We start from the raw sequence: 112,372 nt of genomic DNA on the forward strand, positions 1-112,372 counted from the left end.
GGCCTGGAGCTGGCCTGGGCCGCGTACACCGCGCAGGAGCCGAAGGCCAAGCCGGCACAGCAGCAGGGCTTCTTCCGCGCCTGGGCTTCGCTGTGGCCGCAGCAGCTGTCGCCGAACGAGGCCGCACGCCGCCTGACCGCCGACATCCGTGCACCGGGCCGCTGGCGCACCAACGGCCCGCTGTCGAACCTGCCGGCGTTCGGCGCCAGCTTCAGCTGCAAGCCGGGCCAGCCGATGCAGCGCACCGACGGCGAGCAGATCAAGGTCTGGCGCTGAGGTTCATGCAACAGCGGTAACGGAAAGGGCGCCTTCGTGGCGCCCTTTTTCGTCGGTGGACATCACGCGGGCTTCAACGTTCCCCGGTAATGCACGATGCGCCCCACCACCGGCGCGCCGATCTCCACGTCGAAGACGAAGCGTCCATCCTCATCACCCTCGAAACTGTTCTCCCCGGGCAACAGCCACTGCGGCAACGGCAGGCCCAGGATCGACCAGCGTCGCGGCACCAGTTGCAGCCGCCCGTTGTCGACCAGAAGTGCCAACGCTACCGATACCGCACCGAACCGTTCGACCAGCAGCGCTTCGTTGCGCCCCTGCCCCAGCGTCTGCAACGAAGAGAAACGACGGCCGGCGAAGGTCCGCGTCCAGCGCTCGCCACCCGCCTCTGCGGTGAACTCCACGCTGACCGGCACTGCCTCGCCCGCTGCCGGAAAACCGAACACGTTCCCCAGCAACCGCGACAACAACCCACCACCGCGTTCGACCGATGCCGTGCCGCTCCAGCGCTTGGCGGCAGACGGTGCATGCAACGCCTGCACGCTGGCCGGCAGCTGCGCGTACGCGCTGCCCAGCAGGCGCTGGTACAGGCTGGCACCGGGCATGTCGCGGCGGAAACCGGTATGGATCGTGCGTCCGTCGAACAGCCGGTCGTAGTCGGACAGTTCCAGCGCATGCGTGGCCGGGCGTGCACCCGGTGACGGCCGATCACCGGCCAGCTGCTTGCGGATCACCGCTTCGATCGCCATCGACGGAATGTACGGGCCGTCATCAGCCTCGGCCAGCAGGTGCCAGCTCTGTTCCACACGCGCACCATCGCGGGTGCCCACGGCGCGCACGATCATGCCGCCGCGATGCTCGCCGAACTTCATCAGGTTCAACACGGTATAGAACAACCGCGAGCATGGCTCCAGCGATGGCAGTTTCAGGTGCAGGCGCGCCTTGGCCAGAAGATTGAGCACGCGATGCAGGATCTCCGGCACCGGGCCAGCCCCCATCCAGATGTCGGTCATCGTCGGATGTTCGGGTGGCAGCACCTGCAGATCGGGCACATCCACCAGCGAGAAATGCAGGTTGCGCAGCGGCAGCCGCCCCGGCACCGCGACGGTGAAGCGGCGACTCTCGGCCAGGCCGATGCCGTGCCCATCGCGACCGTTGCGGCGCAGCTTCACCGGCGCACCGGCATAGCCGACCACCGCCCGCATCACGTTCAGGCCGATGCCGGCATACGGCGATGGCGCGATGCCGCCTTCCACGCTGACGATGTCCATGTGCGTGGCCATCTCGCGCAGCACTGCCGCGGTCAATACCGGGAAACTGCTGACGCCTGACAGTGCGTAGATGCCAGCCGCCCTGGCCTGCGCGTCGTACTGCGAAACGCCGAATACGAAGTCTGCCGCGTCGGCGAAGTCCAGATAATCAATGCCGGCGGCGATGCAGGCTTCGATCGCGCCATAGCGGTGTTCGCCATAGTCCTGGAAAGGACCGGAGGCATCCACCACCAGGTCCGGTCGCTCGGCCTGCAGGGCCGTGGCCAGCCGTTGCCGGTCGACCTGCAGTGGACGCAGCGTCGATTGCCCCACATAGCTTGCGCAGAAGGCCTGTGCCGCCGCCAGGTTGCGGCCACCGATCAGCAGTTCCAGCATCGGCAGGTCGGCCAGCAAGCGGACCAGACGCCCCCCGAACACCCCATATCCACCCAGAATCAGGATCTTCACGCATCATCCCTGTCGTGTCGTCCGGCCATGGTAGCGCGGCGCCGGCAGCTCCCGCAGTGCAGCACGATCCGGCATTAACACCGCCCATGCTATCGCTGCGCCTTCGTCCACTGCGGAGCCCCGCCATGGCTCACAAGAACACGATCTGCGTCTGGTATGACAACGGCGCGCTCGAGGCCGCCACGTTCTATGCGAAGACCTTTCCCGACAGCGAAGTAACCGCTGTGCATCACGCGCCCGGCGACTTCCCCGACGGCAAGCAGGGGGACGTGCTCACCGTCGAATTCACGGTCTGCGGCATTCCCTGCGTCGGCCTCAATGGTGGCCCGACCTTCAAGCACAGCGAAGCGTTCTCGTTCCAGATTTCCATCGAGGACCAGGCCGAGACCGATCACCTGTGGAATGCCATCGTCGGCAACGGTGGCCAGGAAAGCCAATGCGGCTGGTGCAAGGACCGCTGGGGCGTGTCCTGGCAGATCAGCCCGCGCATGCTGATCGAAGCGGTGACCAGCAAGGACAAGGCCCTGGCCAAGCGCGCCTTCAACGCGATGATGCCGATGAAGAAGATCGACATCGCCACCATCGAAGCGGCGATCCGCAACGCATGACGACGTTGGACACGATCATCGTTGGTGGCGGCCACAACGGGCTGGTGTGCGCGGCGTATCTGGCGCGCGCGGGGCAACGGGTGCTGGTGCTGGAGCGTCGCGGCATCCTTGGCGGTGCGGCTGTCACCGAGGAGTTCCACCCGGGCTTCCGCAACTCGGTGGCCTCGTACACGGTGTCGCTGCTGCAGCCGAAGGTGATCGAGGAGCTGCAGTTGCATGCGCACGGGCTGCGCATCGTCGCGCGGCCGGCCAACAACTTCCTGCCATTGCCTGATGGCCGCTACCTGCTGTCCGCGCCTGGCCGCACCCAAGCCGAGGTGGCGAAGTTCTCCGAACGCGATGCGCAGGCGCTGCCCGCCTATGAAGCGCGCCTGGAGGTATTTGCCGATGTGCTGCGCGACTGGGCGCTGCGTCCGCCGCCCGACCTCGGGGTGATGGCTGGCTGGCGTGCGTTGCCGGCGTTGTGGCAGATGGGCCGGTTGGGACGGGAGCTGGCCGCACTCGACCCTGCACTGCGCCAGGAACTGCTGGACCTGTTCACGCTGTCGGCCGCCGAGTACCTGGATCGCTGGTTCGAAAGCGAGCCGATCAAGGCCCTGTTTGGTTTCGATGGCATTGTTGGCAACTACGCTAGCCCATACACGCCAGGCAGCGCCTACGTACTGCTGCATCACGTGTTCGGCCAGTGCAACGGGGTCAAAGGTGCCTGGGGCCACGCCATCGGTGGCATGGGCGCGATCAGCCAGGCCATCGCCGCCTCCGCGCGTGCGGCCGGCGCCGAGCTGCGCGTTGATGCCGGCGTGCAGCACCTGCTGGTGGAAGACGGGCGCGTGGTCGGCGTCGCGCTGTCCGGCGGCGAGAGCCTGCGCGCACGTGCCGTGGTGGCCAACGTCAACCCGAAGCTGCTGTACGAACAACTGCTGCAGCCCGCCCAGGTTCCCGTCACCACCCGTGAACGCATGGCGAACTGGCGCTGCGGCTCGGGCACGTTCCGGATGAACGTGGCGCTGTCGCGTCTGCCGGATTTCCGTGCCCTGCCCGGCCCCGGTGATCACCTCAGTGCCGGCATCATCATGGCGCCCAGCCTGGATTACATGGACCGCGCCTGGCTGGACGCACGTCGCGAGGGCTGGTCGCGCGAGCCGATCGTGGAGATGCTGATTCCGAGCACGCTGGATGATTCGCTGGCGCCACCCGGGCAGCATGTGGCCAGCCTGTTCTGCCAGCACGTGGCGCCGGAATTGCCCGATGGCCGACACTGGGATGATCACCGCGACACCGTCGCCGACCTGATGATCGCCACCGTCGATCACTACGCCCCCGGCTTCGCCGGCAGCGTGCTTGGTCGACAGGCACTGTCACCCTTGGATCTGGAGCGGACGTTCGGGCTGATCGGTGGCGACATCTTCCACGGTGCGCTCAGCGCCAACCAGCTGTTCTCGGCGCGGCCGATGGTCGGCCAGGCAGGCTATCGCGGCGCCCTGCCCGGCCTGTACCTGTGCGGTGCGGGTACGCATCCGGGCGGCGGGGTCACCGGCGCGCCCGGGCACAACGCGGCGCAGGTGGTGCTGGCCGATGCATGAAATGCGTGCCAATCAAGATTGGCATCTACCGGCGTCAAGGTGTGCCAACCAAGGTTGGCACCTACCGGCGTCACGGCGTGTCAACCAAGGTCGGCACCCACCTGCGCCTCACTTCACGCTGCGCAGGTGGTTCGGGCGCTTCGGCGGGCCCGGAGGACGACGCTTGTTGAACGGCGGTTGGCCACGCCAGTAGCGGATCAGCAGCCAGCCGAACAGCATGCCGCCCAGGTGCGCGAAATGGGCCACGCCCGGCTGCCAGCCGGTCATGCCCAGCACCAGCTCGCCCACGCCGAACAGGATCACGAACGTACGCGCCTTCATCGGAATCGGCGGGAACAGCAGCATCACCCGCTGGTTGGGGAACAGCATGCCGTAAGCCAGCAGCAGGCCGAACACACCACCGGACGCGCCCAGCACCGTGGCCGGATTGTCGAGCATCGTGCCGACCAGCAACTGGCACAGGCCGGCGCCGACCACGCACACCAGGTAGTAGGTCAGGAAGCGCTTCTCACCCCAGGTCTGTTCCAGCGGCGCGCCGAACATGAAGACGGCCAGCATGTTGAAGAACAGATGGAAAAAACTGCCATGCAGGAAGCCGTAGGTCAGCAGCTGCCAGGGCTGGAAATTGCCGCCCGGTGAGAACGCATCGAACCCCTGCTGCAGCGGCTGCAGCATGAACGGCTCGAAGGTCTGCATGCCGAGCAGGAACGGCTGCTGCAGCAGGAACAGGATCGCGTTGGCGATCAACAGGGCCTTGGTGACGGTTGGCAGTCGCGGGAACATGGGGACACCGGCATGGAACGGCCTCCATCATAGCCGCAGCACCGGCCCTTTTTGACCAGAGCGGACGGCCGCCCGTTCAGTCGCAGGCAGCGATCAGCCCGGCCCCCATACGGCCGCATCCAGCGCCGCCGCCGGGTCGGTCGCGGGCATCCGCACCCGGCCGTTTTCGACGATGACACCCTCGGCACGCAGCCGCTGCGATTGTTCGCGCCAGCCGGCCGAACCTTCAGCCATGGCGATGCGCCCATCCGAGCGCAGCACCCGGTGCCAGGGTAGCGAGGGATCGTCATTCTGACCGAGGATGCGTGCGGTCAGCCGGGCGCGTCCGGGCAGGCCGGCACGCATCGCGACCTGCCCGTAGCCCATCACCTGCCCTGGCGGGATCGCATGGATCACCGCCAGGATGCGGGCACGCGCCTGCTCCGGCGTCAGCGGCGCAGCCGCGTCACCAGCAGCACGCCGATCAGGACCAGCACGGTGCCGGCGATCTGCGCCGGCCCCATCGGTTCGTCGAGCAGCCATAGGCTCATCACGATGGTGGAAACCGGGCCCAGCATACCCACCTGCGCAGCCAGCGACGAGCCGACGCGCTGCACCGCCAGCATGATCGCCAGCACCGGCAGCACGGTGCAGACCGTCGCATTGATCAGCGACAGCCACTGCACGGCAGCGGGGGCCTGCCACAGCAACGGCAGCGGATGGGTAATGGTGAAATGCAGCAGCACCAGCACGCTGGCCACGCAGCTGGCGTAGGCGGTCAGACGCACCGCACCGATACGGGCGACCACCTGGCCGCTGCCGAACAGATACAGCGCATAGCTGAGCGCACTGCCCAGCACCAGCAGGCTGCCGAGGATGATCTGCCCCCCCTCGCGCTGCAGGTCATGGCCGAACGCGATCAGCACGCCGAGATAGCTGAGCACCAGCGCGCCGACCTGCCACCGACCCGGCCGCTGCCGCGCCAGCAGCACGTTGATCAGCAGCACCAGGGTCGGGTTCAAGTACAGGATCAACCGTTCCAGGGTCACGCTGATGTACTGCAGGCCCTGGAAATCCAGCAGGCTGGACAGGTAGTAACCGGTGAAGCCAAGCCACAGCACGCGTGCGCGGTCGGCCCACGACAACGGCGCCGCGCGGTGCGAGGCCCACACCGCCATCAACGCGAACAGCGGCAGCGCCATCAGCATGCGCAGCGCCAGCAGCGTGGTCGCGTCCACGCCATGGCGCAGCCCCAGCTTGACGATGATCGCCTTGCCAGAGGCGGCGATGGCGCCGATCGCAGCCAGGCCGATGCCGCCCAGAGCGATGCGCGGGGACGTGGTGGCGATACGGGGGGAAGAAGTGGACATCAGAAAAAAAACGGGCCGCATGGGCGGCTGGAAGCAGCCGGATTGCTTCCAATTGTCTCATGGCACTTCCGGGCGAACGATCCGATGTCCGTTCATGCTCACTGCAACTCCTGATCCACGCATGGCGTGGATCTACGTGTCGACCAAGGTCGACACCCACCAACAGCAACACAAAACGCAGTTCGGACAGATCGCAGGAGTCTGTCGAAGGCGGGGTGGGTCCGGTTGCGGGGGCGTGAGCCACATGGGCCCGAGGCAAGCCTCGGGCGGGTTGGGCAGGACGCCCAACCCCGGTCGTGCCGTGTACGCAGGACAGCGCACACGAGCAAGCGGCGACCGAGCCCCCAAGGATGGCTTCACGGCGTCCCCCGCAACCGGACCCACCCCGCCATTCCACGGAATGCACGCTGTTGCTGTTGCTGTTGCTTCGGCCGTTGCTGTCGAGGTTGCCGGCCAGCGGCCGGCACTACCGTGAGTGTCGGCTCAGCGCATCAACACCACTTCTTCAGCAGACGTCGGGTGAATCGCCACCGTGTCGTCGAACTGGGCCTTGGTCGCACCCATCTTCACCGCCACCGCGAAACCCTGCAGGATCTCGTCGGCCGCTTCGCCGAGCAGGTGCACACCCACCACACGCTCCTCCGGGCCGGCGCAGACCATCTTGAACAGGCTGCGCTGGGTGCCGTTGGCCAGCGCCTGCAGCATCGGCCGGAACCGGCTGTGGTACACGGTCACCTGCTCGAAGCGCGCACGTGCATCTTCCTCGCTCATGCCTACCGCGCCCAGCGGCGGGTGCGAGAACACCACGCTGGCCACGTTGTCGTAATCCATCTTCGCATCCGGGCGACCACCAAACAGACGATCCATCAGGCGTCGCGCTGCAGCCACGGCGACCGGCGTCAGGCCGACCTTGCCTGCGATGTCACCGACCGCATGCACGCTTGGCACCGCCGTGGTCTGCCACGCGTCCACCTCCACCTGCTGGTGTTCGCCGATGCCGATGCCCAGTGCTTCCAGGCCGAGATCCTTGCTGTTGCCGCGCCGGCCGGTAGCGAAGAACACGGCGTCGAACACACTGTCGATCGGGCCGTCATGGCCGAACGCGCGCACGCGTTCGCCGTCGCGCTTCAACTCACGCAGACGGTAATCGAAGTGGATGCGCACGCCCTGCTGGCGCAGGTTCTCGGCCAACTGCGCGGTCAGCTCGTAGTCGAAGCGCTCCAGCAGGCGGCTGCCACGTACCAGCAGGCTCACCTTGCTGCCCAGCGCCTGCAACAGCCCGGCAAGTTCCACCGCGATGTAGCCGCCGCCGATGATGGCGACCTCGGCCGGTGCCGCGCGCAGGTCGAAGAAATCGTCGGATACCAGGCCCAGTTCGGCGCCGGGAATGTCCGGCCGCTGCGGATGGGCGCCGGTGGCGATGAGGATCTGCGCAGCGCTGTAACGCACGCCATCGCTGCACGCCACGGTGTGCGCGTCCAGCAGATGGCCGCGGGCCGGGATGCGCACCACGCCGGTTTCATCCAGGCGCTTGTGATAGCTGGTGTGGATGTTGCTGATGTAGGCCTGGCGATGGATCACCAGTTCCTTCCACGACAGCGCCGGACGCGGCGCCACGTCGAAGCCCATCGCGCTGGCCAGACCGATGCGCTCGGCCAGATCGGCGGCCAGCCACATCGCCTTCTTCGGCACGCACCCGACATTCACGCAGGTGCCTCCCAGTTCACCCGGCTCCAGCAGGGCAACCCGCTTGCCATGCTGCGCAGCGCGGATGGCACCGGCCAAGCCAGCGGAACCGCCGCCAAGGACGATCAGATCGTAATCATAAGAGGGAGTATTCATCGCAATCGCTCGAGTCGACAGGGAAGATGGCGGGCGAGCGCCCGCAACGAAGATCGGCAGGCAGCGGGTTGGCGCCGTCACCCATGCTGCTGCGAGCATGCCACGGCCCGCTGCAGGCCAGACGTGAGGGCATGCAGCCACGCAGGTCGAAACGCGCGCGGCCGGCATCGATCACGCCTGCCCGGCCCCACGGCGCAGTGCTGGCCACTGCCGGTACGTCATCGCACGCCACAGCCATTCCATCGGACCAAAGCGGAAACAGCGCAGCCACAGATGGCTGAAGATCACCTGCGCTGCAAACAGCAGCAGTGCCAACAGCAGCTGCCAGGCACGCGGCAGCACGTCGAACCATCCCAGCCCGTAGTGATAGAACAGCAGCGTGCAGACCACCGATTGGGCAAGGTAGTGGGTCAACGCCATCCGACCGACCGGCGCCAGCCAGCCCATGCGCGCGCGCCAGTGCACGATCCAGGCCAGGTAGCCCAGGCACATCGGCACACCGCCCACGGCCACCAGTGCCATTGCCGCAGTGGTCGGCAGGTCATAGACACCCGGCGCCAGATACGGCTTCCACAACACACCTGCCAGGGTGGCCAGCAGGCCCAGCGGCAATGCGATCCAGCGCAGGCCGGCGTACAACCGCGGGAAACGCTCCGGCGCTGTCAATGCGCCGCTGCCGGCGAACCAGGCACCCAGCAGGAACATGCCCAGCACTTCGGGCCCGGAAATGAACATGCCACCCAGCGACGCGCCGAACTCATGCAGGCGCTGCACGTTGGCCTGCATCCAGTCACCCTGGCCGTACACCAGGCGTTGCTGGTCGATGCCTTGCTGCGCGTCGACCAGCATCTTCTGCAGGTCCTGCGGGGTGGCCATCGACACCATCGCGCCGACCAGCAGCATCAGCGCAACACCCAGCGCATACACCAGCAACCCCATCCAGGGCAGCCAGCTGCGCGGTGCCTCACGGCAGGCCAGCAATGGCAGCGAGGCCAGCGCATACAGCACCAGGATGTCGCCCGACCAGACCAGCAGTGCATGGCACAGGCCGATCAGCAGCAGCCCGGCGCTGCGGCGCAGGTAGAACGGAGTGAACTGGCGGCCCGCTGCCTCGGCGCGCTGGGCCATCACCGCAAAGCCCGCCCCGAACAGCAGCGAGAACAGGGTGAAGAATTTTCCCTGCACGAACACATAGACGAAGGCATCGGCCCAGTAGTCGATGCCCTGCCAATGCGCGTCGATGCCCGTAAAGGCCAGGTCCAGCGGCCCACTGAGGGCCTCGATGTTCATCAGCAGGATGCCCAGCAGGGCGAAGCCACGCAGTATGTCCAGCACGGCGATGCGTTCGCCGGAAGCCACCGGTTGCAGGGAAGGGGAAGCGGTGTTCACGGGGCATCCGGCGTGCAGGTCCGTCATTATGCCGCCGGCCTGCGGGCCATGGATGGCCCCGCCCTGTTCCAGATACGCAACGGCCCGCCGAAGCGGGCCGTTGCTGCATCACGATCGCGGTGCGATCAGTGCTGGTGACCACCGTCGCCGTGGACGTGGCCGTGTTCGAGCTCTTCCTTGCCGGCTTCGCGCACGTCGACGATCTCGACGTCGAAATGCAGGTCCTTGCCGGCCATCGGATGGTTCAGGTCGACGTCGACCACGCTCATGCCGACCTTCTGCACGGTCACGGCACGCGGGCCGAAGTTGGTCTGCAGCACGACCTGCTGGCCCGGGACCAGCTTGGCGGTACCGAAGTGCTTCTTCGGCACGCGCTGGGACAGGCCATCACGGCGCTCGCCGTAGGCATCGGCCGCCTTGACGTCGACGTCGAAGGTCGCGCCGGCTTCCTTGTCCATCATGGCGTTTTCCAGGCCCGGAATGATGTTGCCGTGGCCGATCAGGATCGCCAGCGGCTCGCCGCGGTCCTTGGACGATTCGATCGGCTCCTGGCCGGCCTCGGAGACGGTGTAGTGGAAGCGGACAACGCGGTCTTTTTCGATCTTCATGCGCAACTCTGTCTGGATCTGCCGGAGGCAGGCGGGTTGGGGCGGGTTGTCGCCCGGCGGGGACGCCGCCATCATGACGGCCAATCCAAGGTCGCGCATTATCCGGAGAACATGCACATCACGCCAGTTTCGTCCGGCACGCGCCGGCTCCTCGCGCCCGCCCTGCTGCTGGCCCTGCCCCTGCTGCTGACCGCCTGCGGCGGCGGCAAGGCCGTCCGTTCCGCACCGCCGCCGCCTGCGGCAAGCTGGCCCAGCACCACGCCGGACAACCCGGAGGCCGCCAATTCAGTGCTGATGCGCGCCATCAGCCTGGTCGGCACGCCCTATCGCTACGGCGGCAACACGCCCGAATCCGGCTTCGACTGCAGCGGCCTGGTCGCTTACGTCTACCGTGAAATGCTGGACCTGAAGCTGCCGCGGACCTCACGCGACCTGGCGGCGGTACAGGGGCCGAAGATCGACCCGAAGCGCCTGGCAACCGGCGATCTGGTCTTTTTTGGCAGTCGCGGCAGTGTCAGCCACGTCGGTATCTACGTGGGCGAAGGTCGATTCGTGCACGCCCCGAGCACCGGCGGAACGGTCCGCCTGGATTCCCTCAGTGGCCCCTATTGGAAGGACCACTACACAGGGGCGAAACGCGTCCTTCGCTAAAATGAACAGGCGATATGTTTAAAACTGTGACAATCATCACGGCGCAACTAACGATTTATTAACGGAATTTTTAACTTATTACTGCTTTTACAGGGCATGATGCCCCATCGTTTTTTTCCTTGTGACCGACGCGTGACGACAAACGACCCGACGTGCCAAGGCCAGACCGCCGCTTCTTCGCGTAGTGTCCGCCCGCTTCTGCTGGGCCTGGCATTGTGTCTGACCAGCCTTCCCGCTTGGTCGCAGTCCGCTCCCACCCGTACCGATGCGACCCCGGCTGCCACCGCCGAGACCGCCCCCCGCGCAGCCGCCAAGGCCGACGCCACCGCTCCGCAGCGCAGCCGCGCCGATGCCGCCGCCAGCGCCACCCTGGCCGCCCTGCTGCCGCACCTGGCCGCCAATGACACCATTCCCCTGATGGACCGCTCGGCCATGGTGGCCGGTGACCTCAGCCGCCTCCTCGCCAATTACGACACCAGCAGCGCCGCCAATGGCAGCGTCGTGGTCGGCAACGCTGCCGACAACGGCAAGGTACAGTCGTTGCTGCGCCGGGCCATGACCCTGCTCGGCACCCCGTACCGTTGGGGCGGCAGCAATCCGGACAGCGGCTTCGACTGCAGTGGCCTGGTCGGTTACGTGTTCCGCTCGGCCCTGGGCATCGAGCTGCCGCGCGTCTCGCGCGAAATGGCGCATGACGCCAATGCCGAACTGATCAACGACCGCGCCGCCCTGGCTGCAGGCGATCTGGTGTTCTTCGGCCGCAAGGGCCGGGTCGACCACGTCGGCATCTATGTGGGCGATGGCCGCTTCCTGCACGCTCCGAGCACCGGCAAGGACGTCCGCGTCGACACCCTGCTCACCGGCTACTGGGGCAACAAGTTCATGCAGGCCCGCCGGGTCGACCTCTGATCCGGGGTCATCTGCGCATTGCCTGAAAAGCCGCTGCCCTGCAGCGGCTTTTTCATTGGGCGGCTGGCCGTAACCGGGGCCGCTGGCCGCTGGCCGCCGCTTGCTGCGTTGGTCCTTGATGTCAAGGTTGCAGTGACCGCGACAGGCCGACCGTGTTCGGCCACAGCATCCCGGCGCGGGGCGGCGCGCCGGGTGCCCGGCTGGGCCGCCCGTGTTGCCTGGGGGAAAGGAATGGCGGCAAGCCTGGAGATTCCATCGCGTTGCGCAATCTGGTTCGGCCAACCGCAGGCAGCCGAGCGTGGTGCGCTGGCGGCGGCCGGTTGGCAACTGCGCTGCGTCAGCCCTGCCCCTGCCATGGCCATCGGCCTGCGCGGCCGCGACCACCTGGTGGCCATCGTCGATCTGCGTCACCTTGATGCCGACGCCGTGCAGCTGCTGCTGCCATGGATCGAGCGGCATCACCACCTGCCCTGGCTCGCCGTGCTGCCCCCTGGACTGGGCAGCGCTCCGCCCGCGTGGGGGCCGCTGCTGCGCGCGTGCCGCGACCAGTTCGCGCTGCCGCTGGAACTGCACGATCTGCTGTCGGCAATGCAGCGGCAATCCGAGGGCGACGACGCGTTGCCGCACATGGTCCGCGAGTCCGGCAACCTGCCGGCGCTGATCGGCGACAGCACCGCCCTGCTGTCGGTGCGCGCCTCCCTGCATAAATTCGCTCCGGTCGACCTGCCGGTGCTGGTCACCGGCGAGACCGGCACCGGCAAGGAGCTGGCCGCACAGGCGCTGCATGCCTTGTCCGGGCGCGCCGGCAAACCGTTCCTGGCGATCAACTGCGGCGCGATCCCTGCCAATCTGGTGCAGTCCGAACTGTTCGGCCACGAGCGTGGGGCCTTCACCGGTGCCGCCCAACGCCGCATCGGTCTGTTTGAAAGTGCCCACGGCGGCACCGTGTTCCTCGATGAAGTCGGCGACCTGCCCGCCGACGCACAGACCAGCCTGCTGCGGGTGCTGCAGGAGGGGACGCTGGAACGGGTCGGCAGCAACCAGCCGCTGCGTGTGGACGTGCGCGTACTGGCAGCCACCCACGTCGAACTCGAACAGGCGGTGGCCCAGGGCCACTTCCGCCGGGACCTTTACTACCGCCTCAATGTTCTGCGCTTGCCGATGCCCGCGCTACGCGAACGTGGCAGCGATGTCCTGCTGTTGGCCGAGCACTTCCTGCGCGGCTTCCGCCAGCGCCACCCCGGCCGCGCACGCGGGTTTGATCCCGGTGCACGCCAGGCCATGCGCGGGTTCGACTGGCCCGGCAACGTACGTGAGTTGTTGAACCGCGTGCAGCGGGCAGCGATCGTGGCCGAAGGCGAGCTGATCAACGCCGCTGACCTGGACCTGGCAGAGCCGGACGCCCCTGCGCGGCGCGCGCTGCTGCAGGATGCGCGTGGCCAGGTGGAGCGCGATGTACTGCTGCAGGCCCTGCGCCAGCATGGCTACAACGTGTCGGCGTGTGCGCGGCACATGCAGATCTCGCGGGTCACGATATACCGGTTGTGCCGCAAGCATCATCTGGAACTGCCGGCGCAGCGCTGACAACGCAGGCCCCTGCGCAGCCGGGCATGCACCGACACCGGCAAAGCGCGGCCATGCAGCGCCGCGCCATGCCGGGCTGCCGCGCTTACAACATGTACGGCACCTTGAATGCCAGCGTGAAGTCCGGCGCATCCGGGGTGAGGCCGATGCCCAGCAGCGTCACCAGCGTGGTGTGCTGGTTCAACGCGTAGGTCACGCCGAGATTGAGCGAGGCCGCATTGGCATCGCTGCCGATCACCTTCACCCATTCACCGCCCTTGAACCGGGTCGAGGCGCGCGTGCTGATCTTGTCGCTGAAGGAAATGCTCAGGCTGGTGCGCTCGTTGAACGCGAATGCCACGCCGGCACCGAAGTACACCGAACCGCCCAGTTTCACATCGCCGGGGTTGACCGTATCCGGGTTGCTGTCGATATCGCTGAAACCGCGCGGGAACGAATGGATGTAGCCGGCGTTGGCGAACAGGATCGCCGGATCGGCGGTCTTCACCATCGAGACGCCCAGGTTGGCCTGCCACACGCCGTTGCCGGTCGGCTGTTCCTGCGGCACCGCGAAGCGGATGTAGTCATCGTCATCGCGCTCGATTACTTTCCAGTCCAACCCATAGGGTGCGCGGCCCGTTGGTGCGGTAACGCCACCGGTCAGCACCGTCTCCGGGCGCCAGCCGCGTTCGGAGAACAGCCGGTAGTTGGCACTCAGGCTGACATCGCCGATGCCGCTGCCGTTGGTTTCTTCCTGCGCGATCGCCGCCGCGGCACCGCCGGCACCGCCCTTCTGGTAGACCGTGCGCCGTGCCAGGTACGGCACGTCCATGTTCAAGGTGAGGTTGGGGCTGACGCCCCAGCGCGCGGCCAGGTTGTAGGTCAACGAATCGGATTCGACGTTCTCGATCGCGATGTTGCCAAGGAAGATCGCATCGAGGGCGAGGAACCCGTTGAGCGTGAGTTGCTTGCGGTCGTAGCGTGCATAGGTGAGGCCGTTTTCGATGGTGAACCGGCGCGAGAACAATGCCGCCTGCTGCTGCTTGACGTCATCCACGCTGCGCCGGGCCTCCTGCTTGGCCTGCTGTGCCTCGGCCGCGCTGCTGGCATAGCCTTCGCTGCTGGGCGGTACCGCGGATGCCGCAGCCGGCGCCAACGGCGCAGCGGGCGTCGCACCGGGGCCTGCGCGACCACTCAGCCGCGCCTGCATCGCCTGCACCTGCATGTCCAGTTCGCGCAGGCGTCGTACCTCCTGTGCGTAATTGACCTTGAGCTGTTCCAGTTGCGCGATCAATGCCTGCATGTCGGCGCCATCACTGGGCGCAGGCTGCTGGGCGAAGGCAGTGGCCGCCAGCGCCGCCAGCGCCAGCGGAGTAAGCCGGTAGAGAGTGTGCATGTCGGTGACCTGCGTTGTACGTCGGTTCCCCCCGACCAGGCCGTGTTACTGGCCTGGGCCCATGCCGCGGTTCATCCCGATCGCCTGGGCCACGTTCTGGCTCAAGGGCAGGTTGTTGGCCGCGGTATTGCGTACCAGCTCCAGCTGCAGCCGGTTGCTGGCGGTCTGTCCATCGCCGGCCAGGGCAATGCCCTGCCCCACGCTGCCATTGCGGATCCACTGCTGTACCAGGCTCTGCCCATCAACCTGCAGCAGCAGGCGCGCCTGGTTGCCATCGAGCATGGCGGTGGCAGTAGCCCCGCCCTGCCGTGCCTGTGCCATGCGGCTGCCGTCATCGCCCAGTGCGGTCGGCACCGCGCCGTCACGCACGGTCAGGGTGGTCACGTTGCGTGCGGTGTTGCCATCGCCGGCCACCTGCACGCTCTGCACCAGTCCGCTGGCATTGGCCAGGCCGGTACTGTCGATGCTGCGCCCTGCCGTTGCCGGCAACGGTGCGTCAGCGGCGGTAACCTGCACGCTTGGCTGGAAGCTCAGCTTGGGGGTGCCGCCATTGCGGAAATCCATGCCCAGGGTCAGCGCGCCCTGCACCACTGCACCGTTGGGTCCCTGCCACTGCGAAATCATCGTCACCCCGAACCAGGCCACGTTGTTGCCGCCAACGGTGTAGCGGCCGCGCATCAGGTTCAGTTCGGGATCGGGTATTTCCTTCAGGCCTCGCCCCGGTGCACCGTCTGCCGCCATCAACGGCGACACCGGCAACATCAGCAGCAGAGCGAGTACTACACGTTGGCATTGCATGATCGTGCCTCCTTCAGAACAGGTCGGCGTGGCTGAAGCCGAAGTCGACCAGTTCGGCATCGGTGATCGGTCCCTGCCGCGCATACAACGCGCGGGCACTGGGCCGTTCGCTGGGTTGCAGCAGCACCGTATTGCGATCGAAGTCGCTGCCGATCACGACGAAAACGGCGCGTGACGGCCAGGCGGCACTGAACTCGGCCAGTGACAGGCTGCGGTTGCCCAGGATCGGATCGGCCACTTCCACCACCCCGTCGCGCACCTGCTTGAGCACGACGAAATGCCGGAAGCCGCGTACATCCATCAGCACCAGTCCAGGAACCCGCAACGTGCGCAGGCGCGATTCATCGATGCGATAACCGCGTCCACGCATGCCCAGCGATTCGACATAGCGTTTGATGTCCAGCAGTGAAAAACCGCGTTCCTTGACCAGCTGTGGATCCGATACCCCCATCATTCCCTCGATCACCGTCGCCTCGGTTGTGTCCAGGTGGTAGGCATAACGCAGGATGGTGGCCAGAGCGGCCGCCCCGCAGCTGTAGTCGGTGTGCTGCCGCACCAGGTTGCGATAACGCCGCTCCTGCATGCTTTCCACCTTCTGCTGCAGCAGCGCGCCATTGGGCAGCACCCCGCTGAACACCACCTCGCCTGCCCAGCCACATGCGCTGGTCAGCAGCAGCAGGCAGGGCAGCAGACGCAACCACCAGCGATGACCGGCCATGCCGTTCTCCACGAAAAGGAAGGAGCCCCTGCCCCAAGGGGGAGGAGGGACAGGGGCCCCCGGGGGAACCCGGCCATTGGCGGATGGCCGGGCTTGTTGCGCTCAACGCAGGTTCGCTGCGAAAGCGGTCACACCGTGGATCACTCGCCGCCGCCGGTCCCACCGCCGGTGCTCGGCTGCGCCACGGCCAATGCCAGGCTGTTGGCCTGCAGGTTGCCGGTACCCGATGCCACGTTCACGCCGATGTTGCCGGATGCGCCGGAGAACGCGCTGCCGGACAGTGCCGAGGTGTTGGTCGCATTGACGTTCACCCAGCGGGTGGTGCTGACCGTGCCGCTGAGGCTGGCATACAGGTCGGCCACGCCCAGCTCGACGAACTGGCTGGTGCCGCTTTCACGCGTATCGAAGCCCAGGCCACCCACTCCCGGCCGGTTCGGGTTCATCGTTGCATTCTGGATCTCGTTGTCCAGATCGATGTGCCCGGTCGCATTGCCACCCGGATGCGGCAGATCGCCACTCCACGAATCGAGGTAGTAGTTGGCCATCTGGTAGGCATTGCCGGTGCCGCGATAGGTACCGGCCCCCACGGCCAGGGTACCGCCTGCCACGCGACCGCTCAGGCCGACCTGCACCGTATCGGTGTAGGACTGCACGAAGCCGGCGTTGGACACGGTGTTGCCGGTGGACACCTGGTTGGAGCTGATGCTCGACTGTGCCATCGCACTGGTTGCCACCGAGGCTGCGAGCGCGTTCTTCTGCTCGTTGTTGTTGCCTGAGGCGATGTTCACGCCGATGTTGCCCGAGGCACCGCCGAAGGCATTGCCACCGAGGCCGGCGGCGTTGGTGACGCCGGAGTTCATGGTGGTGTTGCCGAAGCCGGCCTGGTTGACGAACACCTCGGCGTCGGCCATGCCGAAGCTGAAGGAAGCATCCGCAGCGGACAGCGACGCAGCATTGTCCTGCGCGTTGTTGTCGCCGGCCACCACGTTGAAGCCGAGGTTGCCGGAGGCACCCGCACCGACATCATCGGCGATCGATGCACTGTTGGTGACCAGGCTGTTGCCGGTGAGGTTGTTGCTGATCGACTGGCGGTTGTCGATCACGGCGATGGCTGCCGAATCCAGGTCGATGTCACCGGTGATGGTCGGATCGCCGGAGAAGTTGATGTCCGAGCTCAGCCGCAGATCCTTCTCCAGGTTCACGTCGACGCCGTGGTTGTTCTTTTCCTTGCGCTCGTCGGCCTGGATGTTGCTGTTCTTCTGCACCTGCTCGTTGACGTTCACCGTGCGGGTACGGCTCACGTTCGAGGTGTCGGTGTTGTTGCGTACCGTGGTGTTGGTGCGGGTCCAGTTGCGGACTTCGTTGTCGGTATGGTTGTGCGTGTCGTTGCGGGTTTCGGTCACGACATGGTTGTGGTTGATGTTCGCATTGGCATTCTGGTTGTCCCAGCCATTGGCCGCAGCAGCGGTCGAGGCAGTGGCAATTGCCATGGCGAGTACGGTCTTTTTGACAGTCGCTTTCATGGTGCCCTCTCTCTCATCAGGTGATTGGTTCGGGTGGGTGGTACTCACGGGTTGCCCTGCACGACCAGGCCCAGTACATTGGCCGTATCGTTTCGCGCTCCCGCGATCTGATTGAGTTGCAGGACACCGTCGAAGCCCCGCAGTGCCGTCGACGAAACGCCGACACTGCGGATACCCGCCGCAACACCGTCACCGGTATCGCCCTGCCCCCCTGCTGACGCGATGTCCGAGGCGGCCAACGCCGTGTCATCGGACTCGCGTATTCCTTGCCGGGCCAGCGTCGCGCTGACGACGTTGAGCGTCGTGTTGGCGATGCCGCTGGCCTGGTTGATCGATGCAATGCCGCTGGCGCCTGCCAATGCCTGTCCGGCGATGTGCGCGCTGGCTTCCAGTGGTGCCGAAAGCACGACGTCGTTGCTGTGCTGCTGGCGCGCAGCGATGGCCACGTCGGCGCGGTCGCCGCTGGCCATGCCATGCAGATTGGCCTGGATGTTGAGATCGCCCGCCGCCTGGTTGATGGCGATGGCACCACTGGCACCGGCCAGCGCGCGACCGTCGATGCGGGTTACGTCGAGGTAGGCCAGCATCCCGCTGTAGTCGTCGGCCAGCGCTGTGGCGGGCAATGCCAGCCAGGCCGCCAGCAGCATTGCGCGCTTCACTTGCCACCCGCCTGCGCCGGAGCGCCCAACGGGAACTGCGACAATGCGCCACGCACGGTATCGCCGATGCCGCGCGTGGTATTGCCGACCGCCCCCAGCGGGCCGCTCATCGCACCGCTGAGGCTGCTGCCGCTCATCATCCCCTCGCCCGAGCGTCCAAGGGTTCCGCCCAGGGCCTGCTGCGTCACCCGCTCGACAGTGGTGACGCCGTGCGCGCGCACGCTGCCGGTCTGGCCAGCGCCGAGGCCGGCGTAGTCGTCATCGCTGAGTTCATCCATGCCGCTGGCAGCGCCGCTGCTGCCGAGTGCGGCGGCGATCTCATGCTGCGGTTTCGGATCGGCGATCAACGCCACGCCGGGCGGCGCCATGCGGTAGGCCGGGCGCGTAGACACGTCGCGCAGCAGGACGATCTCACCCGGCTGCGCCTTCACCCCTTGACGGGCACCCGAGGCCGCAGCCACCAGCGGAACGGCCAGCACCAGCAGCAGCGCAAGCCGCCGGCCAGAAACAGTGAAAAGGGTGGTGCTGCCGTCCATGCCGCTCTCCCGGTGCATATGCGCAGGGAGAGAGCAGCTTTCGTGCCAACACCGGAAGTCCGTCGCAGCGGGGGTTTTACGGGTAACACCGCGGCGGCATGACGCCACAGTGTTACAACTTCGTTCGGATTCCGTTCGCCTTAACGCGCAGGAAACACCACTGCGCAAGGCGCCATCGGGGCTGTATCAGTAGTGTTACAGGTACTGATACAGCCCGTTGCAGTGCCGCTTCAGGCGCGCGGCGGACTCGGGTCGGGATCATCGATGCCGACGTTGGTGGACGGGTTGTCGTACACCGTCTGGTCGAGCAGGCCGGTTTCCTTGGCCACCAGCACCGGCACCAGCATCTGTCCGGTCACGTTGGTCATCGTGCGCATCATGTCCAGGATGCGGTCGATCGCATACAGGTAACCGATGGTTTCCAGCGGCAGGTTGGCCGCACTCAGCACCACCGTTGCCATGATCACCGCCGTACCCGGCACGCCGGCGGTACCGAAGCTGCCCAGCACCGAAGCGATCAGCACCACCACGTATTGCTCCGGCGTCAGCGGCACACCGCTGTACTGGGCGATGAACACCGCGCACAGCGCCGGATAGATCGCACCGCAGCCGTCCATCTTGATGCTCGCGCCCAGCGGCACCGCGAACGAACCGTAGTCCTTGTTCACGCCCAGGTTGTGGGTGATCGAGCGCAGCGCGACCGGCATCGCCGCGAAGCTGGAGGAACTGACGAAGGCCACCTGCATGCCCGGCGCCGCGCCACGGAAAAACTTCAGCGGGTTCAGGCCATGCGCCAGTAGCAGCGCGCTGTACACCACCACGATGTGCAGCGCGCAGGCCACGTACAGGGCCAGCACGAAGTGGCCCAGCGGCAGCAGCTTCTCGAAGCCGTAGCTGCCGACCAGGCCGGCAATCAGGCCGAAGGTGCCGATCGGGGTGACTTCCAGCACGAAGCGGGTCACCTGGATCATGATGTCGCTCATCTGCCCGACCAGCTTGCGCGCCTCGGTCACCTTCTCGCCAAGCTTGACGATGGCAAAGCCGACCAGGCCAGCGAAGAAGATCACCGGCAGGATCGAACCACGGCCCGCGGCCAGCACGGTCTCGCCGGCGGCGTTGACCTTGGTGCCGATACCGGACAGCGCGTAGAACACGTTGGATGGCACCACATCCAGCAGCACCTGCACCACGCTGGGTACTTCGCGCGGCACATAGTTGCTGGCCATCGACAACTGCAGGCCACCGGCGCCGGGCTGCAGCACCGTACCCACGCCCAGGCCCACGCATACCGCCAGCGCGGCAGTGATCACAAACCACAGGAACGTGCGCCCGCTGAGCGCGGCGACCGATTTCTGGCCGTGCAGCGAAGAGATCGCGTTGATGACCGCGAAGAACACCAGCGGCACCGCGATCATCTTGATCAGCGTGACGTACAGCTCGCCGAGCGGGCCGAACCAGGTTTCAGCAGCCGGGCCAAGCGCCCAGCCGGCCAGCGCACCGAGCACGAAGCCACCGACCACGCGCTGCCAGAATGGAATCCGCAGCCAGGCAGAGACCAGCTTCATAGGCAATCCAAGGGGGTAGGAAGGGATGCTGGCACGATAGCCCAAGGCGGCCCGCAGAACGACCGCCCGCGTGGCAAATCAGTGTGTCATCGGCGTGCCTTGCGAGGCCGGGCATAATGAACGTCCCGTTACACTTTGTGAGATCCCAGCGTCCATGCGCCGTTCCGTCTCCCTGTTGGCCGCCTGCGCCACGACCCTGCTGCTCGGCGCCTGCGCCAGCACCGCTCCCGCGTCCGCCCCGGCCGGCCTGAAGGTCACCGTTGCCCCCGTCGCCCACCCGGCCGGTGAAACCCCGCAGTGGTGGTACCGCAGCGGCGCTGCGCAGGCAGCGGCGAACGGCGCGATGGCTGGCAAGGCCAAAAACGTCATCCTGTTCCTCGGTGACGGCATGAGCCTGACCACCGTGGCCGCCTCGCGCATCTACGAAGGCCAGCAGAAGGGCAGCTCGGGCGAAGAGAACCTGCTGTCGTGGGAACGCTTCCCCGCCACCGCGTTCAGCAAGACCTACAACACCGACTCGCAGACCCCGGATTCGGCCGGCACCATGACCGCCATCACCACCGGCGTGAAGACCCACATGGGTGCGATCGGCGTCAGTGCCGGCAGCCGCACCGACTGCGCCGACAGCCTGTCCAAGGGCCTGCTGACCTGGCTGCAGCTGGCCGACAGCGCCGGCCTGGCCACTGGCGTTGTCTCCACCGCGCGCCTGACCCACGCCACGCCGGCCGCGACCTATGCGCACTCGCCTGAGCGCAACTGGGAAAACGACACCGACCTGACCGAGGCGGCCAAGGCCGCCGGCTGCAAGGACATCGCGCAGCAGTTGCTGTCGACCTCGCGTTACGGCCGCGGCCCGCTGGTCGCCCTGGGCGGTGGTCGCGGTGAGTTCACCACCGTGGAAGAGCGCGACCCCGAGTACGACGACAAGGTCGGCCAGCGCCTGGACGGCCGCAGCCTGGTGCAGGAATGGCAGCAGGCGCACCCGCAGGGCGCCTACGTCTGGAACAGCAAGCAGCTGCAGGCCGCCGCCAACGCTCCGGCGATCCTCGGCCTGTTCGAGCCCGACCACATGCGCTACGAGTACGAACGCCCGCAGGACCCGGCCGGTGAGCCGAGCCTGGCCGAGCTGACCGCTGCGGCGATCAAGAACCTGTCACGCCATCAGGAAGGCTACGTGCTGATGATCGAAGGCGCGCGCATCGACCACGCCAACCACAGCGGCAACGCCTACCGTGCGCTGACCGAAACCGTGGCCCTGTCCGATGCCGTGCGCGTGGCCAACGAGCTGACCTCGGCCGATGACACCCTGATCATCGTCACTGCCGATCATTCGCACACCCTGAACTTCGTCGGCTACCCGGCCCGCGGCAATCCGATCCTGGGCAAGGTGAAGGACAAGGGTGGCGAAGACGGCGCCGGCAAGCTCGACTATGCGCTGGATGGCAACGGCCAGCCGTACACCACCCTGAGCTACGCCAACGGCCCCGGCCATACCGGCACCAGCAACCAGCAACCGGCCGGTCCGAAGCGTTACCCGCACAACCCCAGCAGCTTCGAGCCGGCCAACGGCCGCCCGAACCTGCACGACGTCGATACCGAGCATCCCGACTACATGCAGGAAGCGCTGGTACCGATGAAGTCCGAATCGCATGGTGGCGAGGACGTCGGCATCTGGGCACGCGGCCCGGGCAGCAAGGCGATCCGCGGCACCCTGGAGCAGAACGCGATCTACCACATGATCGTGCAGGCCACCCCGGCCCTGCGCGATCGCCTGTGCCAGGCCGGCACCTGCGACGACAAGGGCGTACCGGTGGAACTGCCGGCACCGGCCACCTTCGAACGCAAGGCCGAGGCCAAGTGATGGCGCGGCCGGCACGCTCTGCGCTGGGCAGCCTCCGCCGTGCGCGCTGGCTGGCCCTGCTGGGCGTGCTGGCCAGCCCCTGGGCGTCGGCGCAGGGCCCGGCCTGCAAGGTCATGACCGAAGAACACGGGTTGTGGATGCTGCCCGGCTGCGAGGTCGTCGATGACAAGCCGCAGATCAGCGAGGACACCCTGCAGGATCTCCCCTACGACGGCGATGGCCTGGCGCTGGTCCAGACCGCCGATGGCTTCCACTACGTCGACCGTCGCGGCCGCAGCCAGGCGGTGATCGCCTGGGACAACGGCGCAGACCCCCTGCAGGAAGGCCTGTTCCGCGGCCGCATCGGCGATCGCGTGGGTTATTTCAACGCTGCCTTCGAGCAGGTGATTGCGGCCACGTTCGATTTTGCCTGGCCGTTCCAGGATGGCGTGGCCGAGGTCTGCAACGGCTGCCGCCGCGGCACGCCCGATGGCGACGGGCATACGCCGATGGAAGGCGGCGAGTGGTTCCGCATCGATCGTTCCGGTCGTCGAGTGAAGTAAGGGTTTTTCGGCAGGGCTGCGCCCTGCACCTGCCGAAGCAACAGCAACGGCCGAAGCAACAGCAACAGCGGCATTCCGTGGGATGGCGGGGCGGTGTCGGATTGCGGGGACGCCGCAAGTACGTCCTTGTAGGCTTGGCAGCCGCATCCATGCGGCTGACACCCCGCAATCCGACACCGCCCCACCTCTGACAGTTGGCCGGTGGCCAGTAGATCCACGCCATGCGTGGATGAATCTCTTTCAGATATCGAAATCAATCTGGGGTCAGATCCGTTTTCCTACGGAAAACGGATCTGACCCCAAGAGCCATTCCAACAGATCGCGGAGATCTGTCGAAGGCGGGGTGGGTCCGGTTGCGGGGGCGTGAGCGCCATGGGCCCGAGGCATGCCTCGGGCGGGTTGGGCAGGACGCCCAACCCCGGTCTTGCCGTGTGCGCAGGACTGCGCACTCGAGCAAGGCGCGACCGAGCTTACATGGACGTACTTGCAGCGCCCCCCGCAACCGGACCCACCCCGCCATCCCACGGAATGCCGGCTTTTGCTTCGGCTGTTGCTGTTGCTGTTGCTGTTGCTGCTCAGGTTGCCGGCCCGCGGCCGGCACTACCGCTTCGGCGGGTGCAGGGCGCAGCCCTGCCGACTCACCCACCCACCCTATACTTGCCGCCGTGACCGCCTTCCCCGCCCTCGTTCCGCTTGATGCACCGCTGCTGGTCGGCTACAGCGGCGGCCTGGACTCGACCGTGCTGCTGCACTGGCTGTGGCGATCGGCACAGGCCGCCGGCACGCCGCTGCGTGCGACGCACGTACACCATGGCCTGCAACCGGTTGCCGATGACTGGGTGCAGCACTGCCAGCAGCAATGCGCGGTGCTGGGCATCGAACTGGCCGTGCACCACGTGCAGGTCAGCCGTGATGACGGCCATGGCATCGAAGGGGCCGCCCGGCTGGCACGTCGCGCTGCATTCAGCGCCGAGCTGCAGGCCGGGGAAACCCTGGCGCTGGCCCAGCACCAGGACGACCAGGCCGAGACCTTCCTGCTGCGTGCGTTGCGCGGTTCGGGCATCGATGGGCTGGCGGCGATGACCGCTGACAGCCGCCTCGATGGCCATCGGCTGTGGCGGCCACTGCTCGATGTGCCGCGCAGCGCGCTGCAGGCTTACGCGACGACACACGGCCTGCAGTGGATCGAAGACCCCAGCAACGGCGAAGACCACGCCGACCGCAATTTCCTGCGCCTGCGGGTACTGCCACTGCTGCGCCAGCGCTGGCCGCATGCCACTGCCGCATTGGCCGGCAGCGCCGCGCATTGCGCGCAGACCCGTGCATTGCTCGATGAAGAAGACGCCGAACTGCTCGCTCACCTGGAAGTGGCACCCCGGGTGCTGTCGCTGGAGCTGCTGCGCCAGGTTGCACCGGAGCGTGCTGCGCGCGTGCTGCGTGCGTGGGTGCGCCGCCATGGCGCAGCCCCGTTGCCGGCGCATGTGCTGCGGCAAGTACAGAACGAATTGATGGCCGCAGGCGCCGATCGGCAGTCGCAGGTGCGTTGGCAGCAGCACGCCATCCGCCAGTGGCGCCAGCACGCCTACCTGCTGCCGGCAGCGCTGCCGGTCCTGCCGAAGGACTGGCACGCGGCCTGGGACGGCCGTGCACCGCTGCAGCTGCCCGACGGCGGCCAGCTGCGCCTGCTCGGCACGGACCGCTTCGAACATCCGCTGGACCTGCGTGCCCGCCAGGGCGGCGAGCGCATCGTGCTGCCCGGCCGTACGCATTCATCCGCGTTGAAGGATTGCCTGCAGCGCGAGCATCTGGCGCCCTGGCGACGCGCGCAGCTGCCCCTGCTGTTCGACCAGGGGCAGCTGCTGGCGGCCGCCGATGTAGTCATTGCCGCACCGCTGCAGGCCTGGCTGCAGGCACGCAATGCGCAGTTGCAGTGGCATCCGGGCGGCTGGTGAATTGACCCTTGCGCGCGCGCCGTCCACACTTGTCGCATGGCCAAGAAGTCCCCCGAAAACGCCTCCCCGGTCGCCCAGTTCGAGCAGTCGCTCGAATCGCTGGAACAGCTGGTGGAGCAGATGGAAACCGGCGAGTTGAGCCTGGAAGCCTCGCTCAGTGCTTACGAACGTGGTGTTGGTCTGTACCGCCAGTGCCAGCAGGCGCTGGAGCAGGCCGAACTGCGCGTGCGCCTGCTAAGCGATCCGGCCCAGCCCGAAACCGCCGAACCCTTCGATCCGCCCAGCCATGACGGCTGAGGCGTTGTTCGCGCGCTGGCGCGACCGTATCGAAAGCCAGCTCGACGCCGCCCTGCCCTCACCGGCCGAAGCCCCGCAACGCCTGCACCAGGCGATGCGCCATTCCGTGCTCGGTGGCGGCAAGCGCATGCGCCCCTTGCTGGTCTATGCCGCCGGCCAGGTGTTCGGCGCGCCCCTGGACAGGCTTGATGCCGCGGCGATGGCGGTGGAACTGATCCACGCATACTCGCTGGTGCACGACGACCTGCCGGCGATGGACGACGATGCCCTGCGCCGTGGCAAGCCCACCACCCACATCGCCTTCGACGAAGCCACCGCGATCCTCGCCGGCGACGCCCTGCAGACCCGTGCGTTCGGCCTGCTGGCCGATGCACCGCTGCCGGCGGCATTGCGCGTAGCGTGCCTGCAGACCCTGGCCCATGCCTCCGGCGCGGCCGGCATGTGCGGCGGCCAGGCGCTGGACATCGATGCCACCGGCCAGCAGCAGTCGCTGGCAGCCCTCACCCGCATGCATGCGCTGAAGACCGGTGCGCTGATCCGCGCTGCGGTGCGCATGGGCGCGTTGTGCGGTGATGCACCCGAACCCGCGCTGGCCCAGCTCGACGGTTTCGCCGATGCGCTCGGCCTGGCCTTCCAGGTCCGCGATGACATCCTCGATGTCGAAGCCAGTTCCGAACAGCTGGGCAAGACCGCCGGCAAGGACCAGGCCCAGGACAAGAGCACCTTCCCTGCCCTGCTCGGCATGGACGGTGCCAAGGCGCAGCTGCGCGAACTTTCCGCGCGCATGCAGCAGGCACTGGCGGGCTATCACGAAGAAGCCGATGCGCTGCGCGCGCTGGCCACGCTGGCCGTGGAACGCGATCACTGATTGCAGGCATGGATCTGCCGCGCTGCGCGTTTGCCGGGCATGGCCCGGCGCTACCCTACGCGCCATACACGGAAACGCCCGGCATTGCCGGGCGTTTCTTTTTACGTCGTTGATCGTTGCCGCTTACTTGATCAGGCGCAGTGCGAACGGGTAACGGTAGGCTTCACCATTGTTCGCCTTCACCGCAGCGATGATGCTGAAGACCAGGCTGAGCAGGCCGACGATCGGCGCCAGGAATACACCGATGACCACGAAGGTCAGGATGATGCAGACGAACATCGCGATGGCGACGGTGATCTGGAAGTTCAGCGCTTCCTTGGCCTGGTCGGTGACGAAGGCCTTGCTGGCGTCATCCTTGTTGATCAGCCAGATGACCAGGGCACCAATGAAACCGGTGAAGATGCCCAGCAGGTGCGCCACCAGGGCCATGGTGCGCTGGTCAGCGGGTACGCTGCTCGCCGCCGGGACGTTCTCGAATTCGCTCACGACAAAACTCCTTTTTTATTGGGTGGTCTTGACCGACCGGCGGCAAGCCGGTCGCGTCAGGCGGGCCTAGCTTACGCCATCAATGGCATCAATCATTGCCGGCGATCGTCATCCGTCCCACCAGGATCGAGCCGGTGCGGATATGCGAGCGCGGATCGACATCGCTGCCGACCGCCTCGATGGCCATGAACATGTCGCGCAGGTTGCCGGCGATGGTGATGCCATCCACCGGATACTGGATCTGGCCGTTCTCCACGCGGAAGCCGCCGGCGCCGCGCGAGTAGTCACCGGTCACCCCGTTCACCCCCTGCCCCATCAGCTCGGTCACCAGCAGGCCGTTGCCCATCTGCGCGGCGATGTCCTGCAGCGAACCGGCATTGGCCGCCAGCTGCAGGTTGTGCACGCCGCCGGCATTGGCGGTGGTCTGCAGGCCCAGCTTGCGCGCCGAATAGCTGCCCAGCACGTAACGCTGCAGCACACCGTCACGCACCAGGGCCGAGGCACGGGTGGCCACGCCGTCGCCGTCAAAGGCGGCCGAGCGCAGGCCACGGCGCAGGTGCGGCAGCTCTTCGATCTGCATCCAGTCGGGGAACAGCTGCTGGTCGACGCTGTCCAGCAGGAAGCTCGCCTGGCGGTACAGCGCGCCGCCGGAGACCGCCGACAGCAGGTGGCCCACCAGGCTGCGCGCCACTTCCGGCGCGTACAGCACCGGCATGCTGCCGGTCGGCAGCGAACGCGGCTGCAGGCGGGCGATCGTGCGCTCTGCGGCGCGGCGACCGACGCTGGCCGGATCTTCCAGGTCCTCGCGGGCCAGTGCGCCGGTATACCAGCCGTCGCGCTGCATGCCATCGCCGGTGCCGGCGATCAGCGCACAGCCGATCGAATGATGGGTTCCGCGCTCGCGGCCGATGAACCCATGCGAATTGGCGTAGACCGACACGCTCTGCATGCTCGATACCGAGGCGCCATCGGAATTGCGGATCTGCGCATCGGCTTGGCGGCCCGCCGCCTCGCAGGCCAGCGCCAGGTCCACCGCCTCGTCGGCCTGCAGCTCCCAGGGGTGCCAGCCATCCAGTTCGGGGAAGTCGCGGGCCATCAGGTCGGCCTCGGCGAGGCCGGCGGCCGGATCGTCCTCGGTATGGCGGGCGATCGCGCAGGCCTGCTCGACGGTGGCCAGCAGGCTGGCCTCATGCAGGTCGGCGGTGCTGGCACTGCCCTTGCGCTGGCCGAAGTAGACGGTCACGGCAATGCCGCGGTCACGGGTGGACTGCACGGTCTCGACCTCGCCGAGACGGACATTGACCTCCAGCCCACGGTCTTCGCTGCAGCTGACCTCGGCCTGGCTGGCACCCAGCGCGCGGGCACGCTGCAGCAGCTGCTGGGAGATGTCGGCCAGCCGTTCCAGCCGGGCCGGGCTGTCGTCGCCGACGGCGACTTCAGGGGCGATCACGTTCAATGCTTTATCCTGTGCGGGTTGGGCCCGGCATCACGCCGGGCGACTTTTTTTGAAATCAGGTATGGACGATGCGCGGACGCGACGAAGAAACCGGTGAATTCCACGACAAGAGCCGCAGCCAGAACCGGCGCGATGCGCTCGACGTCCTGGCCCTGGGCGAGAAGCTGGTGTCGCTGACCCCGGCCCAGCTGGCGCGCCTGCCGATCCCGGAGGACCTGCTGCCACACATTGCCGAGTGCAAGCGCATCACCGCCCATATCGCGCACAAGCGGCAGCTGGCGTTTCTGGCCAAGCACATGCGCCGCGAGGACGATGCTGCGCTGGACGCGATCCGCGATGCGCTGGATGCCAACAGCGAAACCGGGCGCCGCGAAGTGGCGATGATGCACCGTGTCGAAGACTGGCGCGAACGCCTCATGAATGAAGGCGACAAGGCGCTGGCCGCGCTGCTGGATGACCATCCGCAGGCCGACCGCCAGCAGCTGCGCACGCTGGTGCGCAACGCCCAGGCCGAAAAGGCCAAGAACAAGCCGCCACGCGCCTACCGCGAGATCTTCCAGGTGCTGCGCGCGCTGATGCTGCCGGCCGCGCTCGGCCTGAAGGCGTCCGCTGAGGACGTCGAGGCAGACGAACCGGTCGACGACGCCGACGAGGACTGAGTCCCCGTCGGGCATGGCGGTGGCTGTGGCCATCGCCGTGCTCAGGCCTGGGTACCGCCGACGGTGATGCCCTCGATCAGCAGCGACGGCTGGCCGACACCGACCGGCACACTCTGCCCGTCCTTGCCACAGATGCCCACGCCCTCGTCCAGGGCCAGGTCGTTGCCGACCATGCGCACCTTCTGCATGGTTTCCGGGCCATTGCCGATCAGGGTCGCGCCCTTCACTGGAGCGGTGATCCGGCCGTCCTCGATCAGGTAGGCCTCGGTGGCCGAGAACACGTACTTGCCGCTGGTGATGTCGACCTGGCCGCCGCCGAAATTGACCGCGTACAGGCCCTTCTTCACCGAACGGATCATTTCCTGCGGGTCATGCTGGCCGGCGCGCATGTAGGTGTTGGTCATGCGCGGCATGGTCATGTGCGCGAACGATTCGCGACGGCCGTTGCCGGTCGGCGCCACGCCCATCAGCCGCGCGTTGAGGCTGTCCTGCATGTAGCCGACCAGGATGCCGTCCTCGATCAGCGTGGTGCACTGGGTCGGGTGGCCTTCGTCGTCGATGTTGAGTGAACCACGGCGTCCGTCCAGGGTGCCGTCGTCGACGATGGTCACGCCCGGGGCAGCCACGCGCTCGCCGATTCTGCCGGCGTAGACACTGGTGCCCTTGCGGTTGAAGTCACCTTCCAGGCCATGGCCGACCGCCTCGTGCAGCAGTACGCCCGGCCAGCCCGGGCCCAGCACCACCGGCATCACCCCGGCCGGCGCCGGCACCGCTTCCAGGTTCACCAGGGCCTGCCGCAGCGCCTCGCGCGCAAAGGCTTCCGGGCGGCCATCGGCAAACAGCGCTTCATAGCCATAGCGACCGCCGCCGCCGGCATAACCCGACTCACGGCGGCCGTTCTGCTCGACGATCACCTGCACGTTCAACCGCACCAGCGGGCGCACGTCGGCGCCCAGCACACCATCGGTGCGGGCAACCAGCACGGTATCGACGCCACCGGACAGGCTGACCATCACCTGCTTCACGCGCGGGTCGGCCGCGCGCAGGTAGCCGTCCAGGCGCTTGAGCACCTCGACCTTGGCTTCGTTGCCGATGCCGTCGATCGGGTCCAGCGCCGGATACAGCACGCGCGCATCGCCGCGCAGCAGCGAGCGTCCGGTCTGTGCGCCGCCTTCGCGCGAGATCGCACGTGCCGACTGCGCTGCGGTCAGCAATGCACCGGCATGGATGTCATCGGAATAGGCAAAGCCGGTCTTCTCGCCGGCAATCGCGCGCACGCCCACGCCCTGCTCGATGGAATGGGCGCCGTCCTTGACGATGCCATCTTCCACGCTCCAGCTTTCGCGCCGGGCATGCTGGAAGTACAGGTCGCCGAAGTCGACACCGGGGCCGAGCAGTTGGCCGAAGGTGCGCTCCAGGCCAGCGGTATCCAGGCCACCGGGGCGCAACAGGCGATCTTGGGCAAGCGTCAGGGCGTTGTCAGTCATGGTCTCGATCTGGGGGTGTGAAGGCGGTCAGGCAAGGCCGCCCTGGGGAAACGGGGGCCGCGCTCAGCGCGGTGGCGGTGGTTCGGTGACGGTCGGCGGCACGGCCGGCAACGGCGGCAGGCGCGGCGGCGGTGCGGGTACTGGCGCACGTTCGCGGCTGCGCTCGATCACCTCCACCTTGGGCTCCTTCCAGGGGCCGGTCACCTTGTAGGTGCGGGCACCGATCTCGCCCAATGGCTTGGACAATACCGCATTGGTGGCTGCACCCAGCGCTGCGCCCACCGGGCCGCCGGCCACCGCGCCGACCACGGTCAGCAGATTGCCGGCGCGCGGGTTGACGTCGATGGTCTGGTCGAACTGCTGTTTCCGCAGGTCGGCCTGGCCACGGATGGTGATGTTCGCTGCCGGCCCTTCGATCAACACCTTGTCGGTACGGGCCATGCCCTCTCCGAACTGCACGCTGCCCTCGACCTGGTTGAACGCGAAGCCCTTGGAGAAGAAGTCGCGGAAGTCGAACATCAGCCGCCGCGGCAGCTGGGCGACGCTGAGCAGGCCCAGCACGCGGCCAGCACCCGGCTCCAGCTCCAGCAGCTGACCATTGCGGGCATTCACATCGAGCTGGCCCTGCAGGTTGCCAAGCTGGAAGTCCGACGGACCGCCGGGCCATGAGGCCTGCAGCTGGGCGTGGCCGGAGCCGCCGCGCAGCTGGCCGCCGTAGTCGAGGTTCTGCAGCAACCCGCCCAGGTCTTCACTGCGCACCTGCGCATCAAGCGCGGTTCGCGAACCGCCACCCTTGCCAAGCCAACGGCCACGGATGTCGATCTCCTGGCTGGGGGCGCGGAACTGCAGTTGTTCCACGCTCAGGCCATTGGCGATCGGCCGCGTACGCAGCACGGCCTGGCCCAGCACGACCTTGCCGAACTTCAGGTCGGCGATGTCCAGTGCGAACGGCGGCAGCTTGGCCGGGTCCATGTCGTCGGCACCGGCCTGCACCCGCGCCGGTGCCGCCGTGGCTCCGGGAAGGGTCGGCAGCGATTGCCAGTACACGCGCTCGAGCTGGCCGCTGATGGTGCCGCCATCGGCGTTGGGCACATTCAACTTGCCGGCCAGCGAGGGGCCATCAAGGCGCACGTCCAGCGCCTGCGGGCCAGGATGCAGCTGCAGGCGGGTCTGCTCGAACACGCCGCCGATCAGCATCAGCTGGCCGACCTGCACGTCCACGGCGCGCAGCGGCATCGGGTCGCCATCGCCACCGGCGCCACGGGCCAGGCCGATCCATTCCAGCGCATCCAGGGTCGGGCTGCGGCCATTGATGGTCAGCCCGCTGGGCGGTGGTTCGCGGTCAACGTGGTCGCTGCCCAGGGTGACCTGAACGCCGGTCTGGTTGTTGTGGCTGCGCGCGGCCAGCGCCAGACGCTGGCCGAACGCCACGTCGATGCGGCCGGCGCCCATCGGCAGCTGTGCGGCCACGGTGGTCGGCAGCGGTTCGTTGGCCGGCTTCTGCAGCGGTGCCGGCAGGTCCAGGCGGGTGCCCAGCAGATCCGAGCGCAGGCGCAGCTCGCTGGGCGGCGCTGGTGTACCCGGCGCGACCTTCGGCAGGTTCACCGCGATGGTCCACGGCGAGGTACCGTTGATGTAGGGCTTCAGCCAGGCCATTTCCGGTGCGCGGTCGATCAGCACGCCCGCATCGAGCGTGGCGGCCAGTTCCGATTCGAAGGCCAGCTTGGGGTCACGCACGAATCCACCGGCGCGCAGGCTCAGCCGGCCGTCCTGGCCGAGGTGGCGCACTGCCAGTTCCTCGGCGGCGAAGCCGGCGTTGCTGTAGCGGGCCTGCCCGCGCATGTTGTCGAATTCCAGCTGGAAGCGCTTGTCGACCAGCTTCAGCCCGGCCAGGTCCACCGTGCCCTGCAGGTGGCCGCCGCCCTGGTCATGATGCAGGGGCTGCAACAGGTCGAAATGCACGTTGGCCGGCCCGCTTGCCGCGAGGTTGTCCAGGGTGTCGCCGTATTCCTTGTGCAGCGGGCTCTGCCGCAGCATCGCCAGCAACTTGCCGGCGTCGCCCTGGCTGTCGGCGCGCACGTACAGTGGCTGCTGGCCGAAATCCTGGATGCCGGCTTCGAATGTCTGTACTGCCACGCCGGCCAGATCGCCGCTCCCCTGCATGTGGAAGCCAGGGCCGATGAAGGCGACATCGGCATCGACCTGGCCCATCAACGGCCAATCGTGCTGGAAGCGGATGTCACCGTTGCTGATGTGGCCGGTGGCCTCGAAGCGGCCATCGTTGTTGTCGAACGGCCAGTCGTCCAGGTCACCACTGACCAGGCCGATGCCGTTGCGCACCTGGCCGCCGGCCAAGGCCATGTCCAGCCAGTCGGTGGCGCCCTTGCTCATCCTGGAATGGATCCAGAAACGCTTGGCCGCGGTCATCGGTACGTCGTCCAGCTTGGCCGCCAGCTGCATCCACGGCCGGGTGCCATCGCCCTGGAACCAGAGACCACCGCGCACGTCGGCAGCGTAGTCGGTGCCTTCCACACGCATCGCCGGGGTGCCGATGCGCCAGCCACCGGCCTCGTCGCGCCAACCGACGATCTGCCCGGCAAGATGCAGGTCGTGACGCACGCCGAAACCGGTCGGCCAATCGAACTGCAGCTGGCGCTGGGGTTGCAGCTGCAGGCTGAAGCCGTTGGCATCGCCCTCGAAGCGGCCGCCCAGGCCGCGCAGGCCCGGCGAGTTGCCAACACTGGCAAAGCCCAGCGACTGCAGTTCGCCCTGCACCCACAACGGGCCATCCTGCTGGCCGCGCAACTGCAGCTGCGCCACGTCCAGCTGCGGCTTGGCCAGGTACAGCCAATGCCGCAGGCCCGCGTCCAGGCGGTCGCTGAGCGCCAGCGCGCGCAACGCGGTACCCGCCTGCGCTGCTGCGGCCTGCACCTGCATCTGCTTGCCCACCCGCAGTTGCAGCCCGTCCAGCTGCTGCTGGCTGCCATCGGCCTGCAGGCGCAGGCGCGGCACCTGCAGCGCCCAGCCTTCTGCCGTCCGCTGCCAACGCAGGCGCGCCTGCAGCCGTTGCAATTGAATTTCCGGGCGCGCCACGCCAGGCATCGGCGCGCCTTCGACACGCAGATCACGCAGGTCCGAATCGGTGGTCAGCGCCACCGGGGCGAAATCACGCAGGGTCAGCCACAGGTTGAGCTCGCCCTTGCCCTCGCGCAGGCGCATGCCGCCGGCCGCCAGCAACGGCGCCCAGGAACGGAAATCGATCGGATCGGCGCCTACCCAGGCCTCGCCGTTGCCGCGCTGGCGATCCAGGTCCAGCACCGCCGTCAGCGGCAAGGCGTCGGTCTGTGCCCAGGCACGCACGCCCACCCGCAGGCGGTCGCCATCCACGCGCAGGCGCAGGTCGATACGTGGCAGGGTGGCGTCGACACCCAGTGCTGGCGCATGCACGCCGAGGCGGCCACCAATCACCTGCAGTTCGCCCAGCCGGCGCAACGCATCCAGCGGATCGCCGCCAGCGCGGGACTGCGGCAGGCCGCGCACCGACCAGCGGCCATCGGCGGCCTGCTGCAGGTCCAGCGCCAGGTCGCGCAGGCGCAGTTCGGTCAGCGAGCGGCCCGGCAGCAGGCCGCTGTACATCGACACCAGCACCTCGGCATCGCCGATGGCCAGGCCCTGGCCCGCGCCGATGCGCAGGCCCTTCAACTGCAGCAGTGGACCACGTCGGGTCCAGGCGGTGTCCAGGCGTTCGAAGCGCACCGGTTGCCCGGCGCGCGTGCTCAGCCAGGCCGCGATCCGGTCCGGATGGCGCTCAGCCAGCGGCAACAGCTGGCTGAGGGTGCCGACCAGCAGGGCAAGCCCGACCAGGCCAACCGCGCATGCGGCGATGAAATGACGGCGGATCCTTCGCAGTCGCAGGCGCGGCGGCGCGCTCATCGGCCACCGAAGGCAGACAGTCGGCCTGGATCAGAGCAGAACAACATCGAACTGCTCCTGCAGGTACTGCTCGTCCGCCTGGAAGCGGATGCTCTTGCCGAGGAACTCCTCCAGCTCGGCCACGGCCGTGGATTCCTCATCGGTGATCCGCGCCACCACCTTGCTGGACGCGATGACCAGCAGGCGCGCGGCATCGAACTGGCGCACCGCGCGGGTGATCTCGCGGAAGATCTCGTAGGTCACCGTTTCGGTGGTCTTGATGGTGCCGCGGCCACTGCACTGCGGGCAGGTTTCCGACAGCTGGCGCTCCAGGCTTTCCACCGTGCGCTTGCGGGTCATCTCCACCAGGCCCAGCGGCGAGAAGTCGTACACCGTGGTCTTGGCATGGTCGCGGGCCAGCGCCTTTTCCAGGGTACGCAGTACCTGGCGGCGATGTTCGGCGTCATCCATGTCGATGAAGTCGATGATGATGATGCCGCCCAGGTTGCGCAGGCGCAGCTGCCTGGCCACCGCCTGCGCGGCCTCCAGGTTGGTGCGGAACACCGTCTCTTCCAGGTTGCGCTGGCCGAGGAACGAGCCGGTATTGACGTCGATGGTGGTCATCGCCTCGGTCTGGTCGATCACCAGGTAGCCACCGGATTTCAGCGGTACCTGCTTGTCCAGCGCACGGCCGATCTCGTCCTCGACCCCGAACATGTCGAAGATCGGACGATCGCCGCTGTACAGCTCGATCTTCTCCGCCAGCACCGGCATGTACTTGGCCACGAACGCCTGCAGCTGGGCGAAGGTCTCCTTCGAGTCCACCTTGACCTTGTCCACGTCCTTGCGGATCAGGTCGCGCACCGAACGCAGCGGCAGGCTCAGGTCTTCATAGATGTTGCTGCACGACGCCGCCTCGCGGCCGCGGCGCTCGACCACGTTCCACACCCGTGACAGGTAGGCGATGTCTTCGGCGATGGCCTCGGCCGGCTGGCCCTCGGCATTGGTGCGCACGATGTAGCCGTAGCCGCCGTGCTGGGCCGACAGTTCGGTCACCAGCGCTTTCAGCCGCGCGCGCTCGCCTTCGTCCTCGATGCGCGCCGACACGCCCACCACCTTCGACTGCGGCAGCAGCACCATGTAGCGCGAGGGAATGCTGATCTGGGTGGTCAGGCGTGCGCCCTTGGTCCCGATCGGATCCTTCACCACCTGCACCACGATGTCCTGGCCGTCGCGCAGCAGCTCCACGATCGGCACGCTGGACGGCGGCGGCAGGGTCGTGTTCTCGGTATCGGCGCTGGCCACCGGCGCCGGCCGCACCACGTCGTTGGCGTGCAGGAACGCGGCGCGCTCCAGGCCCACTTCGACAAATGCGGCCTGCATGCCCGGCATGACCCGCTGCACCTTGCCCTTGTAGATGTTGCCGACCACACCCCGGCGCCAACCGCGCTCGATGTGCAGTTCCTGCAGCATGCCGTTCTCGATCACCGCGACCCGGGTTTCGCGCGGGGTCACATTGACCAGGATTTCCTCAGACATCGGCAGCCTCCCTGGCGGCATCAGCAGTTGGGGCCAGCACGCCGCAGCGTGCCAGCAGACGATCGGTATGCAGCAACGGCAGCCCCATGACACCGGAGTAGCTGCCGGAAAGGTGTTCGATCCAGCGCTCGGCACCGCCCTGGATGGCATAGGCACCCGCCTTGTCCAGCGGCTCGCCGGTGGCGACGTAGGCAGCGATGTCGGCGGACTCGATGGCGGCGAAGGTGACCTCGGAAACAACCAGTTCGCTGTCCAGCCCGCGCGCGTCCACCACCACCACGGCGGTCATCACCTGATGGGTGCGCCCGGCCAGCCGTGCCAGCATCGCCCGCGCGTCGGCCGCGTTGGCCGGCTTGCCGAATACTTCGCCATCGAGCACCACTTCGGTATCCGAGCCCAGCACCCGCGCCTGCGGGTCATCGGCCAGCACCCGTGCCAGGCCGGCGCGCGCCTTGTCGGCGGCGACCCGGCAGACATAGTCCTGGGCACTTTCAGAGGCCGCGCGCTGCTCGACGACCTCCAGGTCCAACGCCTGGAAAGGGTGTCCGAGTCGGGCCAGCAGCTGGTTGCGTCGGGGGGAGCGGGAAGCAAGATAGAGCATCGACACAGCATAACCTGACGCCGGTACCTGAATCGTCGGACAATCCTTCCCCGGCGCCTGCAACCCCGAACGGACTCACAACGCGTTCATCGCTACGACACCACCCTCACCGCCACAACAAGGAGATCCCATGCGTCGCACCGCCACCCCGCTGCTGCTTGCCCTGTCCCTCGCTCTTGGAGCTTCGATGACCGCCCATGCCGACCCGTCGTCGCCGTCGATCGCCGCCGCGGCCGAAGGCACCCTGCTGAACATCTCGGCCAACGCCGAAGCCACCCGCGTGCCGGACGTGGCCACGCTGTCGGCCGGCGTGGTCACCCAGGCCGCCGACGGCAACAGCGCCATGCGCCAGAACGCCCAGCAGATGGACAAGGTCCTGGCTGCGATCAAGGCCGCCGGCATCGCCGAGCGCGACGTGCAGACCAGCGGCGTCAGCCTCAACCCGCAGTACCGCTATGCCGACAACGAAGCCCCGAAGATCACCGGCTACCAGGCCAGCAACACCGTCAGCCTGAAGGTCCGCGACATCGCCAAGCTGGGCAAGGTGCTGGACGCGCTGGCCGCGCAGGGCGCCAACCAGATCAACGGCCCGCAGTTCGAGATCGACCAGCCCGAGCCGGTCTATGACGAAGCGCGCCTGGCGGCACTGAAGAAGGCCCAGGCCCGTGCCCAGACCTATGCCAAGTCGCTTGGCCTGCAGGTGCGGCGCATTGTCAGCATTTCCGAGAACGCCGGTGGCGGTTTCCGCCCGATGCCGATGATGCGTGCGCAGGCCGCCGGCATGGCAATGGACAAGGCCACCCCGGTCGCCCCGGGCGAGTCGACCGTCTCGGTGAATCTGGACGTGGTGTTCGAACTGGGCCGCTGAGGCTCCTTCCGTTCAACCGACGGCGCCCTGCGGGGCGCCGTTTTCGTTTCCACCGCCGTCGTGCCGGCAGCGTTACATGAAGGCCAGCTCAACGCTGCCGCCCCTGCCTCTAGGCAGTGGTGGAGGCGGCGCGCTAATGATTGACTGCCAGCCGCGTGCGGCAACCCCGATGGCGGCCCTGGTGCGTTGAGGACTTCGACACTGGCATGGAGGTGGACCATGGTTCGTACGTATCCCGTAGTACCCCTGCACTTCGATCCCGCCCGCGTTGCCGCCTGGAGTGCGGCCATCGCCCTGCATCTGCTCGCGTTCCTGTTGTTGCTGATCCCGGCGACCTACCAGGCCATCACCGCGCTGCCGCGCGATCAGACCACGGTACGGTTCATTCCCAGGGAAGAGCCCAAGCCGATCGAGCCGTTGCCGGTGCCGACCGAGCCTGAAAAGGTGGAGGTGGTGCACAAGCGGCAGGCCACGCCGGTGCCCGCACCGCTGCCGACGCCCACCGCGACCGTCGAGGAGGCCCAGGGCATCATCCTGCCGGCGGCCGAGCCGACCGCGGTGCAGGCTGCGCCGACCATTGCTCCGTCCACGCCGCTGGCCGGCGCCCAGCTGCAGTACCGCAGCAACCCGCCGCCCAGCTACCCGATCCAGGCCCTGCGCAATCACGAACAGGGCACGGTGCTGCTGCGGGTGGAAGTGGACCCCAGTGGCCAGCCGGTGAACGTCAGCATCGAACGCAGCAGCGGCTCGCGCAGCCTGGACCAGGCCGCCCGCCAGCAGGTGCTGCGCCACTGGCGTTTCGAGCCGGCCGAGCGTGATGGCATGGCCGTTCCCGCCATCGGCATGGTGCCCGTGCAGTTCTCCTTGCCCGACTGAGCCACGGACCGGCCCGGCCGCACGCCGGGCCGGTCACAACGGTGAATGGGCCGGAACAGGGCCAATCTGCCCGGTTATTTGAACTTCGTTGGAAAACCGTTACGAATTTAGTAAAACTTCACACCTCCGTCACCTGCCGGAAACCTAGATTGACGCGTCCCGGGACACACCGGAGACAGCCCTCAATGCTCGAGTTTTCCAGTCAGGAGAGAAGCTGTGAAACACCCGATCCAACGGCCCGCCAGCCGCCGCCGCAACCACCTGGCAACGTCCATCACCCATATCCTTACCGGCGGCGCCCTGCTGCTCGCCGGGGCCGTGGCTTCCTCTTCTGCATTCGCGCAGGAACAGGCCACCAACCTTGACCGGATCACCGTCACCGGTTCGAACATCCCGCGCACCAACACCGAAACACCGTCGCCGGTGCAGGTGGTGACCCGCCAGGAAATCGATCGCACCGGCAAGACCACGGTGGCCGAGTACCTGCAGACCCTGACCGCTGACGGTTCCGGTTCGATCCCGAAGACCTTCGGCAACGGCTTCGCCGGTGGTGGCGCAGGCATTTCGCTGCGCGGCCTCGGTGCCGGCTCCACGCTGGTGCTGTTGAACGGCCGCCGCATGGCGACCTATGGCCTGGCCGATGACGGCCAGAAGGTATTCACCGACCTCAGCACCATTCCCCTCGACGCCGTCGAGCGCGTGGAAGTGCTGAAGGATGGCGCCTCGGCGATCTATGGCTCCGATGCCATCGCCGGCGTGGTCAACATCATCCTGCGCAGCGACTTCCAGGGCGGCATCCTGCGTGCCTCCTACGGCACCTCCGGTGATGGCGACGGCAATGCCAAAAAGGCCACCCTGACCGCCGGTACCGGCGATCTGGCCACCGATGGCTGGAATGCGTTCTTCAGTCTGGATGTCGGCAAGACCGACGCGATCAAGATCAGCGACCGCAAGAACCGCAAGTGGATCGGCACCGGCGACATCCGTCCGTGGGGCTATGGCAACAATGCCCAGTTCCTGGGTGGCGCCTACCTCAATAACCGCACCAGCGGCGGTGTCGGTCCGAACGGCTCGGTGTTCGACGACCGCGTTCCGCCGGGCACCTCCGCGCAGCTGGTTCCGCTGCCGGGCTGCCAGGGCCTGACCACCATCGGTGGCCAGACCGACGCTTCAGTGGCTGCCCAGGGCTGCCTGTGGGATCCGAACCAGCAGTACCGCGACCTCACCCCTGAAGAGAAGTACGTCAACGTGTTCGGCCGTGCCAGTTTCGCCTTCGGCGAAGGCGGCGAGGTCTACACCGAGATCGGCTACTCGAAGAAGGAAACCACCTTCAGCAACACCCCGTCCGGCGTGTCCGGCAGCTGGGGCTACCCGGAAGGTCCGCGCAATGCCAGCAGCGGTCCGGGTGCTGTGGTGCTGTCGCCGACCCACCCGGACAACCCGATCCAGGGCCAGGCCTCGCGCCTGCGCTATTCGGCATGGGATGTCGGTCCGCGCGTGACCAACAACACCAACGAGTTCAACCGCTTGCTGGTGGGCGTGAAGGGCAACTGGGGTGACTGGAGCTACGACACCGCCTACCTGCACTCGGGCACCGACCTGACCAACAAGCGCACCGGCTTCCTGCGTTACAGCGCTGTGCAGTGTGCGTTGGGCAACCCGAACTGCGCCGGCGGCGTGTGGCGCATCGGCGACAACGCCAACCTCAACTCTCAGGCGCTGTACGACTACATCTCGCCGCAGATCAGCGCACGCGCCAAGTCCAGCCTGGACATGTTCGACTTCACCATCTCGCGCAGCCTGATGGACCTGAAGGGCGGCCCGCTGGGCCTGGCCTTCGGTACCGAGTGGCGCAAGACCAGCAACAGCCTGACCCCGCAGACCTACACCGACCAGGGTGACATCATCGGCCTGGGCTATTCGGCCTATGACGGCACCCAGAACGTGTATGCCGGCTACGTCGAGCTGTCCGCGCCAGTGCTGGAGCAGTTGGAACTGTCGGCCGCCATGCGCTACGACAAGTACGAAAGCGGTGAAGGCAAGGCCACGCCGAAGCTGGGCGTGAAGTGGACCCCGGCAGACTGGATCGCCCTGCGCGCCAGCTACGCCGAAGGCTTCCGCGCGCCGAACCCGGCCGAGAACGGTGACGGTGGCCTGGCTGCCTTCTCCAACGCCCGTGATCCGGTGCGTTGCGCCGCCAGCCCGGCCGCCGATGTCGGCACCAACTGCAGCTCGCGGCCGGTGGCGATCATCACCCGTCCGAACAAGGACCTGAAGCCGGAAGAGTCCAAGAGCTACTCGGTCGGCATCGTGCTGCAGCCGACCTCCAGCACCTCGCTGACCGTCGATGCGTGGCAGATCAAGCGCACCAACGAAATCGCCCAGGGCGCCACCGCTGATGCCATCGCCGCCGGCAACGTGCTGCGTGACATCGACCTGATCAACGGCATTGCTGGCACCGGCAGCATCCTGGCGGTCAACACCGCGTACATCAACGCGGCCTCCACCCGCGTGCGCGGTATCGACACTGATATCCGCCAGACCTTCGACATCGGTCCGGGCCAGCTGGAGATGGACCTGCAGTGGAGCCACGTGCTCAAGTTCGAGCGCACCGACGCTGACGTCACCGTCGACTACGCCGGTACCCACGGCAACTGCGACGTGACCAACTGCATCGGTACGCCGAAGGACCGCATCAACTTCGGCACCACCTGGAAGCAGGGCAACTGGAGCGTCAGCGGCGTTGCCAACTACATCTCGAAGATGGACAACAAGGACTTCCGTGGTCCGGACGGCTCGTACCAGTTCTCCTATGCCGACGGTACCGACGTCACCAAGATCTCCTCGTTCACCACCTTCGACCTGTCCGGCCGCTGGAACATCACCGAAGCCTTCGAGCTGAACGCCTCGGTGGCCAACGTGTTTGATCGCATCGCTCCGCTCGATCCGACCACCTACGGTGGCGTGAACTACAACCCGCTGCACTTCAGCGGTGCCATTGGTCGCTACTTCACCGTCGGCGCCAAGTACACCTTCAAGTAATCCTGCTGCAGCGTCAGCCGCAAAGGCCCGGGCTCACGCCCGGGCCTTTGCTTTTCTACACACCCGTCAGCGTCCATCATGGGTGCACCTTCTCCTGCGACAGGCGCGATGCCCTCCTCCACTCAACGCCTTGGCCTGGCCGCACTGACCGCGCTGGTGGTTGGTTCGATGGTGGGCGCCGGCATCTTCTCGCTGCCGCAGAACGTGGCGCGCAGCGCCGGCCCGGCCGCCGCGCTGATCGGCTGGGCGGTGAGCGGTGCCGGCATGCTGATGCTTGCCTTCGTGTTCCAGGCCCTGGCCAATCGTCGCCCCGACCTGGACACCGGCATCTATGCGTACGCGCGCGAAGGCTTCGGCAACTACATCGGTTTCTCCGCCGCGTGGGGCTACTGGGTCGCTTCGGTACTCGGCAACGCCAGTTTCTTCGTACTGATCTTCAGCGGTCTCGGCCACTTCGCACCGGTGTTCGGCGAAGGCAATACACCGGCCGCCATCGCCGCATCGTCGCTGCTGCTGTGGACCGTGCACCTGCTGGTACTGCGCGGCCTGCGCACTGCGGCGATCATCAATGGCCTGGTCACCGTGGCCAAGCTGGTGCCGATCGCGCTGTTCCTGATTCTGGCAGCCGGCGCATTCCGCATGGACGTGTTCCGCGCCGACTTCTTCGGCGCTCCCGCGCTGGGCGACATGGGCCAGCAGCTGCGCGGGATGATGCTCGTCACCGTGTGGGTGTTCATCGGTATCGAAGGTGCCAGCATCTATTCGCGGCGCGCGGCACGACGCGCCGATGTCGGCCGCGCCACCGTGATCGGCTTCATCGGCGTGTGGCTGCTGCTGGTGCTGGTCAGCCTGCTGTCGATGGGTGTGCTGTCGCAGGCCGAACTGGCCGGCCTGCCCAATCCCTCGATGGCCTATGTGCTGCGCGCGATCGTTGGCGAATGGGGTGCGACGGTGATCATCATCGGCTCGATCATCTCGGTACTGGGCGCGCTGCTGGCATGGGTGCTGCTGTGCGCCGAAGTGCTGTTTGCCGCCGCTGGCGATGGCACGATGCCGGCCTTTCTCGGCCGCGAGAACGCGCGCGGCGTGCCCGCCAATGCACTGTGGTTGAGCAACGGCCTGATCCAGTTGTTCCTGCTGCTGGTGCTGTTCAATTCGGGCAGCTACACCAGCCTGATGCTGCTGGCGGCGTCGATGAGCCTGGTGCCGTACTTCCTGTCCAGCGCATTCGGCGTGAAGCTGGCCTGGCAGGGCGAGGCCTACGCCAGCGCGGCCGGCGCCCGCTGGCGCGACTTCATCGTCGCGCTGCTGGCCAGCGCCTATGCGCTGTGGCTGGTGTATGCCGGTGGCCTGGACAACCTGCTGCTGTCGGTACTGCTGTATGTGCCGGGCGTAGTGCTGTACGCGTTGACCCGGAGCCAGCGCGGCGAGCGGGTGTTCACGCGCTGGGAATGGGTGCTGTTCGGCGCGATCCTGATGGTGGCGATCGCTACGCTGGTGGCGTTCGCCCGTGGCGCGCTGACCTTGTAAGGCCGAGCCACGCCCGACGCTAGTGCTTCGTCAGCATGCCGATGTCATGCATCCAGCGCTCTGCCAGGCTGGGCCATGCCGACACCGGCGCATCTTTCAGGCGCAGGCCGAAGGCGTGGCCGCCGTGCGCGAACAGATGCATTTCAACCGGCACGCCGGCCTCGATCAGTGCGCGGTGATAGACCAGTGCATGACGGACATCGTCCGTCGGGTCATCGGCGGCCTGCACGATGAACGTCGGCGGCGCCTTTGCATCGACCACGATGTCTTTTTCCAGCGAATCATCCTTGCGTACCCAGAGATGCCCTGGATACAGCAGCATCGCGAAATCCGGCCGGCTGGACTGCACATCGGCCGCATCCAGCGGTGGATAGCTGCGCTGCGCATGCGTGCTCAGCCCGGCCACCACATGACCGCCGGCCGAGAAGCCGATCACGCCCAACCGTTGTGGATCGATCTTCCAGCGCGCGGCCTGCGCACGCAGCAGGCCCATTGCCCGCTGCGCATCCTGCAAGGCCATCGGCACGGCCGGAATGTCGCGGCAGTTGCATTCGCGGTCCCAGTTCGGCCCCGACGCCGGTACGCGATACTTCAGCAGTGCGCAGGTGACGCCCTGCGCGGTCAGCCAATCGCAGATCTCGCTGCCTTCCAGGTCGATCGCCAGCACGTTGTAGCCACCACCCGGTAACACCATCACTGCCGTGCCGTTGGGCGAGCCTTTCGCCGGGAACACGGTGAGCGTGGGCACGGCCACGTTCTGCAGCATCATCCAGCGCTCGCCACTGGCCTTGGACACGGTTTCGCTGACCTGCTCGCGGCCTTTCAGCTTCGGCGGTGCCATCACCTTCCCATCCGGCCACAGAGGGAGTTCGGTGGTACCGGCTGGCGGGTGCCAGGTGGCAGGCGCGGCGGCCGATGCGGTAAATGGCAGCAGGACCATCAGCAGGCGAAATGCAAAGCGAGCGCGCATCGTCAACATCCACGTGATGGACCTGCAGTGTAGAGTCGAGTCCGCTCGAAAGATCGCGCGCCATGCATCCACGCATGGGGTGGATCCACCGCCGCACGTGACTGCACGGCGCGACACAACAAAAAAGGCCTGCATCTTGCGATGCAGGCCTCTTGAATGTGGCGCCCGAAGTTGGACTCGAACCAACGACCCCCTGATTAACAGTCAAGTGCTCTAACCGGCTGAGCTATTCGGGCAGACCGCCAGTATAACGACTCTTCACGCGCGATGGTAGGGGTGATTGGCCAACATCGCAGCAGCGCGATACAACTGCTCGGCCACCACCAGCCGCACCAGCATGTGCGGCAGCGTCAGCGGGCCGATCGACCACTTTTCATCGGCCAGCGCAGACACTTCCGGCGAATGCCCTTCCGGGCCACCGATCAGGAACGCCAGGTCCCTGCCCTGTCCACGCCAGTGCTCCAGGCGCTGCGCCAGCTGTTCGGAACTGAGCTGGCGGCCCGGTACGTCCAGTGCAACGACATAGGCATTCTTCGGCAACGCAGCGATCACCCGCTTGCCCTCGTCCTCGGTGGCGCGACGTGCGTCGCGCCCTTTGCCACGCAGGCCGGGCTCGATCTCCACCAGCTCGAACGGCAGCCAGTGCGAGAGCCGCTTCTGGTACTCGGCAAATCCCTGCGCCACCCAACTGGGCGCGCGTTCGCCGGTGGCGATCAGGCGGGCTTTCATCAACATTCCTCCAAAACGTCGACGGCGCCATCGGCGCCGTCGAAAACTGCATCAACGAATGGCTCAGGCCACTTCGTCGTCATCGTAGGACGGCGGCTGGTCGCCAACGGTCCACAGGCGCTCGAGCGCGTAGAACTCGCGCACGCGCGGCAGCATCACGTGCACGATGACGTCGCCCAGGTCGACCAGCACCCATTCGGCTTCACGCTCGCCTTCAACACCCAGGGGCATGACGTCGATGTTCTTGGCGAAGCGCACGACTTCGTCGGCGATGGACTTCACATGGCGGGTCGAAGTACCCGATACGACCACCATGTAGTCGGCGACGCTGGACTTGCCGCGTACGTCGATCTCGACCGGGTCCTTGGCCTTCAGGTCTTCGGTGGCTTGACGGACGCTGGCCAGCAGTTCCGGCACGGAGGGCGGCGGGCTGGGCAGATCGACCTTGATGGTCTGGGGCTGGGTCTGGTTGCTCAAAGCGGGTCGACTCGATAAACGTGGGGGCGATTATACGGGCACAGCGCGGCAACCGTATTCACGAGGTGGCGGGGCGGTACAGGCCGTGGCCAGAAACGTAGTCGGCCACCGCCGGTGCCAGCATGGCCCGCCAGGGGCCGCCCGCGGCGATCTGGGCGCGCACGGCACTGGCCGATTCCACCCGCAGCGGGTGGTGCAGGCGCAGGATGCGGCCGGCCGGGCTGGTGAACAGGGCCTGTTCGTTGTCGGCCCAGCGCCCCTCGGTGGCCTGACCCAGCGCGCCGTCGACACTGGCCCGCAGCGGGCTGCCGGGCCGCTCGGCAACGATGAAATGGGCCAGACCGAACAGCGCCTGCCACTCGTGCCAGCTGGGCAGGCCCAGCAGGCTGTCGGCCCCCACCAGCCACGCCAGCGGGCGGCTGGGGCCAAGTTCGGCCCGCAGTTCGCGCAGGGTATCGACGGTATAGGAAGGTCGGCCAGGGAAGCGCTCGGCCCGATCCAGCTCATGCCGGTCCAGCAGCAGGCCCGGCTCATCGCCGATGGCCAGGCCGAGCATGGTGCAGCGTTGCTCGGCGGTCGCGCCCGGTACCGCGCGATGCGGCGGGTCGGCGGCAGGCAGCATGCGCACCGCCACCTGCAGTTCATCGCGCGCAGCGCGCGCGATCGCCAGATGGCCCAGATGCACCGGGTCGAAGGTGCCCCCGTAGTAGATCCGCAGGCTCATGGATCAGGCCCGGGCGAGCAGCCGCACCGCACGCGCTTCGGCCACCGCCACCAGCAGGCGCTCAAGTGCAAGCCAGGCATCGCCGTCTGCGCGGCCCTTGGCGATGCGGTCAACCAGCCCTGCTTCGGCCACGAAACGCTCCCAGCGCTTGCCTTCCGGGTGCCGCTGCAGCGCGCGCTTGTAGGGCGCCTGCCGCGATTCCCAGATACCCCGGGATTTCATCTCCGCCGCCAGATTGCCGCCACGTGCCTGTACCCGTGCCAGGCCGGCACCGGCCAACAGCTCGCGGATCACGATCGGCATCAGCGCGGCCACGGCCTCGCCTTCGCCGCGCAACCCGGCCAGCATCCTCAGTACCGCCTGGGGCTGGCCGGAGAAGGTGGCTTCCACCAGCCGGAACACGTCGTAGCGGGCAGCATCGGCCACCAGCGATTCCATCCGTTCCACGTCCAGGGTCTGGCCGTCGGCCAGCAATACGAGCTTGTCGATCTCCTGCGCAGCCGCCAGCAGGTTGCCTTCCACGCGTTCGGCCAAGCGCTGCACGGCCGCCGGTTCGGCGCGCAGGCCCCTGCTGCGCAGGCGCCGTTCGATCCAGTCCGACAGCTCATGCGGCTTGATGGCCCAGGCCACCGACAGCACGCCGACGCGGTTCACCGCCTCGGCCCATTTGCCCTGGTGGGCCTTGCTCCATTCGTTGGCGGTGATCATCAGGATCACGTCCGGCGCCGGGTTGGCGCAGAACCGGCTGATCACCTCACCGCCGTCCTTGCCCGGCTTGCCGCTGGGCAGGCGCACTTCCACCAGGCGGCGGGCACTGAACAGACTGGGGGCATTGAAGCTGGCGTCGAGCTGGTTCCAGTCGAAATCACGGCCATCGGCATCGAACACTTCGCGCTCGTCGATGCCGGCCGCACGTGCACGGGCACGTACGGCATCAGCTGCCTCCAGCACACGCAGCGTTTCCGGACCGGCGATCAGGTAGACCGGCGCCAGCGCCGTGTCAGCGCCCTGTCCGGCCAGCTGTTCCGGTCGCAGTTCCATCGGGCGCCCGGCTCAGTGCTGGACGGCGGGTGCGGGCTCGACCGGATCGTGCTCGACCGGCTTCGGCGCCGACAGGCTGCCGCCCTTTTCCAGTTCGGCGCGGACCACGCTGTCGATGCGGCGGATGATCGAGGCCGACATTTCCCGGCGCAGTTCGTCGGCCAGGATCTCGCGTTCGGTGGTGGTACCGGTGGCGTCGGTCGGCGGCGACACGTAGTCGCGCGACAGTTCGATCACCTGCTGCGGCACCAGCTCGCTGCCGTCTTCGCGGCGGAAGATGAAGATCACCGCATAGCGCAGGCTGTATTCCTGCGCGCGGCCCTGCGAGTCGATCGCGATGGGCAGGTCGCCCCAGCGTTCGGACAGCACCTGCAGCTGGGCATTGGGGCCCTCGCTGTCCTCATCGGCCAAGCGCGCACCGGATGCCAGCAGGCTGCGGTTCAACAGCTTGACCAGCTCGCTGTAGGGCGCGGTGGAGACCACCTTCACCGGCGCCGTGTCGGTCGGCAGCATCAGCTTGTTGCGCAGGTGGAAACCGCAGCCGGCGAGGCCGAGGACGAGAACGAGGGCAAGCAGGATTCGGGTCATGGAGACAGTCTGGCGGAGCCGGGCGATCACGGCAACAGACAGGGTGCCCGAGGCCGCGTGAACGCAGGGCCATCGGCCGGGCGTGCCCGGCGTGGCGACAACGCACCGACCGCCACGATGGCGGCCGGTGCCAGGTACATCAGGCAGCGACGATGTTCACGATCTTGCCGGGGACGATGATGATCTTGCGCACCGTCAGGCCTTCCAGGAACTTGGCCGCGTTCGGCTCGGCCAGCGCCAGCGCTTCAACCTGTTCGCGCGCGGCATCGGCGGCGACCTCGATCGTGCCGCGCAGCTTGCCATTGACCTGCACGGCCAGGGTCAGCGCGTCGCGAACCAGCGCACTGCTGTCGGCCTGCGGGAACGGCTGGTCTTCCAGCAGCGTTTCGCCATGGCCCAGCACCTGCCACAGGGCGTGGCTGGCGTGCGGGGTGATCGGGTTGAGCAGCAGCACGATGGCCTGCAGCGCTTCCTGGCGCACGGCGCGCCCCTGCTCGCTGCCGTCCTCGAACTTGGCCAACGCGTTCATCAGCTCCATCACCGCGGCAATGGCGGTGTTGAAGCTGTGACGACGGCCGTAGTCGTCACCGACCTTGCCGATGGTCTCGTGGGTCTTGCGGCGCAGGGCCTTCTGGCTGGCATCCAGTGCAGCCGCGTCGAGCGCCGGTGCGGCGCCGTCGGCAGCGTGCTTCTGCACCTGTGCCCACAGGCGGCGCAGGAAACGGGCCATGCCGTCCACGCCGGCTTCGTTCCATTCCAGCGACTGTTCCGGCGGTGCCGCGAACATCGAGAACAGGCGCACGGTGTCGGCACCGTACTTGCCGACCATCGCCTGCGGGTCCACGCCGTTGTTCTTCGACTTGGACATCTTCTCGGTACCACCGACCACCACCGGCTGACCGTCGGCGATCAGGGTGGCGCCGGTGATGCGGCCGCGCTCGTCGCGCTGCACTTCCACATCGGCCGGGTTGATCCAGTCCTTCGAGCCGTCCGGGTTCGGGCGGTAGTAGGTCTCGGCGATCACCATGCCCTGGCACAGCAGGTTCCGCGCCGGCTCGTTGCTGTCCACCATCCGCGCGTCGCGCAGCAGCTTGTGGTAGAAGCGGAAATACATCAGGTGCAGGATCGCGTGCTCGATGCCACCGATGTACTGGTCCACCGGCAGCCAGTAGTTGCCACGCTTGTCGACCGCATCGCGGGCGCCCGGCGAGGTGTAGCGGGCGTAGTACCAGCTCGACTCCATGAAGGTGTCGAAGGTGTCGGTCTCACGCTCGGCCGCGCCGCCGCAGTCCGGGCAGGTGGTCTTGCGCCATTCCGGATCGGCCTTGATCGGCGAACCGGTGCCGACGAAGTTGACGTCTTCAGGCAGCACCACCGGCAACTGGTCTTCCGGCACCGGCACCGCGCCACACTTGTCGCAGTAGATCACCGGGATCGGGCAACCCCAGTAGCGCTGGCGGCTCACGCCCCAGTCGCGCAGACGGTAGTTCACCCGGCGCTGGCCCTGGGCCTTGCGCTCGAAACGCTCGGCCAGCGCTTCGAAGGCGCCCTGGAAGTCCAGGCCGTCGAACTCGTCGGAGTTGACCAGTTCGGTCTCGCGGGTCTTGTCGCCGTACCAGTCCTGCCAGCGCGTCGCGTCGTAGGCGCTCTCGTCCTTGCGCAGCGACTTCAGCGCGATGACCTGGCGGATCGGCAGGTTGTACTTGTTGGCGAATTCATTGTCGCGCTGGTCGTGGCCCGGTACGGCCATCACCGCGCCGGTGCCATAGCCCATCAGCACGAAGTTGGCGACCCAAACCGGCACCTGGGCACCAGTAACCGGATGCACGGCGCGCAGGCCGGTATCCATGCCGCGCTTTTCCTGGGTCTCCAGCTCGGCCTCGGACACGCCGCCCTGCTTCATTTCCGACAGCAGCGCAGCCAGTTCCGGATTGTTCTTCGCAGCATGCAGCGCCAGCGGGTGTTCGCCGGCGATCGACACGAAGGTCACGCCCATCACGGTATCCGGGCGGGTGGTGAACACGCGCAGCGGATCCAGTGCGGCGCCATCAACGTCGCGCACATCGAACTGGATTTCCAGGCCTTCGGAACGACCGATCCAGTTGCGCTGCATGGTCTTGACCGAGTCCGGCCAGCCGTCCAGTTCATCCAGGCCGTCCAGCAGTTCCTGGGCGTAGTCGGTGATGCGCAGGAACCACTGCGGGATCTCACGCTTTTCCACCAACGCGCCGGAGCGCCAGCCACGGCCGTCGATGACCTGTTCGTTGGCCAGCACGGTCTGGTCGACCGGGTCCCAGTTCACCACCGCGTTGCGGCGGTAGGCCAGGCCCTTGCGCATCAGGCGGGTGAACATGCGCTGCTCGTGGACGTAATAGTCCGGGCGGCAGGTGGCGAACTCGCGCGACCAGTCGATGGCATAGCCCAGCGACTTCAGCTGGCTGCGCATGTGGTCGATGTTCTTGTAGGTCCAGGCGGCCGGCGCGGTCTTGTTCTTGATCGCGGCGTTTTCTGCTGGCAGGCCGAACGCGTCCCAGCCCATCGGCTGCAGGACGTTGTGGCCGGTCATGCGCTTGTAGCGGCTGATCACGTCGCCGATCGTGTAGTTGCGCACGTGGCCCATGTGCAGCGCACCGGACGGATACGGAAGCATCGACAGGCAGTAGTACTTCGGCTTGTCCGAGGCTTCATCGACCTCGAAGGCACGGGTAGCATCCCAGTACTGCTGGGCGGCGGATTCAACCTGCTGCGGATCGTAAACGTTGGGTTCGACGCTGGTCATGTAACACGCGGTTGCGGCGGCAAAGCGGTACAGCGTACCGCAGTGCGGCAAATGGCTCCAATCCTGCCTGCCGGACCGGCGCGCGGCGTGGCTGCGGGAAGCGTCTCAGCGCCCGCGCGACAGAGGCAGGGCCAGGGCCAGCCAGAGCGCCCAGCAGGCAAAGGCCAACCGCTGCGCCAGCGCCGCCGGCAGTACCCCCGGCAGGCCGAACGCCAGCAGACCGGCACCGATTCCGCAGGCCAGCGTCAGCAGGCCCAGCCTGCGCCCGCCGGAATGCCGCAGCCGCGCCGCGCCCAGCATCACGCTGCCGGCGACAAAGGCCAGTGCCCAGACCATCCACACGCTGGCGTGCAGCTTGCTGGCAGGGCCCTGCATGCCCATCTGGTCTTCGAAATCCAGCGGCAGCAGGCCCATCGCGATGAAGGCGAGACCGGCCAGCAGCAGCATCTGGCTGCCCACGCGTGCCGTCCAGGCGGCGTCCACCGGCAGCTGCCGGCGCAGGCGCTCGGCCACGACCACCGCCAGTGCACCCGGCAGCACCAGGCCCAGCAGGTTGAAGCCCAGCGCATGGGGGATGCCGTGCGCGCCCAGCCAGGTCACCGGATGCATCGCCTGCGAATAGTCCGGCAGGGCCGCACCGAAGCCGGCCACCGACAGCACGAACAGGGCTGCGGCGAGCATGCCTACCCAACGATCCAGCCGAACCACGGACATTGCAGCCACTCTTCAGGAGAACATCAGGCCATTGTCACGGCAGCTGGCACCTGCGCCAAGCCGTCCGCGATTTCATGGGGGGCGTGACCGCAGGGTTGAGACCGGCAAGGTTCGTCACCATAGAATCGGTCTCCAGATGCCGAACGATGCCCCATGACCGAGACGACCTACGTATTCGATGCCACCACTGCCACCTTCGAGGCGGAAGTGCTGCAGAAGTCGCTGCAGACGCCGGTCCTGGTGGATTTCTGGGCGACCTGGTGCGAGCCGTGCAAGACCCTCGGCCCGATGCTGGAGAAGCTGGCCGGCGAATACAACGGCGCGTTCGAGCTGGCCAAGGTCGACGTGGACAAGGAACAGCAGATCGCGGCGGCCTTCCAGATCCGTTCGGTGCCCACCGTGTTCCTGGTCAAGGGTGGACAGCTGGTGGACGGCTTCCCCGGCGCCCTGCCGGAAGGCCAGCTGCGTGAATTCCTGGCCCAGCATGGCGTTGTGCCGGCTGACGTCGGCGACACCATCGCCCAGGACGAAGCGCCGCTGGACCCGCAGGCACAGGTGGACGTGCTGCGCGCGCAGATTGCCGCCGAGCCGGACAAGGATGAGCTGAAGCTCGACCTGGCCCTGGCCCTGCTGCAGGTCGGCGGCGTGGACGAGGCCGGCACCCTGATCGATGCCCTGCCCGCCAACCTGGCCACCGACGACCGCGCCGTGCGTGGCCGCGCCCGGCTCTCCTTCGCCGCCGCGCTGAAGGATGCCCCGCCCGCCGAGGAGCTGGATGCGCGCATCGCCGCCGACGGCAAGGATCTGCAGGCACGCCACCTGCGGGGTGTGCAGCTGCTGCTGGCCGGCGAGGACGAAGCTGCGCTGGAACAGTTCCTGGAGATGCTGCGGATCGACCGCAGTTTCCAGGAAGGACTGCCGCGCAAGGCCCTGATCGATGCGTTCAACGTCATCGCCGATGAAGACCTGGTCGGCCGTTCGCGGCGCCGGATGGCCTCCCTGCTGTTCTGAACGGCACCGGCATCGTTCAGAATCCCTGCACTGAACGCGGGCAATAATGCCCGCGATGGTGGCCCCCAGGGCCGCCACGATCCGTTCGGGGGGATGAGGTCGGGGCCATGGGGTCTTGCTGCTGCGCCCCCGCTTTGCCGGGACAGCTATCCGTGACCGTTGGCCGCTCGTCGTCTTTCATCAAGTATTTCCTGCGCACACTGCTGTGTGCCCTCTGCCTGTGGCCGGCGCTCGCCGGCGCGCAGGACTGGAACTACCGGGTCCGCCCCGGCGATACCCTGTGGGATCTCGGCGCGGCCTACCTCAAGCCCAGCATCGGCTGGCAGCAGCTGCAGCAGCACAACCGCATCGACAACCCGTACCGGCTGCCGCCGGGTGAACTGCTGCGCTTCCCGATCGGCTGGCTGCGCGTTGAGCCCGCCCCGGCGCGGGTACTGGCCGTGCGTGGGCAGGTTGAACTGAGCGCGGCCGATGGCAGCAGCAGCCGCGCCGTGCGCGCAGGCGAACAGCTGCACATCGGCGACGCGATCCAGACCAAGGCCGATTCCAGCATCACCCTTGAGTTCGCCGATGCGTCGCGCTTGCAGCTGCGCGAATACTCACGCCTGCGCCTGGACCAGCTCAGCCGCTATGGCCGCACCGGCATGGTCGATACCCGCCTGCGCCTGCAGCAGGGGCGCGCCAGCAACCGGGTAACCCCTGCACGCGGGCCGGCCTCGCGCTACATCATCGATGCCCCCACGGCCACCAGCAGCGTGCGCGGCACCGTGTTCCGGGTCAGCGCCGGCGATGATGCCCATGCCGGTGCCACCGAAGTACTGGAAGGCAAAGTGCAGGTCGGCAACCCGCATGGCCAGCGTCTGGTGCACCCCGGCCAGGCCAGCCGCAGCGCGGGCAGCGGAACGGCGCCCGAAGCGGTTTCCGGTTTGCTGCCGGCACCGCGCCTGCGTGCCGATGCGACCCGCCTGGGAGCCCTGCCGGCCCAGCTCGCGTGGGAGCCGGTGACCGGCGCCGATCACTACCGGGTCGAAGTGGTGCAGGCCGCCACCCCGGAAATCCTGTTGTTTGCCGCCGACACCGCCGACACCCGGCTGCTGATCGGCGAGCTGCCGCCAGGAACGCTGCGCCTGCTGCTGCGCGCAGTGGATGCACAGGGTGTGGAAGGCCTGGATGCCAGCGAGGATTTCGTCCTCGACGACCAGCCGCCACCGCCGCTGACCATTTCCCCGCTGCAGGGACAGGCGGTCAACAGCAACCGTCCCCGCTTCCACTGGAGCCAGGCGCCCGGTGCCAGCAGCAGCGTGCTGCAGTTGGCCGACGAGCCGCAGTTCCTGCAGCCGCTGCGCGAGCAGAGCACCGGCGGCACCGACCTGCGCCTGGGCCAGCCGCTGCCTCCCGGCCAGTACTACTGGCGGGTCGCTTCGCGTGATGACCAGGGCCACCAGGGTCGCTATGGCCAGGCAGTGACGCTGCAACTGACCGATGAACCGGTGGACCCGGCACTGCAGCCGCCCGAAGCCGTCGATGGCGAGCTGACCCTGCGCTGGCAGGCGGGAAGCGACGGGCAGCGCTACCGCGTGCAGGTCGATCGCCGCGGCGACTTCAGCGCGCCGCTGCTCGATACCACCGTCGACCAACCGCAGGTCAGTTTCAAGCGCCCGTGGCGCGGCACGCTGCACATCCGCGTGCAGTACATTGATGACGACGGCCATGCTGGACCGTTCTCGCCCGCCCAGCAGGTCAAGCTGCCGTGTCGCCTGTGCTACGGCGCCAGCGGTGGTGCCCTGCTGCTGTGGCTGTTGCTGTGAGGCGCTCGCCGCTGCCGTGGTCGCGACGGATCCTGCTGGCCCTGCTGGCGGGTGTAGCGACGGCGGTGGTCAGCCATGGCCAGTGGCTGTGGCGGCAGGACGAAAGCGCGTACGACCTGATGGTCGGCAGCTGGGATTACCGCCCCGACCCCAGCGTGCTGATCGTGGCCATCGACGAAGGCAGCCTGCAGCGGCTGGGCCAGTGGCCGTGGCCGCGCTCGATGCATGCCCGCCTGCTGGACCGCTTGACCGACGCCGGTGCCGAGCGCGTCGCGCTGGACCTCATGCTGTCCGAGCCCGACCGTCGCGATGCGCGCCAGGATGCCGAGCTGGCAGCGGCGATCCGTCGCAACGGCCGTGTGGTACTGCCAGTGCTGGCCGCGCCGGCCGCCGGCGACCGCATGGCCGAGGAGATGCTGCCGATCCCGCTGATTGCCGCCAGCGCTGCCGCCATCGGCCACAGCGACGTTGAAGTCGACGGCGATGGTGTCGCCCGCGGGGCCTACCTGCACGCCGGCATCGGCCAGGCGCACTGGCCGGCACTCGGCCTGGCGTTGACCGGCCTGCCGCCGCAACGCGCACAGGGCCTGCCCGACCCCGACCCGGCGCTGGACTCGCCCTATCAATGGCGCCGCAATGATTACGTACGCGTGCGTTATGCCGGGCCACCGGAACGCTTGCCGCAGGTGTCCTACGCCGATGTGCTGGAAGGGCGCGTGGATGCCTCGATGCTGCGTGGCAGGCGCATCGTGGTGGGCATGACCGCCAGCGGCATCGCCCTCCGCCTGTTGACACCCACCACCCGCGAATACTGGATGAGCGGCAGCGAGTACCAGGCCAACATCGCCTCGATGCTGCTGCAGGACAAGCAGATCAACGTGTTGCCCCGCGCTTGGCAGGACGCCCTGGCCGGCCTGCTGGTGGCCATGTGCGTGCTGCTGCTCGGGCTGCGCCTGCCCTGGGTGGTTGCGCTGTGCTCGCTGCCGGCCGCGCCGCTGCTGAGCTGGCTGCTGCTGCGCACCGGCAGCCTCTGGTGGGCGCCGGCCAGCGCCCTGCTCGGCGTCGTGCTGGTGCTGACGGCGTGGGCGACCTGGCGCATCGCCTCCTGGCACCGCCAGGCCAACCGTGATGCGCTGACCGGACTGGGCAACCGCCTGCGCTTCGAACAGTCGCTGCAACAGGAATGCGATGCGGCACGCCGCAGTGGCAAGCCACTGACCCTGGCCCTGATCGACGTCGACCACTTCAAGCACCACAACGATCGTCATGGCCACCAGGTCGGCGATCGCGTGCTGTGCGAAGTGGCCCGCCTGATCCAGGCGCATGCCCGGCGCCCCCGCGACATGGCTGCCCGCTACGGCGGCGACGAGTTCGCACTGGTGTTGCCCGACACCCCGGTTGAAGGCGCGCGGCAGGTGATCGAAGACCTGATCTCCTGCATCCGCGCCCTGCCGCCGCCCGGCGATGGCAGCGACACAGGCGTCACCCTGACCATCGGCGTCTACACCCGTGTGCCTGACGGCGACCTGCAACCGCATCATTTCGTCGAAGGCGCCGACAACGCGCTGTACCGGGCCAAGGACAATGGCCGCGACGGCTACGTGATCGACGGCGGCACGCCCGGACCCTAACGCCCGGCAGGCCTGTCGGGGCGCTGCGGGCTACAACATACGCATGCGAATGGTTAGACTGGGCGCCCCGTCCCCTGCCCGGTTCCCGCATGAAAGCCAGCACGTTCCGCTTCGGCATCAACCTGTGGCCACCGTTCCTGTTCACCGGCATCCATGTCACCCGGATCACCCCGGACTACCGGCAGATCGACGTGGAACTGCGCCTGCGCCCCTGGAACCGCAACTACGTCGGCACCCACTTCGGTGGCAGCCTGTTTGCGATGACCGATCCGTTCTGGATGCTGGGCCTGATGCACACGCTGGGCCGCGACTATTACGTCTGGGATCGCGCCGGTGCGATCGATTTCCTCAAGCCCGGTCGTGGAACGGTGCGCACGTCTTTCCGCATCGACGATGCACTGCTGGATGAACTGCGCACGGCGGCGGCCGGTGGCGAAAAAGTGCTGCGCTGGTTCAGCAACGACGTGGTCGACGAAGCCGGCGAGGTGGTCGCGCAGGTACGCAAGCAGGTCTATGTGCGCCTGAAGCCACACGCACGGTAAAGCGGGCCGGCTGACGCCCGGCTATCCTCTGCAGCCCTGCCATGGAGGCTGCAATGCGCCTTTTCTTCCTTGCTGCGGCACTGACCGCCCTGCCCTTCGCCGCCACTGCACTGGACGTGCCGCCGGTGCGCTATCCCGCCGTGCCCGCGCACGCCGCCACGGCCGAGGGTTTCGTACCTGCCGGCTGGACGCTGGAATACAGGATCGAAGGCGACCTCGACCAGGACGGGCGCGCAGACCTCGCGCTGGTGCTGCGCCAGCAGGACCCGCGCAACATCATCGAACACGATGGGTTTGGCCCTTCGCCGTATGACAGCAACCCGCGCATCCTCGCCATCGCCTTCGCGCGACCGTCCGGTTACGTGCTGGCCGCGCAGAACCACACGCTCATTCCACGGCCGGACTCGCCCGTGCTCAGCGATGCGCTGGCCGAAGGCACCGGCGTGTCGATCCAGCGCGGCGCACTGCGGGTTGGGTTGTACTCGTTCTCCAGCGCGGGCAGCTGGTCGATGGGCACCACCACGTTCACGTTCCGCTGGCAGGAAGGCAACTTCGCGCTGATCGGCTACGACCGCGACACGATGATGCGCAATTCCGGGCAGACCGAGGGCCTCAGCGTGAACTACTCCACCGGCAAGGTGAAGCTGACCGAAGGCAGCATGCAGGACGACAAGGAACAGGTGCGCTGGCAGACCCTGCGTGACCGCAAGCACTGGACGCTGGACAGCGTCGGTGATGGCTGGGCGTTCAATCCGCTCGGCGACGGCGGCTGAGCGCGGGTCAATCCGCCCGCAACGGCATCGACAGATGCGGGCCTTCGCCTTCGCGCGCAGGTCCGCGCCGCAGCACCTGCAGGTAGCGGCCATCGGCAGACACCTCGGGCGTGCGGGCGTGCGAACGCCATTGCGCCGGCAACCGCGCCAGCGCCTCGTCGGCGGGCCCGGGCTGCTGCCGCAGCCAGCGCTGCGCGCCGAGCAGGCGGATCATCGCCGCCGTGTCCTGGCTGCGCGCCGCGTACGGCGCATAGGACGGCCCGGCGATGGCGCTCAATGTGCATCCCAACGGGTTGGCCATGCAGCGCACATCCCATCCGAGTGGTGGCGACACAGGGAGCGGGACGTCGGCCGCCAGCGCCGTGGCTGCAGCAGGCCGGCATGCCCAGCCGAAATTGCCGGCGATCCGGGCCAGGGTGTGGTCGCGATCCAGCAGCAGACGGCTGCCTGCTGTCTGCGTGGACGCTTCCACCGCCGCCTTGTTCATCGCAAATTCGCCCTGCATTGCCTGGCACAGGCTCTGTTCGTTCGCGTCCAGTGGCTGCAGCGCCGCCTCGCAGGGGACGGGCAGCGCGTAATCCGGCGATTGCTCGACCAGCATCTCGCCAAGCAGTGCGGCATGGGTCCGCACCACGGCGGCGCCCATCATGCTGTCCACCAGCGTGCTGCCGGTCCGCATCATCCGCCGACCAAACCGCACCGCGCTGCAGCTGCCCTCGATGGCACCGGCAACATCGCCCTGCAGATAGGCCAATGCCTGTGCACTAGCCCCATCCAGCAGCGGCGCGTAGGCCGGCAGAGGCAGCAGCTCGCTTCCGCTGGGCCTGAACGGGGAATCGAAGCGATCGTAGTCCGCCATCCGGGCCAGTCGCTCATGCAGGCCGGCATGCCCGGCGTGGGCGTCAGCGAAGCGCTGCGGATCAGCGCGTACCTGTGCCAGGCAGCCGACCGGCCCGACTGCACAACGACCTGAGCGGCCCGGATTCAATGGTGCGTGCCTGGCGGCCAGCACCGACGCTTGCGACGTGTGCGTGGGCGCCGTCTGCCAGCGCTGCAGATCTTCGGCCAATGCCGCCTCACGCTGGGCCAGGTCCAGCCCATCGAAGGGCAGCGTCCACAGCAGGGCGAAGCCGTTCCTGCCCTCGCTGCGATGCGCGGCTTCAAGCAGGCGGACATCCTCCCGCTGGGCGGCCGACAACGGCCAGAACCTCGACAGCAGCCATGCCGCGATGGCGATCACCAGCAGACCCAGCATTGCCCAGCCCAACCACCGCAGCATCCTCAACACAGCATCCCTTCCCTGCATGGCCAGCGCCGCCAACGGGCAGCGTAAACGAGCGGCCGCGACCGCTACAATGCGCGCATGTCGCTCGATGCCCCCGCCCTGGTTCCCCGTCCCTCCCTGCAGCGCCTGTTCCTGACCGGCCTGCTGACCCTGTTGCCGATCTGGCTGACCTGGGTGGTGGTCAAATTCGTGTTCGTGCTGCTGTCGGGCATCTCCAGCCCGCTGGTGGTGCCGCTGTCCGAACAGATCGCGACCAGCTTCCCGCATTACCTCGGCTGGGTCCGCGCCGAATGGATCCAGAACACCATTGCCCTGCTGGCCACCCTGCTGGTGATCCTGGCGGTGGGCGTGGCCAGCCGCCGCGTGGTCGGCCAGCGCCTGCTGCGCTGGGTCGGCGCGGTCATCAAGCGCATTCCGCTGGCCAGCATCATCTATGACAGCGCCAAGAAGCTGCTGGACATGCTGCAGACCGAACCGGGCAGTACCCAGCGCGTGGTGTTGATCGACTTCCCGCACCGCGACATGAAGTCGGTGGGCCTGGTCACCCGGGTCATCAAGGAACAGGGCACCGACCGCGAACTGGCGGCCGTCTATGTGCCGACCACGCCGAACCCGACCTCCGGCTATCTGGAGATCGTGCCTGTCGAACTGCTCACCCCGACCGACTGGACGGTGGACCAGGCGATGAGCTTCATCATTTCCGGCGGTGCAGTGGCACCAGCCAGCGTTCCGTTCACCCGCGCCGGCGATCGTTCCGAATGAGCGAGGCGTCGCACGCGCGCCCGCTGCAGGACCGCGCGGTCCTGCTGTTCATCGTGCTGGCTGCGTTCTTCTGCGGCAACGCGGTGCTGGCCGAACTGATCGGGGTGAAGATCTTCGCCCTGGAAGACACCCTCGGCATCGACCCGCTGAACTGGAACCTGTTCGGCCAGACCGGCTCGTTGAGCTTCACCGCCGGCACGCTGCTGTGGCCGGTGGTGTTCATCATGACCGACACCATCAACGAATTCTTCGGCAAGCGCGGGGTGCGTTTCATCTCGTGGCTGGCGGTGGTGCTGATCGCCTACGGTTTCCTGTTCGCCTTCGCGGCGATCTCGCTGGCACCGGCCAGCTGGTGGGTGACCTCGATGGATGCCCACGGCGTGCCCGATTACCAGGCCGCGTTCGCGGCGGTGTTCGGACAGGGCATGTGGACCATCGCCGGTTCGCTGGTGGCGTTCCTGTTCGGCCAGTTGATCGACGTGGCGGTGTTCCACCGCATCCGCCAGGCAACCGGCGAGCGCCATGTATGGCTGCGTGCCACGGGTTCCACCGCGGTCTCGCAGCTGGTGGACAGCTTCGTGGTGATCTGGATCGCCTTCGTGCTTGGCCCGCAGCACTGGCCGACATCGCTGTTCCTGGCAGTGAGCAGTGTCAACTATGTCTACAAGATGGGCTTTGCGATCGCCCTGATTCCGTTGCTGTACCTGATGCGGCGTGCAATCACCCGCTATCTGGGCGAACACCGCGCCGCCGACCTGCGCGCTGCGGCCGCGGCTGACTGAAGCCCCAGCGACGCACAAGCTGACTGCGCCCCCACGCTGGCCGTACGCGCGCGGATCGTGCAAGCTCCACGGTCTGTGTTCCACGGAAGCTTCTTGATGCCGTATTCCCCCCGCGTCCTGGCCGCCGCCATCGCCGCGTTGTTCCTGTTCAGCGCCGTTCCGCCGGCCGAAGCAGCGAAGAAGAAGGGCAGCCGCCCCGCCGCCGCGCAGACCCGCCAGGCGGCCAAGCCGAAGGCCCGCGCCGGCACACGTGCCACCACGCCCGCCCGCGGCAGTTCGGCGCGCCGCGCCGCGCCGCGCCCGGTCGCCCCTGCCCGTGCGGTGCCCAAGCAGGTGCAGCTGGAGCGGCTGTACGACGAATACTGGGATGCCTCCATGCGGTTGAACCCGCTGCAGGCCACCTTCCAGGGCGAGCCGCGCTACAACGACCAGCTGCCCAACATCCTTTCTGCCGCGTGGCGCCAGCAATCGCACGACTTCACCACCGAATGGCTGGGCAAGGTCGAGAAGATCGGCAGCGACGGCCTGCAGGGGCAGGACCTGCTCAGCTACGAGATCTTCGTGCGTGATGCCCGCGCTTCGCTGGCCGCCGAACGTTATCCGAGCTGGATGATGCCGATCAGCCAGTACTACAACGTCGGCAGCATCATGGCCATCCTCGGCGCCGGTGCTGGCGCACAGCCGTTCAATACGGCCAAGGACTACGACACCTGGTCGCGACGCTCGCTGGGCATCCCCGACCTGTTCGAGCAGGCCATCGACAACATGCGCCAGGGCGTGAAGGCCGGCGTGGTGCAGCCGCGCGACCTGATGGAAAAGGTACTGCCGCAGCTGGACGCGGTGATCAAGCCGACCGCCGAAGAGAGCATCTTCTGGTCGCCGATCCGGACCATGCCCGAGTCCATCTCCGCCGAAGACAAGGCGCGCATCAGCGCCGAGTACAAGCGCATGATCGAACTGCGCATCATGCCGGCCTACCGCGCCCTGCGTGGCTTCATCGCCACCGAATACCTGCCTGCCACGCGCAGCAGCAGCGGCCTTGGCGCACTTCCCGACGGCCAGGCCTGGTACGCCAACCTGATCGTGCAGACCACCGCCAGCCAGCAGACCGCCGCGCAGCTGCATGCGCTGGGCGAGCAGCGTGTGCAGGAGCTGCAGGCGCAGATCACCACGGTGATGCGCGACGGCAAGCTGCGCAGTTCGCAGGCCAAGCTGCTGCGCAGCATGCGCAACGACCGCCAGTTCCAGTACAGCGATGCCAACGCGCTGCTCAACCGTTACCGGCAGGTGCAGCAGCAGGTCGATGCACGCCTGCCGCAGGTACTGGACACCCTGCCGAAGGCGCCGCTGCAGATCCGTGCAGTGGAACCGGAGCGTGCCATGACCGCCGCCGCAGCCTCCTACCAGCCGTCGCCGCCGGGACAACCCGGCGTGCTGTTCGTCAACACCCGCGACCTGCCCAGCCGCAAGCGCTGGAACGTGCCGGTGCAGTACCTGCACGAAGCCATTCCCGGCCACCATGTGCAGCTGGGCCTGCAGCAGGAACTGACCAAGCTGCCGCGCTTCCGCCGCCTCGGTGGTGACCTCGCCTTCGTCGAAGGCTGGGGCCTGTACGCGGAAACCCTGGGCGACGAGCTCGGCGCGTACACCGATCCGTACGACCGCATCGGCTATCTGTATTCGCGCCTGCTGCGCGCCGCGCGCGTGGTCGCCGATACCGGCGTGCATGCGCAGGGCTGGAGCAAGCAGCAGGCCGTCACCTATCTGCAGAAAACCGTGGACATGAGCGCTGACGATGCCAACGCGGAAGTGGAACGCATCATGGCCCAGCCTGGGCAGGCGCTGTCCAACGTCGCCGGCCTGACCACGATCATCGCCCTGCGCGACAAGGCCAAGGCGCGCCAGGGCGCTGCGTTCGACCTGCGCCGCTTCCATGCCGAAGTGCTGAAGGACGGTTCGATGCCGCTGGATGTACTGGACCACAAGATCGAACGCTGGCTGGCGCAGCCGGCCGCTGCAACGCCTGCGCCCGCGCCCTGACCGCCAAGGAGCTGCCATGCGCCCTGCCGCCCTGCTGTGTGCCACGGTTCTCGCTCTGCTGCCGTCGATAGCGTTGGCAGCGGCACCGCAGGCACCGCCGGATGCAGGCATCGATGGACTGATGCAGGCCTACGACGGCCAGGTGCCGGGCGCAGCGGTGCTGGTGCTGCACGACGGGCAGCCGGTGTTCCGTCGCGGCTACGGCCTGGCCGTGGTTGAAGATGGCAGCGCAGTCACGCCGGCCAGCAACTTCCGCCTGGCCTCGGTCAGCAAGCAGTTCACCGCTGCGGCGGTGCTGTTGCTGGTCGAGGACGGTCGCCTGGCGCTGAACCAGCCCGCGCGGCACTGGCTGCCGGAACTGCCGCCCGCTGCTGCCGGCATCACCCTGCGCCAGTTGCTGTCGCACACCAGCGGCCTGCTGGACTACGAAGACCTGATGGACCCTGCCGACACCCGGCAGGTGCACGACACCGATGTGCTGGCGCTGTTGGCCCGCGAAGATCGACTCGCCTTCGCACCCGGCAGCCAGTACCGCTACAGCAACAGCGGCTACGCACTGCTGGCGCTGATCGTCGGCCGCGCCGCCGGCAGCGACTTTGCCAGCTTCCTGCAGCAGCGCATTTTCCAGCCGCTGGGCATGGCGCACACAGTGGCCCACCAGGACGGGGTCGACCAGGTCGCGCAGCGTGCCTATGGCTACAGCGAAGTTGACGGACGTTGGCAACGTACCGACCAGAGCACCACCAGCGCCGTGCTCGGCGATGGTGGCATCTACTCCTCGCTGGACGACCTCGCCCGCTGGGACGCGGCCCTGTACGACGACCGCCTGCTGTCGGCCGCATCACGCAAGGCCATGTTCAGCCCGGCCACCGCCACCACCGAAGCGGACGTACCGCACTACGGCTTCGGCTGGCGGCTGAACGGCCGCATGCACTGGCACAGCGGCGAGAGCATCGGCTTCCGCAACGTGATCCTGCGCTACCCGGACAAGCGCCTGACAGTCATCGTGCTGAGCAACCGCAACGCCCCCGAACCCTATCCGCTGGCGCTGAAGATCGCCCGGCGCTGGCTGGACACCCTGCAATGACCACCACGACCACCGGCCTGCTGGGCATCCACCATGCCGCACTGATCTGCAGCGACTACGCCCGCTCGAAAGACTTCTACGTGCGCGTGCTGGGCCTGCGCATACTGGCCGAGAACCACCGCGCGGCACGCGACTCGTGGAAACTGGACCTGGCCCTGCCCGATGGCGGCCAGCTGGAACTGTTCTCCTTCCCCTCGCCCCCCGCACGGCCCAGCCGCCCCGAAGCCCAGGGCCTGCGCCATCTCGCGTTCCGGGTAGCCGCGCTGGAACCCTTCGTCGAACGCCTGGCCCGCCACGGCGTCGAATGCGAACCGATCCGCGTGGACGAGTACACCGGCCGCCGCTTCACCTTCTTCGCCGACCCCGACGACCTACCGCTGGAGCTGTACGAGATCGGTTGAGCGATTTTCAATCGCGGAAATTCATCCACGCATGGCATGGATCTGCGTGTCGACCAAGGTCGACACCCACCAAGAGCAGGCAACGCCATTCCAACCGATCGCGGAACCTGTCGAAGGCGGGGTGGGTCCGGTTGCGGGGGTGTCCGCGGCATGGATGCCGCGGCCAAGCCCCCAAGGACGGGTTTACGGCGTCCCCCGCAACCGGACCCACCCCGCCATCCCACGGAATGCACGCCGTTGCCGTTGCCGTTGCCGTTGCCGTAGCGGGTGCCGGGCGCAGCCCGGCCAAAGCCCCCCTTCCCCATACCCCGCCGAATGGGTATACAGTCGACCCGTACCGGCATCGTGCCGGAATGAACCCTGGGAGGGGACCATGCGCAAGACCTTCAAGACCCTGCTGCTGGCGCTGCCGCTGTGCCTGGCCGCGCTTTCCGCGCAGGCCGCCGACAGTGCCGCCGGCCGCTGGAAGACCATCGACGACAAGACCGGCAAGGTGAAGTCGATCGTCGAGATCAGCCAGGCCGCCAACGGCACGCTGTCCGGCAAGGTGGTCGAGATCCTGCACTCGGACAAGGGCCCGAACCCGGTCTGCGATGGTTGCGAGGGCGCCAACAAGAACAAGCCGGTGAAGGGCATGACCATTCTCTGGAACCTGAGCCAGGACAAGGGCACCACCAGCAAGTGGTCCGGTGGCACCATCCTCGACCCGGCCAACGGCAAGACCTATCGCTCGAAGATCGAGCTGCAGCCGGGTGGCGGCAAGCTGGACGTGTCCGGCTGCATCGCCTTCATCTGCCGCGCGCAGACCTGGGTCCGCGAGTAAGCGTCACGGCCCCGGCAATGCCCTGGTGACCCGGCTCCGGCCGGGTCACCGCGTTGCGGGCATGCGATAATCCCCGGTTCCCCCTGGCTGCACCCCGTGACCATGACCCGTACCGCGCTCGTCACCACCGCCCTGCCCTACGCCAACGGCCCACTGCACCTGGGCCACCTGGTCGGCTACATCCAGGCTGACATCTGGGTGCGGGCGCGTCGAATGAGTGGCGGCAAGGCCTGGTTCGTGTGCGCCGACGACACCCACGGCACGCCGATCATGCTGGCTGCGGAAAAGGCCGGGGTCACCCCGGAAACCTTCATCGCCAACATCCAGGCCAGCCACGAGCGCGATTTCGCCGCTTTCGGCGTCGCCTTCGACCATTACGACTCGACCAATTCCGCCGCCAACAAGGCGCTGACCGAAGCGTTCTACCTGAAGCTGGAAGCGGCCGGCCACATCAGCCGCCGTTCGGTGGCGCAGTTCTACGACCCGGCCAAGGGCATGTTCCTGCCCGACCGCTACGTCAAGGGCATCTGCCCGAACTGCGGCAGCGCCGACCAGTATGGCGACAACTGCGAGGTCTGCGGCGCCACCTATGCGCCGACCGACCTGAAGGAGCCGCGCTCGGTGATCTCCGGGGCCACCCCGGAAATGCGCGATTCGGAGCACTTCTTCTTCGAGGTCGGCCACTTCGACGGCTTCCTGCGCGACTGGCTGGCCGGCGATGTCGCCCTGCCGGGCGTGAAGGCCAAGCTGGGTGAATGGCTCAACGCCGAAGGCGGCCTGCGTGCGTGGGACATCTCACGCGATGCGCCGTACTTCGGTTTCGAGATTCCCGGCCAGCCGGGCAAGTACTTCTACGTCTGGCTGGACGCGCCGATCGGCTACCTGTCCAGCTTCCAGACCCTGTGCAGCAGGATCGGCGAGGACTTCGAAGCGCACCTGCGCGCGGGCACCAGCACCGAGCTGCATCATTTCCTCGGCAAGGACATCGTCAATTTCCATGGCCTGTTCTGGCCGGCGGTGCTGCACGGCACCGGCCACCGCGCGCCGACCCGCCTGCACGTCAACGGCTACCTGACCGTCGATGGCGCGAAGATGAGCAAGTCGCGCGGCACCTTCGTGATGGCGCGTACGTTCCTCGATGCCGGCCTGGAGCCGGAGGCACTGCGTTACTACTTCGCCGCCAAATCCGGTGGCGGCGTCGACGACCTCGACCTGAACCTGGGCGACTTCATCGCGCGCGTCAACGCCGATCTGGTCGGCAAGTTCGTCAACCTCGCCAGCCGCTGCGCCGGTTTCATCAGCAAGCGCTTCGATGGCCAGTTGGCCGCGCAGCTGCCCGACGCGGCGCAGTACCAGCGCTTCGTCGATGGCCTGGCGCCGATCCGTGAGGCGTACGAGCGCAACGACCCGGCCGCGGCAATCCGCCTGACCATGACCCTGGCCGACGAAGCCAACCGCTACATCGACGACGTCAAGCCGTGGGTGATCGCCAAGCAGGAAGGCGCCGATGCGCAGCTGCAGGCGGTCTGCAGCCAGGGCCTGAACCTGTTCCGCGTACTGGTCACCGCCCTGAAGCCGGTGCTGCCGGCCACCGCGGCGCAGGCCGAGGCCTTCCTGGCCGCGCCGGTGAATGACTGGACCGAGCTGGCGCAGCCGCTGCTGGGCCACCGCATCACCGACTACACCCCGCTGTTCACCCGTATCGACCCGAAGAAGATTGACGCCATGATCGACGCCTCCAAGGACACCCTGACCGCCGCTGCCCCCGCCGCCCCCGCCGCCCCCGCTGCCAAGGTTGAAGCAAGCAAGCCTGCCGCACCGGTGGTGGCCAAGGACGAAGCAAAGAGCGCCGACGCGCCGGCCTACATCGGCATCGACGACTTCGCCAAGCTCGACCTGCGCATCGGCAAGGTGCTGGTGTGCGAGTTCGTGGAAGGCTCGGACAAGCTGCTGCGTTTCGAACTGGATGCCGGCGACCTCGGCAAGCGCCAGATCTTCTCCGGCATCCGCGCCAGCTACGGCGAGCCGGAAGCCCTGGTCGGCCGCAGCGTGGTGTTCATCGCCAACCTGGCACCGCGCAAGATGCGCTTCGGCCTGAGCGAAGGCATGATCCTGTCTGCCGGTTTCGATGGCGGCGCGCTGGCGCTGCTGGACGCCGACAGCGGCGCGCAGCCGGGCATGCCGGTTCGTTGATGCAGTACGGGCGCGGCCCTGGCCGCGCCCGGTCATGAGCACCGCGAAGGGAGGTACCGTGATGGGAGATGCTGCGTTGGAACTGGCGCTGTTCGACTTCGACCACACTGTCACCACCTGCGACACCTATGGCCGCTTCCTGCGCCGGGTCGCCACCGCCGAACAGCTGGCACAGGCCTGGTGGAAAGTCGGCCCGTGGCTGCTGGCCTACAAGCTGAAACTGATCTCCGCCGAGCGCATCCGCGCACGGGTGACCCGGTTGACCTTCAGCGAGCGCCACGCCGATGACATCGAGACGCTGGCTGCGGGCTTCTCCCGCGAGTTCCTGCCCGATGTCGTGCGCCCGGAAATGCTGGAGCAGATCCGCTGGCACAAGGAGCAGCAGCACACCGTGGTGGTGGTATCCGGTTCACTGGACCTGTACCTGCGGCCATGGTGCGAACAACTGGGCCTGCAGCTGATCTGCAATCGGCTGGAAAGCGAAAGCGGACGCCTGACCGGCCGCTACGCCGGTGGCGATTGTGGCCCACGCAAGGTCGAGCACATCCGTCGCCAGTTCGATCTGTCACGCTACACACGCATCCATGCCTACGGTGACAGCGCCGAGGATCGTCCGATGCTGGCCCTGGCGCACGAGCGCTGGTACCGCGGCAAACCCCTGAAGTAACCACACGCGCAGCCTTCGCCACGCATGAGCCTGATTCCACCCCTGACCGAACGCCTGGACCGCTTGCTGCCGCAGACCCAATGCGGGCAATGCGGCTACGACGGCTGTCGCCCGTATGCGCAGGCGATGGCACGTGGCGAGGCTGGCGTGGATCGTTGTCCGCCGGGCGGCGATGCCGGTGCGCGGGCGTTGGCGCAGGTGCTGGGTGTGCCGGCGCTGCCGTTTGATCGATCGCGGGGCGAGCACAAGGCGCCGCAGGTGGCGTTGATCGTGGAGGCTGACTGCATCGGTTGCACCAAGTGCATACAGGCGTGCCCGGTGGATGCGATCGTCGGCGGGGCGAAGTACATGCACACGGTGATTGCGGATCTGTGCACGGGGTGCGAGTTGTGTATTCCACCTTGTCCGGTGGATTGCATCGAGCTGGTGTTGGTGTAGGTTTTTTTTGCGACGCCGCGGCGTCGCGTTGCGCTGAGAGCAACGGCAACAGCTGGGAGCGTCGGCTGCCTGGGTTTGATGATCTGGGCGGGTGGGCGGGGGCAAGCGGGACACGCCGTGAACCCATCCATGGGGGCTCGATGGCGCCTTGCTCGTGTGCGCTATCCTGCGCACACGGCAAGACCTGGGTTGGGCGTCCTGCCCAACCCGCCAGGCGCATGCGCCTGGCCCATGGCGCCAACGGTCCCGCTTGCCCCCGCCCACCAGCCCCTGACAGCTGTTCGCGGCGGACGGGCGAGCAACTGCAATGCTATGGCTGGGGTGTTGGTGGGTGCGGACCTTGGTCCGCACTATCTGTCCGATGTCATGAACCGTCGTCGCAATCGACCTTGCCTGCGCACGCTGGCGACTATCGAATCACGATGCATGTCGCAGATTGCTCGGTCTATCGCGACCGTGGCGCCACCTGCGTTCGAGGCGGCTTAACAGCATGCAAAAATGCCGGAAACCTCCTGACGTTGCGGGCATTGCAACTTGTCTGATTGGCATTCCGCTACGACGGGTTTACAGATGGTGAGCCGCCGAAAAAGGGTGGCCGGGTGTCGAAAACCCGCGACGCAAGATGTTGTTTACGCTTGCCAGCCGGCGTCACCTTGCGTGGCGCCGGCTGGCAATCCGTCTGCCGGTCATGGCGGGCGGGGCGTGGGGGCTTTCGGGTCCACCGGTTTCGTCTTGCGTCCCGGTTTTCGAGCCACGTCTCCGTCCGCCACCTTTGAGTGGCGGCTACCGTCTGTCCTGCACGGAGCCTTGCCATGAACGCATCGGATTTCCCCCATCTGCACGCCTACCTCGGCCCGGCAGACGCCGACGAGGACACGGAACCGTCGCCATCGCTTGATCCCACCACGCTGGTTGCGACCCTGCGGCGCATCGGTACCGGCGCCGCCGCTGACGGTCAGCCGTGGCCGGAGCGGCATCAACTTCCCAGCCGGTGCATGGCGCTGGCCGATGCCGATTGCGCGCTGGCCGGGCTGCGCGTGGTGCAGGAGGTCCTGCTGGCCGCCGAACGCACCCGGCAGAATGGCGCGCCGGAGGAGTACGTCGGCGACCGGGTCATGGAAGGCCTGATGCTGGCCTGCCTGGCCTTGTGCACGCAGGCAAGCACACGACTGCAGCCGCAGCTGTAACGGATGTTGCAGCGTCAGCCATTCGGCAAACGGGGTCAGATCCCTTTTCCGGAGGAAACGGGATCTGACCCCTGTCCGCTCATTACGGCACTGCCGCCGTAACGATGATTTCGACCTTCCATTCGGCGTGCGCAAGCTTGGCTTCAACCGTGGCGCGGGCCGGGGTCGCGCCCTCCACCACCCACTCGTCCCACGCCTTGTTCATGCCCTCGAAATCGGCCATGTCGGCCAGGAAGATCTCCGCACGCAGCACGTGCTGGCGGTCACTGGCCACCAGCGCCAGCAGCTTGTCGATCTCGGCCAGCACCTGCCGGGTCTGGCCGGTTATGTCCTGGCTGGTGTCTTCCGGAATCTGGCCGGAAAGGTAGGCGACCTTGTTGTACACGGTCATCTCGGACATGCGCGGTCCGACGTCGTAACGCTCCATCATGGGCGTGGCTCCTGCGGGTGGTCTGGACTGCATTCTCACCCAGCCGGCGTTGGAAGTGTGTGCCCGGTGCGGCCACTGGATACCGCCACCACCAGCACAGCGGCAGTGCTGGTCAAACGGCGTGGACAGGCGCACGATGCGCCACGCCTGCGTTGACACCGCCCTCGCCCTTTCTGACGCACCCTTGCGCCGATGACCGCACCCACCGATTCCACTGCCTCCCCTTCCACACCGACCTGGAAGCGGGTCGTCACCATCGTCGTCCCGCTGTTGATCCTCGCGCTGGCCCTGCATGGGCTGGCCGGCGAATTCGACGAGCATGGCTACCGCGCCATCCGCCAGGCCTTCCGCGAGCTCAGCGCTGCGCAGATCGCGCTGACCGTGCTGCTCGGCCTGGCCAGCTACGCCTGCCTGATCGGCTTCGATGCGATCGGCCTGCGCCGCAGTGGTATCCGCGTGCACCCGGCACGGATCGGCATCACCGCCTTCCTCGCCCACACCCTGGGCCAGACCGTGGGCTTTGCCGCCCTCACCGGCGGCGCAGTGCGCCTGCGCGGCTACCGCAGTGCCGGCCTGGACCTGGCGCAGATCGGCCAGGTGGTGCTGATGAGCACGCTCGGCTTCATCTTCGGCGCGTGGCTGCTGATCGGCGTTGCGCTGTGCATGGAGCCGGCAGCTGCCGCGCTTGCGCTGCCGCTGGACCCCGGCGCGGTGCGCGTGGTCGGCATCGTCGCGCTGCTCGCCTATGCGGCCACCTTCGTCCTGGTCGGCCGCAACGGTCGCCAGTTCCGCATCTTCGGCCATGGCCTGTGGCTGCCCGACCGGCGCACCATGCTCGGGGTCACCGTGTTGAGCGTGGTCGAACTGGTCCTGGCCAGTGCCGCGTTCTATGTGCTGCTGCCCGATTCCACGCCGACCGGCCTGCCCGGTTTCGTCGGCCTGTATCTGGTCGCCGTGCTGGCCGGCCTGGTGTCGACGGTACCGGCCGGCCTTGGCGTGTTCGAGTGGAGCCTGCTGAAGCTGCTGCCGCAGGTAGCGCCGGCTGCGGTGCTGGCGGCGGCATTGATCTACCGCGTCAGCTACTACGTGCTGCCGCTGCTGCTGGCGACTGTGCTGGCCCTGGCGCCCGCGCTGCGGCAGCCGCTGCAGGCCAGCGCAGGTGCCACCCGCGCCGGCTGGTACGCGCTGCGTCCGTGGTTGCCGCAGATCATCGCGCTGGCCGCCTTCAGTGTCGGTGCCGCGCTGGTCATCGACGGCACCCTGCCCACACCGCGACGGCACCTGATCAATGCCTCGCTGCCGATCCTGGAAACCTCGCACCTGATCGGCAGCCTGGCCGGCGTCGCCCTGCTGCTGATCGGCCAGGGCCTGGCCCGCCGCAGCCACGCGGCCTGGATGCTGGCGATGGCGATCTGCGTGATCGCGCCGCTGCCGATCTGGCTGCGCGGTGGGCAACCGCTGATCGCCTTGTCGGCGTTGCTGGTGGCGATGGCGCTGTGGGCAGCACGTCGCGAGTTCTATCGCCAGGGCGCGCTGCTGGACGAAGCCTGGTCGTGGCCATGGCTGCGCAACCTCGGCCTGGTGCTGGTGGCGGTGACGTGGCTGCTGTTCTTCACTTACAGCCACGTCGAATACCAGAACGAGCTGTGGTGGCAGTTCGCCGTGTCCGGCAATGCGCCGCGCGCGCTGCGTGCACTGCTGCTGGTGGCGATGGCGCTGGTGATGTTCGGCCTGGCGCGGCTGCTGCACAGCACGCGCAGCCCGCTGCCGCCTGCCGACGACGCAACCCTGCAGGCGCTGGCACCGGTGCTGGCCGGCGCCACCGACACCCAGGCCTGCCTGGTGCTGACTGCCGACAAGGCGGTGCTGCGCGATGAGCAGCACAAGGGCTTTGTGATGATGCAGCGCTACGGCGGCTCGCTGATCGCGATGGGCGATCCGGTCGGGCCACCGGAGGTGGCGCGCGCACTGATCTGGCGCTTCCGCGAAGAAGCCGACCGGCTCGGACTGCGCCCGGTGTTCTACCAGGTGGGTGAGGCGTATTGGCAGACCTATCTCGATCTCGGCCTGGGCCTGGTCAAGCTGGGCGAAGAGGCCATGGTGCCGCTGCACGACTTCGGCCTGGAAGGCCGCGAGCGCGCCGACCTGCGGCAAGCCTGGAACCGCGGCAAGCGCGGCGGGCTGTCCTTCCGCGTAGCACCGGCGGAAGAGATCCCTGCCCTGCTGCCACGCCTGCATGCGATTTCCAACGCCTGGCTGGAGGACAAGTCAGGCGACGAGAAGGGCTTCTCGCTGGGCAGCTACGACCCGGACTATCTCGTGCGTTTCCCGATCGCCCTGGTCGAAGCTGAAGGTCGGATCGTGGCCTTTGCCAACCTGTGGCAGGCACCGGCGGGCGCCGAACTGTCGGTGGATCTGATGCGTCATGTCAGCGATGCACCGAAGGGCACGATGGATTTCCTGTTCATCGAGCTGTTCCTGTGGGGCCGCGCGCAGGGCTACGCACGGTTCTCGCTGGGCATGGCGCCGCTGTCCGGCCTGGCCCAGCACCGTCTGGCCGGTCGCTGGAACCGCCTGGCCGGCCTGCTCGCACGGCATGGCGAGCGCTTCTATGGCTTCAGCGGCCTGCGCAGGTTCAAGTCGAAGTTCGATCCGCAGTGGCGACCGCGCTACCTGGCCGCGCCCGGCGGCATGCATCTGCCCGCCGCCCTGCTGGATGCCACGCGGCTGATCTCGCTGGACCCGCGGCGCAGCTGACGCCCCAATCCGCCGGGCATGGCCCGGCGCTACCTGATGGATCGTCCGCACGGGTAGCGCCGGGCCATGCCCGGCGGTGGTCCCATGAGGCCGATTACACGCCGCCCTTGAGGATCACCTCGGCCAGGCGATCGTAGTCACCGCCGAAGTGATGGTCACCCGGCAACTTGACCTTGTGCACGCCGTCGTTGACCGGCAGATCGGGGCACAGCGCATCCTCGTCCTTGTCGCCGTACACGCACAGGGTCCTGGCCGCCGGCAGCTTCGCCACTTCCGGCGCGATCGGCAGGCCGCCGCCACCGCCGCCCAGCCAGTTGCTGACATGGAATTCAAAGTCGGCATTCCTGCCCACCGACAGCAGCACGATGCGTTCGAGGCCGGCGCGGGTGCCTGCATCAAGCTGGTTGATGGTGGCCGGCAGCACGTCGGCGCCCTGCGAGAAACCGACCAGCATCACCTTGTCGCGCTGCCATTGCTTGCGGTAGTGGCCGATGATCTTCTGCAGATCGACAGCGAATCCCTGCGGCGTACGTTCGCTCCAGAAATAACGCAGCGAATCGATGCCAACCACCGCCACGCCATGTTCGGCCAGGGCGCCGGCCACGTCCTTGTCCAGGCCGGCCCAGCCGCCATCGCCGGAAACGAACACCGCCAAGGTGTCACCGCTGCCCTGCGCCGGCACTTCCACTACCGGCAGCCCCTTCAGGGCATCCGGCGGCGGTGCCAGCGCGACCCCGGCCTGTGCGCCGATCACCCGCGCGGCGGCCACCAGCCCCGGTGTCGCATCGCCAGCGGCGGTGCGCTTGAATTCACGCGCCATTGCAACCTGCTGCACGAACGGGCCAGCGCTGTTGGTCGAACACCCCGGCGCGCCGGCCGCGTTCAACCACGGGAAATTCAGTTCGCTGGGCTGCAGGCGGTCGTGCTTCACGCCATCACCGCAGACCATGCGCTCGTGCACATGTGCCGGGCAGAATCCCGAGGTCAGCAGGCCGGCAAAGACCTGGGTGTCGGCCTGCGCTGCCAGCGCATAGGCCAGTTCGGCGCCTTCGCCGCTGCCGCCGACCAACGGCAGGTGATACCCCGGCAGATGCAGGAACGCCTGTACCCAACGCGAGAAATTCTCGACATCGCCCGCGCCGAACGCGCAGCTGCTGTTGCCTTCGCGCTTGAGCACGCCACGCAGGTGGGCCACATCCACCGATGCGACCAGTGCACCATCGGCGCGCAGCGCTTCAATCGGCATGCGGCTGTCATCGGCATCGGCGCCGTCATGGAACCAGATCACCACCCGTTGCGGTGCCCCGGCCGGAACATGCACCGGCACCTGATCGAAACGTCCATGGCTGACCTGCTGCACTGACGCCACCGCTGGCACCGCCGCCAGCGCCAACACCAGTCCCATCGCCCTGCCCAGCCCTGCACGCATCGTTTCGCATCCCGTTGGAATGCGCACACGATACGCCGCCGCTGCGTGCACGGCACGTACCGGTACAGGCGCCCTGCAATCAGGCAGGTGGTTGATTCAGCGGGTGCCGGCGGTACGCCCGCGGCGATACAGCGCCAGCGCCAACCACAGCAGCCAGCCGACGATCACCGCGATCACCAGTTTCTGCCCCAGCCCACGGGGTGGGCCACCGCGCCACAGCACGTGTACCCACAGCAGCACGAAGGCCAGCCATGCCCAGCCCCACAACAGCGCCGCACTGCTCCGCCAGCCTGGCTCGCGGCGCAGGTACCAGGCCTGCAGCAGCATGCCGACGCTGGCGCACAGGAAGGCGGTATTGGCGGCCAGGCCGTGGATCAACGGCGCCAGCAACGGCGTTGCCGCAGGCAGCCAGCTGTCACCGATGGAGACGGTGGCCAGGCCAACGGCGGCCACGCAGAACAACAACGGTGCCGCTGCGCTGCGCCGCGGCCCCACGCTGTGCCGATACAACGCGATGCCGAGCACGGCGATGGCCAGTGCCAGCAGGCAGTAGGCGCTGCGCAGCGCCAGGCCCCACGGCCCATGCAGGTACAGGCTCAAGGTGGCCTTCACCCAATCCAGATCGGCCCGCGCGAACTGCGTCCACAACGCGGTCGCCACGAACAACAGCAGTGCCACCAGCGCCAGCGTCGCGGCCGGACGGGCCCGCGTCATGGGCCAGCGTCCGGATGCCGTGCCAGCCACTCAGCCAGCGCCTTGCGGTAACGCTGCAGCTCCTCGGTGTACAGGTCGAGCACGCACAACGGGCAGCCACTGCCGCAGCACTCGTTGGGACCGGGTTCTTCCGGGGGCAGTGGACGGGGATCGGCAGGAGTATCGGAGACGGTCACGGCTGCAAACAACACCACGCAATGGCAGGTGGGTAGTGTAGCGGCGCGCTCAGGCGCCCAGTTGGCGGCGCAGGTTGGCTCGCGCGGCGGCATCAAGCTGCTGGTCGAAAAAGTCGCTGAGGAAGATCCGCGGCGCGCGCAGCAGCCCCTGCAGGAAGCGGCGGCGTCCGGCGCGGTACAGGAAGCCCGGCACCACGCCTTTGTACTCTTCGGCCACGCCGCGGTCATACGCGGCAAACACCTCCTCGGGTGCCGCCAGGATCGCCATGTCGCAGTCGAGGAACAGCGCCGCTTCGGCATCGACATCGGCCGGGCCCAGCTCGCCATGGCGGGCGGTGAGCAGGATCAACTGCTCGACCCGGCCGGCATCGACCGATGCGAGCTCGGGCCAGTCCGCGATCGCCTGCAGGGCCAGCGCGGCCGACCTGGCCTCATTGTCCTTGCGGCCGGCCTGGTAGATCGCATCGTGGTACAGCACTGCCAGATAAACCTCGGCCGGCTGCTGCCAGCCCGGACCTGCAGCCACCTCCTGGCAATGCTGCAGCACCGCGCGCACATGGCCGAAGTGGTGGTAGGCGCGCGGTGGCGTCGCATAGGCATCCTGCAGTGCCTGCCAATGCGCGGGAGCGAGAGTCAGCGGGGCGAAGTCCATGCAGGGATGATCCCGCCCTTGGCACCGCCGGGCAAGCTGGCTGTTTTTTCACCAGCCACTCACATCCCGTGCCGGGCAAGGGCGCAGGACAGTTGTCCACAGGTTTGTCGCGTGCTGGTCCACACCGGCTGTGGACGAAGCGCAGCGCTGATCGCCGGTGGATGCGGACCGCCACATGCAGGTCTACACTGGCCGCAGGCGGGAGCGCCCGCCGCTGCCGGAAACCGTCATGCGCCGTCTTGCCGCCCGATGCTTTCTCCTGTCACTGGCTGCGCTCGGCGCGCCAGCCCTGTCCGCGCAGGATGCTCCAGCCGCTGCGCCCGCCATCCCGACCATCTCCACCGTAAAGGTCACCGCCGCCAGCGTGCCGACACCCGAACAGGTGCTCGCGATCCCGCCGGCGATGCGCGAGATGCTGCAGAAGCAGGTGATCAGCCGCAGCTACTCGCGCGACCAGCGCCTGCAGGCGCTGGTGGAGATGATCTTCAGCCAGCACGGCCTGGACCTGCAGTACGACGCCGATGCGACCTACACCGTCAGCGAGATCTGGCAGCACCAGCGCGCCAACTGCCTCGCCTTCACCCTGCTGTTCGTCACCCTCGCCCGTGAGGCCGGCATCCAGGCGCGGGTGCAGGAAGTCGGCCAGGTGGTGTCGTGGTACCAGGACCAGGACCAGGGCGTTGTCTACAACGTCGGGCACGTCAACGCCGGCGTGGATGTCGGTGGCCGCTACGGTACGGTCGACCTGGATCGCAACGTGCTGTACGACCGCCATGGGCCGCAACCGATTGGCCGCGAACGGGCGCTGGCGCACTACTACAACAACCGGGGCGCGGAGCAGCTGGCCGATGGCGACCTGAGCGGAGCACGTGCCTTCTTCGATGCCGCGCTGGGGCAGGACCCGGAGTTCGCCTCGACATGGAACAACATCGGCGTGCTCGACAACCGCCTGGGCGATGACCAGGCGGCACGCACGGCGTTGGACACGGCGTTGCGCCTGGACGGACGCCAGAGTGCAGCGCTGAACAACGCCAGTGCGCTTTATCGCAAGCTGGGCATGACGGCGCAGGCGGAAGCCATGCAGAAGAAGCTGCAGTCGGTGCAGCGCGAGGACCCGTTCGCGCAGTACATGCAGGGTGCCCAGGCCGAACGCGCTGGCGACCTGGACAAGGCGATCACGTACTACCGGCGGGCGGTGCGCCTGTACGACACCGCGCACCAGTTCCACTTCGGCCTGGCGCGGGTGTATTTCTTGACGGGCCGGCTGCAGCGTGCGGACCGCGAACTGCTGCGGGCGCAGGAACTGGGCGGATCAATGCAGCAGGCACGCTACCAGGCCAAGCTGGACAGCCTGGCCCGCTGGCGGGCGCAGCAGGCCAAGCGCTGAGGCGCGATCAGGCCTTCTTGAGGAAGCAGGTCTTCAGCACCAGGCCCTTGATCTTGTCCGAGTTGCCCTCGATGTGCTCGGCATCGTCTTCGACCAGGCGGATGTTGCGGATCACGGTGCCCTGCTTGAGCGGGATTGAGGAGCCCTTGACCTTCAGGTCCTTGATCACGGTGACGGTGTCGCCGGTCTGCAGGGTATTGCCGTTGCTGTCACGCACGACCAGGGTCGAACCGGTACCTTCTTCGGCCGTCCACTCGAAGCCGCAGTCGGCGCAGATCCACAGCGCGCCATCGGCATAGGTGTTTTCCAGGGTGCACTGCGGGCAGGCGGGAACAGAAGACATTGCAAGTACCTCAAAATGAATCAACAGCGGCCATTGTAACCGCCCGGCCTTTTCGTTCATTTTCCGACGTCGGTCCGGACCGGACCTCGCCCCACCCCGCCCGAGGCAGGCACCGGAACTTGCAGCGCGCGGCAAACTCCAGCAGAGTGCGCGGCCCCTGATCGTCCCCGGACCTCCCCATGCGCCTCGGCATCGACTTCGGTACCAGCAACTCCGCCGCCGCCATCGTGCGTGATGGGAAGCTGCTGCCGATCCGCTTCGGCGAGGCCGAGCAGTTCCGCACCAGCGTGTACTTCCCCGGCGTGGTGCCCGACCCGGACGATTTCCAGCTCGACGCCGGGCAGGAACGCGAACTGCAGCAGCTGATCGACAGCGCCGCCCGTGCAGCCCGCGCCGCTGGCCAGGAGCGCACGCCGCAGGCCCTGCGCCGCGAGGCACTGCGCGCCCTGCGCCGGGAATGGATGGAGGCTCGCGCCGGAAAGGAACGCAGCGCCAGCGACCTGCTGCAGAACGCCGTCTATGGCGACGACGCGCTGGAAGCGTACTTCGAGGAGCACGAAGGCAACCTCGTGCAGAGCCCGAAGTCCATGCTCGGCTACAACCTGCACCCACGCGCGCGGCAGACCATCACCGGCATTGCCGCGCACATCCTCGAACACATCCGCTTGACCGCCAGCGCCCAGCTCGGCCAGCCGCTGCGCAGCGCCCTGCTCGGCCGCCCGGTGCAGTTCCGCAGTTCGATCGGCGAGGCCGGCAACGACCAGGCCCTGGACATCCTGCGCGAAGCGGCCGGCCAGGCCGGCTTCGACCACATCGATTTCCTTGAAGAGCCTGCCGCCGCAGCGATGCATTACCACGCTGAAAGCCGCGATCGCCATCAGGCGGTGATCGTCGATATCGGCGGCGGCACCACCGATATCGCGCACGCCGAAGTGGGCGGCAGCCAGGCCCCGCGCATCCACCGTGCCTGGGGTATTGCCCGCGGCGGCACCGATATCGACCTGGCCCTGAGCCTGTCCGGCTACATGCCGCTGTTCGGCCGCGGCATCACCCGCGTGCCCACCCACCACTACGTGGAAGCGGCCACCGTGCAGGACATGACCCGCCAGCGCGAGTTCCGCCAGCACAACTACGACAACGTCGACGCGCCGTGGGGCGCGCGCCTGCAGGCGCTGCAGGACACCGGCAACACCGCCCGCCTGTACCGCGATGTCGAGCGCGCCAAGATCGCCCTCAGCGGTGCCAGCGAACACCGCAGCACGCTGGATTACATCGCCCGCGACCTGCACGTGGACAACAGCGCCGACGGCCTGGCCGCCGCCGCCCATGGCTACCTGAGCCAGATCCGCGAACTGCTGGCCCAGGTCCGCAGCGACATCGGCGGCGACCCTGACGCGGTGTTCCTGACCGGCGGCATGTCCCGCGCCGGCTACCTGCGGCAGGCCGCTGCCGAGGCGTTCCCGGGCGCCCGGATGGTGCACGGCGAGCCTTCGCTGGGGGTCGTCCAGGGCCTCGCGCTGGCGGCAGCCAGCCGGGATTAACAAAACGTTACGCGGTCTGAGCTACCCTTGGTCGGCTAGAAAACCGCTGCACCTTCCGCTGGCCTCGCCGGTGTGTGTACCCATGGTGCAGCCTGACCCGCCCAGCGGGTCTGGCGACCATGCCCTCTGGCTCGATCATGGTCCGCGTATTACCCGAGCCGCCATCGAGACCCGCTTTGGGCACCCGCCAGGCCCCTGTGGCCGTACAACCTGACGCTGAACCAGCACCCATCGACTGCCGCCGTTGTGACGCGGTCTGTTGCCGGTTGCCGGTGCTGCTGCAGCCCGGCGACCACGTGCCCGGCCAGTTCCTGTCGCGCGACGCTCACGGCCGTGCCGTGATGGCGCGCAACGAGGAAGGCTGGTGCGCGGCGATCGATCCGTATCACCTGCGCTGCACGATCTATTCGCAGCGCCCGGCGATCTGCCGCCAGTTTTCGATGGGCGGCGACGACTGCCGCCGCGAGCGGCAGGACTACCTGCGCCAGGCTGAATCCTGCGCGCTTTCCTCCCCTTCCACCTGACAGGAGCAACCATGCCCCGCAAGGCAAAGACCCCCGCGAAGGCCAGCAACAGCATCCGCAGCGAACGCAAGGGCGCATCCGCCAGCACCGTGGTCAACAGCGACTCGATCGCCTCCGACCTGGCCGCGTTCCGCAAGAGCGGTGGCAAGATTGAAGTTCTCGGTACCACCTGGGCGCTGAAGAAAGCCAGCTGACCCTCCCCCGACCGCGGCGGCGCTGCCGCCGCGGCCTGCCGGGCCGCGCTCAGCGGTCCAGGCGCACCTGCACACTACCCGAGTGCGACTGCACGCGGATATCGCCGTCGCCGCTGCCCAGCCGCGCATCCAGGCTGCTGCCCGGCCCATAGCGCGGCCGCTCCACCTTGCCGGCGTCGCTGTTGATCGACCCGCTGAAGCTGTTCACTGACAGCTGCGCCGACACCGTGCGCGGCAGGCGCAGGCTGACCGAGGCACTGACCGACTCGACGTTGATGCGCCCGCCTGGTGCCAGTGCCGTCGCCGACAGGTCGATGCCTCCGGATACCGTCTCCACCACCAGGCGCTGGATGCGACCGGCATCGACGCCTACCCGGCCAGACACCGTCTGCGCCCCGATCTCCCCGGAAACGCCCCCGCCAGCCTCGATCCGGCCGCTGACCGTGTTCACGTCCAGCCGCGGGGTCTGCAACCGCGCAGTGACATTGCCGCTGACCGTATTGAGCACGCTGTCGCCACTACGACCGGCGGCGGCAAGGTTGCCGCTGACGGTATCTGCCTGCAGCCGCCGCACGTCCACGCCACTGATGTCCTGGTCGGCACTGACCGTGCTCAGCAGCAGCTCCACCGAGCGCGGCACGTTGAGGGTCAAGGTGGCGCCGCCATTGTTGCCGCGTCGCGGATACTCGATTTCCCAGCGCACCCGGTTGGCACTCTTTTCCTGGCGCAGCTGCAGGCCGTCGCTGAGCGTGCCGGTGAGCTGCACGTCATTGCGGTCCCAGCCGCGTACAGTCACCTTGCCAGCGACGTTGCTCAGTTCGATGCGGCCGCCTGCAGCAACATTGTGACGTTCATCGACGCGTGTATCAGCCAGCGCCATTGCGGGCACCAGCAGCAGGGCCGCGCAGATCGGGAAAAGGGTTCGCATCGGGGGGGCTCCTCAGGTTGTCAGACCGGAGGCGGCCTGGGCCGCCTGCCGGGTCAGTTCGAGCCGCAGCGCATAGGTCCGCTTGAGCTGTCCAAGCAGGTGCGGCGCACGCGGGTCCTGCGCCATCGCGGCGCGGATCTGTTCCGCACTGCGATCCAGTTCATGCAGCGCGGGCTGCCACTCCGGCGCAGTGCCATCAGGCAGCGACGCCACTGCCTGCCGGTACTGTTCGGTCATCGCATCGGCCTGCAGCTGCAGGCCGCTGGGTGCAGGCAGCGACTCGGGCGCGTGCCGCCACGGCGCCACCGCGTAGAGCGCGAGGCTGGCTGCCAACGCCGCGCCAACCGGCAGCCACCAGCGTCGACGGGTGCGCAGTGGCAAGGCCACCACGTTGTCCACCGGCGCCTGCACGGCAACCGGTTCGCGGGGTGGCAACCGCGCCGACAGGCGTTCCCAACCATCAGCCGGGGCACTGCGTTCTGCGGGAAGGGCGCGCAGGCGCGCCAGCAGGTCGTGATCGGGGTCGTGCGTACTCATGTCATGTCTCCCAGGCGCGCACGCAGCAGGCCACGCGCGCGATGCAGCTGTGCTTTGGAACTGCCGACCGCCATCTGCAGCTGGCCGGCGATTTCATGGTGTTTCCAGCCTTCGATATCGTGCAGCACCAAGACCGCACGCGCGCGCGGCGGCAGGGTCGCCAACGCGCGTTCCAGGTCGCGTTCGGTGCCGGCGCAGCCGTCATGCACCGCCATCTCCGGTAGCCCACCGTCCACGTCGTCCAGGCTGTCGTGGTCATGCCCGGCGGCACGACCGCGCAGTTCCATCAGCGCGGCGTTCACTCCCAACCGATGCAGCCAGGTCGACAGGCTGCTCTCGAAACGGAAGCCGGACAGTGCCTTCCATGCCTGCAGGAACGCTTCCTGCAGTGCATCCTCGGCACGCGCCTGCTGCCCGCCACACAGCCGCCACAGGGTGGCAAACACCCGCGGCGCATGCTGCCGATACAGCTGTTCATAGGCAGCGGTATCGCCGGCCGCCGCTGCACGTACCAAGGCGGTTTCGTCGACGACGTCGTTGGCGGCAGGCGGCGCGGGCATGGTGGTGTCGAGCATATCCGTTGGATGCGGCCTGCCGGAAAAAGGTTTAGATCTTCCGGAGCGCTTTTCGGTTGCAACCTTTTCGCGCCTGGCTGCATCCATCACAGGTCCCCCGCAGGCCTGCCCGGCCAGGAGCCTCCCATGTCCAGCCCTTCCTGCGCCGCCCTGCTGGCGATCGCGGCCTGCATGCTGCTGCAGGCGTTCGACGTTTCCCTGCACTGGCGTGCCGAAAGCGGCCGCGCCTGCGTGCAGCAGCACAAACAGGACCTTGTCTGTCTTGCCTGGGCACAGGCGGTCGAAACGTCGACACGCGCCGGGTAACATCAAGCCCCGTTTCCGTCACACGTTGTCGCCCCATGATGTTGTCGCTGAAGGACCACCTGCCCGCCTGGACCCACCCCTGGCTGCATGACATCGGGATCGCCCTGCAGATCCTGATCACCCTGCTCGCCGCTTGGCTGCTGCGGGTGCTGGCGCGGCGCCTGATCCGCCGCTTCGCCGACCACTACACGCTGCCGCAGGAAATGGTGATGGGCGCGCGCCGGATCACCAGCTTCGTGGTCTATTTCAGCGCGGTGCTGTACATCCTCAGCCTGCTCGGCGCATCGCCCTCGGTGCTGTGGACGGCCTTCACCGGTTTCGCTGCGGTGGGCGCGGTGGCGTTCTTCGCGGCCTGGAGCGTGCTGTCCAACATCTTCTGCACGCTGCTGATCTTCACCACGCGACCGTTCCGCCTGCATGACTACATCGAAGTGCTGGAGAACGGCGAAAAGCCCGGGCTGAAGGGCCGGGTAATCGACGTGAACCTGATCTACACCACGCTGCAGGAAACCGGCAACGGCCACGAGGGCACGGTGCTGCAGCTGCCGAACAACCTGTTCTTCCAGCGCACGGTGCGGCGCTGGCGCGACCCGACGCAGGCGCCCGGCGGCATCCAGGGCGACGGCTGAGGGGGTGTTCGGCAGGGCTGCGCCCTGCACCCGCAGAGGCCTTCAAACCAAGGCAACGTCAACGTCAACGTCAAAAGCCGGCATTCCGTGGGATGGCGGGGCACTGTGGGTGTGCGGGGACGCCGTGAATCCATCCCTGGAGGCTTGGTCGCGGCATCCATGCCGCTCACACCCCGCAAACCCACAGCGCCCCGCCTTCGACAATTCCCGGCTGCTGTTGGTAGGTGTCGACCTTGGTCGACACGTAGATCCACGCCATGCGTGGATGCTCTTCGATCCAATATCGAAATATTCGATTTCCATCGGAATTCATCCACGCATGGCGTGGATCCAACAGACCCCTGGAAACTGTCAGAGGCGGGGTGGTGTGGGGCTGCAGGACCGTTGGCGCCATGGATGGCGCCATCGAGCCCCCAAGGGTGAGGGCGCTTTGCTTGCGAAGCACTGCTTCGCAAGCGCCCGAACGCACAGCCGCCAGCGGCTGGGCCGGACCGCGGAGCGGGGTTTACGGCGTGTCCTGCAACCCCACACCGCCCCGCCATCCCACGGAATGCCGCTCTTGCTCTTGCTGTTGCTGTTGCTCTCAAGGTTGCCGGCCAGCGGCCGGCACTACCGCGGGTGCAGGGCCCAGCCCTGCCGAACACCCTTACCGCAGTTGGCTGTCCTTGCTGCCCCGGCGGTTGTAGCCACTCTGCGCCTGTTCCTCTTCGTCGTGCGCCTGCTGACAGTTCACGCACAGCCGTACGCCAGGCACTGCCTGACGCCGCGCCAAGGGAATCGGCGCGTCGCATTCCTCACAGTGTTCCAGACCCGGGCCCTGGCGCAGCTGGCGCCGCGCGCGGGCAATCGCATCGTCGACGGTGGCGTCGATCTGGTCCTGGACCGCGCCATCTCCGGCCCAACCGGTAGCCATGGCCATCCTCCGCAGGTGTGTCGCCTGATATGGGGACAATACACCCACGGAAAAGGCATCTGCGTCCGCAGCGCTTCAGCAACCTGAGCAGAAAAGGGGACGGAGGGGATTACGTCGTTTGTGGCAGAAACGACGTAATCCCCTCCGTCCCCATTTTCTTACCAGACCAGGTCGTCGGGGACCTGGAACTGTGCGTAGTAGGCGTCGTCCTCGGCGTTGCCGGTGGAGATCTCGGCGCTGGAGCCGGGCGTGCCATGGTCGACGATGATGGCTTCCGGGGCGCGTTCACGCACCTTCTCCGCTGCCGCGCGTGGCAGCACCGCGTAGCCATCGCCATGGGCCACAATGACCAGCACGCCCACCGACAACGCCTTGCGCAGCTTGGTATCGATCAACAGGGTGCGGATCACTGCGCCATCGCTGAAGCGGTACTCGTCCTCGCCTTTGTGCGGCACGGCGTGGGCGCTGATGATCTGCTTGGCCTGCGCCTTGCGCTCAGCCTGCCGGGCCTGCGCGTTGCGCTCGGCAGCCAGCGCACGGTCACGCTCGATCTTCTCGGCGCGCGCGCGTTCAGCTTCACGCTGGACCTCCGCCGACGTCGACTCGGCCTTGCCCTGGCGGGCCTTGGCCTGTTCACGCGCGGCGGCACTGGCCTGCGACTTCTTGGCCAGGCCGGCCTTGAGCAATTGTTCCTGCAGCGCGTTGGGCTTTGCCATGGTCGATACGTACCGCGTGTAATCTGGATGCCCCATTCTACCGACGCGCCGACGCCCCTGCATGGCTGTCCTGAAGTACCTCACCGGCTACCCCGAACCCCTGGTCGCCCAGGTCAGCGATCTGCTGGCACAGGGCAAGCTCGGCCCCTGGCTGCAGCAGCGCTACCCCGACCCGCATGAGGTGCGCAGCGACCGCCAGCTGTACGACTACACCCAGGACATGAAGGACCGCTACCTGCGCAAGTCGGTGCCGCTCAACAAGGTCTGCTACGACAACACGCTGGAGGTCATCAAGCATGCCTTGGGCACCCACACCGCCATTTCCCGTGTACACGGCGGCCGGCTCAAGGCCAGCCGCGAGATCCGCATCGCCACCGTGTTCCGGCAGGCGCCAGCCGCCTTCCTGCGCATGATCGTGGTGCACGAGCTGGCCCATCTGAGGGAGGCCGACCACAACAAGGCCTTCTACCAGCTGTGCCAGCACATGGAGCCGGATTACCTGCAGCTGGAGTTCGATACCCGCCTGTACCTGACCGAGCTGGCCAACCGCGGCCAGCGCTGAGCCGGCGTAGCGGCTACACTGCGCGCCCCCTGCCCGACCTTTCGCCATGGAACCGACCCGACTCGACAAACGCCTGTCCGCCCTGCTCGGCATCCCGCGTGGTGAAGCGCGGCGCTATATCGAGGGCGGCTGGGTCAGCGTCGATGGCGAAGTGGTGGAACAGCCGCAGCGCCCGGTGGACGAGAGCGCCAGCATCGTGGTGGCCGAGCAGGCCAGCGACAGCAAGGCCGAGCGCGCCAGCATGCTGCTTCACAAACCGGCGGGCGTGCCAGCCGATGCCCTGTGCGCGCTGATCCGTACCGAGACCCGCAGCGAACTGGATGCCAGTGACATCCGTCCGCTGCAACGGCATTTCCACGGCCTGCAGCTGGCATCCTCGCTGCCGGCCGACGACAACGGGCTGGTGGTGGTCAGCCAGGATCCGGCGGTGCTCGCGCACCTGCAGCGCAACCTGGGCCGCACCGAACAGGAGTACCTGGTCGAAGTGGCTGAAGGCGGCCCGGAACGTGGCCCGTGGCTGATGGCCCGGCTGCAGCATGAAGCAGGCGGCCCGAAGGTCAGCTGGCAGAGCGAGCAGCGCCTGCGTTTTGCAGGCAAGGGACTGACCGCAAAGGGACTGAGGACGGCGGTGACGGCTGCCGGCCTGCAGGTGGTGGCCGTACGCCGCCTGCGCATCGGCCGGGTGGCGCTGGGCCCGCTGGCCGTGGGCCAGTGGCGCTATCTGGGCAGCGACGAGCGGTTCTGAGTCACGGCGCTTCATCCACGCATGGCGTGGATCTACCGGTGGCAGTTCATCCACGCATGGCGTGGATCTACCGGTGGCAGTTCTTCCACGCATGGCGTGGATCTACCGGTGGCAGTTCATCCACGCGTGGCGTGGATCTACCGGTGACAGTTCATCCACGCATGGCGTGGATCTACCGGTGGCAGTTCTTCCACGCATGGCGTGGATCTACAGGTGGCAGTTCATCCACGCATGGCGTGGATCTACCGGTGGCAGTTCATCCACGCATGGCGTGGATCTACCGGTGGCAGTTCATCCACCCGTGGCGTGGATCTACCGGTGACAGTTCATCCACGCGTGGCGTGGGTCTACCTCCATGCGTAGCCAGGATCTACCATCGGCGTCATGAGTCTGCGCAAACCCCTATGGCGACGCCTGCTGCGCGTGGCCGCGATCATCATCGCCGCCCTGCTTCTGCTGGTGCTGTCCGGCCTGCTGCTGGCCGACCACCTGGCCCCGCAGGCGCGCGGCGAAGCGTCGCAGGTACTGCCGCTGCAACCTGCGCAGACGCCCATCGATCGGCAGATGATGCCCCTGCAGGCCGACCATCCCGGGCAGTCGGGCGTGGCCTTCCTCAGCGATGGCATGGATGCGTTCGCTGCCCGCGCGATGATCACCGAGCACGCCGGCCGCAGCCTGGACCTGCAGTACTACATCTGGCACGACGACCTGATCGGCCACTTGATGGCCAAGGCGCTGTACGACGCTGCCGAACGTGGCGTGCGCGTGCGCATCCTGCTTGATGACATGAATGCCAAGGACAAGGATGCGCTGATGATGGCGCTCGATGCGCATCCCAACATCGAGCTTCGCCTGTACAACCCGTTCCGCAACCGCAGTGGCATCGCCCGCACGCTGGAGCTGGTGCAACGCGCCTTCAGCGTGAACCACCGCATGCACAACAAGAGCTGGATCGCCGATGGCCGCATCGCGATCGTGGGTGGCCGCAACATCGGCGAGGAATATTTCAGCGCGCGCAGCGACGTGAATTTCCAGGACCTGGACCTGGTGGTGGCCGGCCCGGCCGTGCAGCAGGCCAACCAGATCTTCGACGACTACTGGAACAGCGACGCGGCGATTCCGATCTCGGCGCTGGCAACCTATACCGATGCACAGCTGCGCCAGCTGGTGCGCCAGTCCGATCTGGACGCGCTGCATGCGCAGGCCCAACCGTACCTGCAGCGCGTGGCCGAGTCGCGCCAGCGCCAGCGTGCCAGCCCGGAGCCGCTGCACTGGAGCAGGCAGGTACGGATCGTGTCCGATCCACCGATGAAGCACCACGACGATGCACACGACGACTGGCTGGTCACCGAGCTGGTCCAACAGCTGCAGTCGACGCGCTACAAGGCACTGTTGATCTCGCCGTACTTCGTCCCCGGCAGCGAAGGGCTGGACGGCCTTTCGGCGATGGCCGGCCGCGGCGCCCAGGTCGGCGTGGTGACCAACTCGCTGGCGGCCAATGATGTTGCTGCCGTGCACGGTGGCTACATGGGCTACCGGGTGCCGCTGCTGAAGGCCGGCGTACAGCTGTACGAACTGAAGGCGAACGGCCAGAGCGGTGAAGGCAGCCTGTTCGGGAGCAGCGGTGCCAGCCTGCACACCAAGGCATTGCTGGTCGACGACCGGCGCGGGTTCGTCGGATCGTTCAACCTCGATCCGCGTTCGGCCTATCTCAACACCGAGATGGGCGTGCTGTTCGACGACCCGGTGCTGGGCGCACAGCTGCGCGCGGAATACCTGCGCCTGGCCAGCCCGGAACACAGCTGGTGGCTTGCGCTCGGCGCTGATGATGAGCTGCGCTGGCTGCAGCGCGAGCCGCCGCCGCACTGGGTCGATGCCGAGCCCGGCAGCAGCCTCGGCAAACGCTGGACGGCACGGGTGATCAGCTGGTTGCCGCTGGAATCCCAGCTGTAACGATCAGGGGGCGTTCCCCTCGCCATCGCCGTGCAGGCTTTCGTCCAGGGTTTCCACATTGCGCCCATGCAGGCGCCGCCAGATCCAGCGCAGCGCGTGTGGCGGCGCTGCCGGCAATTGTTCCAGCAAGGCCAGCATGCGGCCCTGGCTGGCATGCCCGTGCCGGCACAGCAGGCTGGCCGCCGCAGCGGCGCTGGCCAGGCGCAGGCTGTCGGCCAGCGGACCGTCTGCATCAGGCGCCAGGGCCTGATGCACCGGTTCGGGCAGTTCCCACGCTGCTGCCACCCGCTGCGCCAACGGCAGTGACCACTGCTGCAGCAACTGCAGGGCCAGCGCGGGCTCCACTTCTTCGCCACGCACCTGTGCTTCCTGCAGCAGTTGACGCATGACCAGCGCCGCGCCCAGGCCCTGCACCAGGCCCAGCCATTGCGCAGCGAAGGCATCGCCGAAGGTGACCGTGCGGGCGTGGTCGGCGGCCGCGCGCGACGCCAGCAGCGCGTGCTCCCATATGATCGAACTGAACTGCGGGAACACCTCGCACTGCACCTGCATCACCGGCTGCACCAGCACGGCGCTGATGATCTGCCGCACACCTTCGGTGCCGACCAGGGTCACCGCCCGCTGCAGGCTTTCCACGGGCCGCTCGTGCACCTTGTAGGCCGGGCTGTTGGCGATCCGCAGCAGGTTGCCGGTCAGCACCGGATCCTGGCCGATGATCGCCGCCATCACCCGCGCCGATGCAACGTCGTCATTGACCGTCTGGATCAGCTGCGGCAGCAGTTGCGGGCGCCGCGGCAGCTGCCGGGTAGCCCAGTCGCGGTCCTGCAGCGCGCGGTCCACCGCTTCGGCCAGACCCGATGCGCTGACCGCCGCCGGTTCGCCTGCCAAGCGCGGATACAGGGCCAGCGCGTGCAGTCCGCGCTGCAGGTGGGCGGCGACCTCGGCCGCCGGCAAGGCGTCGCCCTGCAGGCTGGCCGCCGCGGCCGCCACGGCCTGGCGGGGGGCTGCGGCCAGGCGTGCCGGGGCCTGCCCGGTCAGCTGCGACAGCCAACGGAGCACAGATCGCCACCACGCTGCGGTCATCGCCGCCCATCCTGTCGTTGTCCTGCTGCCACTGCCTGCCCCTGCGCCTTCATCACATCCGGCGACCTGCCGTCGTCGCAGCATCGGCCGCACTTTCATCTTCTTTAACCCGGGCGCGTCCGGCGTCGACGGCATATCCCGGGCGAATGGACTAGAATGGCGCCGCGCGACCCGTCCCCCTGTACCGACGACGTCGCTTTTTTTGTTTTCGGACCCTACCGTTCATTGGCAGTTCGCCGCAGTTCACCGCAGATCGCGCCATCGGAGACCCCATGCTATTCGAAACCCTCGCAACCACCGGCCACGAACAGGTGGTGTTCTGCCACAACCAGGATGCCGGCCTGCGGGCAATCATCGCCATCCACAACACCACCCTGGGCCCCGCCCTGGGCGGGGTGCGCATGCGCCCCTACGCCAGCACCGACGATGCGCTGGCCGATGTGCTGCGGCTGAGCCGCACGATGACCTACAAGAATGCACTGGCCGGTCTCAATGTCGGTGGCGGCAAGGCGGTGATCATCGGCGACCCCAAGGTCGACAAGACCGAAGTGCTGTTCCGCGCGTTCGGCCGCTATGTCGATTCGCTGGGTGGTCGCTACATCACGGCCGAGGACGTCGGCACCGACGTCAACGACATGGAGAACATCTACCTGGAGAGCCAGTTCGTCACTGGCGTGCACCAGGTCCATGGCGGCTCGGGAGATCCGGCGCCGTTCACCGCCTATGGCGCGCTGCAGGCGTTGATGGCCTCGATGCGCTTCAAGTTCGGCCATGAGGAAGTGGGCAAGACCAGCATCGCGGTGCAGGGCCTGGGCCATATCGGCATGGAACTGGTGAAGCTGCTGCGCGACCGTGGCGCCAAGCTGTACGTGACCGATCTGGACAGCGCGCTGGTGGATCGTGCAGTCAACGATTTCGGCGCCGAGGCAGTCAAGCCGGACGAGATCCACGAAGTGAACGCCGATGTGTTCGCGCCGTGCGCGCTGGAAGGCGCGATCAACGCCGACACGCTGCCGCGGATCAAGGCGAAGATCATCTGTGGCACCGCCAATAACCAGCTGTCCAGCCTGGAGATCGGCGACGAGCTGCATGCGCGCGGCATCCTGTATGCGCCTGACTACGCGGTCAACGCTGGTGGCGTGATGAACGTGTCGCTGGAAATCGACGGTTACAACCGCGAGCGCGCGATGCGGCTGATCCGCAGCATCTACCACAACCTGACGCGCATCTTCGAACTGTCGCAGCGCGAGAACATTGCCCCGCAGCGCGCGGCTGACCGGATCGCAGAAGCGCGCATCCTGTCGATCGGCAAGCTGAAGATGCCGCTGGGCCGCAGCACACCGCGCCTGGGCGACCTGCGCGGCGGCTGAGCGCCGCCCCCGGCAACCGGACGCGTGCCGACCGTGGGTCGGCACCGCCGGATGAACGCGCCGGGCAGCACGCCCGGCGCCATGATCAGAAACCGGTGCTGTAGCGCAGCGCCGCCTGACGTGCATCATCGCCACCCACGCGCTGGTCGATGCCCAGGCTCAGGCGGCCATTGCGGCCCCACCACGATTCCAGCGCCAGGCCGAACAAGGCACTGCCACGCGGTGCGTCAACACCGGCCAACGGCGCCCAGGCATCAACGCCGACGAAACTTGCCTGCCAGGCCTGCTCACCGCCATCCAGCCGTTGCTGCCATTCGGCATGGCCGCGCAGCGTCCAGCGCCCCCACTGCCGCTCACCCCGCAGGCCCGCCAGCATCTGGCTGCGCTGTGCACGCGACGCCTCACCGCGCAGGCCGAAGCCGAAGCCGCCCTGCTCGCTGAAGCCATCGGTATCCAGGCGGGTGCTGCTTGCCCCCAGGTACGGTGTCAACGATGCACCGATGCGCCCGAAACGATAGCCGCCTTCAACGCTGGCACTGCTGAAACGTCCGCCGTAGCGCGCGGACACACCGTAGGCACCGGCACCCAGCAGCAACTGGCGATCCAGTTCCCGGGTGAACTGGCCGGTGCCGAACTGGGCCAGCGCATAGCCACGCCCAAGGCTCCAGCCGGCATACAACTGCGCCTGCGCCTGGCGGTCACGCCCACGGTCACCACTGAAGTTGCTGCCACCATTGCTGCGGGTTTCGCCAAAGGCCATGCCCAGCAGGCCGTTGCTGCCCAGTGCCACGTCCTGGCCGGCCATCCAGCCCTGGCTGTCGGCGGCGTTGCCGGCAAAGCTGCCCTGCCCGGCTTCACCCAGCGCGCTCTGCCAGGCGCCACGCAGCTTCGGCGCAGCCTGCACGCGGTCGAAGCGCTCGGCAACCGCGCGGCGCGACATGTCCACGCTGTCGAAGGTCGACGCTTCAGCGCGCGCATGTGCTTGTCCGGACAGGCTCTCCAGGCTCGCCGACAGGCCATCGGTTCCGCCAGACGTACGCTGCAGCGCGCCTGCGGCCACGCCGAACGCCGAGCCCTGCAGATCCGCATTGCGGTCCAGCGCGGTGAATGCCGACTGCACCCGCAGTGCCGATGCCTGTGCATTGGCGCCCAGGCCCGATGCGGCTGCCGAAACGTTGACCTGGGTCAGGTCCATCCACGCGTCGTTGCTGCCATAGCCGTACTGCGCCTGCAGCAGGGTCAGGCCGTTGGCGCCGGTGTTGGCCACCGGCGTGGTGAACGTGCCGTTGATACCGCCGTTGGCATGGACCAGACCCTGGCGGCTGCCGACCTGCGGCACGTAACCGGACACGATGCCATCGACCACCACGCCACCGGCCAGGCGTGCGGTGCCGGTGACCTGCAGCGCGTTTACCCCCAGCGCGACGATCAGCTGCGCATCCGGCCGCTGGCTGTAATTGCCTTCGATGGTCGCGGTGGTGTTGGCGTTGACCAGCACCACGCTGGCGCCGTTGTCGACGTTGCCGATCACCCGCGGCGTGCCGGGCATGAACTGCAGGCCGGCCATCGAGGCACCACCGGAACCGGAGACGCTCACGTTGGAACGGATCACGCCGCCACCGCGCAGGGCCAGGGTGCCGCGCTCGATGCGGGTCGCACCGCTGTAGCTGTTGTTGCCGCTCAGCTCCAGCCGGCCATCGCCGCGCTTGATCAGGCCGCCAGCGCCGGCGATGTCGTTGCTCCAGATCGAGCCCGAAGAGGCCGCGTCGACATTGACCGTGGCATCGCCCCAGTCGAAGCGGCCGGGACCGTTCACCGCCTTGCCGACGTTGAGCATGCCGTAGCCGTAGATGGGATCGACGCCCGGCGCACCGATGTCGGTGGCGGTGCCGAGCAGGGTCTGCCGCACCAGGTCGTTGTCGAAGTATGGATAGCGCTGCCAGACCAGCGCCGCAGCACCGGAGATCAGTGGCGCGGCGAAGGACGTACCGTAGTTCCACAGGTACTTGCCGGTACCCGGCTCCGGAAACACCGCGCTGCCGGGAGCGGTCAGGCAATAGCGCGCGGCGTCGCCACAGGCATTGGCCCACGGCGCACGTTCACCGGGCTTGTTCGGATCGATCGCAGTAGCTACCAGCCAGCCTTTTTCCAGATCCGCTGCCGGCAGCGATCCACCGAAGCCACGCTGGCTGGGCAGCGCGGCCACGCTGCTGGGCTGGTCGCGCCCTTCGTTGCCTGCGGCGAACACCACCAGGCCACCGTGATTGATGATGAAGGGGCGATATTCGCCCGCGACCTGCGCTGTGGTGCCGAGGTCGGTCCAGTACAGGCCGCCCCAGGAATTGTTCATCACCTTCACGCCGTAGTTGATCAGGTCCTGGTGGACCCCGGCCACGCCCAGCGTGCCGCTGAAGGAGTTGCCCCTGCCACTGCCGTCATCCTTGGGCGTGGTGTCGGAAATGATGCGTGCCGAGACGATCTCCGCACCCTGTGCGATGCCGCCGGGCCAGACCCCCACCGGTACACCGGCCGCCAGGCTGGCGACGGCCGTGCCATGGCCGAGCACGTCATCGACGTTGAGATTGTTGCGGCTCGGGTCGATGTAGTTGAGGTTGGCCACCACCCGTCCGTTCAGCGCCTCGGCACTGCGCAGCACGCCCGAATCGACGATGCCGATGCGCACGCCGCGACCGGTCGCGCCGGTGGCCTGTGCGGCACGCGCGTTGGTCTGTGCCAGATGCGCATCCACGGCCGGCTCTAGCGGTCTGGCAGCGGGAGGCGGGGTGACCGGGGGCGTGACCGGAGGCGTGGTCGGGGGCGGGTCGATGCGCACGTTGCTGCCGCCGCCTCCACCGCCACACGCCGTCAGCGCCACCGCCAGCGCCGATGCCAGGACCGACCTTCCCATCGTCTTACGTTCCATCGTTTCCTTCCCATGAACGTTGGCCTGCCGCCATCCGGGCAGGCATCCAGTACTGCCCAGCGGCAGTCTTCGCCGACCCTCTATACTGGGCCGACCCCCACGCAGTCTGCCGGGAAACGGCGCCGTATCCAACGCCCGTCGTCTCCTTTCCGAACATTGCTCACGCATCAACGAGATTGCCATGTCCAACATCGTCATCGCCGCCGCCAAGCGCACCGCCATCGGCTCCTTCCTCGGCCAGTTCAACGGCGTTCCGACCCCGACCCTCGGCGCGGCCGCCATCGCCGCCGCGCTGGAACAGTCGGGCGTGCCTGCCAGCGACGTCTCCGAAGTCCTGATGGGCTGCGTGCTGCCGGCCAATCTCGGCCAGGCCCCTGCCCGCCAGGCAGCGATCGCCGCCGGTATTCCGCTGTCGGTCGGCGCCACCACCCTCAACAAGGTCTGCGGTTCGGGCATGAAGGCCATCATGCTCGGGCATGACCTGATCAAGGCCGGTTCGGCCAAGGTCGTGGTCGCCGGCGGCATGGAGTCGATGTCCAACGCGCCGCACCTGCTGCCCAATTCGCGCACCGGCAACCGTTTCGGCAACTTCCAGGCGGTGGACCACATGGCCCACGACGGCCTGGTCAATGCCTATGACGGCAAGGCCATGGGCGAGTTCGCCGAATGCGCCGTGGACAAGTACCAGTTCACCCGCGAAGAGCAGGACGCCTACTCCATCGAATCGGTCAAGCGCGCACAGGCAGCCCAGGCCAACGGCGCCTTCGCCGACGAGATCGTTGCGGTGAAGGTCGCCACCCGCAAGGGTGAAGTCGAGGTCGCCAGCGACGAACAGCCTGGTCGTTCGGACATTGCCAAGATCCCGACCCTGCGCCCGGCCTTCAAGAAGGACGGCAGCGTGACCGCCGCCAGTTCCTCCAGCATCTCCGACGGCGCTGCCGCCGTGGTCCTGCTGACCGAAGAAGATGCTGCCGCACGCGGCCTGCAGCCGCTGGCGCGCATCGTCGGCCATGCCACCCATTCGCAGGAGCCGGAGTGGTTCACCACCGCCCCGATCGGTGCCATCCACACCCTGCTGGCGAAGACCGGCTGGTCGCTGGACCAGGTCGATCTGTTCGAAGTCAACGAGGCCTTCGCCGTGGTGGCGATGGCACCGATGCGCGAACTGGGCATCCCGCACGACAAGCTCAACGTGAATGGCGGTGCCTGCGCGCTGGGCCATCCGATCGGCGCCTCCGGCGCACGCCTGGTGGTCACCCTGGTCAACGCATTGCGCACGCGCGGCGGCAAGCGCGGCATTGCCACCCTGTGCATCGGCGGCGGCGAAGCGACGGCTATCGCCATCGAGTTGATCTGAAAGGGTTTAACGTCTATTTCGCAAAAATGAATGCGGGATCGCTTGACACCCAATCTTGGCTTGTCATCATGTTGTCGGCGCGCAGCATGCGCGTTGCCTAATTCTAACGACGAGGATTTACACAATGAGCATCAACAAGCTGCTGGTCGCGATGTCCCTGGCTCTGGCCCTGGCCGCCTGCTCGAAGCAGGAAGCTGCCCAGGACGCCGCTGCTTCGGCCAACCAGGCCGCCACCGAAGCCCAGGCTGCTGCCGACCAGGCCGCCGCTGCTGGCGCCCAGACCGCCGACGCTGCCCAGCAGGCCGCTGACACCGCCGCCACCGCTGCTGACGCTTCGGTCGACGCCGCTGCCCAGGCTGCTGGCGCTGCCACCGACGCCGCTGCTGGCGAAGCCAAGGACGCCGCCAAGGCTGCCGAAGCTACCGCTGAGCAGGCCAAGGACGCTGCTGAAGAAGCCAAGAAGTAATAACTTCTTTCTTCAAGCTGTTCTGAAGAAGCCGCTGGTTCGCCAGCGGCTTTTTCTTTGCGCGCAGTTCCGTGCGCAGGTCACCACCAGGTCTTCACAACGGTATGAATAGGCTGGCGTCCCCATCCATTGCAGTACCGGAGACCGCCATGAAGATCCGTCCGCTGACCACTACCCTGCTGGCCGCCTCCCTGCTGCTCGCACTGGCTGCCTGCAAGGGCCCGGAAGCCGAACAGGCCAAGCAGGATGCCGCGCAGGCCGCCGACAGCGCCGGTGTCGCCGCACGCGATGCCGTTGACAAGGCCGCCGCCGCCACCCGCGACGCTGCCGACAAGACCGCTGCCGCCTCTGAACAGGCTGCCGCCGATACCCAGCAGGCGCTGGACAGCGCCGCAGCCGCGACCGCCACCGCCGCCGACAAGGCCAAGGTCGCAGCCACCGATGCCGCCGCCCACGCCAGCGACGCCACGGCCGATGCCGCGCAGAAGGTTGCCGACAAGGCCCGCGATGTTGCTGACGACGCCAAGGCCACTGCCGCCAAGGAAGAAGCCAAGCACTAAGGCCTTCGCGTTCGTCGGGCATCGCCCGGCGCAACCGGAAAAGCCGCGGCATCGCCGCGGCTTTTCTGCTTTTCGCTTCTTCTGTTGATTCCGTGCTGGGCGCGCACGGAACCCGTCCAAGGCCGCGCGGGTGGGCTGCGCAGGGGCGTAAGCGCCCTGGGCCCGAGGCATGCCTCGGGCGGGTTGGGCAGGACGCCCAACCCCGGTCTTGCCGTGCGCGCAGGACAGCGCACAGGAGCAAGGCGCGCCCGAGCCTACCTGGTCGTATTTACGGCGCCCCCTGCGCAGCCCACCCGCGCGGCCCTGCCCACGCTCCTGCGCCGCCCACCATGAGGGGCTTCGCCGTTGGCCGTCACCTACGGCAGCGCACGCGCCAGCATCGCCGCCACATCCAACCCCGCCGGCAGCGTGCCGAATGCCAACCCATGCTCGCCGTGCAGCCGGCTGCGGATGAACGCTTCGGCCATTGGACTGCGTGCACGCAGCAACAGCGCGGCCTGCAGCAGCAAGGCAGTGCGTTCGCAGAACACCCGTGCCTGTGCCTCCTCCGGCGCCGCCGCATCGCGCCACTGCTGCAGTGCCGACGCATAACGCGCATCACGATCGGCCACCGCCTCCAGTTCACCGTGCAGCGCCGCCAGCACCTCCGGCTCGCGCGCCAGCGCGCGCAGCACATCCAGGCACTGGATGTTGCCGCTGCCTTCCCAGATCGAATTCAACGGTGCCTGCCGGTACAGCCGCGGCAACATCGATTCCTCCACGTAGCCGGCACCGCCCAGGCATTCCTGCGCTTCGTTGACGAACGCAGGTGCGCGCTTGCATATCCAGTACTTGCCCAAGGCCGTACCCAGCCGCGCGAGCGCGGCCTCGGCCGGATCGCTGCCAGCGCGATCGACCGCGCGTGCGATGCGCATCGCCAGCACCGTGGCCGCTTCCGATTCCAGCGCCAGATCGGCCAGCACGTTGCCCATCAGCGGATGGTCCAGCAGTGGCTTGCCGAAGGTGCGCCGATGCCGCGCGTGATGCAGCGCCTGCGCCAGCGCCATGCGCATTTCCGCCGCAGCGCCCAGCATGCAGTCCAGCCGGGTCATCATCACCATGCCGATGATGGTGGCCACCCCGCGTCCCTCCTCGCCCACACGCCAGGCCTGTGCGCCACAGAACTCCACTTCGCTGGATGCGTTGGCCCAGTCGCCCAGCTTGTCCTTCAAGCGCATCAGACGGAATGCATTGCGATCGCCGTCGGCCAGGCGCCGTGGCATCAGCAGGCAGGTCAATCCGGCCGGCGCCTGCGCCAGTACCAGGAAGCCATCGCACATGGGTGCGGAGAAAAACCATTTGTGGCCGATCAGCCGATAGCGCTCGCCGTCGATGGGTTCGGCGCGGGTGGTGTTGGCGCGCACATCCGAACCGCCCTGCTTCTCGGTCATGCCCATGCCAAGGGTGATGCCGGCCTTGTCGGCCACTGGCACATCGCGCGGGTCGTATACCGGTGCGGCGGCCTTGCGCGACCACTCGACCAGATGCGGCTGCCCGCGCAGCACAGCTACCGCGGCGTGGGTCATGGTCAACGGGCAGCTGGTGCCGGCCTCGGCCTGGTGGTGCAGGTAGCTCAGCGCAGCGCGCGCGACATGCGCGCCGGGCTGCGGCTCGTGCCAGGACAACCCTGCCACGCCATGTTCCTTCGCCGTCTGCATCAACTGGTGATACGCCGGATGGAATTCCACGGTATCGATGCGATGGCCCTGTGCATCATGGGTACGCAGGCGTGGGCGATCGCGGTTGGCGTCGAAGCCGATGCGGTACAGCGCGTCGCCGGCCAGCCCTCCGTACACCGCCAACCGCGGTGCGAACGCCGCCGCGCCCTCGCGCTGCACGGCCTCCATCAATGCGATGTCGTCGGTCCACAGCTGCCGGCCGGCGAACGGCGGCGGCTGGTTGAGCACCACATGGGTTTCGTAGGGGGCGCTGCTGTTGAAGCTCGGTCCACTCATCGGTTCCTTCCCCGCCGGCAAGAGGTGTGCGGTCCGATTGTGCCGTATCGCCCGGCAACCCCGCGTTCAGGCCGATTCTCGCCACGTGCACGACCGGACCGCCACAGTGACGGCATGGCAGGCAAAGACGATCTGGTAGTACTGCGGCCGGAAGGGCTGTACTGCGCGGCAGGCGATTTCCATATCGATCCCTGGCGGCCGGTACCGCGCGCGGTCATCACCCATGGCCATGGCGACCATGCGCGTCCGGGCATGGGCGAGTACCACTGCAGCACCGGGAGCGTGCCGATCCTGCGCTGGCGCCTGGGCGATGTGCCGCTGCACGCGCATGCCGAGGGCGTGCCGTTCGCGCTGGGCCGGGTGCAGGTATCGCTGCATCCCGCCGGCCACGTGCTCGGCTCGTCGCAGGTGCGCATCGACGATGGTGAGCAGGTCTGGGTGGCGTCGGGCGACTACAAGCGCCAGCCCGACCCGACCTGCACTGCATTCGAAGTGGTGCCCTGCGATACCTTCATCACCGAGGCGACCTTTGCGCTGCCGATCTACCGCTGGCCCGATACCCGTGCCGTGGCGGCCGAGATCGCCGCCTGGCGCCGCGAGTGCGCGCAGCGGGGCGAAGCGGCGGTGCTGCTCTGCTATGCGCTGGGCAAGGCGCAACGCGTGCTTGCCGAGCTGCGTGCGGTGGATGACCAGCCTGCCTGGCTGCATGGCGCCATCGCCAACGGCGTGGCCGTCTATCGCCAGGCCGGTGTGCCCATGCTCGACACGCTCACCGTTGCCGAACAGGGGCGTCAGCCCGATGCGGCCGGCCAGCTGATCCTGGCCCCGCCCTCGGCCGCCGGTACGCCGTGGCTGCGCCGGTTCGGCCGTCACCAGCTCGGTTTCGCCTCGGGCTGGATGCAGTTGCGCGGCAACCGCCGCCGGCGCAACGTCGACCGTGGCTTTGTGATCTCCGACCATGCCGATTGGCCAGCGCTGCTGCAGACCATCACCCAGACCGGCGCGCAGCGGGTCATTGCCACCCACGGCAACACCGATGCGTTGATTCCGTACCTGCGCGAACGCGGCGTTGCCGCCGAAGCGTTCCGCACCGATTTCGGAGGCGAGGAATGAAGGCCTTCGCCGCGCTGTACCAGCGGCTGGATCGCAGCACGGCGACACTGGACAAGCGCGCGGCGTTGATCGATTACTTCCAGCACGCACGCCCGCATGACGCAGCGTGGGCGCTGTACCTGCTCAGCGGCGGCAAAGTGGGCGGCGCGCGGCGGAAGATTGCCGGCAGCGGCGAATTGCGGGCGTGGATCGCCGACGAATCCGGCCTGCTCCCCTGGCTGGTCGAAGACAGCTACGCGCAGGTCGGCGACCTTGCTGAAACGCTTACCCTGCTGCTGGATGATCCGGCCACCGAAGCCGAGGATCGGCCTCTGGCCGACTGGATCGAACAACACCTGCTTGCCGTTGCCAACCAGCCGGAGCCGGTGCGTCGTGCCGCCGTGGTCGACGGCTGGCGACAGCTGGCATCGGCCGAACGCCTGGTCTTCAACAAGCTGCTGACCGGCGCGCTGCGCGTTGGCGTGTCGCAGCGCGTGGTGCAGCAGGCATTGGCCGAGTGGTCCGGGCTGGATATCGCCCGCATCGCCCAGCGCATGCTCGGCGACTGGGTGCCCTCCCCCGGCCTGCTTACCACCTTGCTGTCTGCCGAAGAACTGTCGACCGATCGTCAGCAGCCCTACCCGTTCTTCCTCGCTTCGCCGCTGGAAGGGGAGCCCACCGAGCGGCTGGGCGACATCAGCCACTGGCTGCTGGAATGGAAGTGGGATGGCATCCGCCTGCAGTTGCTGCGGCGCCAGGGTGAGGTGGCGTTGTGGTCGCGAGGCGAAGAGCGGCTGGACGGTCGCTTCCCGGAGATCGAACAGGCGGCAGCGTCTCTGCCCGATGGCTGCGTGCTCGATGGCGAGCTGCTGGCATGGGACGACGCCGACAATCTGCCGCGTGCATTCACCGCCCTGCAGACCCGCATCCAGCGCCGCAAACCCGGCGCCGCCACCCTGCGCAACACGCCGGTACGCGTGCTCGCCTACGATCTGCTTGAGCGCGACGGCGAGGACCTGCGTGCACTGCCGCTGCAGCAGCGACGCGTGCAGTTGGCCGAGGTGATCGGTGCGCTCGGCGATCCGCGCATCCAGCTCTCGCCCGAGGTAGACGCCGACGATTGGCAGCATGCCGCGCAGCTGCGCGAAGCATCGCGCGAGCGTGGCGTGGAAGGGCTGATGCTCAAGCGTCGTGATTCGGTCTACCAGTCCGGGCGTCGCCGTGGCGACTGGTGGAAGTGGAAGGTCGAACCGCTCACGATCGATGCAGTGTTGCTGTACGCGCAGGCAGGCCATGGTCGGCGCAGCACGCTGTATACCGACTACACCTTCGGCGTCTGGGACGGCGAGACACTGGTTCCAGTGGCCAAGGCCTATTCCGGTCTGGACGACAAGGAAATCCTCGCCCTCGACCGCTGGATCCGCGCGCACACCCGTGAGCGCTTCGGCCCGGTGCGCAGCGTAAGTGCTGAACAGGTGTTCGAACTCGGCTTCGAAGCGGTCAACCGCAGCGCGCGCCACAAGTCCGGCATTGCCGTGCGCTTTCCACGCATCCTGCGCTGGCGCCACGACAAGCCGGCTGCCGAAGCCGACCACCTGGCCCAGTTGCAGGCGCTGGCGCGATGAAGCGCAGCGATGCGCTGCAGCGCCTGCACGAGTGGTTCGGCAGCCGCGGCTGGCGCCCCCTGCCCTTCCAGCGCGCGATGTGGCGTCACTATCTGGCGGGCGAATCGGGCCTGCTGCACACCCCAACCGGCAGCGGCAAAACTCTTGCCATGTTCGGCGGCCCCTTGTTGCAGGCGATGCTCGACCCGCCCCCCGTACCGCGTCGCGCCAGCGCGGTGCGCCCGCTGCAGGTGCTGTGGGTGACACCGCTGCGGGCGCTGGCCAGCGATACCGCACGCGCGCTGCAGGCGCCGATCGACGGCCTGGGCCTGGGCTGGCGCGTGGGGCTGCGCAGCGGCGATGCCAGCAACCGCGACAGGCGCCTGGCCCGCGAAGGTCGCATCGACGTGCTGGTCACCACGCCGGAGTCGCTGGCGCTGCTGCTCAGCTATCCCGATACCCTTGAGCGCATGCGCCAACTGCGCTGCGTGGTGGTGGACGAATGGCACGAACTGCTGGGCAACAAGCGCGGCGTGCTGCTGCAGTTGAATCTGGCGCTGCTGCGTGAGGCAGCCCCGGCGATGCAGCTGTGGGGGCTGTCGGCCACATTGGGCAACCTGCCACAGGCACGCGACGTACTGCTGCCACACCGTCCACAGGCAACGATCGTGGAAGGTGCACGGCAGCGGCCGGTGACGATCCGCAGCCTGCTGCCCGAACCCGGCGAACGCTTTCCATGGGCCGGGCATCTTGGCCTTTCCCAGCTTCCGCGCGTGCTCGACGCGCTGTTCCGTGCACGCAGCAGCCTGCTCTTCACCAATACCCGTGCGCAGGCGGAACTGTGGCACCAGGCCCTCGCAGCCGTGTGGCCGGAAGATGCCGGCACGCTCGCCCTGCACCATGGATCATTGGATCCCACGCTGCGACAGCAGGTCGAGGACGGACTGCGTGCGGGCACGCTGCGCTGCGTGGTGGCAACCTCCAGCCTGGATCTGGGCGTGGACTTTCCGGAAGTGGACCAGGTGCTGCAGCTGGGCAGCCCGAAGGGCGTGGCGCGCCTGCGCCAGCGCGCCGGGCGTGCGCGCCATCGGCCCGGTGCCAGCGGCCAGATACTGTGCATTCCCAGCCATGCGCTGGAACTGGCCGAGTACGCGGCGGCCCGGCACGCGTTGCATGACGGGGTGATCGAAGCGCGACGTCCTCCCACGTTGTCGCTGGACGTATTGGCCCAGCACGCCGTCAGCCGCGCGCTGGCGGGCGGCTTCAACGCCGATGCACTGCTGGAACAGGTCCGTGGCACGCATGCCTTCGCCGCGCTGGAGGACGCACAGTGGAATGCGGTGATCGATTTCATCGTGCAGGGCGGACGTGCATTGTCCCGGTACCCGGAGTTCCATAAGGTGGTACGCGATGCCGACGGCGTGTACCGCATGCCCGATCGCCGCCAGGCGCTGCGCCATCGGCTGTCGATCGGGACCATCAGCAGCGACGGCAGCGTGCGCGTACAGTTCCTGCGTGGCGGCAGCCTGGGCGCGGTGGAAGAGCAGTTCGCCAGCCGCCTGCGCCGCGGCGACCGTTTCCAGTTTGCGGGGCGGCTGCTGGAGCTGGTGCAGCTGCGCGACATGACCGCGTTCGTGCGCGTGGCGCGCGGTGGTGGTGATGGCGTGGTACCGCGCTGGCAGGGCGGTCAACTGCCACTGTCGATGCCCTTGGGCCGCGAACTGGAAAAGGTGCTGTCAGGCGCCGACCAGAGCGCGGAGTCGCGGTGGCTTGCGCCGCTGCTGGCATTGCAGTCGCAGCTGTCTGCGGCGCCATCGCCCGACCACCTGCTGGTGGAAGACGTGCGCCGACCCGAAGGCCAGTTCCTGTTCGTCTATCCCTTTGCGGGCCGCCATGTGCACGAAGCGCTGGCCGCGCTGCTGGCCCTTCGCTGCACCCGTCGGCAACGCAACAGCATCGGCTATGCAGTGAATGACCATGGCCTGGTGCTCGCTCCGGCCACGCCGGTGGATCTGCAGGAACAGGACTGGCGGGCAATGCTGGATGCTGGCGATCTGCTGCAGGACCTGCGCGAAGCAGTGAACCTGGGCGAGCTGGCGCGCCGCCAGTTCCGCGGCATCGCGCGCGTGGCGGGCCTGCTGGTACCCAGCCTGCCGGGTGGCATGCCGCGCTCGCTGCGCCAACTGCAGGCCTCCGCCGGACTGCTGCATGACGTGCTGCGCGAGCACGATCCGGAGCATCTGCTGCTGGCATTGGCCGAGCAGGAAGTACTGCACGACAGCCTCGACCTGCCCGGGTTGCAGCAGGTGCTGGCACGCATCGCCACACGTTCGTTGTCCCTACAGCGGCCCTCATCACTGACCCCGCTGGCATTTCCCTTGTGGGCCGAACGCCTGCGTGGGCAGTTCAGCAATGAAGACTGGCGCACGCGCGTGCAGCGTGCCGCGCAGCAGCTGGAGCGCCGCCATGGCCGCTGATCTTCCGCTGCAGCTGGGAGGTGAGTCGATGCTTCTGCTCGGCGGCCGGGCGCTGCTGTGGCCGGCGCAGCGCGCGCTGTTGATCGCCGACCTGCACCTGGGCAAGGCGGACGTGTTCCGGCGTGCGGGAATCGCCCTGCCGTCGGGCGGCACCGGCAATGACCTGCAGCGCCTGCAGGACCTGGTGACCATGCACCAGTGCCAGCAACTATGGATCCTCGGCGACGTCCTGCACGGCCCGGCGCATCGCGCGGCCTGGTATCAGCAATGGCTTGGCTGGCGCGAACATCACGCCGCGCTGGAGATCCACGTGGTGCGCGGCAATCACGACCGTGATCTGCCGAAGGCGGCGCTGCAGGTGCAGATGCATGACGACGCGCGATGGGGACCGTTCCTGCTGCGGCACGAGCCGCTGGCCGATGCCTCCGCGCACGTGCTGGCGGGCCATGTGCATCCGCAGGTTGCGTTGCCGGCACTGCGACGGCGCTTCCCCGCGTTCTGGCTGCGCCACGGCGTGACCATCCTGCCGGCATTCTCGGCATTCACCGCCGGTGTGGTGCCTGTACTGTCGCCGGGCGAACAGCTGCTCGCCTGTGTGGAAGACAGCGTAGTGCCGCTACCGGTTCGCTGAGGCGTCGAGACCTGCGCGGGATTACGACGGGCGGGCGGCGATTCCGTGCATCAGGCTGAAATCCTGCGGCGCCTCGTCGGCATGGCGCGGCAGTGCCTGTATCGCCATCAGCATTTCCTGTGCGCAGGCGCGGATATGGCCGTGGCTTTCCGGTGATGCGTGGCTGATCAGACTGCCGACATGAAACTCGAACACATCTTCCAGTACGTCCGGCTGGTCCTCGTGCAGCATCCGCAGCAGACCGCGCAGCTTGCAGATTTCCGATTCCAGCTTCTCGACCGCGAACAACATGGCATCCTCCTCGTGCATCGTGCGGCGCATCCGGGCCGCAGCAGGCAACGACGGCGGCGCCACCCGGGCCACGCGATGATCGATCACGAAAAGGAAAGCGGGCGACGCGGCTGCCGCGTGCTCATCTCTTGTCGCACATACGGGGTGAGGCAATCGTTAAATGCCGTAACGAAAGGCTTCACGCGGTGGCCGGCATTTCCACGCCCTGTAGCGGCAGGGGCGCAGCGGCAAGCGCCTGGATGAATGCCGGATCGAGCGGCAACGCGCCCAGCCATCCGTGCTGGGTGCCGCTGAGCACGCGCAGCATGTGCCCACGCCCGCCAGGCAGTCGTCCCATCGGTCCCAACAGCACATCGCGCGCCTTTGCCCACGCATCGCGATCGGACTGGAACAGCGGCGTCAGCCAGCGGCTCCAGCGTTGATAGACCGCCACATGCGCACGTCGTTGCGCCTGGTAGGCCTGCAATGCCGGTTCGCCACCACCGTGGGTGCGTAACGCGTCGCGCAGTGCCAGTGCATCCAGCAGCGCCATGTTCACGCCCTGCCCCAGCTGCGGGCTCATCGCATGTGCTGCATCGCCTGCCAGCACCAGCCGCCCCTGATGCCAACGCTTCATCACGGCATCGCGGTACACCGCACGCGCCAGCTGACCGGTGTCGCGCAGATGGGCGAAGCGCGCGCCCGCCTGTGGCCACAGCGCATGCAGTTCTTCCAGCCACGGCGCCATGCCGTCGCCCTGCCAGCGGTCGAAATCCGCACGCGGCAGGCTCCAGAAGAAGCTCAGGCGAGGCGTGTCGTCACCGGGTCGGGTGCCCACCGGCAGCAGGCCGATCATCTTGCGCGCGGCGACGTAGCGCTGCCGCAGCTGCTGCATGTGCGGCCAGTCTTCGGCCGGCAACAGGCACCACAGCGCGCCCCACGGGTACACCCGGTCCAGCGCCGCGCCACCGTCGACGGCGTTGCGCAGCGTGGAGGCGGCGCCGTCGGCGGCAACCACCAGATCGAACGGTCCGTGCGTGCGACCGTCGCTGTCGCGCAGCCGCCCCTGCTGGTGATCGACCTCGACGATGGTCGTGCCCACGTGCAGCTCGCCGGCGCCTTCACGCGCCTGGTCCAGCACCGAGAACAACGCCCCGCGCTGCATGCCCATGCCGTGCAGTCGCGCATCCAGGCCGTCATAGCCCATGTCCATCACCACGCGCTCGCACGGCGTATCGCCATACAGTCGTCGCACCGGCATGGCGTAGCCACGCACGGCATCGAGCAGCCCCATCTGCCACAGCACCTGCAGTCCGCTGGGCTGCAGCAGGAATCCCGCACCCACCGGCCCGGGGGTCGGCACGCGTTCGAAGATCTCCACCTCGTGGCCATCACGGGTGAGCAGGATGGCCAATGCCTGGCCAGCGGTGCCGTATCCAATCACGGCGATGCGCAGTCGTTCCGTCATGCCTGCATTGTGCCATCGGCGCAGGGGCGGTACATCAGCTACCCCTCTTCCGAGCAGATGTGCCGGGCTCCGCCACCACTGCCGGCTCTCCTGCGAATGTCCCCCGGCAGCCTCTGCGCGGCTGCCTCCTCCTTTACTTCGCAGGAGAGCCGGCAATGGTGGCAGCGCTCAGCTTTCATGGCCTCTGTTGGCGCGCGCGATTCCGCAACGGGAGCGCCTGTCCTTGCGTGCGAAGTAAAGGAGGAGGCGATGGCCGCAGGCCGGCGCCGGGGGACATTCGCACGCAAGGACAGGCGCTCCCGCCGCAAGAGCATCTTCACGGCCAGCAAAAAAAACCCCGCCGAAGCGGGGTTTTCAACGCACTATCGAGTGGATCACTCGGCCGGAACGATGTTCGAGGCCTGGGCGCCCTTCGGGCCCTGGGTCACGTCGTAGGTGACCTTCTGGCCTTCCTGCAGACTGCGGAAGCCCTTGGAGTTGATCGCGGAGAAGTGCGCGAAGACGTCGGCGCTGCCGTCCTCCGGCGAGATGAAGCCAAATCCCTTGGCGTCGTTGAACCACTTGACGGTACCGTTCGGCATGGTGATGCGTGACCTTATGCAATGAATGGGTGGTGTACGCTGAACCCGCGCACAAGCTGAGTATGCAAAGCTTGTTACGCGAAGACAATCACCCCCGCGCCAATTCGCCGACCAGTTCCGGAAGTCCGTTGCTGGCGGCCTGCACATTGGCGAGCACTTCGGCCATGGTGATCTCCTCACCATCACCGCACCCAGCGGCCCAGTTGGCAACGATCGCCAGGCAGGCGTAATCCAGCCCCAGCTCACGCGCCAGCGCCGCTTCGGGCATGCCGGTCATGCCGACCAGATCGCAGCCATCGCGGCGCATGCGCGCGATCTCGGCGATGGTTTCCAGCCGCGGGCCCTGGGTCGCGCCATAGCAGCCGCCATCGTGGACCTTCACACCGGTCACCTTCGCCGCCGCCAGGATCTTGCTGCGCAGCATCGGCGTATACGGATGGCCGAAGTCGACGTGCACCACGTCGGTGCCCTCTTCTTCGCAGATCGTGCTGATGCGGCCCCAGGTGTAATCGATTACCTGATCCGGGCAGGCCAGCACGCGCGGACCGAAATCGTCACCGATGCCACCGACCGTGTTCAGCGCCAGCACCCGCTGCGCGCCAATCTGCTGCAGCGCGGCCAGGTTGGCCCGGTAGTTGATCTTGTGCGGCGGCAGCGAATGGCCTTCACCATGGCGTGCAAGGAAGGCCACGCGATGACCGAGCAATGTCCCGACCCGCACCGGGCCGGACGGCTTGCCGAAGCGGGTGTCGACTTCGTGGGTCTGCACGTCGTCAAGCTTGGCCAGGTTGTAGACACCGGTACCGCCAATCACGGCCAGGGCGATCTGTTGCATGGAAAGCACTCCAGAGAAAAAAGAACGCCGGCACCCGAGGATGCCGGCGGCAGGAAACGCAGGCCGCAGGCGGCCGCGTTGTTATTCCTTCATCGCGTAGATGGCCGGCACGCAGCGCAGGGTTTCGTTGACGTCCATGCCGAAACCGAACACGTAGCGATCCGGCAACTCGATGCCGGCATAGTCGGCGGTGACGTCCGGCAGCGCGCGATCGTGCTTCTTCACGGTCATCGCGGCAATGCGCACGTCGGTCGCGCCCTGCTCCAGGCACCAGGTACGCACGCCCTGCAGGGTGTAACCCTCGTCGAGGATGTCATCGACCAGCAGCACGCGGCGGCCGAACAGCGCCGTGGCCGGCTTGTGCTTCCACACCAGGTCGCCGCCGGTGGTCTCACCGCGGTAACGGGTGGCGTGCAGGTAATCGAACTGCACGTCCTGGCCACGCGCGCCCAGCTCCAGTGCCAGCTGGCCGGCGAACGGCAGCGCACCGTGCATGATCGACAGGAACAGCGGCACCTCGCCCTGGTAGTCGCGCGCGATGGCGTCGGCGATGCCGGCAATGGCCTTGTCGATGGTGGGGCGGTCGACCAGCAGGTCGGCTTGGGCCAGGGCCTGGGAAATGGTGAGGTTCGGCATCAGACGGTTCTTCCAAGGGTTTGCAGCAGACGGGATTGGGTGTCGCCATGGCGGGCATCGGCCAGCAGGCCATCCCAGCCAAGCGCGCCGCGGCCGAGCAGGCCCAGCAGCGCAGCGGTATTGAGGGAGCGTCCCTGCACCGCGTGCAGGGCTTCATCGACCAGCTCCGGGTGGCAGACCAGCACCACATCGCAGCCGGCATCCAGGTGTGCGTGCACGCGTGCCGGCACGCCACCGGCGCTGTGCGAGGCGGCCATGCCGATGTCATCGGAGAACACCACGCCGCGGAAGCCGAGCTCGCCACGCAGGATCTGCTGGATCCAGCGCGGCGAGTAACCAGCGGGTTCCGGTGCGACCTGCGGGTAGATCACGTGCGCCATCATCACCGCATCGGCGCCGGCGGCGATACCGGCCGTGAACGGGACCAGATCCTGTGCGCGCAGTTCATCCAGCGCACGCGGATCGATCGCGGTATCCACGTGGGTGTCTTCCAGCACGGTGCCATGGCCGGGGAAATGCTTGAGGGTGGCGGCCATGCCGACCGCATGCATGCCGCGCACATAGGCAGCGGTGAACGCGGCCACCACCTGCGGGTCTTCACTGAAGGCACGATTGCCGATGGCGCGATTGCCACGGCCGAGGTCGACCACCGGGGCGAAGCTCAGGTCCACGCCGCTGGCACGGACCTCACTGGCCATCAGCCAGGCGTGCTGCTCGGCCAATGCCAGCGCAGCGTCGGGATCCCTGGCGTACTGGACACCGATGTCCTGCAGCGGCGGCAGTTCGCTGAAGCCCTCACGGAAGCGCTGCACGCGACCGCCTTCCTGGTCCACGCAGATCAACTGCGGGCGCGGTGCGGCAGCGCGGATCGCCGCGGACAGTTCGGTCACCTGCTGCCGCGAAGCGAAGTTGCGCTTGAACAGCACCACCCCGGCCACAGCATCGTGCTGCAGCCACTCACGTTCCTGGGCGGTCAGTTCAGTACCGGCAACGCCGATCAGCAGCATGGTCGATCTCCACAACGGGCGCCCGCATGGCGCAGTGCCGCATTGTCGCAGAACCGGCCAACAGGCGCAGTGGTCAAAAAGGGGGACGGAGGGGATCAAGGCGCAATCGACCACTGGTGCCGGATGCGACTCAATCCCCTCCGTCCCCTTCTGCGGGTCGGTCAGACCTTGCAGCCGTCCGCGCCGCAGGCGTCGTCGCCGCCGTCCGGGGCACCCTCCGCGCTCTGCCCTGGCGCCTGCTCGGCGGCGATCTGGCGCAGCGCGTTGGCGAAGGCCTCCGGGGGCTGGGCTCCGGAAACCGCCCAGCGGCCATCGATGACGAAGGTGGGCACCGAGGAGATACCCAGTGCATGGGCCTGCGCCAGGCTCGCTTCCACTTCGGCCAGGCCACGATCGCCGGCCAGCATCTGCTTGATCTCGTCTGCGGCAAGGCCACCGGCCGCGCCGGCCGCGACCAGCACCGCCGGGTCAGCCAGATTCTGTCCATGCTCGAAATGGGCGCGGAACAGCGCCTCACCGACGGCCTCCTGCACGCCGTGCTGGCCAGCCAGCCACAACAGGCGATGCGCCGGCAGCGTGGTTACCCGCACCTGGCCCTGGCTGAAGTCCATCGGCAAGCCCTCGGCCCGCGCAGCGGTCTGGGTCTGGCCCAGAATCTGCTCGGTGCGCTCGGCACCGCCGAACTTGCGCACATAGGCCTCGCGCAGTGGCACCGGGGTGGCGTCCGCATCGGGGTCAAGCTGGAACGGCTGCCAGTGGATCTCGAGTTCGGGCGCATCGGCGCCCAGCAACTGCACACCCTGCTGGAAGCGATGCTTGCCGATCCAGCACCAGGGGCAGACCACGTCGGAGTAGATGTCGATTCTCATCCCCCCGACATGGGGGCCGACACCCTCGAAAAAAGGGGGACGGAGGGTTTCACCACTGTGAATAGGGGCGGCTGGCCAGAGCGACGTTGTAGTAGCGGGCGTCGTCGGTCACTTCGGCGCCGATCCAGTCCGGCAGGTCGATGGCCTGGTCGGCGCTGTCCAGCTCGACTTCAGCGACCACCAGGCCGGCGTTGTCGCCGAGGAACTCATCCACTTCCCAGGTCAGGCCGGCGTACTCGACCAGATGCCGGCGCTTGTCGATCAGGCCGCCGACGCACAGCGCCAGCAGGTCGCGCGCATCCTGCACCGGAATCGGATAGTCGAACTCCTGCCGGGTATGGCCCAGGGTGCGCGACTTCAGGTTCAGCGCGGCCTTGTCGCCTTCGATGCGAACCCGCACCGACGCGTTCTGGGTGCCGCGGTCGAGCGCGCCCAGATCGTTGATGTAGCCCTGCGCCATCGGGATGACCCGGTGCGCGGCAGTGCGCCACCCATCATGGGTGACGAGGAATTTGCGTTCGATTTCGATGCCCATGGGCACAGTATGCGGCTCACGCCAGACGCTGCCTATCGGCGCGGCGACGGGCAGGACTACACTGCGCGGCCCCCCAACCATGGAATGGTCGCTCATGACGCTTTCCCATCGCCTTCGTCGCTGTCTTGCCCTGTCGGCGCTGCTGCCGTGCGCCGTTGCCAGCGCCGGATCGGCGACCGTACCTTCGCTGCAGCAGGCACAGGCTGCGATGGACCGGATGTTCGACCAGGCCGTTGCCGATCGCCCCGCCAGCGACAGCAGTCGCCTGGTTGCCGAGACGTTCCGGCCCCGTCTGCAGACCCTGGACAGCTGTGCCCCCGCCGAGGCCGGCGACGCCGTCGATTGCATCGCCACCGCCAGCGCAGGCATCAACTCGCGACCACAGCTGCTGCGGCTGGCGCTGGTGGATGGCGCGTGGACACTGCCTGACCAGCGCAATGTGCCCGTACCGGCACCGCCCCGCGAAAGAGTGCAGGTGCTGCTGCGGGAACGGATCGCCGGGCAGGCGCAGCAGCAGGCCGACCCAGCCCTGCGCGCACGCTTCGAACAGGCTGCCGGCACCCTGCAGGTGCAGGAAGTGAGGAACTGCGAGGTCGCCAGCGACAGGGCCGCCATCGAATGCACCGTGCGCGCAGGCGACGGCAGCGAGCATGGCGAGCAGTCCATGGCCTTCGTGCGCGTGGACGGCCAGTGGCAGAACGCACCGGCCGACTGACCGCATTGCCTGCCTGCAAGCGGCAAGGCAGGCGCCGGGCAGCCCCCGGCGCTGCAGGCATCAGCGCTTTTCGAACACCGCGATGCTTTCCACGTGCGCGGTATGCGGGAACATGTCCATCGCACCGGCGCTGACCAGGGTGAAGCCCTGTTCGTTGACCAGGTAGCCTGCATCGCGGGCCAGCGAGCCCGGATGGCAGCTGACATAGACGATGCGCTTGAACTGCTTCAACGGCAGCTGCTGCAGCACTTCGATGGCGCCCGAACGCGGCGGATCCAGCAGCAGCTTGTCAAAGCCCTGGCGCATCCACGCCGTGCTGCGCTGGTCCTGGGTGAGGTCGGCGCTGTAGAACTGCGCGTTGGCCAGCCCGTTGCGCTCGGCGTTCTCACGCGCACGCGCCACCAGCCCGGCATCACCTTCCACGCCCACCACTTCGCGCACCTTGCGCGCCAGCGGCAGGGTGAAGTTGCCCAGGCCACAGAACAGGTCCAGCACGCGCTCGTCGGCACCCGGTTCAAGCAGGTCCAGCGCGTGGCCGATCATCTTCTCGTTGAGCTTGGCATTGACCTGGATGAAATCCAGCGGACGGAACGCCAGTTCGACATCCCACGGCGCCAGCCGGAACGAAAGCGCCACGCCCTGCCCGTCCAGCGGCTGCACGGTATCCACGCCGCCCGACTGCAGGTAGATGACAAAGCCGTGCTGTTGGCCGAAGGCCGCCCAGGCGGCGCGATCGGCATCACTCAGCGGCTGCAGGTGGCGCACGGTCAGCACCACGGCCTGGTCACCGGCGATGAACTCGATCTGCGGGATGTCGCGCTTGCCATCCAGGGATTCGATGAAGGTCGACAGCACCTCCACCTTGGTGCCGATTTCCGGGATCACGGTCAGGCACTGCTGCAGATCCGCGACGAAGCGCGGGTCCTGCTCGCGGAAGCCGACCAGGGTCTTGTCCTTCTTCTCGACTCGGCGCACCGAGAACCGGCCCTTGCGGCGGTAGCCCCAGCTGTCACCCACCAGCGGCGGCAGCACGGTGCCCGGCTTCACATGGCCGATGCGCTCCAGGTTGTCCATCAGCACGCGCTGCTTGGCGACGATCTGCTGGTCTTCGTCCAGGTGCTGCAGCACGCAGCCGGCGCAGGTGCCGAAATGCGGGCACTTGGGGGTCACCCGCTGCGGCGAGGCCTGCAGCACTTCCACCGTGCGCGCCTCATCGAAGTGGCGGCTGCGGGCGGTCTGTTCGGCCATCACCACTTCGCCCGGCAGGGCGCCGCTGATGAAGGTGACCTTGCCGCCCTCGCCTTCACGGCGGGCAACACCGCGACCATCATGGCTGAGGTCGAGGATCTCGGTCTGGAAGGGAGTACGGTCGATGCGGGAGCGGGATCGGGCCACGTGGCAACAGGCTGCGGGCAAAAGTGGGGGCGTATTGTCGCAGATCCTGACCAGCAGGGCCGCTGGCCGCTTGCGCCCGCCGCCGCCGTGCTTGATGATTGACCCCAGCTGACATGGAGGCAGCCCTGATGCAGATGACCCCGCGGGCCAGTCGACCCCGCTTCCTGCTTGTCGAGGACGACATCATCAGCCGTGGTTTTTTCAAAGCGGCGTTGGAAACGTTACCAGCGGATGTGGACACCGCCGACTCACTGGCCAGCGCCCTCGCGCGCGCCGAGCCCGGTGCCCACGATCTGTGGCTGATCGACGTCAACCTGCCTGATGGCAATGGTGCCCAGCTGTTGCACCAGCTGCGCCGCTCGCACCCGGACACCCCGGCGCTGGCGCACACCGCCGACGGCGATGCTGCCATTCACGCCCGCCTGCGCGAGGCGGGTTTCAGCGACACCCTGGTCAAGCCGCTGGGCCGTGACCAACTGCTGAAGGCGGTCCGTCGTGCGCTGGTCAACAGCCCCGCCGGTTCCACGGTGCCGCCGGCGGCGGTCGAGCTGGCCCTGGAGGACTGGGACGAAACCGCCGCCCTGGCCGCGCTCAATGGCCAACGCAACCACCTGATCGCCCTGCGCGAGCTGTTCCTGGCCGAACTGCCGGGCGTGCGCGATGCGGTCGAACAGGCCGTGGACCAGCATGACGAGCGCCAGCTGCGCAGCCAGCTGCACCGGTTGCAGGCCAGCTGTGGGTTCGTGGGTGCAGCGCGACTGGCACGTGCGGTACGGCAGCTGCATCACACGCCCGAATCGGGGCAGGCACAGGCGGGGTTCCGCGCGGCGGTGGCTGCCCTGCTGCACTGAGGGTTGGTCGGCAGGGCTGCGCCCTGCACCCGCCGAAGCTGACGTCAAATTCAACGTCAAAAGCGTGCATCCCGTGGGATGGCGGGGCGGTGTCGGAGTGCGGGGACGCCGTGAACCCATCCATGGGGGCTTGGCAGCCGCATCCATGCGGCTGACACCCCGCACTCCGACACCGCCCCACCTCTGACAGATTTCCGCGATCTGGTAGATCCACGCCATGCGTGGATGAATCTCCATCGAAATCGAATATTTCGATATTGGATCGAAGAGCATCCACGCATGGCGTGGATCTACGTGTCGACCAAGGTCGACACCTACCAGAGGCGGAAGCCGTTCCGACAGCTCGCGGACAATTGTCGAAGGCGGGGTGGGTCCGGTTGCGGGGGTGTCCGCGGCATGGATGCCGCGGCCAAGCCCCCAAGGATGGGTTTACGGCGTCCCCCGCAACCGGACCCACCCCGCCTACCCACGGATAGCCAGCTTTTGCCGTTGACGTTGATTCGGCAGGTGCAGGGCTGCAAGCCCTGCCGAACACCCCTCAACGCCGGGGTGTCAGCTGCTCCAGCATCTCCCACGACTTCAACCCGCGCGCGCCCAGGTGATGGGCCAGCACCCGCCGCATCGGCAGGCGCAGGCTGGCCAGATCGGCGGCTTCCGGTTCGTCGTCGGCTGCCAGGGCCAGCAGTGCCGAACCGGTAGCCGCTGCGCGACGCTCGCCGCCACGCTCGCTGAGCAGGCGCTGCGGTCCTTCCTGCGGGTCCAGTTCATAGCGGGCGGCCGGGTCGATCGGCTGGCCATCACTGGCGGTCTCCAGATCGAAACCCACGCCCAGCGCCGCCAGCAGCTCGCGTTCGAAACGGCGCAGGGTCCAGGCCAGTCCGGCCCCCACGGCCAGGCGCGCACGCGCCTCACCAAAGGCCAGGTACAACTCCGGCAGCGGGTCTTGGCGCGGTGCCAGGCGCAGGGTCAACTCGCTGAGATAGAACCCGGCCAGCATGGCCTGGCCGAGCAGGCGCGGCGCCACATCCAGCGCTTCAGCACCGCGCAGCTGGGCCAGTTCGCCACGCTGCAGCGCGCTGAAGCGGATCCACTGCAGGGGCTGCAGGGCCGCTCGCAGCACCTGGCCCTTGGCCGTGGAAACACCGCGCGCGAGCAGGCCGATCCGGCCGTGCTCGGCGCTCAATACCTCGACCAGCAGGCTGGTCTCGCGATAGGCCCGCGCATGCAGCACGAAGCCGGTGTCGTCCTCGATCAGCATCGAAGCGACCGTCGCGGCTTATTCGTAGCCGAAGGCCTTCAGCGCGGCCTCGTCATCGGACCAGCCCTCACGCACGCGCACCCAGGTTTCCAGGAACACCTTGGCACCGAACAGACGCTCCATCTGCAGGCGGGACTTGGCCCCGATCTCCTTCAGGCGGGTGCCGCCCTTGCCGATCACGATCGCCTTCTGGCCTTCGCGCTCGACCCAGATCACCGCACCGATGCGCAGCAGGTTGCCGTCCTCGGTGAAGCGCTCGATCTCCACCGTGGTGGCGTACGGCAGCTCTTCGCCCAACTGGCGCATCAGCTGTTCACGCACCAGTTCGCCGGCCAGGAAGCGCTGACTGCGGTCGGTGATCTCGTCTTCGCCGAACATCGGCGGGGCTTCCGGCAACAGCGCCAGCACGTCACGGACCAGGGCTTCCAGGCCGTTGCGCTTCTGCGCCGAAATCGGATGCACCGACGAGAAATCACGGCCGG

The 112,372-nt window shown here is 67.5% G+C and carries 105 protein-coding genes and 1 tRNA gene (2 of these 106 running past the window's edge); 51 read left to right on the forward strand and 55 right to left on the reverse strand.

The features are described 5' to 3' along the window. Window positions 1-276, forward strand: partial view of a M13 family metallopeptidase gene (locus CLM74_RS15300; protein ID WP_105164443.1) — the end only. The gene continues 1,731 nt to the left of window position 1, outside the view; the window shows 276 of its 2,007 coding nt (coding positions 1,732-2,007); the start codon falls outside the window, past its left edge; the stop codon is at window positions 274-276. Window positions 277-338: 62 nt separating this feature from the next. Here CLM74_RS15300 and CLM74_RS15305 read toward each other — a convergent pair whose 3' ends face one another. Further along, the gene (locus CLM74_RS15305) at window positions 339-1,994 is read right to left on the reverse strand and encodes an SDR family oxidoreductase (protein WP_105164444.1); all 1,656 of its coding nucleotides are present in this window, start codon (window positions 1,992-1,994) and stop codon (window positions 339-341) included. A 125-nt stretch (window positions 1,995-2,119) separates the two neighbouring features. Here CLM74_RS15305 and CLM74_RS15310 point away from each other — a divergent pair, with 125 nt between their 5' ends. After that, window positions 2,120-2,602, forward strand: a complete 483-nt coding sequence (locus tag CLM74_RS15310) for a VOC family protein (RefSeq protein WP_105164445.1) — start codon at window positions 2,120-2,122, stop codon at window positions 2,600-2,602. After that, the gene (locus CLM74_RS15315) at window positions 2,599-4,185 is read left to right on the forward strand and encodes an NAD(P)/FAD-dependent oxidoreductase (protein ID WP_105164446.1); all 1,587 of its coding nucleotides are present in this window, start codon (window positions 2,599-2,601) and stop codon (window positions 4,183-4,185) included. The genes CLM74_RS15310 and CLM74_RS15315 overlap by 4 nt, the downstream gene beginning before the upstream one ends. A 108-nt stretch (window positions 4,186-4,293) precedes the next feature. Here the strand turns inward: CLM74_RS15315 and CLM74_RS15320 are convergent, their stop codons facing one another. The 6 genes from CLM74_RS15320 to CLM74_RS15345 form a co-directional block, all read right to left on the reverse strand. Next, a complete protein-coding gene (locus tag CLM74_RS15320; RefSeq protein ID WP_025876091.1) occupies window positions 4,294-4,968 on the reverse strand; it encodes a rhomboid family intramembrane serine protease in 675 nt (224 codons plus the stop codon). Window positions 4,969-5,061: 93 nt separating this feature from the next. Beyond that, the gene (locus CLM74_RS15325) at window positions 5,062-5,400 is read right to left on the reverse strand and encodes an MGMT family protein (protein WP_223486363.1); all 339 of its coding nucleotides are present in this window, start codon (window positions 5,398-5,400) and stop codon (window positions 5,062-5,064) included. Continuing rightward, on the reverse strand, window positions 5,397-6,317 hold the full coding sequence (locus tag CLM74_RS15330; RefSeq protein WP_105164447.1) for a DMT family transporter: 921 nt from the start codon (window positions 6,315-6,317) through the stop codon (window positions 5,397-5,399). Before CLM74_RS15330 ends, CLM74_RS15325 begins: the two co-directional genes overlap by 4 nt. A 483-nt stretch (window positions 6,318-6,800) precedes the next feature. Next, complete coding sequence (gene gorA / locus CLM74_RS15335) at window positions 6,801-8,159, reverse strand: glutathione-disulfide reductase (RefSeq protein WP_025876087.1); 1,359 nt, start codon at window positions 8,157-8,159, stop codon at window positions 6,801-6,803. A gap of 171 nt (window positions 8,160-8,330) precedes the next feature. Beyond that, window positions 8,331-9,575, reverse strand: coding sequence for a DUF418 domain-containing protein (locus CLM74_RS15340; protein WP_105164448.1), 1,245 nt, complete (start codon window positions 9,573-9,575; stop codon window positions 8,331-8,333). Window positions 9,576-9,673: 98 nt separating this feature from the next. Continuing rightward, the gene (locus CLM74_RS15345) at window positions 9,674-10,156 is read right to left on the reverse strand and encodes a peptidylprolyl isomerase (RefSeq protein WP_025876084.1); all 483 of its coding nucleotides are present in this window, start codon (window positions 10,154-10,156) and stop codon (window positions 9,674-9,676) included. A gap of 111 nt (window positions 10,157-10,267) precedes the next feature. Between CLM74_RS15345 and CLM74_RS15350 the strand changes: the two genes are divergently transcribed. The 3 genes from CLM74_RS15350 to CLM74_RS15360 all read left to right on the forward strand — a co-directional run bounded on the left by CLM74_RS15350 (window position 10,268) and on the right by CLM74_RS15360 (window position 13,300). After that, complete coding sequence (locus CLM74_RS15350; RefSeq protein ID WP_025876082.1) at window positions 10,268-10,807, forward strand: C40 family peptidase; 540 nt, start codon at window positions 10,268-10,270, stop codon at window positions 10,805-10,807. A gap of 132 nt (window positions 10,808-10,939) precedes the next feature. Next, window positions 10,940-11,716 carry a C40 family peptidase gene (locus CLM74_RS15355; RefSeq protein ID WP_033831682.1) on the forward strand — a complete coding sequence of 259 codons (777 nt, stop codon included), beginning with the start codon at window positions 10,940-10,942 and terminating at the stop codon, window positions 11,714-11,716. 231 nt (window positions 11,717-11,947) lie between these two features. Then, a complete protein-coding gene (locus CLM74_RS15360) occupies window positions 11,948-13,300 on the forward strand; it encodes a sigma-54 dependent transcriptional regulator (protein ID WP_033831683.1) in 1,353 nt (450 codons plus the stop codon). 85 nt (window positions 13,301-13,385) lie between these two features. Here the strand turns inward: CLM74_RS15360 and CLM74_RS15365 are convergent, their stop codons facing one another. From CLM74_RS15365 to CLM74_RS15395, 7 genes are all read right to left on the reverse strand, one after another. Next, window positions 13,386-14,675 carry a transporter gene (locus CLM74_RS15365; RefSeq protein ID WP_032975045.1) on the reverse strand — a complete coding sequence of 430 codons (1,290 nt, stop codon included), beginning with the start codon at window positions 14,673-14,675 and terminating at the stop codon, window positions 13,386-13,388. Between the two features lie 45 nt (window positions 14,676-14,720). Further along, window positions 14,721-15,473 carry a hypothetical protein gene (locus CLM74_RS15370; protein WP_105164449.1) on the reverse strand — a complete coding sequence of 251 codons (753 nt, stop codon included), beginning with the start codon at window positions 15,471-15,473 and terminating at the stop codon, window positions 14,721-14,723. Between the two features lie 13 nt (window positions 15,474-15,486). Then, complete coding sequence (locus tag CLM74_RS15375; RefSeq protein WP_025876073.1) at window positions 15,487-16,191, reverse strand: C39 family peptidase; 705 nt, start codon at window positions 16,189-16,191, stop codon at window positions 15,487-15,489. A gap of 140 nt (window positions 16,192-16,331) precedes the next feature. After that, window positions 16,332-17,714, reverse strand: a complete 1,383-nt coding sequence (locus tag CLM74_RS15380) for a hypothetical protein (RefSeq protein WP_025876071.1) — start codon at window positions 17,712-17,714, stop codon at window positions 16,332-16,334. A 44-nt stretch (window positions 17,715-17,758) separates the two neighbouring features. Continuing rightward, a complete protein-coding gene (locus CLM74_RS15385; RefSeq protein ID WP_051501624.1) occupies window positions 17,759-18,361 on the reverse strand; it encodes a hypothetical protein in 603 nt (200 codons plus the stop codon). 8 nt (window positions 18,362-18,369) lie between these two features. Then, complete coding sequence (locus CLM74_RS15390; RefSeq protein ID WP_105164450.1) at window positions 18,370-18,909, reverse strand: hypothetical protein; 540 nt, start codon at window positions 18,907-18,909, stop codon at window positions 18,370-18,372. Window positions 18,910-19,139: 230 nt separating this feature from the next. Continuing rightward, window positions 19,140-20,474 carry a dicarboxylate/amino acid:cation symporter gene (locus tag CLM74_RS15395; protein WP_025876066.1) on the reverse strand — a complete coding sequence of 445 codons (1,335 nt, stop codon included), beginning with the start codon at window positions 20,472-20,474 and terminating at the stop codon, window positions 19,140-19,142. A 154-nt stretch (window positions 20,475-20,628) separates the two neighbouring features. On the opposite strand from CLM74_RS15395, the gene CLM74_RS15400 reads away from it, so the two are divergent. From CLM74_RS15400 to CLM74_RS15425, 5 genes are all read left to right on the forward strand, one after another. Further along, on the forward strand, window positions 20,629-22,335 hold the full coding sequence (locus tag CLM74_RS15400; protein ID WP_105164451.1) for an alkaline phosphatase: 1,707 nt from the start codon (window positions 20,629-20,631) through the stop codon (window positions 22,333-22,335). After that, window positions 22,332-22,877: a WG repeat-containing protein gene (locus CLM74_RS15405; protein ID WP_105164452.1), complete on the forward strand. Its 546-nt coding sequence runs from the start codon at window positions 22,332-22,334 to the stop codon at window positions 22,875-22,877. The genes CLM74_RS15400 and CLM74_RS15405 overlap by 4 nt, the downstream gene beginning before the upstream one ends. A 665-nt stretch (window positions 22,878-23,542) precedes the next feature. Further along, window positions 23,543-24,829 (forward strand): tRNA lysidine(34) synthetase TilS, encoded by a 1,287-nt coding sequence (tilS, locus tag CLM74_RS15415; RefSeq protein WP_105164454.1) that lies wholly within the window; start codon window positions 23,543-23,545, stop codon window positions 24,827-24,829. Window positions 24,830-24,865: 36 nt separating this feature from the next. Continuing rightward, window positions 24,866-25,126 (forward strand): exodeoxyribonuclease VII small subunit, encoded by a 261-nt coding sequence (locus CLM74_RS15420; protein ID WP_006381978.1) that lies wholly within the window; start codon window positions 24,866-24,868, stop codon window positions 25,124-25,126. Continuing rightward, a complete protein-coding gene (locus CLM74_RS15425) occupies window positions 25,116-25,994 on the forward strand; it encodes a farnesyl diphosphate synthase (protein WP_100436735.1) in 879 nt (292 codons plus the stop codon). Before CLM74_RS15420 ends, CLM74_RS15425 begins: the two co-directional genes overlap by 11 nt. 123 nt (window positions 25,995-26,117) lie before the next feature. Here CLM74_RS15425 and CLM74_RS15430 read toward each other — a convergent pair whose 3' ends face one another. Beyond that, on the reverse strand, window positions 26,118-26,480 hold the full coding sequence (locus tag CLM74_RS15430) for a DUF4870 domain-containing protein (protein WP_025879282.1): 363 nt from the start codon (window positions 26,478-26,480) through the stop codon (window positions 26,118-26,120). An 88-nt stretch (window positions 26,481-26,568) separates the two neighbouring features. Continuing rightward, window positions 26,569-27,936, reverse strand: a complete 1,368-nt coding sequence (gene pmbA / locus CLM74_RS15435; RefSeq protein WP_025879283.1) for a metalloprotease PmbA — start codon at window positions 27,934-27,936, stop codon at window positions 26,569-26,571. A 68-nt stretch (window positions 27,937-28,004) separates the two neighbouring features. Between pmbA and yjgA the strand changes: the two genes are divergently transcribed. Next, window positions 28,005-28,595 carry a ribosome biogenesis factor YjgA gene (gene yjgA, locus CLM74_RS15440; protein WP_025879284.1) on the forward strand — a complete coding sequence of 197 codons (591 nt, stop codon included), beginning with the start codon at window positions 28,005-28,007 and terminating at the stop codon, window positions 28,593-28,595. Window positions 28,596-28,636: 41 nt separating this feature from the next. Here yjgA and tldD read toward each other — a convergent pair whose 3' ends face one another. From tldD to CLM74_RS15460, 4 genes are all read right to left on the reverse strand, one after another. Next, window positions 28,637-30,082 (reverse strand): metalloprotease TldD, encoded by a 1,446-nt coding sequence (gene tldD / locus CLM74_RS15445; protein WP_025879285.1) that lies wholly within the window; start codon window positions 30,080-30,082, stop codon window positions 28,637-28,639. A gap of 63 nt (window positions 30,083-30,145) precedes the next feature. Next, a complete protein-coding gene (locus CLM74_RS15450) occupies window positions 30,146-34,015 on the reverse strand; it encodes a YhdP family protein (protein ID WP_105164455.1) in 3,870 nt (1,289 codons plus the stop codon). A 30-nt stretch (window positions 34,016-34,045) separates the two neighbouring features. Then, window positions 34,046-35,533, reverse strand: coding sequence for a ribonuclease G (rng, locus tag CLM74_RS15455; RefSeq protein WP_025879287.1), 1,488 nt, complete (start codon window positions 35,531-35,533; stop codon window positions 34,046-34,048). After that, the gene (locus CLM74_RS15460) at window positions 35,526-36,134 is read right to left on the reverse strand and encodes a Maf family nucleotide pyrophosphatase (RefSeq protein WP_025879288.1); all 609 of its coding nucleotides are present in this window, start codon (window positions 36,132-36,134) and stop codon (window positions 35,526-35,528) included. Before CLM74_RS15460 ends, rng begins: the two co-directional genes overlap by 8 nt. Before the next feature lie 130 nt (window positions 36,135-36,264). Here CLM74_RS15460 and CLM74_RS15465 point away from each other — a divergent pair, with 130 nt between their 5' ends. The 4 genes from CLM74_RS15465 (at window position 36,265) to arcD (ending at window position 42,450) form a co-directional block, all read left to right on the forward strand. After that, window positions 36,265-37,002: an SIMPL domain-containing protein gene (locus CLM74_RS15465; protein WP_025879289.1), complete on the forward strand. Its 738-nt coding sequence runs from the start codon at window positions 36,265-36,267 to the stop codon at window positions 37,000-37,002. Between the two features lie 219 nt (window positions 37,003-37,221). Continuing rightward, the gene (locus CLM74_RS15470; RefSeq protein ID WP_105164456.1) at window positions 37,222-37,878 is read left to right on the forward strand and encodes an energy transducer TonB; all 657 of its coding nucleotides are present in this window, start codon (window positions 37,222-37,224) and stop codon (window positions 37,876-37,878) included. A gap of 216 nt (window positions 37,879-38,094) precedes the next feature. After that, a complete protein-coding gene (locus tag CLM74_RS15475) occupies window positions 38,095-40,920 on the forward strand; it encodes a TonB-dependent receptor (RefSeq protein WP_025879291.1) in 2,826 nt (941 codons plus the stop codon). A gap of 108 nt (window positions 40,921-41,028) precedes the next feature. Further along, a complete protein-coding gene (gene arcD / locus CLM74_RS15480; protein WP_105164457.1) occupies window positions 41,029-42,450 on the forward strand; it encodes an arginine-ornithine antiporter in 1,422 nt (473 codons plus the stop codon). Window positions 42,451-42,469: 19 nt separating this feature from the next. On the opposite strand, the gene CLM74_RS15485 is transcribed toward arcD, so the two are convergent. The 9 genes from CLM74_RS15485 to CLM74_RS15525 form a co-directional block, all read right to left on the reverse strand. Next, entirely contained in the window at window positions 42,470-43,420 is a 951-nt protein-coding gene (locus CLM74_RS15485) for an alpha/beta hydrolase (RefSeq protein WP_105164458.1), read from the reverse strand. 159 nt (window positions 43,421-43,579) lie between these two features. Beyond that, window positions 43,580-43,656: transfer RNA gene (locus CLM74_RS15490), tRNA-Asn, on the reverse strand. A 22-nt stretch (window positions 43,657-43,678) separates the two neighbouring features. Then, a complete protein-coding gene (gene rlmH / locus CLM74_RS15495) occupies window positions 43,679-44,149 on the reverse strand; it encodes a 23S rRNA (pseudouridine(1915)-N(3))-methyltransferase RlmH (RefSeq protein WP_025879294.1) in 471 nt (156 codons plus the stop codon). A gap of 63 nt (window positions 44,150-44,212) precedes the next feature. Further along, on the reverse strand, window positions 44,213-44,626 hold the full coding sequence (gene rsfS / locus CLM74_RS15500) for a ribosome silencing factor (protein ID WP_025879295.1): 414 nt from the start codon (window positions 44,624-44,626) through the stop codon (window positions 44,213-44,215). Window positions 44,627-44,684: 58 nt separating this feature from the next. Continuing rightward, window positions 44,685-45,350 (reverse strand): nicotinate-nucleotide adenylyltransferase, encoded by a 666-nt coding sequence (gene nadD, locus CLM74_RS15505; protein ID WP_025879296.1) that lies wholly within the window; start codon window positions 45,348-45,350, stop codon window positions 44,685-44,687. A gap of 3 nt (window positions 45,351-45,353) precedes the next feature. Next, the gene (gene holA, locus CLM74_RS15510) at window positions 45,354-46,391 is read right to left on the reverse strand and encodes a DNA polymerase III subunit delta (RefSeq protein ID WP_059064761.1); all 1,038 of its coding nucleotides are present in this window, start codon (window positions 46,389-46,391) and stop codon (window positions 45,354-45,356) included. Window positions 46,392-46,403: 12 nt separating this feature from the next. Then, window positions 46,404-46,979 carry an LPS assembly lipoprotein LptE gene (gene lptE, locus CLM74_RS15515; protein WP_033831702.1) on the reverse strand — a complete coding sequence of 192 codons (576 nt, stop codon included), beginning with the start codon at window positions 46,977-46,979 and terminating at the stop codon, window positions 46,404-46,406. Window positions 46,980-47,118: 139 nt separating this feature from the next. Then, window positions 47,119-49,758: a leucine--tRNA ligase gene (gene leuS / locus CLM74_RS15520; protein WP_025879299.1), complete on the reverse strand. Its 2,640-nt coding sequence runs from the start codon at window positions 49,756-49,758 to the stop codon at window positions 47,119-47,121. Between the two features lie 105 nt (window positions 49,759-49,863). Continuing rightward, window positions 49,864-50,472, reverse strand: a complete 609-nt coding sequence (locus CLM74_RS15525) for a DUF998 domain-containing protein (RefSeq protein WP_033831703.1) — start codon at window positions 50,470-50,472, stop codon at window positions 49,864-49,866. A 153-nt stretch (window positions 50,473-50,625) separates the two neighbouring features. On the opposite strand from CLM74_RS15525, the gene trxA reads away from it, so the two are divergent. The 5 genes from trxA to CLM74_RS15550 all read left to right on the forward strand — a co-directional run bounded on the left by trxA (window position 50,626) and on the right by CLM74_RS15550 (window position 56,237). Continuing rightward, window positions 50,626-51,483, forward strand: coding sequence for a thioredoxin (gene trxA, locus CLM74_RS15530; RefSeq protein ID WP_105164459.1), 858 nt, complete (start codon window positions 50,626-50,628; stop codon window positions 51,481-51,483). 107 nt (window positions 51,484-51,590) lie between these two features. Further along, a complete protein-coding gene (locus CLM74_RS15535) occupies window positions 51,591-53,291 on the forward strand; it encodes a FecR domain-containing protein (protein ID WP_105164460.1) in 1,701 nt (566 codons plus the stop codon). Continuing rightward, window positions 53,288-54,922: a CHASE2 domain-containing protein gene (locus CLM74_RS15540; protein ID WP_033831706.1), complete on the forward strand. Its 1,635-nt coding sequence runs from the start codon at window positions 53,288-53,290 to the stop codon at window positions 54,920-54,922. The genes CLM74_RS15535 and CLM74_RS15540 overlap by 4 nt, the downstream gene beginning before the upstream one ends. A gap of 89 nt (window positions 54,923-55,011) precedes the next feature. Further along, the gene (locus CLM74_RS15545) at window positions 55,012-55,464 is read left to right on the forward strand and encodes a DUF4442 domain-containing protein (protein WP_032975063.1); all 453 of its coding nucleotides are present in this window, start codon (window positions 55,012-55,014) and stop codon (window positions 55,462-55,464) included. A 53-nt stretch (window positions 55,465-55,517) separates the two neighbouring features. Then, on the forward strand, window positions 55,518-56,237 hold the full coding sequence (locus CLM74_RS15550; protein WP_033831708.1) for a hypothetical protein: 720 nt from the start codon (window positions 55,518-55,520) through the stop codon (window positions 56,235-56,237). A gap of 7 nt (window positions 56,238-56,244) precedes the next feature. On the opposite strand, the gene CLM74_RS15555 is transcribed toward CLM74_RS15550, so the two are convergent. Next, entirely contained in the window at window positions 56,245-57,516 is a 1,272-nt protein-coding gene (locus tag CLM74_RS15555; RefSeq protein ID WP_229655626.1) for a hypothetical protein, read from the reverse strand. 84 nt (window positions 57,517-57,600) lie between these two features. Here CLM74_RS15555 and CLM74_RS15560 point away from each other — a divergent pair, with 84 nt between their 5' ends. From CLM74_RS15560 to CLM74_RS15605, 10 genes are all read left to right on the forward strand, one after another. Further along, window positions 57,601-58,284: a DUF502 domain-containing protein gene (locus CLM74_RS15560; protein ID WP_032975065.1), complete on the forward strand. Its 684-nt coding sequence runs from the start codon at window positions 57,601-57,603 to the stop codon at window positions 58,282-58,284. Beyond that, window positions 58,281-59,066 carry a queuosine precursor transporter gene (locus CLM74_RS15565; RefSeq protein WP_025879090.1) on the forward strand — a complete coding sequence of 262 codons (786 nt, stop codon included), beginning with the start codon at window positions 58,281-58,283 and terminating at the stop codon, window positions 59,064-59,066. Before CLM74_RS15560 ends, CLM74_RS15565 begins: the two co-directional genes overlap by 4 nt. Window positions 59,067-59,162: 96 nt before the next feature. Beyond that, on the forward strand, window positions 59,163-61,106 hold the full coding sequence (locus CLM74_RS15570) for a DUF885 family protein (protein ID WP_105164462.1): 1,944 nt from the start codon (window positions 59,163-59,165) through the stop codon (window positions 61,104-61,106). Between the two features lie 16 nt (window positions 61,107-61,122). After that, window positions 61,123-62,193, forward strand: coding sequence for a serine hydrolase domain-containing protein (locus CLM74_RS15575; RefSeq protein ID WP_105164463.1), 1,071 nt, complete (start codon window positions 61,123-61,125; stop codon window positions 62,191-62,193). Then, window positions 62,190-62,594, forward strand: a complete 405-nt coding sequence (locus CLM74_RS15580) for a VOC family protein (protein ID WP_025879087.1) — start codon at window positions 62,190-62,192, stop codon at window positions 62,592-62,594. The genes CLM74_RS15575 and CLM74_RS15580 overlap by 4 nt, the downstream gene beginning before the upstream one ends. Window positions 62,595-62,967: 373 nt before the next feature. Further along, the gene (locus CLM74_RS15585; protein ID WP_025879086.1) at window positions 62,968-63,417 is read left to right on the forward strand and encodes a DUF2147 domain-containing protein; all 450 of its coding nucleotides are present in this window, start codon (window positions 62,968-62,970) and stop codon (window positions 63,415-63,417) included. Between the two features lie 102 nt (window positions 63,418-63,519). Continuing rightward, the gene (metG, locus tag CLM74_RS15590; RefSeq protein ID WP_105165035.1) at window positions 63,520-65,610 is read left to right on the forward strand and encodes a methionine--tRNA ligase; all 2,091 of its coding nucleotides are present in this window, start codon (window positions 63,520-63,522) and stop codon (window positions 65,608-65,610) included. Window positions 65,611-65,686: 76 nt separating this feature from the next. Then, entirely contained in the window at window positions 65,687-66,277 is a 591-nt protein-coding gene (locus CLM74_RS15595) for an HAD family hydrolase (RefSeq protein WP_025879084.1), read from the forward strand. Between the two features lie 24 nt (window positions 66,278-66,301). Then, the gene (gene rnfB / locus CLM74_RS15600) at window positions 66,302-66,715 is read left to right on the forward strand and encodes an Rnf electron transport complex subunit RnfB (protein WP_105164464.1); all 414 of its coding nucleotides are present in this window, start codon (window positions 66,302-66,304) and stop codon (window positions 66,713-66,715) included. Window positions 66,716-67,527: 812 nt separating this feature from the next. Continuing rightward, window positions 67,528-67,902: a hypothetical protein gene (locus CLM74_RS15605; protein ID WP_033831714.1), complete on the forward strand. Its 375-nt coding sequence runs from the start codon at window positions 67,528-67,530 to the stop codon at window positions 67,900-67,902. Window positions 67,903-67,984: 82 nt separating this feature from the next. Here the strand turns inward: CLM74_RS15605 and CLM74_RS15610 are convergent, their stop codons facing one another. After that, window positions 67,985-68,332: a RidA family protein gene (locus tag CLM74_RS15610; RefSeq protein ID WP_025879081.1), complete on the reverse strand. Its 348-nt coding sequence runs from the start codon at window positions 68,330-68,332 to the stop codon at window positions 67,985-67,987. A gap of 192 nt (window positions 68,333-68,524) precedes the next feature. Here CLM74_RS15610 and mprF point away from each other — a divergent pair, with 192 nt between their 5' ends. Further along, window positions 68,525-71,089, forward strand: a complete 2,565-nt coding sequence (gene mprF, locus CLM74_RS15615; protein WP_105164465.1) for a bifunctional lysylphosphatidylglycerol flippase/synthetase MprF — start codon at window positions 68,525-68,527, stop codon at window positions 71,087-71,089. A 94-nt stretch (window positions 71,090-71,183) separates the two neighbouring features. Here mprF and CLM74_RS15620 read toward each other — a convergent pair whose 3' ends face one another. From CLM74_RS15620 to CLM74_RS15635, 4 genes are all read right to left on the reverse strand, one after another. Next, the gene (locus CLM74_RS15620; RefSeq protein WP_325051173.1) at window positions 71,184-72,518 is read right to left on the reverse strand and encodes an AcvB/VirJ family lysyl-phosphatidylglycerol hydrolase; all 1,335 of its coding nucleotides are present in this window, start codon (window positions 72,516-72,518) and stop codon (window positions 71,184-71,186) included. A gap of 96 nt (window positions 72,519-72,614) precedes the next feature. After that, window positions 72,615-73,232 (reverse strand): DUF998 domain-containing protein, encoded by a 618-nt coding sequence (locus tag CLM74_RS15625; protein ID WP_105164467.1) that lies wholly within the window; start codon window positions 73,230-73,232, stop codon window positions 72,615-72,617. Further along, a complete protein-coding gene (locus CLM74_RS15630; RefSeq protein WP_032952129.1) occupies window positions 73,229-73,408 on the reverse strand; it encodes an oxidoreductase-like domain-containing protein in 180 nt (59 codons plus the stop codon). Before CLM74_RS15630 ends, CLM74_RS15625 begins: the two co-directional genes overlap by 4 nt. Before the next feature lie 49 nt (window positions 73,409-73,457). Further along, window positions 73,458-74,060 (reverse strand): hypothetical protein, encoded by a 603-nt coding sequence (locus tag CLM74_RS15635; protein WP_025879077.1) that lies wholly within the window; start codon window positions 74,058-74,060, stop codon window positions 73,458-73,460. Window positions 74,061-74,289: 229 nt separating this feature from the next. Between CLM74_RS15635 and CLM74_RS15640 the strand changes: the two genes are divergently transcribed. Beyond that, window positions 74,290-75,447 carry a transglutaminase-like domain-containing protein gene (locus CLM74_RS15640; RefSeq protein WP_105165036.1) on the forward strand — a complete coding sequence of 386 codons (1,158 nt, stop codon included), beginning with the start codon at window positions 74,290-74,292 and terminating at the stop codon, window positions 75,445-75,447. Between the two features lie 7 nt (window positions 75,448-75,454). Here the strand turns inward: CLM74_RS15640 and CLM74_RS15645 are convergent, their stop codons facing one another. After that, the gene (locus CLM74_RS15645) at window positions 75,455-75,790 is read right to left on the reverse strand and encodes a zinc ribbon domain-containing protein YjdM (RefSeq protein ID WP_025879075.1); all 336 of its coding nucleotides are present in this window, start codon (window positions 75,788-75,790) and stop codon (window positions 75,455-75,457) included. A gap of 179 nt (window positions 75,791-75,969) precedes the next feature. Here CLM74_RS15645 and CLM74_RS15650 point away from each other — a divergent pair, with 179 nt between their 5' ends. The 3 genes from CLM74_RS15650 (at window position 75,970) to CLM74_RS15660 (ending at window position 78,049) form a co-directional block, all read left to right on the forward strand. Next, window positions 75,970-77,331: an Hsp70 family protein gene (locus CLM74_RS15650; protein ID WP_105164468.1), complete on the forward strand. Its 1,362-nt coding sequence runs from the start codon at window positions 75,970-75,972 to the stop codon at window positions 77,329-77,331. 272 nt (window positions 77,332-77,603) lie between these two features. Then, entirely contained in the window at window positions 77,604-77,855 is a 252-nt protein-coding gene (locus CLM74_RS15655; RefSeq protein WP_025879073.1) for a YkgJ family cysteine cluster protein, read from the forward strand. An 11-nt stretch (window positions 77,856-77,866) separates the two neighbouring features. Then, the gene (locus CLM74_RS15660; RefSeq protein WP_025879072.1) at window positions 77,867-78,049 is read left to right on the forward strand and encodes a hypothetical protein; all 183 of its coding nucleotides are present in this window, start codon (window positions 77,867-77,869) and stop codon (window positions 78,047-78,049) included. 49 nt (window positions 78,050-78,098) lie between these two features. Here CLM74_RS15660 and CLM74_RS15665 read toward each other — a convergent pair whose 3' ends face one another. Genes CLM74_RS15665 through CLM74_RS15675 form a run of 3 tightly spaced genes read right to left on the reverse strand, consistent with a single transcriptional unit; the run spans window position 78,099 to window position 80,089 of the window. Then, window positions 78,099-78,977 carry a DUF4097 family beta strand repeat-containing protein gene (locus CLM74_RS15665; protein WP_025879071.1) on the reverse strand — a complete coding sequence of 293 codons (879 nt, stop codon included), beginning with the start codon at window positions 78,975-78,977 and terminating at the stop codon, window positions 78,099-78,101. Window positions 78,978-78,989: 12 nt separating this feature from the next. Continuing rightward, window positions 78,990-79,514, reverse strand: coding sequence for a hypothetical protein (locus CLM74_RS15670; RefSeq protein ID WP_032977117.1), 525 nt, complete (start codon window positions 79,512-79,514; stop codon window positions 78,990-78,992). Continuing rightward, window positions 79,511-80,089 carry an RNA polymerase sigma factor gene (locus CLM74_RS15675; RefSeq protein ID WP_105164469.1) on the reverse strand — a complete coding sequence of 193 codons (579 nt, stop codon included), beginning with the start codon at window positions 80,087-80,089 and terminating at the stop codon, window positions 79,511-79,513. Before CLM74_RS15675 ends, CLM74_RS15670 begins: the two co-directional genes overlap by 4 nt. Window positions 80,090-80,215: 126 nt before the next feature. Here CLM74_RS15675 and CLM74_RS15680 point away from each other — a divergent pair, with 126 nt between their 5' ends. Both CLM74_RS15680 and CLM74_RS15685 read left to right on the forward strand, forming a co-directional pair. Beyond that, window positions 80,216-80,395 (forward strand): hypothetical protein, encoded by a 180-nt coding sequence (locus CLM74_RS15680; RefSeq protein ID WP_025879068.1) that lies wholly within the window; start codon window positions 80,216-80,218, stop codon window positions 80,393-80,395. A gap of 35 nt (window positions 80,396-80,430) precedes the next feature. Then, a complete protein-coding gene (locus CLM74_RS15685; RefSeq protein ID WP_105164470.1) occupies window positions 80,431-81,024 on the forward strand; it encodes a mechanosensitive ion channel family protein in 594 nt (197 codons plus the stop codon). A 646-nt stretch (window positions 81,025-81,670) separates the two neighbouring features. On the opposite strand, the gene CLM74_RS15695 is transcribed toward CLM74_RS15685, so the two are convergent. Together CLM74_RS15695 and CLM74_RS15700 are read right to left on the reverse strand one after the other, a co-directional pair. Then, the gene (locus CLM74_RS15695) at window positions 81,671-81,937 is read right to left on the reverse strand and encodes a DksA/TraR family C4-type zinc finger protein (protein ID WP_025879161.1); all 267 of its coding nucleotides are present in this window, start codon (window positions 81,935-81,937) and stop codon (window positions 81,671-81,673) included. 158 nt (window positions 81,938-82,095) lie between these two features. Beyond that, a complete protein-coding gene (locus CLM74_RS15700; protein ID WP_105165037.1) occupies window positions 82,096-82,653 on the reverse strand; it encodes a DUF2058 domain-containing protein in 558 nt (185 codons plus the stop codon). A 61-nt stretch (window positions 82,654-82,714) separates the two neighbouring features. Here CLM74_RS15700 and CLM74_RS15705 point away from each other — a divergent pair, with 61 nt between their 5' ends. The 3 genes from CLM74_RS15705 (at window position 82,715) to CLM74_RS15715 (ending at window position 85,913) form a co-directional block, all read left to right on the forward strand. Then, window positions 82,715-83,215, forward strand: a complete 501-nt coding sequence (locus CLM74_RS15705; protein WP_025879163.1) for a M48 family metallopeptidase — start codon at window positions 82,715-82,717, stop codon at window positions 83,213-83,215. 46 nt (window positions 83,216-83,261) lie between these two features. Further along, complete coding sequence (locus tag CLM74_RS15710) at window positions 83,262-83,960, forward strand: RNA pseudouridine synthase (protein WP_025879164.1); 699 nt, start codon at window positions 83,262-83,264, stop codon at window positions 83,958-83,960. Window positions 83,961-84,344: 384 nt separating this feature from the next. Next, window positions 84,345-85,913 (forward strand): phospholipase D family protein, encoded by a 1,569-nt coding sequence (locus CLM74_RS15715; protein ID WP_105164472.1) that lies wholly within the window; start codon window positions 84,345-84,347, stop codon window positions 85,911-85,913. Between the two features lie 3 nt (window positions 85,914-85,916). Here the strand turns inward: CLM74_RS15715 and CLM74_RS15720 are convergent, their stop codons facing one another. Beyond that, window positions 85,917-86,996, reverse strand: a complete 1,080-nt coding sequence (locus tag CLM74_RS15720; RefSeq protein ID WP_059064774.1) for an HDOD domain-containing protein — start codon at window positions 86,994-86,996, stop codon at window positions 85,917-85,919. A gap of 272 nt (window positions 86,997-87,268) precedes the next feature. Between CLM74_RS15720 and CLM74_RS15725 the strand changes: the two genes are divergently transcribed. Beyond that, window positions 87,269-88,366 (forward strand): Glu/Leu/Phe/Val dehydrogenase dimerization domain-containing protein, encoded by a 1,098-nt coding sequence (locus CLM74_RS15725; RefSeq protein ID WP_025879167.1) that lies wholly within the window; start codon window positions 87,269-87,271, stop codon window positions 88,364-88,366. Between the two features lie 85 nt (window positions 88,367-88,451). On the opposite strand, the gene CLM74_RS15730 is transcribed toward CLM74_RS15725, so the two are convergent. Then, window positions 88,452-91,289: a S8 family serine peptidase gene (locus CLM74_RS15730; RefSeq protein ID WP_105164473.1), complete on the reverse strand. Its 2,838-nt coding sequence runs from the start codon at window positions 91,287-91,289 to the stop codon at window positions 88,452-88,454. 181 nt (window positions 91,290-91,470) lie between these two features. Here CLM74_RS15730 and CLM74_RS15735 point away from each other — a divergent pair, with 181 nt between their 5' ends. The 3 genes from CLM74_RS15735 (at window position 91,471) to CLM74_RS15745 (ending at window position 93,672) form a co-directional block, all read left to right on the forward strand. Then, complete coding sequence (locus CLM74_RS15735; protein WP_025879169.1) at window positions 91,471-92,646, forward strand: thiolase family protein; 1,176 nt, start codon at window positions 91,471-91,473, stop codon at window positions 92,644-92,646. Between the two features lie 124 nt (window positions 92,647-92,770). Continuing rightward, a complete protein-coding gene (locus CLM74_RS15740) occupies window positions 92,771-93,112 on the forward strand; it encodes a hypothetical protein (RefSeq protein ID WP_025879170.1) in 342 nt (113 codons plus the stop codon). A gap of 149 nt (window positions 93,113-93,261) precedes the next feature. Further along, a complete protein-coding gene (locus CLM74_RS15745) occupies window positions 93,262-93,672 on the forward strand; it encodes a hypothetical protein (RefSeq protein WP_025879171.1) in 411 nt (136 codons plus the stop codon). 356 nt (window positions 93,673-94,028) lie between these two features. On the opposite strand, the gene CLM74_RS15750 is transcribed toward CLM74_RS15745, so the two are convergent. After that, window positions 94,029-95,666, reverse strand: coding sequence for an acyl-CoA dehydrogenase family protein (locus CLM74_RS15750; protein ID WP_105164474.1), 1,638 nt, complete (start codon window positions 95,664-95,666; stop codon window positions 94,029-94,031). Between the two features lie 114 nt (window positions 95,667-95,780). Between CLM74_RS15750 and CLM74_RS15755 the strand changes: the two genes are divergently transcribed. Genes CLM74_RS15755 through pdeM form a run of 4 tightly spaced genes read left to right on the forward strand, consistent with a single transcriptional unit; the run spans window position 95,781 to window position 101,470 of the window. Continuing rightward, window positions 95,781-96,779 carry a ligase-associated DNA damage response exonuclease gene (locus CLM74_RS15755; protein ID WP_032977105.1) on the forward strand — a complete coding sequence of 333 codons (999 nt, stop codon included), beginning with the start codon at window positions 95,781-95,783 and terminating at the stop codon, window positions 96,777-96,779. Beyond that, window positions 96,776-98,383, forward strand: coding sequence for an ATP-dependent DNA ligase (locus tag CLM74_RS15760; RefSeq protein ID WP_105164475.1), 1,608 nt, complete (start codon window positions 96,776-96,778; stop codon window positions 98,381-98,383). Before CLM74_RS15755 ends, CLM74_RS15760 begins: the two co-directional genes overlap by 4 nt. After that, the gene (locus CLM74_RS15765; RefSeq protein WP_105164476.1) at window positions 98,380-100,839 is read left to right on the forward strand and encodes a ligase-associated DNA damage response DEXH box helicase; all 2,460 of its coding nucleotides are present in this window, start codon (window positions 98,380-98,382) and stop codon (window positions 100,837-100,839) included. Before CLM74_RS15760 ends, CLM74_RS15765 begins: the two co-directional genes overlap by 4 nt. Continuing rightward, the gene (gene pdeM, locus CLM74_RS15770) at window positions 100,829-101,470 is read left to right on the forward strand and encodes a ligase-associated DNA damage response endonuclease PdeM (RefSeq protein ID WP_105165038.1); all 642 of its coding nucleotides are present in this window, start codon (window positions 100,829-100,831) and stop codon (window positions 101,468-101,470) included. The genes CLM74_RS15765 and pdeM overlap by 11 nt, the downstream gene beginning before the upstream one ends. A 21-nt stretch (window positions 101,471-101,491) precedes the next feature. Here the strand turns inward: pdeM and CLM74_RS15775 are convergent, their stop codons facing one another. The 8 genes from CLM74_RS15775 to CLM74_RS15810 form a co-directional block, all read right to left on the reverse strand. Further along, window positions 101,492-101,761, reverse strand: coding sequence for a hypothetical protein (locus CLM74_RS15775; RefSeq protein WP_105165039.1), 270 nt, complete (start codon window positions 101,759-101,761; stop codon window positions 101,492-101,494). A 178-nt stretch (window positions 101,762-101,939) separates the two neighbouring features. Continuing rightward, entirely contained in the window at window positions 101,940-103,208 is a 1,269-nt protein-coding gene (locus CLM74_RS15780) for an NAD(P)/FAD-dependent oxidoreductase (protein WP_105164477.1), read from the reverse strand. Window positions 103,209-103,582: 374 nt separating this feature from the next. Continuing rightward, window positions 103,583-103,789, reverse strand: a complete 207-nt coding sequence (locus CLM74_RS15785) for a cold-shock protein (protein ID WP_019183439.1) — start codon at window positions 103,787-103,789, stop codon at window positions 103,583-103,585. 88 nt (window positions 103,790-103,877) lie between these two features. Then, on the reverse strand, window positions 103,878-104,624 hold the full coding sequence (locus CLM74_RS15790) for an S-methyl-5'-thioinosine phosphorylase (protein ID WP_025879179.1): 747 nt from the start codon (window positions 104,622-104,624) through the stop codon (window positions 103,878-103,880). Between the two features lie 81 nt (window positions 104,625-104,705). Beyond that, the gene (locus CLM74_RS15795; RefSeq protein WP_025879180.1) at window positions 104,706-105,260 is read right to left on the reverse strand and encodes a hypoxanthine-guanine phosphoribosyltransferase; all 555 of its coding nucleotides are present in this window, start codon (window positions 105,258-105,260) and stop codon (window positions 104,706-104,708) included. Beyond that, window positions 105,260-106,267, reverse strand: a complete 1,008-nt coding sequence (nagZ, locus tag CLM74_RS15800) for a beta-N-acetylhexosaminidase (protein ID WP_025879181.1) — start codon at window positions 106,265-106,267, stop codon at window positions 105,260-105,262. Before nagZ ends, CLM74_RS15795 begins: the two co-directional genes overlap by 1 nt. A 161-nt stretch (window positions 106,268-106,428) precedes the next feature. After that, a complete protein-coding gene (locus tag CLM74_RS15805) occupies window positions 106,429-107,136 on the reverse strand; it encodes a DsbA family oxidoreductase (protein WP_105164478.1) in 708 nt (235 codons plus the stop codon). Window positions 107,137-107,185: 49 nt separating this feature from the next. Beyond that, window positions 107,186-107,671, reverse strand: coding sequence for a CYTH domain-containing protein (locus CLM74_RS15810; protein ID WP_088101523.1), 486 nt, complete (start codon window positions 107,669-107,671; stop codon window positions 107,186-107,188). Window positions 107,672-107,765: 94 nt separating this feature from the next. On the opposite strand from CLM74_RS15810, the gene CLM74_RS15815 reads away from it, so the two are divergent. Next, window positions 107,766-108,386, forward strand: coding sequence for a hypothetical protein (locus CLM74_RS15815; RefSeq protein WP_080148296.1), 621 nt, complete (start codon window positions 107,766-107,768; stop codon window positions 108,384-108,386). A gap of 60 nt (window positions 108,387-108,446) precedes the next feature. Here the strand turns inward: CLM74_RS15815 and rlmD are convergent, their stop codons facing one another. After that, complete coding sequence (gene rlmD / locus CLM74_RS15820; RefSeq protein ID WP_105164479.1) at window positions 108,447-109,781, reverse strand: 23S rRNA (uracil(1939)-C(5))-methyltransferase RlmD; 1,335 nt, start codon at window positions 109,779-109,781, stop codon at window positions 108,447-108,449. Window positions 109,782-109,909: 128 nt separating this feature from the next. Between rlmD and CLM74_RS15825 the strand changes: the two genes are divergently transcribed. Continuing rightward, window positions 109,910-110,632, forward strand: coding sequence for a response regulator (locus CLM74_RS15825; RefSeq protein WP_025879186.1), 723 nt, complete (start codon window positions 109,910-109,912; stop codon window positions 110,630-110,632). A 538-nt stretch (window positions 110,633-111,170) separates the two neighbouring features. On the opposite strand, the gene recO is transcribed toward CLM74_RS15825, so the two are convergent. Both recO and era read right to left on the reverse strand, forming a co-directional pair. Continuing rightward, a complete protein-coding gene (gene recO / locus CLM74_RS15830) occupies window positions 111,171-111,890 on the reverse strand; it encodes a DNA repair protein RecO (protein WP_025877120.1) in 720 nt (239 codons plus the stop codon). 18 nt (window positions 111,891-111,908) lie between these two features. Continuing rightward, window positions 111,909-112,372 carry the 3' portion of a GTPase Era gene (gene era, locus CLM74_RS15835; RefSeq protein WP_025877117.1) on the reverse strand. The gene runs 433 nt beyond the window's last position, so only the last 464 of its 897 coding nucleotides appear in the window; its start codon lies off the right edge, out of view; its stop codon occupies window positions 111,909-111,911.

Origin of the sequence: Stenotrophomonas sp. MYb57 (genome assembly GCF_002966815.1) — a bacterium.
In the GTDB taxonomy this organism is placed as follows: Bacteria; Pseudomonadota; Gammaproteobacteria; order Xanthomonadales; family Xanthomonadaceae; genus Stenotrophomonas; species Stenotrophomonas indicatrix.

Excerpts from the sequence above, each read along its gene's own strand:
- CLM74_RS15310 (WP_105164445.1), top strand. The coding sequence starts at position 2,120 with ATGGCTCACAAGAACACGATCTGCGTCTGGTATGACAACGGCGCGCTC.
- CLM74_RS15315 (WP_105164446.1), top strand. The coding sequence starts at position 2,599 with ATGACGACGTTGGACACGATCATCGTTGGTGGCGGCCACAACGGGCTG.
- CLM74_RS15320 (WP_025876091.1), bottom strand. The coding sequence starts at position 4,968 with ATGTTCCCGCGACTGCCAACCGTCACCAAGGCCCTGTTGATCGCCAAC.
- CLM74_RS15330 (WP_105164447.1), bottom strand. The coding sequence starts at position 6,317 with ATGTCCACTTCTTCCCCCCGTATCGCCACCACGTCCCCGCGCATCGCT.
- gorA (WP_025876087.1), bottom strand. The coding sequence starts at position 8,159 with ATGAATACTCCCTCTTATGATTACGATCTGATCGTCCTTGGCGGCGGT.
- CLM74_RS15340 (WP_105164448.1), bottom strand. The coding sequence starts at position 9,575 with ATGACGGACCTGCACGCCGGATGCCCCGTGAACACCGCTTCCCCTTCC.
- CLM74_RS15345 (WP_025876084.1), bottom strand. The coding sequence starts at position 10,156 with ATGAAGATCGAAAAAGACCGCGTTGTCCGCTTCCACTACACCGTCTCC.
- CLM74_RS15350 (WP_025876082.1), top strand. The coding sequence starts at position 10,268 with ATGCACATCACGCCAGTTTCGTCCGGCACGCGCCGGCTCCTCGCGCCC.
- CLM74_RS15360 (WP_033831683.1), top strand. The coding sequence starts at position 11,948 with ATGGCGGCAAGCCTGGAGATTCCATCGCGTTGCGCAATCTGGTTCGGC.
- CLM74_RS15365 (WP_032975045.1), bottom strand. The coding sequence starts at position 14,675 with ATGCACACTCTCTACCGGCTTACTCCGCTGGCGCTGGCGGCGCTGGCG.
- CLM74_RS15370 (WP_105164449.1), bottom strand. The coding sequence starts at position 15,473 with ATGCAATGCCAACGTGTAGTACTCGCTCTGCTGCTGATGTTGCCGGTG.
- CLM74_RS15375 (WP_025876073.1), bottom strand. The coding sequence starts at position 16,191 with ATGGCCGGTCATCGCTGGTGGTTGCGTCTGCTGCCCTGCCTGCTGCTG.
- CLM74_RS15380 (WP_025876071.1), bottom strand. The coding sequence starts at position 17,714 with ATGAAAGCGACTGTCAAAAAGACCGTACTCGCCATGGCAATTGCCACT.
- CLM74_RS15385 (WP_051501624.1), bottom strand. The coding sequence starts at position 18,361 with ATGCTGCTGGCGGCCTGGCTGGCATTGCCCGCCACAGCGCTGGCCGAC.
- CLM74_RS15390 (WP_105164450.1), bottom strand. The coding sequence starts at position 18,909 with ATGGACGGCAGCACCACCCTTTTCACTGTTTCTGGCCGGCGGCTTGCG.
- CLM74_RS15395 (WP_025876066.1), bottom strand. The coding sequence starts at position 20,474 with ATGAAGCTGGTCTCTGCCTGGCTGCGGATTCCATTCTGGCAGCGCGTG.
- CLM74_RS15400 (WP_105164451.1), top strand. The coding sequence starts at position 20,629 with ATGCGCCGTTCCGTCTCCCTGTTGGCCGCCTGCGCCACGACCCTGCTG.
- CLM74_RS15420 (WP_006381978.1), top strand. The coding sequence starts at position 24,866 with ATGGCCAAGAAGTCCCCCGAAAACGCCTCCCCGGTCGCCCAGTTCGAG.
- CLM74_RS15425 (WP_100436735.1), top strand. The coding sequence starts at position 25,116 with ATGACGGCTGAGGCGTTGTTCGCGCGCTGGCGCGACCGTATCGAAAGC.
- yjgA (WP_025879284.1), top strand. The coding sequence starts at position 28,005 with ATGCGCGGACGCGACGAAGAAACCGGTGAATTCCACGACAAGAGCCGC.
- tldD (WP_025879285.1), bottom strand. The coding sequence starts at position 30,082 with ATGACTGACAACGCCCTGACGCTTGCCCAAGATCGCCTGTTGCGCCCC.
- CLM74_RS15450 (WP_105164455.1), bottom strand. The coding sequence starts at position 34,015 with ATGAGCGCGCCGCCGCGCCTGCGACTGCGAAGGATCCGCCGTCATTTC.
- rng (WP_025879287.1), bottom strand. The coding sequence starts at position 35,533 with ATGTCTGAGGAAATCCTGGTCAATGTGACCCCGCGCGAAACCCGGGTC.
- CLM74_RS15460 (WP_025879288.1), bottom strand. The coding sequence starts at position 36,134 with ATGCTCTATCTTGCTTCCCGCTCCCCCCGACGCAACCAGCTGCTGGCC.
- CLM74_RS15465 (WP_025879289.1), top strand. The coding sequence starts at position 36,265 with ATGCGTCGCACCGCCACCCCGCTGCTGCTTGCCCTGTCCCTCGCTCTT.
- CLM74_RS15470 (WP_105164456.1), top strand. The coding sequence starts at position 37,222 with ATGGTTCGTACGTATCCCGTAGTACCCCTGCACTTCGATCCCGCCCGC.
- arcD (WP_105164457.1), top strand. The coding sequence starts at position 41,029 with ATGCCCTCCTCCACTCAACGCCTTGGCCTGGCCGCACTGACCGCGCTG.
- CLM74_RS15485 (WP_105164458.1), bottom strand. The coding sequence starts at position 43,420 with ATGCGCGCTCGCTTTGCATTTCGCCTGCTGATGGTCCTGCTGCCATTT.
- rlmH (WP_025879294.1), bottom strand. The coding sequence starts at position 44,149 with ATGAAAGCCCGCCTGATCGCCACCGGCGAACGCGCGCCCAGTTGGGTG.
- nadD (WP_025879296.1), bottom strand. The coding sequence starts at position 45,350 with ATGAGCCTGCGGATCTACTACGGGGGCACCTTCGACCCGGTGCATCTG.
- holA (WP_059064761.1), bottom strand. The coding sequence starts at position 46,391 with ATGGAACTGCGACCGGAACAGCTGGCCGGACAGGGCGCTGACACGGCG.
- lptE (WP_033831702.1), bottom strand. The coding sequence starts at position 46,979 with ATGACCCGAATCCTGCTTGCCCTCGTTCTCGTCCTCGGCCTCGCCGGC.
- leuS (WP_025879299.1), bottom strand. The coding sequence starts at position 49,758 with ATGACCAGCGTCGAACCCAACGTTTACGATCCGCAGCAGGTTGAATCC.
- CLM74_RS15525 (WP_033831703.1), bottom strand. The coding sequence starts at position 50,472 with ATGTCCGTGGTTCGGCTGGATCGTTGGGTAGGCATGCTCGCCGCAGCC.
- trxA (WP_105164459.1), top strand. The coding sequence starts at position 50,626 with ATGACCGAGACGACCTACGTATTCGATGCCACCACTGCCACCTTCGAG.
- CLM74_RS15535 (WP_105164460.1), top strand. The coding sequence starts at position 51,591 with ATGGGGTCTTGCTGCTGCGCCCCCGCTTTGCCGGGACAGCTATCCGTG.
- CLM74_RS15545 (WP_032975063.1), top strand. The coding sequence starts at position 55,012 with ATGAAAGCCAGCACGTTCCGCTTCGGCATCAACCTGTGGCCACCGTTC.
- CLM74_RS15550 (WP_033831708.1), top strand. The coding sequence starts at position 55,518 with ATGCGCCTTTTCTTCCTTGCTGCGGCACTGACCGCCCTGCCCTTCGCC.
- CLM74_RS15555 (WP_229655626.1), bottom strand. The coding sequence starts at position 57,516 with ATGCTGCGGTGGTTGGGCTGGGCAATGCTGGGTCTGCTGGTGATCGCC.
- CLM74_RS15560 (WP_032975065.1), top strand. The coding sequence starts at position 57,601 with ATGTCGCTCGATGCCCCCGCCCTGGTTCCCCGTCCCTCCCTGCAGCGC.
- CLM74_RS15565 (WP_025879090.1), top strand. The coding sequence starts at position 58,281 with ATGAGCGAGGCGTCGCACGCGCGCCCGCTGCAGGACCGCGCGGTCCTG.
- CLM74_RS15570 (WP_105164462.1), top strand. The coding sequence starts at position 59,163 with ATGCCGTATTCCCCCCGCGTCCTGGCCGCCGCCATCGCCGCGTTGTTC.
- CLM74_RS15575 (WP_105164463.1), top strand. The coding sequence starts at position 61,123 with ATGCGCCCTGCCGCCCTGCTGTGTGCCACGGTTCTCGCTCTGCTGCCG.
- CLM74_RS15580 (WP_025879087.1), top strand. The coding sequence starts at position 62,190 with ATGACCACCACGACCACCGGCCTGCTGGGCATCCACCATGCCGCACTG.
- CLM74_RS15585 (WP_025879086.1), top strand. The coding sequence starts at position 62,968 with ATGCGCAAGACCTTCAAGACCCTGCTGCTGGCGCTGCCGCTGTGCCTG.
- metG (WP_105165035.1), top strand. The coding sequence starts at position 63,520 with ATGACCCGTACCGCGCTCGTCACCACCGCCCTGCCCTACGCCAACGGC.
- rnfB (WP_105164464.1), top strand. The coding sequence starts at position 66,302 with ATGAGCCTGATTCCACCCCTGACCGAACGCCTGGACCGCTTGCTGCCG.
- CLM74_RS15605 (WP_033831714.1), top strand. The coding sequence starts at position 67,528 with ATGAACGCATCGGATTTCCCCCATCTGCACGCCTACCTCGGCCCGGCA.
- CLM74_RS15610 (WP_025879081.1), bottom strand. The coding sequence starts at position 68,332 with ATGATGGAGCGTTACGACGTCGGACCGCGCATGTCCGAGATGACCGTG.
- mprF (WP_105164465.1), top strand. The coding sequence starts at position 68,525 with ATGACCGCACCCACCGATTCCACTGCCTCCCCTTCCACACCGACCTGG.
- CLM74_RS15620 (WP_325051173.1), bottom strand. The coding sequence starts at position 72,518 with ATGCGTGCAGGGCTGGGCAGGGCGATGGGACTGGTGTTGGCGCTGGCG.
- CLM74_RS15625 (WP_105164467.1), bottom strand. The coding sequence starts at position 73,232 with ATGACGCGGGCCCGTCCGGCCGCGACGCTGGCGCTGGTGGCACTGCTG.
- CLM74_RS15635 (WP_025879077.1), bottom strand. The coding sequence starts at position 74,060 with ATGGACTTCGCCCCGCTGACTCTCGCTCCCGCGCATTGGCAGGCACTG.
- CLM74_RS15640 (WP_105165036.1), top strand. The coding sequence starts at position 74,290 with ATGCGCCGTCTTGCCGCCCGATGCTTTCTCCTGTCACTGGCTGCGCTC.
- CLM74_RS15645 (WP_025879075.1), bottom strand. The coding sequence starts at position 75,790 with ATGTCTTCTGTTCCCGCCTGCCCGCAGTGCACCCTGGAAAACACCTAT.
- CLM74_RS15650 (WP_105164468.1), top strand. The coding sequence starts at position 75,970 with ATGCGCCTCGGCATCGACTTCGGTACCAGCAACTCCGCCGCCGCCATC.
- CLM74_RS15660 (WP_025879072.1), top strand. The coding sequence starts at position 77,867 with ATGCCCCGCAAGGCAAAGACCCCCGCGAAGGCCAGCAACAGCATCCGC.
- CLM74_RS15665 (WP_025879071.1), bottom strand. The coding sequence starts at position 78,977 with ATGCGAACCCTTTTCCCGATCTGCGCGGCCCTGCTGCTGGTGCCCGCA.
- CLM74_RS15670 (WP_032977117.1), bottom strand. The coding sequence starts at position 79,514 with ATGAGTACGCACGACCCCGATCACGACCTGCTGGCGCGCCTGCGCGCC.
- CLM74_RS15675 (WP_105164469.1), bottom strand. The coding sequence starts at position 80,089 with ATGCTCGACACCACCATGCCCGCGCCGCCTGCCGCCAACGACGTCGTC.
- CLM74_RS15680 (WP_025879068.1), top strand. The coding sequence starts at position 80,216 with ATGTCCAGCCCTTCCTGCGCCGCCCTGCTGGCGATCGCGGCCTGCATG.
- CLM74_RS15685 (WP_105164470.1), top strand. The coding sequence starts at position 80,431 with ATGATGTTGTCGCTGAAGGACCACCTGCCCGCCTGGACCCACCCCTGG.
- CLM74_RS15695 (WP_025879161.1), bottom strand. The coding sequence starts at position 81,937 with ATGGCTACCGGTTGGGCCGGAGATGGCGCGGTCCAGGACCAGATCGAC.
- CLM74_RS15700 (WP_105165037.1), bottom strand. The coding sequence starts at position 82,653 with ATGGCAAAGCCCAACGCGCTGCAGGAACAATTGCTCAAGGCCGGCCTG.
- CLM74_RS15705 (WP_025879163.1), top strand. The coding sequence starts at position 82,715 with ATGGCTGTCCTGAAGTACCTCACCGGCTACCCCGAACCCCTGGTCGCC.
- CLM74_RS15710 (WP_025879164.1), top strand. The coding sequence starts at position 83,262 with ATGGAACCGACCCGACTCGACAAACGCCTGTCCGCCCTGCTCGGCATC.
- CLM74_RS15715 (WP_105164472.1), top strand. The coding sequence starts at position 84,345 with ATGAGTCTGCGCAAACCCCTATGGCGACGCCTGCTGCGCGTGGCCGCG.
- CLM74_RS15720 (WP_059064774.1), bottom strand. The coding sequence starts at position 86,996 with ATGACCGCAGCGTGGTGGCGATCTGTGCTCCGTTGGCTGTCGCAGCTG.
- CLM74_RS15725 (WP_025879167.1), top strand. The coding sequence starts at position 87,269 with ATGCTATTCGAAACCCTCGCAACCACCGGCCACGAACAGGTGGTGTTC.
- CLM74_RS15730 (WP_105164473.1), bottom strand. The coding sequence starts at position 91,289 with ATGGAACGTAAGACGATGGGAAGGTCGGTCCTGGCATCGGCGCTGGCG.
- CLM74_RS15735 (WP_025879169.1), top strand. The coding sequence starts at position 91,471 with ATGTCCAACATCGTCATCGCCGCCGCCAAGCGCACCGCCATCGGCTCC.
- CLM74_RS15740 (WP_025879170.1), top strand. The coding sequence starts at position 92,771 with ATGAGCATCAACAAGCTGCTGGTCGCGATGTCCCTGGCTCTGGCCCTG.
- CLM74_RS15745 (WP_025879171.1), top strand. The coding sequence starts at position 93,262 with ATGAAGATCCGTCCGCTGACCACTACCCTGCTGGCCGCCTCCCTGCTG.
- CLM74_RS15750 (WP_105164474.1), bottom strand. The coding sequence starts at position 95,666 with ATGAGTGGACCGAGCTTCAACAGCAGCGCCCCCTACGAAACCCATGTG.
- CLM74_RS15755 (WP_032977105.1), top strand. The coding sequence starts at position 95,781 with ATGGCAGGCAAAGACGATCTGGTAGTACTGCGGCCGGAAGGGCTGTAC.
- CLM74_RS15760 (WP_105164475.1), top strand. The coding sequence starts at position 96,776 with ATGAAGGCCTTCGCCGCGCTGTACCAGCGGCTGGATCGCAGCACGGCG.
- CLM74_RS15765 (WP_105164476.1), top strand. The coding sequence starts at position 98,380 with ATGAAGCGCAGCGATGCGCTGCAGCGCCTGCACGAGTGGTTCGGCAGC.
- pdeM (WP_105165038.1), top strand. The coding sequence starts at position 100,829 with ATGGCCGCTGATCTTCCGCTGCAGCTGGGAGGTGAGTCGATGCTTCTG.
- CLM74_RS15775 (WP_105165039.1), bottom strand. The coding sequence starts at position 101,761 with ATGTTGTTCGCGGTCGAGAAGCTGGAATCGGAAATCTGCAAGCTGCGC.
- CLM74_RS15780 (WP_105164477.1), bottom strand. The coding sequence starts at position 103,208 with ATGACGGAACGACTGCGCATCGCCGTGATTGGATACGGCACCGCTGGC.
- CLM74_RS15785 (WP_019183439.1), bottom strand. The coding sequence starts at position 103,789 with ATGCCGAACGGTACCGTCAAGTGGTTCAACGACGCCAAGGGATTTGGC.
- CLM74_RS15790 (WP_025879179.1), bottom strand. The coding sequence starts at position 104,624 with ATGCAACAGATCGCCCTGGCCGTGATTGGCGGTACCGGTGTCTACAAC.
- CLM74_RS15795 (WP_025879180.1), bottom strand. The coding sequence starts at position 105,260 with ATGCCGAACCTCACCATTTCCCAGGCCCTGGCCCAAGCCGACCTGCTG.
- nagZ (WP_025879181.1), bottom strand. The coding sequence starts at position 106,267 with ATGCTGCTGATCGGCGTTGCCGGTACTGAACTGACCGCCCAGGAACGT.
- CLM74_RS15805 (WP_105164478.1), bottom strand. The coding sequence starts at position 107,136 with ATGAGAATCGACATCTACTCCGACGTGGTCTGCCCCTGGTGCTGGATC.
- CLM74_RS15810 (WP_088101523.1), bottom strand. The coding sequence starts at position 107,671 with ATGGGCATCGAAATCGAACGCAAATTCCTCGTCACCCATGATGGGTGG.
- CLM74_RS15815 (WP_080148296.1), top strand. The coding sequence starts at position 107,766 with ATGACGCTTTCCCATCGCCTTCGTCGCTGTCTTGCCCTGTCGGCGCTG.
- CLM74_RS15825 (WP_025879186.1), top strand. The coding sequence starts at position 109,910 with ATGCAGATGACCCCGCGGGCCAGTCGACCCCGCTTCCTGCTTGTCGAG.
- recO (WP_025877120.1), bottom strand. The coding sequence starts at position 111,890 with ATGCTGATCGAGGACGACACCGGCTTCGTGCTGCATGCGCGGGCCTAT.